This is a genomic window from Microbacterium sp. 22242, from assembly GCF_052045495.1.
GTDB lineage: Bacteria > Actinomycetota > Actinomycetes > Actinomycetales > Microbacteriaceae > Microbacterium.
Map to the genome: position 1 here is coordinate 1 of NZ_JBQEOZ010000002.1, position 113,246 is coordinate 113,246.

The window sequence follows — 113,246 nt, forward strand, 5'->3', positions numbered from 1 at the left end:
GAGACCCCGCGGGCAGAGCCTTTCCGCCACCCGCTCCACCACCCGCCGCGCCCGATGCGGAGTCTCCCCCACACACGCCGCCACCGCGAGCCGCTCGAACCCCGCCCGCACCGCATCGTCGTCCAACCGGGCGCCGGCGTCCTGGATCACCCGCACATGCGCAGCATTGATCCGCGCCTCACTGAACGCCCGCACCGTCTGCGGGAACCGGGCCACCAGATCCCCGGCGCGGGCCATCCGGCCCTGCACCACCCGATCCGACATGCGCAGCACCCCCGCCAACTCCGCCGCCACAGACCGCGCCGCAAGATCCACCGCCTCACCCCGCACCACCCCCGACCCGGAAGAACGCGCGGCGAGGTCCTCCGCGAGGTGCTGCGCGACCCCGAGATGCGCCTCCCGCAACGCCTGCAACTGCACGATCGACGCCTCCGTCACCACCAGACTCTCCCCCAGCATCCGCAACACCATCACCGGATCCACCGGATCCACCACCGTGCCGCTCGAGCTGCTCATGACCCCAGTCAACCCCCGGCCACCGACATTCCAGCCCCGAAAAGAGCCAGATCAACCCCCGAAAACATCACAAAAAGATCACAGAATCGAGACCCGGGAAACGACCGAGATCCCAGGGGCTGCGGCCCGCTCGGGGCAGTGCACCGCTGGCGGCCAGAGGCCCCCGGGGCTCGCGAAAGCTCGCAACGCCACAGCCCATCGGACACGCCGGCAACGCCCTGCACCGAACATTTCCCAGTATGCATATACTCGGAAACAGATTCCGGGAAAGGACATTCCATGTCGGTGCGTCAGAGCCTCCTCGCCATCCTCGATCAAGGCCCGTGCTACGGGTATCAGCTGCGCGCTGAGTTCGACCGGCGCACCGGTTCGACGTGGCCGCTCAACGTCGGCCAGATCTACAACACCCTGGAGCGCCTGGAGCGCGACGGGCTCGTCGAGCGCGGCGAGGCCGACGACCAGGGGCACGTCTACTGGGCGATCACCGGGGCCGGCTCCGCCGAGGTCGCCGGGTGGCTTTCCTCCCCGGTCGAGCGCGCCACCGGCACACGGGACGAACTCGCGATCAAGCTCGCTGTCGCCGCGACGCTCCCGGGCGTCGACGTGACCGCCGTCATCCAGACGCAGCGCAGAGCGTCGCTCGCCCAGCTGCAGGAGCTGCAGCGGACCAAGTACGCGGGGTCGAAGCCGGACAGCCCTGAAGAGCTCGCGTGGACGCTCGTGATCGACTCCATGATCTTCGCCGCAGAGGCCGAGGTGCGCTGGCTCGACCACACCGAGCAGCGCCTCGCGCAGCATCCGCAGCACTCCCTCGAGCTCGAGCTGTCCACCGAGCGTCCCAAGCGGGGCCGGCCGTCCCTGAGCCCGGTCAAGGTCGGCGCGGGCGATGACCCGGCGAAGGTCGGCCCGGGCGACGGCGCCGCCAAGGGCCCGGCCGCGAACGCGGCACCCGCGACCGTCGCGAGCGCAGACGCATGACCGCCCCGGTGCTGCAGCTCATCGGCGTGTCGCAGCAGTACGGGCAGGGTGCCACCTCGGTCAGCGCCCTCTCCGGCGTGGATCTCACGGTGTCCGCGGGCGAGCTGGTCGCCGTCATGGGCGCCTCCGGGTCCGGCAAGTCGACGCTTCTCGCGATCGCCGGCGGACTGCAGACGCCCACGGCGGGCGAGGTGATCGTGGAGGACACCTACCTCAGCTCCGCGAGCCCGCGCGAGGTCGCGGCGCTGCGGCGCCGGTCCCTGGGCTTCGTCTTCCAGGACTACAACCTGATCCCGACGCTCACGGCCTTGGAGAACGTGACGCTGCCCCTCGAGCTGGACGGGATCTCCGGCCGCGCGGCGAAGCGCGCGGCGAAGGACGCCCTCGCCGCGGTCGGGCTCGACACGAAGGGTGCCGCCTATCCCGACGATCTCTCCGGAGGGCAGCAGCAGCGCGTCGCGATCGCCCGCGCGATCGTCGGCGGGCGGCGGCTGATCCTCGCGGACGAGCCCACGGGCGCCCTCGACTCCGTGACCGGAGAGGCGGTGCTGCGCGTCCTGCGCGAGCGCGTCGACGGCGGCGCGGCGGGGATCCTCGTCACCCACGAACCGCGGCACGCAGCCTGGGCGGACCGGATCGTGTTCCTCCGCGACGGCCGGATCGTGGATCAGACCCGACGCGACGACGCCGCGGATCTGCTGGTGACGCGATGAGCGGGACCCGCGCGGGCCGGCGCGCCGCGTCGAGGACGCGCACCAGGGCGAGCCGTTCCGCCCGCCCGCCGCAGCCGGCACCGCGGCGGCGCGGCACCGGACCGCTCGGCGCTCCGCGCGTCGGCTCCCGGATGCGGGCCGACCTGCGCCTTTCCTGGCGCCAGGTGCTGCGCGCGAAGGGATCCTCGATCCTGGTGACGCTGCTGGTCGCGCTGCCCGTGGCCGGGCTGTTCGGCGCGGCGGTGTTCCTGGAGAGCCGCACCCCGACGCCCGAGGAAGCCGTGACGCTGCGCCTCGGGCAGGCCCAGGCCCAGCTGGTGCCGATCTCCCCGCTCCCGGACGGATACCGGCAGGCGATCGACGAGCCGTCGATGTCGCAGTCGGTCGGCCCGGTCTCCGGCGACGGGCGGCCACCCATGGATCCGCCGCCGACCGAGCTCAGCAGCCTCGTGCCGGCGAGCGCGCAGGTGATCCCGATCGAGCAGGGCGTGGTGCGCCTGAACACCCGCGCCGGGATCGCGAACTTCACCGCGGTGAGCGGAGACGCGTGGGACCCGGCGCTCAGGGGCGCGTTCCGGATCCTCTCCGGCCGCGCCCCCACCGGAGCGCATGAGGCCATGGCGGGTCCCGGCCTGCTGGGCCGGCTGGGCATCGCGGTCGGCGACCGGGTCGCGCTTCCCGATTCGGACACCACGCTCACCATCACCGGAGCCCTGCAGGCGATCGACGCGCAGAAGTATCCTTCGACGACCCTGTACGCGCCGGCCGGTGTACTGCCGGCAGCGGCGCTCGACGGGGCCTCGCGCTCCTGGTTCGTCACCGACTGGCAGCCGCGGTACCAGGACTTCGCCGCGTTCAACCGCGAGGGATACGGCGTGTACGCGCGCGACGTCGTGCTGGATCCGCCGCCCGGTGCGATCACCGCGAACAGCGCACGCACACCCCAGGCGCGCTGGACCTCGTTCGCGGTGGGGGCGGTGTTCGCGGTCGCCAGCGGCTTCCTCGTGACGCTCCTCGCCGGCGCGGCGTTCGCGGTGGCCGCCCGGCGTCAGCAGCGCTCGCTGGCCGTCGCGGCGAGCGTCGGGGCGACCCGCGGGGATCTGTTCCGCATCGTCGTGCTGCAGGGGCTCTCCCTCGGCCTCGCCGGAGGCGTGGTCGGCGCCGTCCTGGGCGGCACCGCCGTGGCCGTGGCCCTGCGCCTCTTCGACCCGGGCGTGCAGGGGCGGTTCTGGTCGAGCTTCGCCTTCCGGATCCCCTGGGACGCCGCGATCGCGATCATCGTGTTCGCGGCTCTCGTGGGCACCCTCTCGGCCCTCGCGCCGGCACGCACCGCGACCCGCGGCGACACGCTCGGCGCCCTCCGCGGCGCGCGCCGGCCCGCGGTCCTGCGCCGGAAGGCGCCGGTCATCGGGATCGTGCTGGTGTGCGTGGGCGCTGCCGTCGCGCTCGCGGGCGGCGTCATCACGGCCACGGTCTCCGCACCGCGCACGTTCGCGACGTACGTCCCTGCGGGAGGGACGGCGGGGACGGACGTGCTCCGCGGGGTCGCGCTGTGGATGATGATCGGCGGGCCGATCCTCCTGCAGATCGGGATCATCCTCACCGGGCATGCGCTCCTGCGCGGCGTGGCACGGCTGCTCTCCCCGCTCGGACTCGCGCCGCGGCTGGCCGCCCGCGACGCCGCCGCGAATCCCACGCGCACCGTGCCCGCGTTCACGGCGATCACGGCGAGCGTCTTCATCGCGACGTTCGTGCTCGCGGTGATGGCGAGCACCGCCGCGGTGAACGCGCGCCAGTACCCGTGGAGCGGTCCGCTGGGCTCGGTCTCGGTGACGTTCGGCGCGGACGGCGCAGACGCCGCGCAGGTCGAGAAGGACGCCCGGCAGCTCCTGGACGGGACGGATCCGCGTGCCGTGCTGGAGATCGCGACGCCGAAGCAGGCGCCCTACGACCCGGACACCGGACGCCCGGAACCCTCGGAGCTGCAGGAGTACAGGGTCATGCCGGAGGGGTGCGACACCTGCCGCGACGCGTACGGCTTCGGCACTCTCACGGTCGCCGACGCGGACGCCGTGAAGGCGCTGTTCGGGAATCTGCTCGATGACGACCAGCGGCGAGCGCTGCGCGACGGGGCGCTCCTGACCACTCGCGCGATCACCCCCGGGGAGCCGCCGCACCGCGCACGGATCGACGGCTATCCGGCCGGAACACTCGGCGGCGCATTCACCGGCCAGGAGACGCCAACGACCTCCGCGACGGTCCCGCTCGTCACCGTGCCGATGGTCCGCTCGCGCTTCGACGCCCTGATCACCCCGGCGACCGCCGCGCGGCTCGGGATCCCGACCGCCCCTCTCATGCTGGTCGGCGTCTACGACACCCCGCCCGATACTGCGACGATCGACCGGCTCACCGCCGAAGCCGACGGGCTGAGCGGTGCGGGAACGCACGTCTCCGTGATGCAGGAGGACGGCCCCACCCCCATCGCCGGCTGGCTGACACTGGTGGCCGGCGTCGCCGGCGTGATCGTGCTCGGGTCGGCGGCGATCAGCCTCGGACTGAGCCGGTTCGAACGACGACCCGATGATGCGACGCTGGCCGCGGTCGGCGCCCATCGCGTCCTGCGTCGCAACGTCAACGCGTGGCAGGCGGTGATCATCGCCGGACTCGGCGCACTGCTGGGCGTGCTCAGCGGGCTGGTGCCGGCGTGGAGCATGGTGCTCGCGAATCCGGACAACGTCTCCCCCGGCGACCTTCCGCTGTGGTGGCTGGCCGCCCTCGCCGTGGGCCTCCCGCTGCTCATCGCCGGGCTCGCCTGGCTGGTGCGTCCGCGGCGGGCGGAGCTCACCCACCGCACCGCGATCGCCTGACCGCCGCGACCGTCGCCGGGCTGGCCGCTCGGCTGACCCGCGCGTCGCCGGAGCCGCGACGCACCCGCCTGATCGCGCAGGGCGTAGCGGATCCTCAGCGAGCGCAGGGCCCCGGATCATAGGATCGCCCCATGGCCGGATTCTGGGGCAGACGCAAACGTGAACAGGACGAGCTGCAGGCGCAGGACGCGGATCTCGCGCGGAACGCCGAGCAGGCCATCGTCGCGGCCGACGAACGGATCCGCATGTCGGCCGACGAGCTGGCCTTCGCCTCGGCCGAGCTCGGCGACGAGATGACGGCCGACTTCCGGGCCGCGCTGGACGCGGTGCGCACGCACATGGGCGAGGCGTTCCAGCTGCACCAGCTGAACCACGACGAGATCCCGGACACCCCGGAGGAGCTGCGCACCCGCAACGCGCGCATCGTGCAGCTGTGCGAGTGGGCCGAGGACCTCATCGACGAGAAGTCCGCGGCGATCGCCGACGCCGTGAACCGGGTGCGCAACGCGCCGCAGGTCGTGGCGAGGGTGCGCGCGGACGCCGCGTCGCTCGAGGCCCGCGTGCCCCAGGCGCAGGCGTCCGTGGAGCGGCTCGCCACGCGTTACTCGGACGCGGCGATGCAGCGTGTCGCCCGCAGCGCCGAGGAGGCCGCGCAGCTCGTGGTCTTCGCGAACCACGGCGCGGACGTGTTCGAGCGCCGCCGCGAGGCCGGCCGCAACCAGGAGGCCGTTCTGGCGCTGGAGACGGCGACCGAGGCGACGCGCCGGGCGGCGTCCCTGCTCGACGCGGTCGACGACTTCGAGATCGAGGCGCTGCGCGCCGAGTCGACGCTCGCCGAGGTCGTCGCCGACTCCCGGAACGATCTTTCGGCGCTGCCGTCCGTGCCCGCCACGCCCGAGGTCACCGCGGCGGCCGGCGCGCTGCAGCAGGCCCTCGACGCGCTCCCGCCCGCAGGATCGCGCAGCGATCCGTTCGGCGACCTCAGCCGGCTGCGTGCGGCGAACACGGCGCTCGACGCCGCCGTCGCGACCGCCCGCTACCGGGCCGACCATCCCCTGCCGGCACTGGACACGGTGCAGCACGCCCTGGACGACGCGGACCGCCAGCTCGGCATCGCACGCGGGCTGATCGAAGGCCACCGCGGCTGGATCGGTGCGGATGCCCGCACCCGTCTCGCCGAGGCGGAGCGACTGCGGGTCGATGCTCCGTCGCTGCTGCCCGCCGAGGAGACGCGCGAGCAGGCGCTGAGCACCGCGCGGCGGATCGCGCAGCTCGCCGCGGAGGCCCTGCAGCTGGCCCAGCACGACATCGACCGCTCGCGCCCGGATCAGGGCTGGGGCGGCGGGAACGGCTGGGGCGGCGGAGGCGGCTGGGGCGGCGGAGGTCGCAGCTCCGGCGGCGGCGACATCGTGAGCGGCGTGCTCGGCGGCCTCGTCATCGGCGGCCTGCTCGGCGACATCTTCGACTGACACCCGCCCGTGCACAGGAGCGCGGCCCGGGGATCGCCCCGAGCCGCGTTCTGGTCCTGCGGGAGCGCGTCAGCCGACGAGCTCCTCCTCGGCGGGGGCCGCCTGCGTGGCCAGCGCGATCACGCCGTAGTCCCAGCCCTTGCGGCGGTACACGACGCTGGGGTGATCGGTGCGGGCGTCCACGAAGAGGAAGAAGTCGTGACCGACCAGCTCCATGCGGTCGACGGCCTCCTCGACCGTCATCCACTCCGGCTCGAAGCTCTTGGACCGGATCACGACCGGCGAGTACTCCTCCTCGAGCTCGAGCGTCGGGATCGCCCCCGTCGACACGGCGTGCAGCGTATCCGCCGACACCGGGTGCACGTCGATCCCGGCCAGCTCGCCGGTGCTCTTCTCGAGGTGCGCGCCGCGGGGATGGTGGCGCCCGTCGATGCGGCGTTCCTTGGCGCGCCGCACCTGCTCGCAGAGTTTGTCGACGGCGAGGTCGAGCGCCACGAACTTGTCCGCGTCGCGCGCCTCTGCGCGCACGAGCGGGCCCTTTCCGACGAGGGTGAGTTCGACGGTCTCGTCCTCCACGTGACCGCCGCGATAGGAACGATGGGTGACCTTCACGTCGAGACGCTGCGCCTTCGTCGCGATAGTCGTGATCCGTGCGGTCTTCTCTTCGACCACCGCTCGGAATCGATCGCTGATGCCGACTCCGACACCGACGATGTTCGTTTCCATCCTGACCTCCTTGTTCCGGTCCACCCGGCCAAGGGCGGACCGTGGTCGCCTTTGTGAATCCCTACCGTAGTCGGGCGACACCGCCCTGTCACCCACAATTCACCTGCGTGTCATGGGCGTTCGCCCAGAGCTGTGCTCCCCGGCGGTGCGCGGTCGATCGCCGCGCCGGCGGGTCGCCGCGACGGCCACCGCGCCGACCACCTCGAAGCCGGCCGCGCGCAGCGCCCTGGCCGCCTCCGCGCAGGTCGCGCCGGTCGTGACGACGTCGTCCACGATGAGCGCACGACGCCCCTCCCCCGGGCGGGTCGCGATCAGCCCCCCGCCGAGATTGCGACGGCGCTCATCGGCGGTCAGACCGCGCTGGTCCTCGACGCGACGCGCGTAGGTCAGCGCGCGCTGCACGGGGATCCCTGTGCCGCGGGCGAGCAGCTCGGGCACCCGGAAGCCGCGGCGGCGGAAGGCGGTGCGCGAGGTCGGAACGGGGACGACGACGTCCACGGGTCGCCGCCGGCCGGGATCGCCCCCGGTCCGGCCCGCGAGCAGATCGTCGACGGCCGCAGCGAGCGCGGGCCGGAGCACGCGGATCAGGGAGGTCTGCCCGTCCTCCTTCACCGCCCGCAGCACCGAGGCCGCCACGCCCTCGAAGGCGAGTCCGGCTCGGAGCGGGACCGCGTCGGATCGCGGGCGGAGCAGGTGCGGCACGAGCTCGCGCCCGCAGTCAGGGCAGAGGGCCGTGCCCGCGGCTCCGCATCCGGCGCACGCCGAGGCGAAGGCGAGATCGGCGATCTCCCGGAGGAGCCGGCGCAGCGGTTCTGCGGACATCCTCCGATCCTGACCGCCGCAGGGCGCGCAGACGGGCTGGCCTCCCGGATCCGTGCAGAACCGGACCACGAGCGGACCTGTGCGGGACGTCACGGGATCCTCCCCGGCCGCGATCACCCGCCGAGCTGGATCCCGAGCACCTTCACGTTCGTGCTCTCCTGCTGCCAGGTCTGCACGTTGCGCACCCGCAGGGTGCCGTCCCCGCCGAGCAGGCGGATGTTCGACGTCGGGGACGACGCGGCGACCGTCCGCGTCCCGTCCGGCACCTCGACGGTCGTCGCCGGTCCGCCCACCGGCTGCTCCAGCAGCACCGAATGGCTGCCGTCCGCCGTGAGCACGCCGACGGTCGTGTCGTCGAGCCAGGTGATGTCGCTCACCGCGCCGGGCGGCCAGGCGATCACGCTCTGCTGCCCGATCCCGGTGGGCGCTCCCCTGTCGTCGCGCGTCACCGCGGCCACCTCGACCCTGCTCTGCCCCGCGGCGGTGACCGCCATCGCGAGCCGAGAGCCGTCGCGGCTCATCGCGACCGCGGAGATGTCGGACGCGTCCTGCGGCCCGTCGATGGGCGTCGGCGAGACCCCGGTCGACCACGCGATGATCGACCGGGGCGCCTGCTGGGGAACGGTCCAGATGAAGCCGAACGGGTCGAGCGCGGGCGCGAGCAGCCCCGGCCGCCCGTCCACCTCGCTGATCCTCCCGTCCGCTACCGCGTACACGGTGCCGTCGCCGGTCTGGATGGCCACGCGCTGCGCGCCGCTGGCCGCCCGGATCGCCGTGATCGGCTTCTGCAGGGAGGTCAGCTCCGAGGACACCCCGGGAACCGGCGCGATCGCTCCGTTGGCCAGGAATCCGAAGCCCTTGTCGGTCAGCACGAGCGGACGGGTGTCGACGCCGGTCGGAGCCACCGAGGCGGAACCCGCGTTGAGATCGCGGCCGCCGGCCGTCAGCTTCACCTGCAGCACGCCGACCCCGGACAGGCTGCGCTCCAGCTGCGTGCGCATGCGTGCGAGGGTCGACGCGTCCGCGTTCAGCGCGGCGTCGGTGAGCGCCACCTCGGCGACCTGCGCATCGGCGGTCACGGTGCTGCGGGCGAGCGCGACGTCGCCGGTGAACGCGGTGCGCACGCCGTTCGCCAGCCACGGGCTGGGCTTGCCGCTCACGAGCGACTGCACGATGCGGCTGGCCGTGTTCTCGCGCTTCGGGAACCAGCGCACGTCCGGCACCAGATAGGTCCAGGTGGGGTCGAAGTACTGCAGGGTGTACGGGGCGAGCACGTCGCCGTCGGCGAAGGACTGCGCGTCCAGCACGATGCCGTCGGGGGCGGACGAGATCCGCCACTGCCCGTCGCTGTCCTTGCTCAGCGCGAACGAGAACTCGGCCGAGCCGCTCGCCGTGCTCGTGGAGTAGTTCCCGTTCTCGTCGACCGTCGCCGCCGGCCGCAGCCCGAGCCGCACCGTGGTGCTCTTCGCCTGCTTGTCGGCATCGGGCGGGCTGTAGGTGCGATCGGAGAGCGAGGTGTCGATCGTGACGCCGCTGTCCGGCTTCCACTTCTGCGCCGCGGCCGCGGTGAGATACTCCCGCGCGACGCCCCAGCTGTCCTTGGGGCTGGAGGCGGCGTCGATGAAGCCCCGCACGATCTGCTCCGGGTCCATGCCGTTGGAGGGGCCCTGCGGGAGGTAGGCGACGTCGGATCTCTTGTCGCTCGAGTCGGCGGCGAGGCCGGGACGCACGTCTCCCGTGGTGGGCAGGGAGGCGCACGCGGCGAGGCTCAACGCCGCGGCGACCACGAGGGCGCTGCGCAGGGCGCGTGCGAGTCTCATGAGTCCTCCTCCTGGGCTGGCGCGGAGGGCTTCGCGATCTCGATCGGCGCGGTGGCCAGTCCGATCTCCGCGATCGGCTCCGGCTGTTCGAGCGGGATCGGCGATGCGCCCTCGAGCGGGCGGGAGCTGCGCGGCAGGGTGAGCACGAAGTGCGTTCCGGTCCCGAGCTCGGACCACACGGCGAGCGTGCCGCCGTGCAGCCGCGCGTCGCCGAGCGCGATGGAGAGGCCGAGCCCTGTGCCGCCGATCGTGCGCCGCCGGGACGGATCCGCCCGCCAGAACCGGTCGAAGACGCGCTCGGCGTCCTCCGCCGACATGCCGAGGCCGCTGTCGCGCACGCCCACGGCCACCGCGTTCTGATTGCTGTCGACCGTGATCACGATGGGGTGGCCCTCGCCGTGCTCGATCGCGTTGCCGATGAGGTTGCGCAGGATCCGGCGCACCCGGCGCGGGTCCAGATCGACCGGGGTGTGCCCGCCGGGGGCGACGAAGCGCAGCTCGGTGTCGTGAGTCTCGGCGAGCGGGCGCATGTCGTCGACGAGGTCCTCGGCGAGATGCGCGAGGCTGGTCGCCTCGGTCTCCAGCTGCACGGATCCGGCGTCGTACCGGCTGATCTCGAGCAGGTCGGCGAGCAGCGTGTCGAAGCGGTGCACCTGGGTCTGCAGCAGCTCGGCGGTGCGCGCGGTGGTCGGGTCGAACTCCTCGCGCTGGTCGTTGAGCATCTCGGCGGCCAGCCGGATCGTGGTGAGCGGGGTGCGCAGCTCGTGCGAGACATCCGACACGAACCGCTGCTGCACCAGGGAGAGCTCCCCGAGCTCCTTGATCTGCGCCTCGATGCTGTCCGCCATCGCGTTGAACGAGCGCCCGAGCGTGGCCAGCTCGTCCTGCCCGCGCACCGGCAGCCGCACGTCGAAGTCGCCCCCGGCGAAGCGCGCGCTGGTCTCCGCGGCCTCGGTGATCGGCTGCACCACCGAGCGCAGCGAGAACCACGCGATCACGCCGATCAGGGCGACGAGCACGCTGCCGGCGGCCCACAGGCTGCTCTGCACCAGCACGAGGGTCTGCTCGGTGTCGGCGAGGTCGTAGGCGATGTACAGCTCGTAGGCGCCCGCCTCCGGCACCTTCAGCTGCTGGCCGACGATGATGCCGGCGTGCTGGGATCCGTCGGCGTCGTGCAGCGCGACCGGCTGCCACCACTGCTTGGTGTCGTCCTTGGAGACGCGCTGGTGCATCTGATCCGAGACCAGGTCCTCGGTGAACCCGTCCCTCAGGAAGCCGGGAGGCGCCGCCTGCGCCGATCCGTTGTCGATCGGGAAGACGCCGACCATCTGGGCGCTGGAGACCGAGCTCAACCGGCTGTTCACGTCTCCCATCAGGCCGAGCAGCGCCGTGCGGTTGCCCTGCGTGTCGGCAGAGTAGACGGCGGACTGCACCGAGTCGACCGCCCGCAGCGCGTCGTGCAGCGCCTGGTCCTTGCGCGCCTCCCAGAGGTTGTTCTGCACCGCGAGCGCCATCGCGACGCAGGTGACGAGCACCGCGACCGAGGTCAGCCCGAGCGTGATGACGAGGGTGCGGAAGCGCAGCGACCGCCGCCACAGCCGGGCCAGCCGGCGTGCGCTGCGCCGGGCGCTCCGCGCCACCGCGCTCTGCGACATGGACGCACTCGCGGCCTGCGCGAACGTCAGGCCACGCTCCCGGCCCGGTATCCGACGCCGCGCACCGTGGTGACGATCCGCGGGTTGTCCGGATCGAGCTCGACCTTCGCCCGCAGCCGCTGCACGTGCACGTTCACCAGGCGCGTGTCGGCCTTGTAGTGGTAGCCCCACACCTGCTCGAGCAGCATCTCCCGGGAGAACACCTGCTGCGGCTTGGAGGCGAGCGCCACCAGCAGCTGGAACTCGAGCGGAGTGAGCGCGATCGGCGCGCCGCCACGGCGGACCTCGTGCGCGTCGACGTCGATCGTGAGATCGCCGATCCGGAGCACCTCGGTGGTGGACTGCGGCGTCGGCCGCAGCCGCGTGCGGATCCGGGCGACGAGCTCCTTCGGATTGAACGGCTTCACGATGTAGTCGTCCGCGCCGACCTCGAGCCCGCGCACGACATCGGCGGTGTCGCTGCGCGCGGTGAGCATGATCACCGGGACGCCGGACTCCGCGCGGATCCGCGTGCAGATCTCGATGCCGTCCATGCCGGGCAGCATCAGGTCGAGCAGGACGAGGTCGGGACGCTGCGTGCGCCACTCGTCGACGGCCTTGGCGCCGTCCGCGCAGAAGACGGGCTCGAAGCCCTCCGTGCGCAGCACGATTCCGATCATCTCGGCCAGAGCCGTATCGTCATCGACCACGAGGATGCGTGAGGTCATTGTGCCCAGTCGTCTTTCGTCCACGGCGTGCCGGCGCATGTCAGCGCCCGCACGTCCGTCCAGCGTACTTCACGGTTTTGCGAAGTATGCGGAAGCGTTGATCCCCGACGGCACGTTCCGCCCGATCCGTGTCGGAGCGGTGTGCCACGATGGAGCCAAGACGCGAACCGGAGGACTCGTGAGCGAACAGACTGCGGGTGCACAGGGGTGGACCCCGGCGCCCAGACCCGGCCTGATCCCGTTGCGGCCGCTCGGGTTCGGAACGGTCCTCGGCAAGTCGTTCGCGGCGCTGCGGCACAACCCGAAGGTGCTGTTCGGCTTCGCAGTGGTCGTGCAGCTGGCCGTGCTGATCGTGGTCGGCGGCGTGGTCGGCGCGGTCGCGGTCCTGGCCTTCTCCCGTCTCGGCACCGTGCAGCCCGGCAGCGACGACTGGATCACGCTGAGCGTCGGATCCGCCGCCTTCGTCGTGCTCGCCGGGCTGCTGGTGGGTCTGCTCTCGGCGGCGTTCAGCGCGATCGTGCAGGGCATCGTCGCCGCGGACGTGCGCGCGGCCGTGCTCCGCGAGCCGGCGACGCTGCCCGTGCTCTGGTCCCGGGTGAAGCCGGCCGCGTGGCGGCTGATCGGCTATATCCTGCTCTACGGCCTCGGCGGCGTGCTGGCCGTCGGGCTCGTGTTCGGCATCGCCTTCGGCGCGATCGGGATCCCGTCCGGGTTCCGCGGCGCGGGTCTCGTGCTGACGGTCATCGTCACGATCGTGGGCATGCTCGGCATCGTGGTGCTGGCCATATGGTTCGGCACGAAGCTCATGCTCGTGCCCTCGCTGCTGGTGCTCGAGGGGGCGGGCGTCCGCGAGGCGATCGTCCGCTCGTGGCGGCTCACCCGCGGACGGTTCTGGTTCGCGTTCGGGATCGCCTTCGTGATCGGGGCGATCTTCTACGTGCTGTCCCAGGTGCTCAACATGGCGGTGGGCCTGATCACATCGCTCTTCGGCTCGGTGCTGCAGCCCACGGGCGACACCCTGAGCTCGTTCAGCACGGCCACGATCGTCTCCCTCGTGATCACCGAGATCGTGCTCATCGTGGTGCAGTCGATCAGCGCAGTGGTGCAGTCGACCGCCGGCGCACTGGTCTACATCGACTGCCGCATGCGCTACGAGGGACTGGATCAGGATCTGCTGGCGGCGACCGAACGGCGCGCGGCCGGGTACGACGACGGGTCGGATCCGTTCCGCGTCGACCACGGGCGCGCGGTGCGCGCCGGCTTCCGCCCCGCGCCCGCCCCGGCGGCCGTTCCCTATTACTATCCCCCGGAGGCCTACGGAGCGCAGGGCTACACGGCACCCGGATATGCGCCGCCGCAGGGCTACGCCGCGCCCGGCTCCGCAGCACCACAGGGATATCCCGCACCGCAGGGATACCCGACGTCGCAGGGATATCCCGCACCGCAGGCGTACCCGACATCGCAGGGATACCCGCCGCAGCCCTCGGCGGCGCCCGCACCTGACGCCGCGCCTGCCGCGCCGCCTCCCCCTGCCCCGATCCCGCCGGCACAGCAGAGCCCCTGGGCGCGCCCCCAGGATGACGGTCCCTGGACGTCGCCCGGATCCCGGGACCGATGATCCTGCTCGGCCTGACGCGTGCGATGTCCGCGATCCCGCTGATCCCGGACGGCGACGGCGCGCGCCGGCTCGCGGAGCAGGAGCTCGCGAAGCCGGAGTACCAGGCCGCCAAGCCGACGCTGATCGACCAGTGGGCACGAGGGATCGTCGACTTCCTGCACGATCTGCTCACCGGACGGAACGTCGGCGGGCTCGGGCCCTGGGCCGCCATCGTGATCGGCATCGTGCTGGCCGCCGCCCTGGTCGCGGTGCTCGTGATCTGGGGGCGACCGCGGCGCTCCCGGTCCCGCGTCGGAGGATCCGTCCTGCTCGGCGCCGTGGACGACCGCACCGCCGCACAGCTGCGCGCCGAGGCGGAGCGGGCGGCGCGCGACGAGGACTGGGCCGAGGCGATCGTGCTGCGCTACCGCGCGATCGCCCGCGCCCTGATGGAGCGGGACCTCATCGCACCCGCGCCCGGCGCGACCGCGCAGACCATCGCACGGGAGGCGGTGCGTCCGTTCCCCCGCGAGGCGGAGGCGCTGCATGCGGCTGCGGTGGTCTTCGACGACGTCCGCTATCTCGGCCGTCCCGGGAGTCCCGACCTCTACCGCGAACTGATCGGCACCGACGACCGGCTCGCGGCCTCGCGCCCGCAGGAGGAGCCGGCGGACGGCCGGCAGGAGGTGCACGCATGACCGGCACCGTCTCCGCTCCGCCCACCCGCGACGCCGCCCCGGAGAGTGCCGGGGCCGGGACCCTCGTACGCGACCCTGGGCGGCTGCGGCGCGGCCTCGGCTGGCTGCTGGTCGTCGTGCTCGTGATCGTGGTCGCGGGGGCTGGCCTGCTGCTGACCGTCCCCTCGAGCGCGCAGCGCGAGACCTACGATCCGGAACTGCCCGGTCCCGAGGGGACCAAGGCGCTGGCCGAGATCCTCCGCCAGCAGGGCGTGACGGTCGACGTGGTGCGCTCGCGCGACGCCGCCGAGAAGCGGCTCGACGACCGCACCACACTGGTGATGAGCGACCCGTATCCGCTCAGCGACAGCGCGGCGCAGCGGCTGGTCGATCGCGCGCACGACGTCGTGCTGATCACGGCGAGCGCCCGGATGCTGCGGATCCTCGGGCTCGGCGGCTACTCGTCCGCCGTCTCCCCGTCCCGTGCGGAGCCCGGCTGCCGGGTCGGGGCGTTCGCCCACGTCGGCCCGATCGCGCCCGGCCAGCTGTTCCTGCCCGATCCCGGTGTCACCGCCTGCTTCGGCGACGCCGCCGAGGGGGCGGCGGTGCTGATGTCGGACGACGGCGGACAGCGCAGGGCGATCGTGGACGGTTCCGGGCTGTTCACCAACGCGCACCTCGCCGAGAACGGCAACGCCGCGCTCGGCCTGGCACTGCTCGGCGCCCAGCCGCACGTGGTCTGGTACGTGCCCTCCCTCGCCGACTCCGATCGCACCGACGCCGACCCGAAGAAGTCGCTCGCCGACCTGACCCCGGGCTGGGTGACCCCGGCCATCGTCCTGCTGATGGTCGCGGCCCTGCTCGCCGCGGCCTGGCGCGGGCGGCGCTTCGGTCCGCTCGTGGCGGAGACGCTTCCGGTCACGGTGCGCGCCTCGGAGACGATGCTCGGCCGCGCCCGGCTCACCGCGAAGGCCGCGGATGCCGCACACGCGGCGGACGCGCTGCGCGCCGGGACCAACGCCCGCCTCGCGAAGCGGCTGGGCCTCGCCGCGCGCGCGGATCCCGCGTCCGTGGCCGACGCCGCCGCGGACCGCATCCGCATCGACCGCGCCGCGTGCCGCGCCCTGCTGACCGGCCCGCTGCCGTCCACGGACGCGGAGCTCGTGCCGTTCGCCCGAGACCTCACCGACCTGGAGACCGCCGTCGAGGACGCGGTCCGCATCGAAAGGAGCACCCGTGACTGAGCAGACGAGCCCAGGAAGCGGCTCGCCCGACGGCCACGCCGTCGCCCCGCAGTTCTCCTCCGCACCGCCGCCCCCGGCCGGTCCTGCGGCGGCGGCCCAGCCCGCGCCCGCCGCGGCGCCGACGCCGGCCGCGCCCACGGCAACGGCCGCACCAGCCGCGGCAGTCGCGCCGAGCGGAGGACCCGGGCCCGTCCCGGACGACGATGCCGCCCTCCGCCGGGCCATGCAGCGGGTGCGCGCCGAGGTCGACAAGGCCGTGGTCGGCCAGGCCGGCACGGTCACCGGGCTGCTCGTCGCGCTGCTCGCCCGCGGCCACGTGCTGCTCGAGGGCGTGCCGGGAGTCGCGAAGACGCTCGTGGTGCGCTCGTTCTCGCGCGCGCTCGGGCTCGACACCAAGCGCGTGCAGTTCACGCCCGACCTGATGCCGGGCGACGTCACCGGATCCCTCGTCTACGACGCCCGCACCGGCGAGTTCGAGTTCCGTCGCGGGCCCGTGTTCACCAACATCCTGCTCGCCGACGAGATCAACCGGACACCTCCGAAGACCCAGGCGGCGCTGCTCGAAGCGATGGAGGAGCGCCAGGTGTCGTCCGACGGCGCGAGCCTCGCCCTGCCGGATCCGTTCCTCGTCGCGGCGACGCAGAACCCGATCGAGCACGAGGGCACCTACTCGCTCCCGGAGGCGCAGCTGGACCGGTTCCTGATGAAGCTCGTGGTCGGCGTGCCCGAGCGCGACGCCGAGGTCTCGGTGCTGCGCCGGCACGCCGACGGCTTCTCGCCGCGAGAGCTCACCGACCTGCACCCCGTGGTCACGGCGGACGAGATCCTCGCCGCGCAGCGCGCCGCCGGCCGCGTGCGGGTGACCGACGACGTGCTCGGCTACGTGGTCGACCTCGCCAGGGCCACCCGGCAGTCCCCCTCCGTGCAGCTGGGCGCGAGCCCGCGCGCCTCGACCGCTCTGCTCGCCGCGGCGAAGGCCTGGGCGTGGCTGAACGCGTCGTCCGCGGTCACCCCGGATCACGTGCAGACGATGCTCATCCCGGTGTGGCGGCACCGCCTGCAGCTGCGCCCCGACGCGGAGATGGAGGGCGTCTCGCCCGACGCCGTGCTCACCTCGGTGGTGCAGCAGACCAGGGTGCCGATCTAGGTGTTCCTCACCGGCCGTCTCGCGATCGTCGCCGCCGTCGGGGTCGTCCCGATGGTGCTGCTCGACGGCGCGCGCGTGTCGCCGTGGCTCACGCTGCTGGGCTGGCTCGTGCTGTGCGCGGTGCTGGCCGGGCTGGACGTGCTGCTCGCCGCCCCCGTCGGCGCCCTGCGGATCACCCGCGAGGTGCCGGGCAAGGGCCGGCAGCACGAGCCGGTCACCGCGACCGTGATCGTGCAGAACCTCGGCGAGCGGCGGCTGCACGGGCTCCTCCGCGACGCCTGGCAGCCGACCGCGGGCGCGGCCGAGCGCGGCAGGGCGCGGCTCGACCTGCCCGGCGGCGAACGGCGCCGGATCGGCATCGCGCTGCTCCCCCGCCGGCGTGGCGAGCTGTCCAGCGAGTTCGTCGCGGTGCGCTCGACCGGCCCGCTGGGGCTGGCCGGGCGACAGGGTCGCCACCGCGTGCGCGGCGCGATCCGGATCCTGCCGCCTTTCGCCTCGCGCCGGCACCTGCCGTCGCGCCTCGCCCGGCTGCGCGAGCTGGACGGCAACACGAGCGTGCAGGTGCGCGGGCAGGGCACCGAGTTCGACTCCCTCCGCGAGTATGTGCGCGGCGACGACGTGCGCTCGATCGACTGGCGCGCGACCGCCCGTGCCGGCACGACCATGCTGCGCACCTGGCGCCCCGAGCGCGACCGGCACGTCGTGATCCTCATCGACACGGGCCGCACCGCCGCGGCGCGCGTGGGCGACGGCACCCGGCTGGACGCGGCGTACGAGTCGGCTCTGCTGCTCGCCGCGCTCGCCCAGCGCGCCGGGGACCACGTGCACCTGCTGCTGTTCGACCGCGCCGTGCGGGGCAGGGTGAGCGGCGTGGAAGGCCCGGCTCTGCTGCCGGCGCTGTCCGACGCCATGGCCCCGGTGCACGCCCGGCTCGTCGACACCGACTGGGGCGCGGCGTTCGCCGCGATCCGCACCGTCACCACGCGCCCGTCGCTGATCGTGGTGCTCACCGCGCAGGACGCCGTGGAGAGCGCCCGCTCGTTCCTCGGCGCCTTCCCGAACGCGTCGCGCGCCACGACGATCCTGGTCGGATCCGCCACCGACGTGTCGATCGACGCGCTGGCGCGAGGCAGGGACTCCCGCGAGGACGTCTACCTCGCCGCCGCCGCCGAGCGCACCCTGCAGGACGCCGCCCGGGTCGCAGACGCGATCCGGCGCGCGGGCGGCGAGCCTCTCGCGGCGGACCCGGAGGACCTGCCGCCGCGCATCGCCGACCGGTACCTCGAGCTCAAGGCCGCTGGCAGGCTCTGACACCACGGCCTCCACGGTCTCGACACGCCCGTGCCACCGCGGCTTTTCCTGAATGATTCAGAAAAAGGTAGCCTGTCGGTATGGAGACCTCGTCGATCCTCCGCGACGCGGGCCTGCGCGTCACGGTGCAGCGCATCGCTGTGCTCCAGGCTCTGGCGCTCGCGCCGCACAGCTCCGCGGACCGGATCCACACCGCCGTCGCCGGAAGCGGGATCGCGCTGCCCACCGTGCACGCGATCCTCGGCGATCTCGCCACGGCCGGCATCATCCGCCGGGTGAGCCTCCCGGACGCCGGCCGCGCGCTGTTCGAGGTCGAACCGTCCGACAACCACCACCACATGCAGTGCGTGCGCTGCGGCCGGCTCGAGGTCGTGTCGTGCTCGGTCGGAGCGGCACCCTGTCTGCACCCGGCCGAGGATCACGGCATGCGCCTGCTCGAGGCCTCCGTGACCTACCGCGCGATCTGCCGCGAGTGCGATGCCGCACCGGCCGACCCGACAGACCACCCCGAGGAAAGGATCAGCATTGACTGACGAGATGACCTGCCCCGTGACCGGCGCCACCGGAGGCCCCGCGAGCGGATCCGCCGACCACTCCGGCGCCGCGGCACCGCGCCCCGCCGCCCGCCGCACCGGCAACACCGATTGGTGGCCGGAGCGCCTGAACCTGCGCCTCCTCTCGAAGAACCCGGCCGTCGCCGACCCGCACGGTCCCGACTTCGACTACCCGGCGGCGTTCGCGGCGCTCGACCTCGAGGCCGTGAAGAAGGACATCGCCGCGGTGCTGACCGAGTCGCAGCCGTGGTGGCCCGCAGACTTCGGCAACTACGGGCCGCTGATGATCCGGATGGCCTGGCACTCCGCGGGCACGTACCGCGTGTTCGACGGCCGTGGTGGCGGCGGCACCGGCCAGCAGCGGTTCGCTCCGCTGAACAGCTGGCCCGACAACGTGGGCCTGGACAAGGCGCGCCGCCTGCTCTGGCCGGTCAAGAAGACGTACGGCCGGGCGCTGAGCTGGGGCGACCTGATGATCCTCGCCGGCAACGTCGCGCACGAGCAGATGGGCATGCCCACCTTCGGCTTCGCCGGCGGCCGCCCCGACGTGTGGGAGCCGGACGACGACGTGTACTGGGGCTCCGAGAAGGTCTGGCTGGACAGTGCCGACCGCATCTCCGCCGACGACGCCGGTGAGCGCTCGCTGGAGAAGCCGCTCGCGGCGACCATGATGGGCCTGATCTACGTCAACCCGGAGGGTCCCGAGGGCAACCCCGACCCGCTGCTCGCGGCGAAGGACATCCGGGAGACGTTCGCGCGCATGGCGATGAACGACGAGGAGACCGTCGCCCTCATCGCCGGCGGACACACCTTCGGCAAGACCCACGGCGCGGCTCCCGAGGCCGGCAACGTCGGCGAGTCGCCCGAGGGCGCGCCGATCGAGCAGATGGGCCTGGGCTGGAAGAACAGCCACGGCGCCGGACACGGCGCGGACACCATCGGATCCGGCCTCGAGGTCACCTGGACCTACCACCCCACCCGCTGGGACAACGAGTTCTTCCACATCCTGTTCGCCTACGACTGGGAGCTGACCACCGGCCCCGGCGGCGGCAAGCACTGGAAGCCGAAGGACGGCGCGGGAAGCGACATGGTCCCCGAGGCGCACGGCGACGGCCGTCGCGAGCCGCGCATGCTCACCACCGACCTGGCGCTGCGCGAGGATCCGATCTACCGCGAGATCTCGCTGCGGTTCAAGGAGGACCAGGCCGCGTTCACCGACGCGTACAGCCGCGCCTGGTTCAAGCTGACCCACCGCGACCTCGGCCCGAAGTCCCGCTACCTGGGCCCCGAGGTGCCCGCGGAGGACCTGATCTGGCAGGATCCGCTGCCCGCGCACGAGGGACCGCTGATCGACGCCGCAGACGTCGCGTCGCTCGAGCAGCGCATCGCCGAGACCGGCCTGACCGTCTCGGAGCTGGTGTCGACCGCGTGGGCGGCCGCCGCCTCGTTCCGAGGCAGCGACAAGCGCGGCGGCGCGAACGGCGGCCGGATCCGCCTCGAGCCGCAGCGCAGCTGGGAGGTGAACCGCCCCGACGAGCTCGGCCGCGTGATCGCCGCGCTCGAGGGCGTGCAGGCCGCTTTCAACGCCGCCGGCGGCGCGCAGGTGTCCTTCGCCGACCTGGTCGTGCTCGCCGGCAACGTGGGCGTGAAGCAGGCGGCGGCCGCAGCAGGCCGCTCGGTGCAGATCCCGTTCACGCCTGGGCGCACGGACGCCACGCAGGAGCAGACCGACGTCGAGTCGTTCATGTACCTGAACCCGCAGGCGGACGGCTTCCGCAACTACGTCAGCGACGTCGCCCGCGCGATCCCCGCCGAGCAGCTGCTCGTCGACCGGGCCAACCTGCTCACGCTGTCGGCGCCCGAGATGACCGTGCTCGTCGGCGGGCTGCGTGTGCTCGGTGCGAACTGGGACGGCTCGCCCTACGGCGTCTTCACGAAGACGCCCGGCGTGCTCACGAACGACTTCTTCGTCAACGTGCTCGACCTGAACACGACGTGGAAGCCCCTCGACCCCGGCTCGCACGCCTTCCAGGCCACGGACGACCGCACCGGCGAGAGGACGTGGGTGGGCACCCGCGCCGACCTCGTGTTCGGCTCGAACTCGGAGCTGCGCGCGGTCGCCGAGGTCTACGGCAGCGATGACGCGGCGGACCAGTTCGTGGACGACTTCGTGGCCGCGTGGGTCAAGGTCGCCGAGCTCGACCGCTTCGACGTGCGCTGACCGCACGTCCTCAGGAACGGCCCGTCCCCTCGCGGGGCGGGCCGTTCCCGCGCCCGATGACGAATCACGAGACGTTCGAGCGCGTCATCGGATGAGACGACCTTCGGCTGCGTCGGCAGGGTGCCGACGGGATGAGCGGCGGCGCGAGTAATCTCGCTCACGGACAGCGGCGCAGCCCGCCCCCGACCAGCAAGGAGCGAGATGTCCTCCCCCATCGACACACCGGACTCGGCGGCCCCGGCGCTGACCCCGCGTCTGGTCGCCGAGGGGCTCGGCACGTTCCTGCTGGTCGCCGGGGCGATCGGCACCGCGCTGTTCGCATCGAGCCGTTTCCCCGATCCGGGCGGCCAGTCCGGCGCGTACCTCGCCGTGGCGCTCGCCGTCGGCCTCGCCGTGCTCATCGGGATGTACGCCTTCGGCCCCATCTCGGGCGGTCACTTCAATCCGGCGGTGACCCTCGGCGTCGCGGCGGCGGGACGGATCCCGTGGCGGGAGGCCGGGCCGTACATCGTCGCGCAGGCCGTGGGCGGTCTGGTGGCGTCCACCGTGCTGACGCTGATCGGCACGTTCGGACCCGAGGGCTGGCTGGCCAAGGCCCAGGATGCGGGTTTCGCGAGCAACGGCTGGGGCACGCTCTCCCCTGGCGGCTTCGGGGCGTGGGCCGCGATCGTCGCGGAGGTCGTGTTCACCGCCCTCCTGCTGTTCGTGTTCCTCAGCGTCACGCATCCCGTGCGCGGCACGCCGTTCGCGGGCGTCGCGATCGGCCTCACGTTGACGCTGGGCGTGCTGGCCACGCTGCCGATCGACAACGCCTCCCTGAACCCCGCGCGCTCCCTGGCCACGGCGATCTACGGGGGCGTCACCGCTCTCTCGCAGCTCTGGGTGTTCCTGGTGTTCCCGATCCTGGGCGCGCTGATCGCCGGCTTCACCTATCGCGCCCTGTTCGACGGCGCGAGCCCGGACGGGGCAGCCGCCACGTCCCGGCGTTGAGGACGCGCCGGCTCAGCCGACCACGAGCGTGGGCGTCCCCGCCTCGAACTCGGTGAGGTCGCCGGTCTCGCCGCGCCGCTGCGCGCGGCCGCCGACGACCAGCATGTAGCCGAGGAACAGGCCGAGCGCGAGCACGCCGATCCCGATCTTCACCGGCCACGGCAGTCCCCACCCGGTCACGAAGCCCTCGATCGTGCCGGCCAGGGCGAGCGCGAAGACGAGCCCGAGCGCCACCGTGCCCAGCGAGCGTCCCGCGGCGGCCAGCGCGGCTGCCCTGGTGCGCTCGCCCGGCACGAGCCACGCCCAGAAGATGTGCAGGCCCGCGGCCGCCGCGACGAAGACGCAGGTGAGCTCGAGCATGCCGTGCGGCAGCAGATACAGCACGACCACGTCGCCGCGACCGAACGCGAACATCACGCCCACGGCGACGCCGACGTTCACCGCGTTCTGCATCAGCACCATGACCGGCCAGATCCCGGTCACGCCGAAGAGCACGCACTGCGCCGCGATCCAGGCGTTGTTCGTCCACACCATCCCGGCGAACTCGGCCGCCGGATTCTCCGTGTAGTAGTCGGTGAACGCGTGCTCGGTGTAGTGCTTCAGGTCGGCCTTCGACCCGAGTGCGGCGACCAGCGCCGGATCGGACGAGATCCACACGGCGACCACGGCGATCACGGCGAGGCTGGCGAGGGCGATCGCGAGCGTCGTCCAGCGCAGCCGGTACAGGGCCGCGGGCAGCTGCAGGGTGAAGAACCGCGCCGTCTGGCGCAGCACGTTCTCGCTCTGCCCGGTGAGCCGCAGGCGGGCGCGCGCCAGGATGGTGGAGACGTGCACGCTCTGCGGGGAGCTGCCCACCGAGGAGCGCAGGTCGGCGAGATCGGCCGACGCTGCCCGGTAGCGGGTGATCAGCTCGTCGACGCCGGCGCCGTCGAGAGGTCCCCGGCTCAGCTCGTCCAGGCGCGCCCACTCCCGGTTCCTGGCATCGGCGAGTGCGTCGGCGTCCACCTGATTTACTGTACTCATGTCGAGCAGTCAGAACCCGGACGGCCACGGCGCCGGCGTCCTCGACAGCGACGACGAGGTGCTCTCCGGCGAGGCCGTCGCGATCGAGGTGCAGCCGGTCGGCGTCTTCATGCGCTCGCTCGGCGCGATGATCGACATGCTGCTGTCCTGGGCGCTGTTCGTCGGCTACATCGCGGTGCGGTACTGGATGCTCGGCGCGACCGGCGACGGCGCGCTCGACAGGATCCTCTCTGTGCTGGCGATCGTGACCTCGTTCGTCGTGGTGCCGTGTGCGGTCGAGACCCTGACGCACGGCCGGAGCCTCGGCAGGCTGGCGGTGGGCGGGCGCATCGTGCGGATGGACGGCGGCGCGGCCGGCTTCCGGCATGCCTTCATCCGCGCGCTGCTGGGCGTGCTCGAGATCTACATGACCTTCGGCGCCGTGGCGTTCCTCACCGGCGCGTTCAGCGGCCGCTCGCAGCGGCTCGGCGACCTCGTCGCCGGGACCTACAGCCAGAAGGTGCGCACGCCCGCGCTTCCCGCCCGGGCGCCGGTGATGCCGGCCGGACTCGAGTCGTGGGCGGCGATCGCCGATGTCGCCCGGATGCCGGATCGCCTGGCGCGGCGGATCTCGCAGTTCCTGGAGAACGCCGCGCAGCTGCATCCCGCATCCCGGGCGCGCATCGCCCAGGACCTGCTGACGGAGGCCTCCGCCTACATCTCGCCGGTGCCGACGGCACCCGCCGAAGCCGTGCTCGTCGCGGCGACGGTGCTGCGCCGGCAGCGCGAGCGGCGCGCACTGGCGCTGGCCGACGAGCGCGTGGAGCGTCTCAGCGGCATCCGCGTCGGCGGCTGAAGCCCGTCACGCCGGTCGGTCGGCCGCCTCGGCCTGCTCCGCCCCGCGCCGCGATCAGGCGCGCAGCGTCTCGTGCCGGACGACGATCCAGCCCGCGGGTACCGACAGACGGTCGGCGTGGATCGCGCACAGGTCGTGCGCGTGCGGATCGTTCTCGGCGCCGAGCGGCCCGAGCGCGGCCATCTGGTCGTCGTAGTCGTAGGTGAGGGTCGCCACGGCCTCGCGTGCGCAGCCCACCTTGGAGCAGAGTCGTCCGTACATCGCCTTCAGCGTACGGCCCGGCGCGCGCCCGCCGGGGATGCCGCGCGGGGAGCACCGTGCTTCGACCGCCTCAGCGGCCGGGAGGGAGCACATAGACTGGCCGCATGCGTCGCCCCCGTTCCCCTCGCCGCACGGCGGCCCCGCGTCGCGGGGACCGGCACGGCAGGCACGGACGGCTGGGCCGCAGCTCGGTGGTGCGCCCGCCGCTTCCGCCGCTGGACGGCCGGCTGGACACGTTCGACCTGCACGTCGGCTCCGCCGTCGAGCTGCTGCGTTCGATGTGGCCGGAGCTGCGCCCCGTGCGGATCGAGATCGCGGCGATGCCCGCGCACGCCGATCCCGACGGTCTGCCGCGCTGGCTGGTGGACACCGCGGCGCAGCGGATCGTCCTGTTCCGGGTGCCGATCGAGCGGCTCATGGAGCCGGGGCACGACGACGCCGCGCATCGTCGCGTCGCGATCGAGGGGGCCGTGTTCCGCGCCGCCGCGCAGTACATCGGCCGGGAACCGTGGGAGATGGATCCGCATCACCCCGAGGAGTGACGCGGTTCCCGCGCCGTTGCTACGCCGTCACCGCTGGTAGACGTCGACCGGCGCCGCCGCGGCATCGGTCGGCCAGACCGGATAGCCGGCGAGCTTGCCCGTCGCGAAGAAGCCGACGGCCGCGCGGACCGCTGTCGTCGACGACAGCGAGTACACCGTCGAGGGACTCACCGGCACGGTGGCCGCGCCGTTCGCGGGCACCGCGATGCGCTGCCCTGTGCCGCCGTTCACCGGGGCGAGCTGCACGGTCGTCGCCTTGTCCGACGCGTTCTGCACGTGCAGCTGCGGGGCGGGTCCGGCCGCCACGGCGAACGTCGTGGTCCCGGTGATGTCGGGCGCGGGCGTCATCCAGGCGAAGTCGGAACCCTTGCCGAGTCCGGTCGTCTGCCGTGCCGCCGCCACCACCGGCGCCGTGGAGGTCACGTCGATCGCGTACAGGCCGGGCTTGAGGGCCGAGAAGTCGACCGATCCGACCTGGCCGGCCCTGAGCTGGACCTTCTTCGCGCCGCCCACCGGGTTGCCGTTCGCCGCGTCGCGGGGCTGCAGCAGAACGGTCGCGTCGGCGGACGGCGCGAGCAGCCGCACCGATGTGGTGGGGTTGTCGTCGTCGGCGGAAGGCACGAGCGCCCGCACGCCGAGCAGCGACTGCGAGGTCCCCGGCTGGGCGATCGCGTCCTGGACGTCGATGCCCACGGGATCCAGCGTGCGGATCAGGCTGGACTCCAGCGCGGCCCGCACCGGCGCACCGCTCGAGGTCACCTCGACCACCGGACTCGCCTCCCCCGCGGCTCCTGCGGCCAGCGGGATCGAGGACTGGGTTCCGGCCGGCACGATCACTTCGGAGGTGCTGGGGGCGCCGCCCTGCGAGCCGTACTCGGTGAGCGTGACCGTGGCGGACACCGCACCAGGGTTGGCGATCAGGAGGATGTCGTTGGCGCCGGTCGTCGCCGCGCCGCCGACGATCCAGGACTCCATGCTCGGCGGTCGGCACGCGGCGGCGGCGAATCCGCTCACGTCGTCCGCGGCGACGGTCACCGATTCGGCTGCGGCCACCTGAGCGGGCGCGCTCCCGTTCGGCGCGGCGGCGAACATCGGGGTCTCCGTCGCGTCCGCGATCCCGGGCAGCGCGATGCGCTTCGAGGTCAGAGTGGAGCCGGAGGCCGCGCCGCTGACGAGCGAGGGTGTTCCCGCCACGGTCAGCTGACTGGCCTGCGAGGCGTCGCGACCGAGCGCGAGGAACGGACCCGCGCAGGTGAGCAGCGTGTCGCCCGCGACGGGTGTGACCGCCGTGCGCCCGGGAGCGTGCGCGACACTGGGCCAAGCGGCAGGGACCGCGAGGGCGGCACCGGCGATGCAGGCGGCCGAGACCACGGCTCCCGCGGCCAGTCGTGCGCCCGTGGTGGCGATCCGGACGGCGTTCGGCTTGGTCATGAGTCTGCCCCCTTCGCGGTCGCGGTCTCAACGCCGTCACGCTCGCCGTCCGCGGCGTCCGAGTCGGGTCCGTTCTCCGGAGAGTCCGAACCGGGTCCGGCGTCGGGCTCGCCCTCCGTGGCGTCCGAGTCGGGCTCGCCCTCGACGAGTGCCGGGTCGGATCCGGCCTCGTCGAGCGCGGGATCGGCGGATGCGGCCCCGTCGAACGCGGGATCGGCGGAGCCGGACTCGTCGCGTGCGGGATCGGCCGGCTCGGCGACGTGCTGGTCCGCTGGCGCTTCAGCCTCGGGAATGACGACCGACGCGCTCGGCGTCTTCGTCCGCACGCGCCGGGAGGCGGCACGCACCCGCGGCTCCCTTCCCGGCCTCGGCGCCCGCGCGGTGCGCTCCGGCAGCACGCCGATCGCCCGGGGCACGGCGCGTGCGGCACGGCGGGAAGCCCTGGTCGGGATCGAGAGCAGCAGCGCGGCGAAGAGCACGATCAGCTCCACCGTCACGACGAACTGTCCGGTCGCCCGCTGCGCCGTGCTCGGTGCGGGGCGCGCGGCGGGGACCGCCTCCATCCGCCAGAGCACGCCGAGGGCCGTCTCGCCGACGCGGACGAACCCGGCACGCTGGTCGAGCGCCGTGGCGGACTGCAGCCGCAGCGCGCGCTCGGGGCCGGTCTCCTGCGTCCCGGCCGCCTGCAGCAGGACGTAGCGCACACCGAGCGCGCCGACCTGCGCGGGCGCGTCGAACTGCCGTGCCGAGACCAGATCCACCGACAGCTTGGCGAGCTTCTCGCCCTGCGGCGCCGTGGCGGTGTTGAGCATGCTCGCCTGTGCGCCGAGCGTGGCGCTCGCGCCCCACACCACGGTGGTGGCCAGTCCGCCGCCCGGCTGGGCCGTGAGCACGAGGGTGCCGAGATCCCGGTCGTCCCTGGCCTGCGCGTTGACGTAGGCGGGAAGCGTGCTCAGATCGCCCTTGCGGATCTCCGCCGTGCCGTTCACGAACGAGAAGGCCGTCGGAACAGCGCACACGACGATCCCGGCGACCGCGATCAGGGCCGCGGCGCCGCGCAGCGCCGGCAGCGTGATCGCGCTGTCGAGCGTGACCAGTGCCCCGCCGAGCACCCCGATCCAGGCCAGGCTGAGCGCGCTGCCCGGCCAGATCGGCACGGGGACGGACTGCGCGAAGGCGACCGAGATGCCGACCACGGCGAAGGCCGTGGCCAGCCCGGTCGCGGCGACGAGGAGCGACCCGATCCCCACGCTCCAGCGCGGTGAGATCGTCGAGATCAGGGCGAGCACCGCGAGCGGCGCGGCGAGCCACAGCGCCCACGGCGCGGTGCCCGCATGCTGGTTCAGCAGCGCAGGCCAGCCGGCCTGGTCCATGGTCGGCAGGCCGCCGAGCAGGGCGGCACGGCCGGCGGCGTCGGCCGCCGCCTGCGGGCCGACGACGATGGCACCGGGATCCGAGAGCAGCGCGAGCAGGCTGCCGTGCGCGAGCTGCCAGACCGCGAGCGGCGCGAACACCACGATGGCCGGCACGAGCACCCACACCATCCGCACCGCGCCGCGCACGGTGCGCCGGGCCAGCAGCCAGACGATCGCGACGATCCAGAGCAGCACGAAGGCCGGGGCCAGCGACGGCGCGCAGGCCAGCGCGGCGGCGGTGAGCAGAGAGGCCGCTCCGGCCGCTCCCCACGAACGGCGCGCCACCAGCGCGGTGTGGAACACCCAGGGCAGCAGCAGGTGCAGGAGGACCGCGGCGGGACGGCCCTGTGCGAGTGCGATCAGGAAGGTCGGCGCGAGCGCCCAGACGGCTCCCGCGAGGATCCGCAGGGCGGCCTTGTCGGTGATCCGGGTCGCCGCGAACCAGCCGCCCAGCATCGCCAGCGGCAGCGCCGCGACCCAGAGCAGCACCAGCGCGAAGGACGGCGCGCCTGGCCAGAGCGATCCGAGCAGCGCGATCACGCCCGCGAACGGATCCGCAGGACCCACCACCCCGACGCCGAATCCGCGCTGACCCCAGGCGGCATCGCGCCAGAGCGCGGCGACGGTCTGCCGCAGCGGCAGGAGCGCGCCCCCGCCGAGCGCGGGCCAGGCCAGCAGCGACGTGAACAGGCCGACGCCGACGACCAGGGCCGCCAGCACCGCCCACGCGCCGCCGCCGGAGAAGAAGCCGAGCTCGTGGTGCACGCCCGCTTCGGAGCCGTGCCCGTCGTCCAGCCGCTGCCGCAGCTGCGCCCGGGAGACCCGGAGGGGCGAGATGCTCAGCCAGCTCGCGCTGCGCTCGGCGCGGATCGCGCGGCGCGCGCGGGAGACGGCAGAGCCGGAGACCATGGCGGCGGCCGCGGCGCCCCACTCCGGCAGCACGGCGGCCGGGCGCTTGCCCGTGAGATGCGTGATGGAGCGCCACAGCGCGAGCGGCAGGAGCGAGAGCCAGTGCAGCGGGACCGCCACCGCGGGCGCATAGCTGAGCCGGCGGTGCAGCTGCGCCCGGCGGGCGGCGTAGGCCGCGGCCGCGCTGCCTTCGGCCGCCGCGCCGTCGTCCACGGCGACGCGCGCGCCCGAGGTGAGCACGATGCGCCCCCCGGAGAGCCGGGCGCGCACGCCCAGGTCGAGTCCCTCGTCACGGCCGCCGAGACCCGGGTCGGGCAGCAGGGCGCGGCCCTTGCGCAGCAGGAGCCCGCGTACGTCGGCGCCGAGAGCGTCGTCCTGCGCGTCGTGCTGCCCCTGGTCCAGCTCTCCGCGTGCCGGATCCACGGCCCTGCCCAGGCGGGTCATGCTCTGCCCGAACGACACGATGCGATGCTCGTCGATGTCGCTCACGAGCTTCGCCGCGGCCGCCACGGAGGACGGCGAGCGCTCCAGGGCGCCGACGAGCTGCTCCAGCGCCTCGGGTGCCGGCACGCAGTCCTCGGTGAGGATCCACAGCGAGGCGTCCTGAGCCACGCGCGGGGCGGCCAGCGCGACCGCGGCGGCGAGCGTCGTGGACGCCTTGGTCTCGACGACGGCTTCCGCCGCGGCGGCGACCCGCGCACTGGTGCGCACGGCGGTCGAGGACCCGCACGCGACGATCGTCAGCGCGTCCGGCCGGCGGGTCTGCGCGGCGAGCGCGTCGAGGGCGCGCAGCAGGCGCGCGAGGGAGGTCGCGCCGGAACGGGCGACGAGAACGGCGTGAACTCGGGCAGACATGACGGGGTCAGCCTAAGCGCGGGTCCCGCGGTCAGACGGTTCCGCCCGGGCGCGTCACCGATTTCCCGGCAGACGCATCACGTGGGCCCTGTCGGAGCGTCAGCTGGCGCGGCGCTTGAGCTTGCGGCGCTCGCGCTCGGAGAGACCGCCCCAGATCCCGAAGCGCTCATCGTTGTTCAGGGCGTACTCGAGGCACTCTCCGCGCACGTCGCACGAGGTGCAGATGCGCTTGGCGTCGCGGGTCGATCCGCCCTTCTCCGGGAAGAACGCCTCGGGATCCGTCTGCGCGCACAGCGCCTCGCTCTGCCAGGCGAGCGCGTTGTCGTCGTCCTCGGTCGGGCGACGGACGCCCGGCACGCCCAACTGGACCGGATCCACGAACCAGTCGTTGGGAACGTCCGATCGGTAAGCCGTCATTTCGCCCTCTCCCTGTCTTCCCCCCGGATGCCCCGCGGGCCGCGTTGCACTACTAATTACACCCGTGTCATTCCCGTGGGTCAAGTCGCGGATCGTAAACCCTCAAGCACGCATTGAACGTTCTCTCGCATGCACGGCGTGTCGCATGCCGACCCGGCGGCCGCTCTCGTCGGCTTCCGGTGCGGCGGAGCGCACGCGGTAGCCTGATCCTCGATGGCGCAGCACTCCCGACTCTCCACGGCTCTCCCGCCGAGCGCTCCGGCGCGCGAGTCGACCCGGCATCTGCTGCTGCGCGCGCACATCGTGCTGCTCCTCTTCGGCGTGTTCGCGCACACCGCGGTGTTCAACCTGCTCGGGATCGACGGCGCGGCCGTCGTGCTCGCGGTGCTCCTGGTCGGGACGCTCGGGCTCGCGATCCCGCGGATCGCCCTGGCCCGTCCTGCCCGGTTCCCGTGGCGGCGGATGCCGTGGGCCGCGCTCGTCTACCTCGCCCTGGCCCTGGCGTCGGTGCTCTGGTCGCGGTGGCCGCAGGCCACCCTCCTCACCTGGGTGCTGCAGGCGTCGATCACCGTGGTGGCGCTGTTCGTCGCGTTCACGCTCAGCTGGCAGGAGATCGTGCGCGCGCTGTCCAGCGCGTTCAAGTGGATCCTCGGCCTGTCCGTCCTCCTCGAGGCGTGGGTCGCGCTCGTGCTGCATCACCCGCTGGTGCCGAACTTCGCGATCTTCCCGCCCGGGAAGATCGACCCGCACTGGTACTGGGTGCGCGGGGATCTGATCGGCACCGGCCGGATCCAGGGCATCGTCGGCAACTCGAACACCCTCGGGATCCTGTGCGCCCTCGCGCTCGTCGTGTTCGCGCTGCTGTACGCGGGGCGTGCGCGCCGCCGGCCCGCGCTGCTGATCTGGATCGCGCTGGCCGCCTATCTCCTGATCCGCGCCGGATCCGCGACGTCCTACGCCTCGCTCGCGGCGGGGATCCTGGTGCTGATCGCCGCAGTGCTGATGCGGCGCGCGGAGGCGCCCGCGCAGCGCGCCCGGCTGTACGCCCTCTTCCTCGCGGTCGCCGCCGTCGGCGGCGTCGTGCTGTGGCTGGGGCGCGACGCCGTGTTCGGCGCGCTCGGCAAGTCCTCGGATCTCACCGGTCGCGTCGAGATCTGGCGCAAGGTGCTCGCCCGCGCCGTCCAGCATCCGTTCTTCGGCAACGGCTTCTCGTCGCCCTGGGTGCCCTGGGACCCGGCGTTCCACAACTGGATCCTGGACCACCGCATCACGGTCTTCATGGCGCACAACATGTGGCTGGACGTCTTTCTGCAGCTCGGTGCGGCCGGCGTGCTGCTGATCGCGCTCGCGTTCCTCGCCTTCGCCTGGCGGGCGTGGTTCTTCGCGGTCGACCGGCCGCGCTGGGATCTCGTCAGGGACCGCCCCTACTCGGCGCTCTCGCTGCTGCCGACCGTGTTCGTCGCGATGCTGCTCGTGCTGGGACTCGCCGAGTCCACGCCGATCCTGCTGTGGGGCTGGCTGCTGCTGATCCTGCTCTCGTTCAAGATGAAGATCTCGCCGCTGGTCGGCACCGGGCCGGGTGAGGGCGCTCCGCCCGAGACCCGCGGGAGCGGGCGGCGCAGGCGGGCGGCATGACGACCCATCGGCGCCGGCTGGCCAGGCTCCTGGCCTCGGTCGAGATGGCGCGCGCCTACACGACCTGCGCGCTGTTGAGCGTGTTCGGATCCTTCGCGATCACCGCGTTCACGTCCGCGACGACCATGAACACGATCGTCGCGGTGCTGTGCGTCATCGGCGCGGCGATCCTCGTGGTGCGGCGCGAAGAGCTCAGCCCGCTCCGCGTCGCGCCGTCCACGCTGCTCGCCTTCCTCGCCTGGACGCTGGCCAGCGCGTTCTGGTCGACCGCGCAGAGCCCGTCGCTGAAGGCCTGGTCCGCACTCGCGGGCTACGCCCTGATCGCGGTGGTCATCGGGCACATCCGCGACACCCTGCAGACCGTGCGCGCGCTCGGAGACGCCCTGCGGGTCCTGCTGGTCGCGTCCCTGATCGCCGAGATGATGTCCGGGATCCTGCTCGACCTGCCGTTCCGCTTCCTCGGCATCCAGGGGAACATCGCGCACGGCGGCCCGGTCCAGGGCCTGTTCGGCACCAGGAACATGCTCGGCTTCATCGCCGTCGTCGCCGTGATCACCTTCGTGGTCGAGTGGCGTTCGCAGTCGCTGTCCGCCGCTCTCGCGATCCCCTCGATCGGGCTGGCCGGATTCCTCGCGCTGTTCTCGGCGTCGCCGACGGTGCTCGTGCTCGCCGCCGCGGTCGGCGTCGCGAGCGTGGCCCTGGTCATGGTGCGCCAGGCGCCCGTCGCGCGCAGGGCTCCGCTGCAGTGGTCGATCGGCGCCGTGGTCGTGGTCGGCCTCATCGCGGCCTACCTCCTGCGGCACCGGATCATCGCCGTGCTGGACGCGGGCAGCGACTTCAACACCCGCGTGCAGCTGTGGACGACGCTCTCCCAGTACACGGTCCAGCGCCCGGTGCAGGGCTGGGGCTGGTTCGGGCTGTGGGACGCGGACGCCTACCCGTTCAACTCGATCAACTACTTCACGAACGACCACCACGGCAGCGCGCTGAACGCGTTCTTCGACACACTGCTGCAGGTGGGCGCCGGCGGCATGCTGCTGTTCGCGCTGCTCGGCGGCGTGGCGCTGGTGCGCTCCTGGCTGGTCGCGAGCGTGCGCCGCTCCGTGGTGTACGCGTGGACCCCCCTGGTGCTCGTGACGCTCGCGGTGGATTCCCTGTTCGAGAGCTTCACCCTGATCGACGCGGGCTGGTTCCTGCTCGTGCTGTGCGCGCTGCGAGCCGGGCAGTCGCGGTCCTGGCGGGAGAACATCGACGCCGCGCAGACCAGCTCGACGCCGACGCTGCCCGGACGCTGACCGGGGCGCTCCCCGGGAACGCGTTCCGCGGAAGGTAGTCTGGAGGGGATTCGTCTCGAGTCGAATTCCAGATCATCGGAGCACCCCTCTTGACCCACGTCCTGCAGCATGTCGTGTTCCCGCTCGAACGCGCAGGCCTGCCCGAGCTCGTCTCGGCCGAGGCGCGGCGCACGACCTTCGAAGGACGTTCATGACGCCTCAGTCCGCCGGCTTCGACCCGGCCACCGCGACGATCGTCATCGTCACCTTCAACCGCTCCCACCTGCTCACGGGGCTGCTGGACAGCATCGTGCAGATGGAGCCGAAGCCCGGCCGCGTCGTCGTGATCGACAACGCGTCGTCGGACGACACGACCGAGGTCGTCGAGTCGTACCGCGAGAAGCTGGGCGCCGAGCTCGTCTACCGGCGGCTGGAGACCAACACCGGCGGATCCGGCGGTTTCAGCGAGGGCATGCGCACCGCGTACGAGCTGGGATCCGAGTGGATCTGGATGATGGACGACGACGTCGAGGTGCTCCCGGACGGGCTCGCCCGGATGGGCGCCTGGGCGCCGCGGTTCAAGAGCATCCAGGGCCGCCGCTACGACTACGACGGCAGCGCGTTCTACTGGCAGTACCGGATCGCGGAGAGGATGGGCATCCCGATCCCGTTCGCCCCCGCAGGGTTCGACGCGACCGGGTTCAAGCCGATGAACAGCGGCTGCTTCGAGGGGATGTTCATCCACCGCTCGATCGTCACGCAGATCGGCCTGCCGGATCCGCGCTTCTTCATCTACTGGGACGACCAGATGTACGGCTGGCTCGCATCCCGCAAGACGCAGGCCGTGATCGTGGACGAGTTCGTGCTGCGCCGCACCCGCGAGATCAGGCAGTGGGACATGGGCATCCGGCACATGAACGCGTCCAGCAACGCCTACCGGTTCTACATCATGCGCAACCGCGCCTACCTGAAGCACTATTACCGCGTGCACGGGGTGTACAACCCGGTTCTGTTCGGGCTCGGCACGGCGATGACGTTCGCCAAGGAGCTCATCCGGCTGGTGTTCGTGGAGCGCACCGTGCGCGGAACCAGCAACCTGTTCCGAGGACTGCGCGAGGGCGGGAAGATCTCCCGCGACAGGACCTGGCGCCCGATGCCGCCGTTGGAGGACTGAGATGACCGAGCAGAAGCCGGAAGCCGTGTGGGTCTTCCCGGAGAAGAAGCGCAACGGCGGTCGGATCGCGCTGATCATCGCGCTCGTGGTGGTCGTGCTGCTGATCGCCGCCGGGCTCGCGTTCTTCCTCGTTCCCCACCGGGAGGCGCCGATCGTGGCGCCCAGTCCGACGACCTCGACCGCGGCGCCGTCGCCCTCCCCCACGGGCCCCTCCGCGCCCACCGACTCCCCCGTCCCGACGACGCCCGTCTCGACCCCCCCTCCGCCGCCCGACCCGTCGCTGCCCGCGTTCCGCGACCAGGTCGGGTTCCGTCTGGACACCGCGACGCAGGGGCTGGACATGGTCGCCGGCGGCGCCAGCGACAGTGTGCAGACGATCTCCAAGCTCCAGGGCGACGTGCAGCGGCTGTCCGACACGCCGCCGCCCGCCTCGATCGCCGATGAGTGGCGCTCCGAGCTTCAGACGTATGCCGCCAAGCTGGATGCGCTCGCCGCGAACCCTTCCGACACCGACTCCCTCGCCGGGGCGAGAGACGCGGTCGCCGCGCTGAAGCGGCTCATCGGCGCGTGAACGCGGCGCTGCGGCGCTGGAAGACGGGGCGCCCGTCCGGGGTTCCGGACTCGGCCGCCTCGCCTCAGTCCGTGGTCTCCTCGAGCCGGCGCAGGCGCTCCTCGTAGTGCGCGGCCAGCTCCAGGCGGATGCGGGCGCGTTCGTGCTCGGCGAGTGCGCGCGCGACGGCGGACTCCTCGTCGAGCGCGGTGACCTGGAGCTGGACGCGGAGCGCCTCGAACCGCTGCTCGAGCGCCGCCAGCTGCGGCGCGATGCGATCGAACTCGGAGCGGATGTACGAGAAGTCCGCCTGGGTGCCGCCCAGACGTGCGTCGTAGTCGCGCTGGCGGTGGGCGACGTCCTCGAGCACGGGCGTGAGCCGGGCATCGACGAGCGGGTTCACCACGTCGGCGACGCGGTCCTCGAGCCGCGCATCGATGCGGCGTTGGACAGCGAGGTCGAGACGACGGCGGATTCTGTTCAGCATGCGGTCCTCGGGCTCGGGCGGGCGGCGCTTCGGTCGGTGGTCAGGAGTGGTGGTCAGGGGTGGTAGGAGACGACGCCGGCATCGATCCAGCCGCGCACGAGGAGCGACTCCCGCTGGATACCGTGTTCGGCACCGACCGCGGAGGCATCCCCGTAGGCATGATTCCACGCGGTCTGCTCCGGAGCGTCGACGAAGGAGAATCCCATGGCGTGGATGACGGCCTCAGGGAAGAGCCGGGTGGCGAGCCACAGCATCACCGTGCCCGTCGTCGCCCACTGCCCGATCTCGCGCGGGTCGGCATCCATCGCCGCGCCGAGCGGCAGGATGACCTCACGGTTGGGCATCGTGACGAGGCCGAGGTCTTTCGGCCAGAACGCCGGAAGCTTCGGGTTCTCCCAGAGCATGCGCCCCGGCTCGATCATGAGATAGAGCCGCTCCGTGTAGTCCTGGAAGAACCACGGCGTGGGGCGCACTCCGCGGTTGAAGACGACCACGTCGGTCCGGCGGCCGACGGTCGGCGGTTCGCCGTCGAGATCCGCGCGGAAGCCGTTCACCCGGAACACGAGGTCGGCGTCATCGACGACCGCAGCTCTCTCGCGCGAAGGCTCGAGGGGCTGGTTGCCGACGACCGCGACCCGGCGGATCTCCGGAGAGCGCGCGTAGAGCTGCACAAGCGGTCGCAGACGCTCGTAGAAAGCACCCTCGCCGTCTCCCGCGGTCGTGCCGACGGGCTCCTTCACGCGTCTCATATCCCTACAGCCTAGGGCCACCGCACCGCACGGTCGAACGCCGTCTAGAGTGGTCGGGATGAGCGCCGCACAGACCATCCCGCTGTCCACTGCGTCCATCTCCGCCCACGATCCGGTGTTCACGATCGCGGAGATGTCGGGCAACCACAACGGCGATCTCGAGCGGGCGCTGCAGATCGTCGATGCCGTGGCCGGCACCGGCGCGAACGCGCTGAAGATCCAGACGTACACGGCGGACACGCTGACCATCGACTCGGATCGGCCCGCGTTCCGGGTGCAGGGCGACCACGGGCTCTGGGGCGGACGGAACCTGTACTCCCTGTATCAGGAGGCGCACACGCCCTGGGAGTGGCATGAGGAGATCTTCGCGCGTGCCCGCGAGCAGGGGCTGATCCCCTTCTCCACGCCCTTCGATCCGACATCGGTGGCCTTCCTCGAAGACCTCGGCGTGGAGCTGTACAAGACCGCGTCGGCGGAGATCGTCGACATCCCCCTGCTGCGCGAGGTCGCCCGCACCGGGAAGCCGGTGATCGTCTCCACCGGGATGGCGACCCTGTCCGAGATCGATGCGGCCGTGACCGCCATGCGCGACGCCGGCTGCACCCGGCTCGTGCTGCTGGCCTGCACGGCCGCGTACCCCGCCCTCCCCGGCGAGGCCCGTCTCGGGAACATCCGGGTCCTGCGGGACGCCTTCGACGTGCCGGTCGGGCTCTCCGACCACACGCTCGGGATCGGCGTCGCGGTCGCCGCCGCCGCGCTGGGGGCGGTGGCGATCGAGAAGCATGTGACGCTGGACCGCACGGACGGCGGCGTGGACGCCGACTTCTCCCTCTCCCCCGCCGAGTTCGGCGCACTGGTGACGGCGTCGGAGCAGGCGCGCCTCGCCGTCGCGAGCGGCACGGCCTTCGGTCCGACCCCGGAGGAGCAGGCGGTGCTCGCCCTGCGGCGTTCGCTCTACGTGGTCGAGGACGTGCGCGCGGGGGACGTCGTGAGCGCGGCGAACGTGCGCTCCATCCGTCCCGCCGGAGGGCTGCCGACGGTCGAGTTCGATCGCGTCGCGGGGCGCGCGTTCACTCAGGACGTGCAGCGCGGCACGCCGCTCACCTGGGATCTGATCTGAACGATCACCGGTCGGCCTGCAGCCGCCACTTCGCGAAGCGCGCGAACCCGTGCTCGTCCGGCGGAAGCTGCGGCAGATAGCCCGACCGGGCGAAGAGGCGCCGCGACGCGGGGTTCTCCTGGTGGATGTCGGCGAGCAGGCGGACCGGTTCGACCGCGTCGAGCGCGTCCTCGGCCACAGCCAGAACGGAGGCGGCGATGCCACGCCCCCGCCACGCCGGTGCGATCGTGATCGAGACGACCCAGTCCGTCGCGCCCTCCCGATCCCAGCGCACGGTGCCGACGGGATCTCCGTCGTGCTCCACGAGGAGCAGACGGCGGTCACGTGATCGCAGGCTGCGGCGCAGCCACTCCTCGTGCGCTTCCGGATCGACCTCGCCCGCGGAGCGGGAGTGCGCCCGCGTGACGCGGTCGTTTCGCCAGGAACGGAGCAGGTCCGCGTCGTCGAGACGTGCCTCGCGCGCGACGAGCGCTGCGTCGTGCGGCGCGGCGGTCATCGGCACCTCGAGCAGCTGCTCCCAGGCGGACACGATGCGCCAGGTGCCGAGCCCGTCGACCGCGGCCCGCAGCCGGTCGCGCTGCCGGGCCCGCCTCGCCGGACGGGTGAGAAGCTCCCCGAGCTCCGCCAGGCTCTCCCCGGGCGCCAGTCGCCCTGGCTCGCCGAGGCCGAGCGCCAGCCCGTCGGCGACCAGCCGGCGGTAGCCGTCGCGCTGATTGTCCACGACGCAGACGATCGCCATCGGGACCCCCATGCACGCGAAGTCCCAGACGGAGGTGCCCGCGGCGCTGATCGCGACGTCATGCGCGGAGGCGAGCGCGGGGAGATCGTCGACGAAACCGAGCACGTCGACGCGATGCGGCGATGCGGCTGCAGCATCGCATACCTCCGGCCGACCCGCGGGATCCACGACCGTCACATCCAGGGGCATGCCGACCTCGCCGAGCAGCCCGAGGACCTTCGCCGTCGCGCCCTGCGGATCCGTGCCGCCCATGACGACCAGGACGCGCGGACGATCAGAAGGCGGATCGCGGTGGTCCCGCTGGTACCGCTGGTCGAGCACCTGCTGCCGGATGACGGCCGCGTCGATCCCGACGAGCCGAGCGGCCAGGACGCCGGGTGCCGTCCAGAACGCATGCTGCGCCCCGAGGGTGCCGTCGATCGCGAGATCCGCGGGACGCTCGCCATATGCCCCGTCCTGCATATTCGACAGCAGCGGGGCCGCGCCACGAAGGTCAGGCCCGCGAACATCAGCCAGAGAGGCGTAGGTGTCCAGATGGAGCACGTCGTGGCCGCGGGCCGTCAGGACGGCCTGCACGCCCGGCCCACTCGGCCGCACGTGCACGCCGGGCGCGATGCGCCCTGCGGCGTCGACCGCGGAGGATGCGATGTCCCCCTGGACCGTGACGACCCAGCCGCGCGACTGCGCGTGCTGCGCGAGTGCCAGGCAGCGCATCAGATGCCCCATGCCGACGCCGGTCGTGGCGTCGCAGAAGAGCAGCACCTCCCTGCCGGCCATCGGCGCTCCTCCCCTCGTGGCGGTCCCGATCATGCGCTGCCGGGGCAGGGCGCGCGGGTGGCCCACCGATAGGATAGGCGGACGCGCCCGTCACGCCCCGCCGGCGCCCCATTTCGACGAGGAGGAGACCTGCGTGTCGATTCTTGAAGGCGCGAACATCCTCATCACCGGTGGGACGGGGTCGTTCGGCAAAGCCTTCATCCGGTACGCGCTGGAGCATCTGAACCCGCGCCGGCTGGTCGTGTTCTCCCGGGACGAGCTGAAGCAGTACGAGGTCCGCCAGCTGTTCGGCGACGACCCGCGCCTGCGCTGGTTCATCGGGGACATCCGTGACGAGCCGCGTCTGGCGCGGGCCCTGCACGGGGTGGATTACGTCGTGCATGCGGCGGCGTTGAAGCAGGTCGACACCGCAGAGTACAACCCGTTCGAGTTCGTGAAGACGAACGTGCTCGGCAGTCAGAACGTGATCGAGGCGTCGATCGACGCGGGGGTGAAGAAGGTCGTCGCACTGTCGACGGACAAGGCGTCCAGCCCCATCAACCTGTACGGCGCGACCAAGCTCACCGCGGACAAGCTGTTCATCACCGGCAACCATTACGCGGCGGCGTACGACACGCGCTTCGCGGTGGTCCGGTACGGCAACGTGATGGGCTCACGGGGCTCTGTGATCCCGTTCTTCCGCCGGCTCGGCGAGGAGGGCAAGCCGCTGCCGATCACGGACCTGCGCTGCACCCGGTTCTTCATCACGCTGCCCGAGGCGGTGCAGATGGTGGTGGACACGTTCGAGTTCATGCAGGGCGGTGAGCTGCTCGTGCCGCGCATCCCGTCGATGAAGGTCACGGATCTCGCGCACGCGGTCGTCCCGGACGCCGAACTGGTCGACGTCGGCCTCCGCCCCGGGGAGAAGCTGCACGAGGAGATGATCAGCCCGGAAGAGGGCCGCCGCGCCGTGGTCATCCGGGACGGGAAGTACTACCTGATCCAGCCGGACCTCGCATCGTGGGGCTACCGGACGCCGGCCGGGGCCGTGCCCGTCCCGGAGGGCTTCGCATACCGCTCGGACGGGAACGACCAGTGGTACACGCGCGAGCAGATCGCGGCGATCATCGAGGCCGGTCTGTGACGATGCTCCCCTACGGGCGCCAGTCGATCTCCGAGGGCGACATCGCCGCGGTCACGGAGATCCTCCGCGGCGACTGGCTGACCACCGGCCCCGCGGTCGCCGCCTTCGAGGCCGAGATCGGCCGGCTCGCCGGCGGGCACCGGGCCGTCTCCGCGACGTCCGGCACGGCAGCGCTGCACATGGCGTACGCCGCCGCCGGAGTCTCCGCGGGCGATGAGGTGATCTCCACGCCGATGACGTTCGTCGCCACCACCGCGATGGCGTCGCTGCGGGGCGCGAGGATCGTGTTCGCTGACGTCGAGGAGGACACCGCCCTCGTCGACCCGGCCGCGGTCGACGCCCTCGCCTCCGAGCGCACGCGGGTGATCGCCGCGGTCGACTACGCCGGCCACCCGGCCGACTACGACGCGCTCTCCGTGATCGCCGCGCGGGTGGGTGCGCTGACGCTCGACGACGCCGCGCACTCGATCGGCAGCACCTACCGGGGCCGGCCGGTGGGCGACCTCGCCGACCTCACCACCTTCTCGTTCTTCCCCACGAAGAACCTCACGACCGGCGAGGGCGGGGCGGTCGTGGCGAAGGATCCGGCTCTCGCGCAGCGCGCGCACGAGTTCCACTTCATCGGACTCGTCCGCGACGCCGACCGGTTCGAGATCACGACCGAGGGCCCCTGGCACCAGGAGGTGCACGAGTTCGGCGTCAACTACCGCCTCACCGACATCGCCAGCGCCCTGGGCCTGGCGCAGCTGACGAGGCTCGCGACGTTCAAGGCGCGGCGGGCGGAGATCACCCGGCGCTACAACGAGGCCCTCGCAGGCGTCGACGGCGTGCGCATCCCCGTGCAGCGCGGCGACGTCGATCCGATCCGTCACCTCTACCCCGTCCGCATCCTGGACGGCCGCCGCCGCGAGGTGTTCGACAGGATGCGCGCGGACGGCATCGGCGTCCAGGTCAACTACATGCCCGTGTACTGGCATCCGGTCTACGCGAACGCCGGCTACCGGCGCGGGCTCTGCCCGAACGCCGAGGCCTTCTACGCCGAGGAGCTGTCGCTGCCGATCTTCCCCGACCTCACCGACAGCCAGGTCGACCAGGTCGTCGAGTCGCTGTCCCAGGCGCTGCGATGACGCGTGTCGGCATCGTCACCCAGGCGCGCACCACCAGCAGTCGCCTCCCCGGCAAGGTCCTCCTGGAGGCCGCCGGACGGACGATGCTCGCGCACCACCTGGAACGACTCGGCGGCATCGGCGCACCCGTGATCGTGGCGACCACCGTGAACCGCACCGACGATCCGATCGTCGACATCGCCCGGGCCGGCGGCGCCCTCGTCTTCCGCGGCAGCGAGCACGACGTCCTCGGACGATTCGCCGGAGCCGCCGATGCCTCAGCGCTCGACGTCGTCGTGCGGGTGACCTCCGACTGCCCTCTCATCGACCCGGCTCTCGTCCGGCACGGCATCGACCTGTTCCTCGGAACGGACGATCCGCACGCGTATGTCTCCAACACGCTCGAGCGCAGCTACCCGCGCGGCTTCGACTTCGAGGTCTTCTCGGCGGAGGCCCTGCGCGCCGCCGACGTGGACGCGACCGGGGATCCCGACCGGGAGCATGTGACGCCGTTCATCCGCCGGTCCCCGGACACGCACCTGCACTCCGTCGTCCGCACGCCTGACGCCTCGCGGCACCGGGTCACCCTCGACACGGCGGACGATTACGCGCTGCTGCGTCGCCTGATCGAGGAGCACGACGCCGCCCGCCTCGACGCCGACGCCCTCATCCGGATCCTCGATGCGCATCCCGAGCTGACGGCCCTCAACGCGCACGTCGAGCAGAAGAAGCTCGGCGACTGAGCTCGCGGCCGGCGGCACGCCACCGGTCAGCTGTTGTCGGCGTTGTAGCGGTCCAGCACCTCGCCGATCGGGGCGTCCAGGACGAGCCCGCCCTTGTCCAGGTAGAGGCCGCGCGTGCAGAAGCGCCGCAGGTCCTTCTCGTTGTGCGACACGAAGAAGAGGGTCCGCCCCTCGGCGAGGAGCTCGTCGATCCGGCTGTAGCACTTCTCCCGGAAGCCCTTGTCGCCGACGGCGAGGACCTCGTCGACCAGCAGGATCGGCTCCTCGAGCTGCGAAACCACGGAGAACGCGAGCCGCACCTTCATCCCGTTGGAGAGGTGCTTGTACGGGGTGTCCTGGAACTTCGCGAGCTCCGCGAACGCGATCATCGAGTCGTAGCGCTCCGCCACCTCGGCGCGGCTCATCCCGTGCAGCCCTGCGGTGAGCCGGACGTTCTCGCGGACCGTGAGATCGCCGACGAACCCGCCCGTCAGCTCGATGAGCGGCGCCACGCCGCCGTGCACCCGGACGCGCCCCTCGTCGGCGAGCATCACGCCCGCGACGAGCTTGAGCAGGGTCGACTTGCCCTGCCCGTTGCGCCCGACGACGCCGATCGCCTCGCCGTGGTGCACCCGGAACGAGACGTCGCGCAGGGCCCAGAACTCGTCCGGGCGGTTGCGGCGCTTCTTGCCGGCGAACAGGTCCTTGAAGCTGCGGCGCCCACGGCGACCGAGCCGGAATCGCACGCCGAGCCCTTCCACCTCGATCGCGGGACGCTCCGTCCCCATCACAGCTCCTTCAGGACGTCGCGCTCGAGCGAGCGGAAGGTGAACAGCCCGAGGGCGAGGAAGACCACCGTGACGACCGCGCCGATGATGACCGGCTCGGCCTGCCACTGCTCGGGGAACAGCCCGACCCGGTACAGCGTCATGATCCCGGAGAGCGGGTTCAGCGCGGCGACGACGTGCAGCGCGTGCGGCAGGTCCTTGAAGCTGTAGATGATCGGCGAGATGTAGAACAGCGCGCGAAGGATCAGCGCCGTGGTGCGCTCCAGATCCGTCCAGAGCACGCACAGCGGCGCGATCAGCAGGCCGAGGCCGACCAGCAGCAGCGCCTGCCAGATCATCGCCACCGGGAACAGCAGCAGACCCCAGTTCGGCTTCGCACCCGCGAAGACCGCGAACAGCACCAGCACCGGGATCGCGAAGACGAATTCGAGGCCCTTGGTCAGGATCACGCGAAGCACCCAGATCGAGCGCGGGATCGCCGTGGAGCGGATCAGCCGCGCGTCCTTCTTGAAGGCCCGCGTGAACTCCCCCACCGCGGTGTTGAACCACACCCACGGCAGCAGCGCCACCATCAGGAACACGATGTACGGTTCCTCGCCCACCTTGCCGCGATGGAAGACCACCGAGAAGACGAACCAGTAGATCGCGCTCATCACGAGCGGATCCAGCACCGACCACAGATAGCCCAGGACGCTCGTGGCGTAGCGCACCCGCAGATCCCGCGCGCTCAGCAGCCACAGCGAATGCAGGTAGCGCCGGGAGATCCCGCCTCCCCGCACCTCGGTCACCGTCACGGAGCGATCCTTTCGAGCCGGTCGGAGCGGGCGGCGCGGCGCACAGCCGTCACGCGAGCTGGTTGTTCCACGTGGACAGCGCGGATCCGATGGCCATGTGCATGTCGAGGTACTGGTAGGTGCCCAGGCGACCGCCGAAGAGCACGTCCTGCTCGCCCTTCGCGAGCTCGCGGTAGGCCAGCAGGCCCTCACGGTCGGCCGAGGTGTTCACCGGGTAGTACGGCTCGTCGCCGCGCTCGGCGAACCGCGAGAACTCGCGCATGATCACGGTCTTGTCGGTCGGGTAGCGGTCGGCGCGCTCGGGGTGGAAGTGCTTGAACTCGTGGATCCGGGTGTACGGGATGTCGGCGTCCGGATAGTTCATGACGCTGGTGCCCTGGAAGTCGCCCACGTCGAGCACCTCCTGCTCGAGGTCGATCGTGCGCCAGCCGAGCTCGCCCTCGGCGTAGTCGAAGTAGCGGTCCACCGGGCCGGTGTAGACGATGGGCAGCTGTCCGACCGTGGCCTTCTTGTTCAGCGGCTGCGCCTCGTCGAAGAAGTCGACGTCGAGCCTCACCTCGATGTTCGGGTGGTCCGCCATCCGCTCCAGCCACGCCGTGTAGCCGTCGGTGGGCAGGCCCTCCCAGGTGTCGTTGAAGTAGCGGTTGTCGTAGTTGTAGCGCACCGGGAGGCGGCTGATGATGGACGCGGGCAGCTCGCGCGCATCGGTCTGCCACTGCTTGGCGGTGTAGTCCTTGATGAACGCCTCGAACAGCGGGCGCCCGATCAGGCCGATGCCGCGCTCCTCGAGGTTCTGCGCCTTGGCCGAGTCGAACTCCCCCGCCTGGGACGCGATCAGCGCCTTGGCCTCGTCGGGCGTGTACGCCGCGCGGAAGAACTGGTTGATCGTGCCGAGGTTGATCGGCAGCGGGTAGACCTCGCCCTTGTGCGTCGAGTAGACGCGGTGCACGTAGTTCGTGAAGGTCGTGAAGCGGTTCACGTACTCCCACACCGTCGGGTTGGAGGTGTGGAACAGGTGGGCGCCGTAGCGGTGCACCTCGATGCCGGTGGTCGGCTCGTCCTCGCTGTACGCGTTGCCGCCGATGTGCGAGCGGCGATCGATGACGGTGACCTTGCGCCCCGCTGCTGCGGCGCGCTCGGCGATGGTGAGGCCGAAGAAACCCGACCCGACGACGAGGAGATCCATGCTGTCACTTTCTCGGCCGGAGCGGCCGTGGCGTGGCGGCGCGCGATTCGGGCGCCGGGGAGATTCTATCGGTGCGGGTCTGGGCGTCCCCGGAGCACATCGCTCGCATCATCCGTTCTTCGCGGTCGCCGCCGTCATCGCGCGGGCAGCAGCGCGTCGACGCCCTTCTGCAGCAGGGGTCCGAGCAACCGTACATATTCGAGATTCAGGTGATCCGCGTCGTAGTACACGGGGATGCCGCCCACCGCCGCATAGCAGCGCTCCCGATCGCAGAACCGGTCGCTCAGATCCAGGACGCCGACGCCCGGAAGGTTCGCCCCGCGGGCGGCCGCGACGATCGGATCCGGCGGCTGCGCCTGCGCGCGCGGCCGTGCGCACGAGATCGGGTCGTTCTTGGCGAGCAGCAGGCAGTCCGGAGAGCGGATCTCGCCGTTGAGCGGCGGATCCGCCATCGCCAGCACCTTGATGCCGCGCGCGCTCCAGCGCTTCCAGTAGGACTGGAGGCCGGCTTCGAACTGCTCGTCGTGACTGCGTCCCGATCCGTCATCCACGAGCTGGTGCCGGCTCGCCATCGCGGTGATGACCAGGTCCGGATGATCCTGCTCGATCGCCTGGGCCGCTTCGTGCGACCAGGTCCGGCACCGGTTCTTCTCCGCGGGACCCCATTCCGAGCGGAAGCCGTCGAACGCGACGTCCGCGATCGGGCAGCCGCCGAGATAACTCGTGGTGAGCCGCCAGTGCCGTGCGCGTGCCAGGTCGTAGACGGCGCCCTGCCATTGCTGCGCGTGCGAATCGCCGATGAGCCATACCTGGGTGGCGTTCGGGCGCCCACCGGAGAAGTCACAGGACAGCGTCGTGTGAATATCCCCGTAGACAAGTCGCTTCTCCCCCACGCACTGCGACGGGGTGTAGAAGTACTCGTTCTTCGTGGTCATCACGGAGTAGTCCAAGCGCGTGAACGCGTCCGGACACTTCGCCCCGGGCGCGAGCGCCGCGGGGCCGAGACAGGCCTCCGCGTGCACGATCGCCGGCGGCCGGTCGGCGTCGGCACCCACCGCGGCCGCGACGATCGCGGTCGCCGCCAGGGCGGCCACGGCTGCCATCCCGAGGACCGTGAACAGCAGCGGCCGGAAGGCCGTGCTCCCCCACCGCGACCAGCGCTGCGCGGGCACCTCCACGAACCGGCGCGTCAGCGCTGCCAGCACGAGGGCGACGGCCAGGACGAGCAGCCGGGTGAGCAGGGACAGGTCGCTCCCGAGGGCGAAAGGCGCGATGACGAGGATCGGCCAGTGCCAGAGGTACAGCGAGTAGGAGACGTCGCCCAGCCACTGCACGGGCGCGGTCGCGGTGACGAGATCGTGCCATTGCCGCTGCGCCCCCGTCCCCGCGGCGATCACCGCGGCCGTGCCGAGGACCGGGAGGAGAGCAGCCGCCCCGGGGAACGGCGTCGCACTGTTGAACGTCACCGCAGCGACGAGGACGAGCCCGAAGCCGAGGATCCCGATCACGTTCCGCAGCGGTCGCGAGACGGCGGCGAGCCGCGCGGCGCCGAGCGCCACGAGGGCCCCGACCGCGAACTCCCACGCGCGCGTGAACGTGGTGAAGTAGGCCTGGCTGGGTGCGACGGCGGTGTAGACGACGCTCGACGCGAAGGAGAGCAGCGCGACGACGATCACGACGATCGACAGCGCTCGTGTCACGCCTCGAGGGTTCCGATGCCCGATGCGCGCGGCGATCCCCGCGCCGGCCAGGACGAGCCAGGGCCAGACCAGGTAGAACTGCTCCTCGACCGACAGCGACCAGTAGTGCTGCACGGCGCTCGCGGCGTCATTGAGGGCGGAGTAGTTGACCGACATCCCCGCGAGATACCAGTTCTCGACGTATGTGGCGCTGGAGAGGATCTCCCAGCCGTTGCGCCCCCAACGGGGATACGGCAGGAAGACGAGGACGAGGACGACGGTGACGGCGAGCACGAGCAGTGCGGCAGGAAGCAGTCGCCGGATCCGTCGCGCATAGAAGGCCGCCAGCCGGATGCGCCCGGTGCGGGCGAGTTCCGAGGTCAGATGGCTGGTGATCAAGAACCCCGAGATCACGAAGAACACGTCGACGCCGACGTACCCTCCGCTCAGGCGCGTCGGCCAGATGTGCGTGACGACCACGAGCGTGATCGCCAGCGCACGCAGCGCCTGGATGTCGGTACGGAACAGCGTCTTCCGAGCCGAGCGCGTCGGGGTCGCGTCGAGCAGAGACGTGCTCACGACACCAGATAGTCCTTCAGCATCGCGGCGGCCTCCCTCGGCACGAATCCCGTCTGCTCCAGCCGCGTCGTGTCCAGCACGCTGTACGCCGGGCGCGGCGCAACCGGCGCGGAGGCGCCGGCGAAATAGTCGGCAGTGCTGACGGCAGAGACCCGTGCGGGGTCGTGACCGACGATCCGGAACACCGTGCGCGCGACATCCGCCCAGCTCATCGGATCCCCGGAATTCGTCACGTTGTACGTGCCGTACGGGGCGCCGGAGGAGAGGAGATGGACAGTCGCGCGCGCGATCTCGGACGCGAACGTCAGCCGTCCCACCTGGTCGGAGACGACCGCCGGATCCACGCCGCGCTCGGCGAGCGAGGCCATCGTCCGCACGAAGTTCCTGCCCTCGCCGATCACCCAGGACGTGCGCAGGATGTAGTGCCGCGGCGCGGTGGCGACGGCGACATCACCGGCGGCCTTGGACTGCCCGTACACGCCCAAGGGTGCCAGTGCGTCGTCTTCGCGGTAGGGGCGGTCGGCCGTGCCGTCGAAGACGTAGTCGCTGGACACATGCACGAGCGTGATGCCGTTCTCCGCCGCGATCCGAGCCAGGCGCGCGGGCCCCTCGGCGTTCGCGATCCAGGCGTCGCGCCGGCCCTCTGCCGTCTCGGCCAGGTCGACGGCGGTGTAGGCGCCGGCGTTGATGATCGTGCCGTAGTCGCGCCAGCGCCGCGCCGTGGAGAGGTCGGGGTCGGCGAGGTCGAGGTCCGCACGGGTGGCGTACTCGAGGTGCGCCGCGTCGCCGAGCTCGGCCCGCAGGGCGCGCCCGAGCTGGCCGTTCGCTCCCACGACGAGCGTCTTGCGCGGCGCGATCGGGGTGACGTCCGCGAGCCGCGGGTGCTTCTTGTCCTTCTCCGAGATCTCCACATCGGCGAGCGGGATCGGCCAGGAGATGTCCGCGGTCTCGTCCGCGAGGTTGAGGAACGAGTAGCTCGCCTCGGGCGACCAGTGGTCGTTCACGAGGTAGGTGTACGCGGTGTCCGGCGCGAGCGTCTGGTACGAGTTGCCCACTCCGCGCGGGACGAAGATCGCGCGGGACGGATCCAGCTCCGTCGTGAACACGGTGCCGAAGCTGGGCCCCTCCCGCAGATCCACCCAGGCGCCGAAGATACGGCCCGTGGCGACCGAGACCCACTTGTCCCAGGGCTCGGCGTGGATCCCGCGCGTGGTGCCGACCGCGTCGTTGAAGGAGATGTTGTTCTGCACCGGGCCGAAGTCCGGAAGGCCCAGCGCGGTCATCTTCTCGCGCTGCCAGTTCTCCTTGAACCAGCCGCGGGCGTCGCCGTGCACCGGCAGCTCGAGGACGATCATCCCCGGGATCGGAGTCTGCGCGACCTGCAGCGCCTTGCCGAACTCGACCACCGTCACTGTCCCTTCGTGGCGTAGAACGCCTCGGTGGCGTCCTTCGAGGGCGCCCACCACGCCTCGTTGGCCCGGTACCAGTCGATCGTCGCCTGCAGTCCGGACTCGAAGTCGGCGAACTGCGGAGTCCAGCCCAGTTCGGTACGCAGCTTCGTGGAATCGATCGCGTAGCGCAGGTCGTGGCCGGCGCGGTCGGTGACGTGGTCGTAGGCGTCGCGGGGCTGGCCCATGTGCTCGAGGATCAGCTCGACGACCTCCTTGTTGTTCCGCTCGCCGTCGGCGCCGATCAGGTAGGTCTCGCCGATGCGGCCCTTGTCGAGGATGGTGAGCACGGCGGAGGAGTGGTCGTTCGCGTGGATCCAGTCGCGCACGTTCTCGCCCGCGCCGTAGAGCTTGGGGCGGATCCCGCGGATCACGTTCGTGATCTGACGGGGGATGAACTTCTCCACGTGCTGGTACGGGCCGTAGTTGTTGGAGCAGTTCGAGATCGTCGCCTGCACCCCGAACGAGCGCACCCAGGCGCGCACGAGCAGGTCGGAGCCGGCCTTGGTGGACGAGTACGGGGAGGACGGGTTGTACGGGGTGTTCTCGGTGAACCGCTCCGGGTCGTCGAGTTCGAGGTCGCCGTAGACCTCGTCGGTGGAGATGTGGTGGAAGCGGCGGTCGTGCTTGCGAGCCGCTTCGAGGAGCGTGTACGTGCCGACGATATTCGTGTCCAGGAACGGGCGCGGGGAATGCAGCGAGTTGTCGTTGTGCGACTCGGCGGCGTAATGCACCACCGCGTCCGTCTCCGCGAACAGGCTGTCGACCAGGTCGGCGTCGGTGATGTCGCCGTGCACGAACCGCACCCGGTCCTCCGGGAGCCCGTCCAGGGAGGCGCGGTTGCCGGCGTAGGTGAGCGCGTCCAGCACGGTCACCTGGTGGTCGGCGTTCTCCACGACATGGTGGACGAAGTTCGAGCCGATGAACCCGGCCCCGCCGGTCACGAGCAGACGAGCCATCAACGGCCCCTTTCCAGGATCTCGAGCAGGTAGGTGCCGTAACCGGACTTCACGAGCTTCTCCGCGCGTTCGCGCAGCTCGTCATCGGACAGGAACCGCTGCCGCCAGGCGACCTCTTCCGGCACGCCGATCCGCATCCCGGTGCGGCGCTCCATCGTGCGGACGTAATCGCCCGCATCGGTCATCTGGTCGAACGTGCCGGTGTCCAGCCACGCCGTCCCGCGCGGCAGCACCTCGACCTGCAGCTTCCCGCGTTCCAGGTAGGCGCGGTTCACATCCGTGATCTCGTACTCGCCGCGCGCACTGGGGGCGAGGTTGCGGGCGATCTCGACGACGAAGTTGTCGAAGAAGTACAACCCGGGGACGGCATAGTTGCTCTTCGGGACCGCGGGCTTCTCCTCCAGAGACACCGCCCGGCCTTCCGCGTCGAACTCGACGACGCCGTACGCGCTCGGCTCCGCCACCCAGTAGGCGAACACGGCGCCACCGTCGACATCCGCGTACCGCTTCAGTTGCGTGCCCAACCCCGGCCCGTACAGCAGGTTGTCGCCGAGGACCAGGGCGACCTTGTCGTCGCCGATGAAATCCGCGCCGATCGTGAACGCCTGCGCGAGCCCGTCCGGAGACGGCTGCTGCGCGAACGTGATCGACACCCCGAACTGCGACCCATCCCCCAGCAGGCGCTCGAAATGCTCCGCATCATGCGGCGTGGTGATGATCAGGATCTCCCGGATCCCCGCCAGCATCAGCGTCGACAACGGGTAGTAGACCATCGGCTTGTCATACACCGGGATCAATTGCTTGGAGACGCCCAACGTAATGGGGTGCAGCCGAGTGCCGGAGCCGCCTGCGAGAATGATGCCTTTCACCCGTCAATCGTGCCACAGCGACCTGAGCGGCGATGTCGGGCGCAACTCTCGCCTATCTGGTGATCTCCCGCCACAATAGGAACATGCGTCTCATCGTCACCCGCCTGCTCGCCGCGACCGCGGCCTTCCTCGCCGGGGTGACTCTGCTGACCTTCGTGCCCGCCGCTCCCCAGGCCCAGGCACAGAGCACGCAGTCCGCCATCCGGCCCGCGGCGGACCTGTCGCAGTTCCGCGCGGGCAACATCATCTCCGACGCGGTGTTCACCAACGCCGCCACGATGAACGCGAGCCAGGTGCAGTCCTTCCTGCAGAGCAAGGTCTCCGCCTGCCGCTCGGGCTACACCTGCCTCAAGGACTTCAGACAGGACACGCCCAACAAGAGCGCTGACCGCTACTGCAACGGTTACGCGGGTGCCGGCGGCGAACTCGCCTCGACCATCATCGCCAAGGTCGCCCAGTCCTGCGGGATCAACCCGCAGGTGCTCGTGGTCATGCTGCAGAAAGAGCAGGGCTTGGTCACCGACAGCTGGCCCGTCGGCCCCCAGTATGCCGCCGCTATGGGGCAGGCGTGCCCGGACACTGCGCCGTGCGATCCCGGCTTCGCCGGCTTCTTCGCCCAGGTCTACGGCGGCGCACGGCAGATGAAGATCTACCTCGAGGGGGTCTACTTCACCTGGTACGCGCCGGGGCACACTTGGAACATCCTCTACAAACCGAACACGAACTGCGGATCCTCGCCGGTCTACATTGAGAACGCGGCAACCTCCGCGTTGTACTACTACACGCCCTACCAGCCCAACGCCGCAGCGCTCGCCGCCGGCTACGGCACCGGGGATAGCTGCTCCGCGTACGGCAACCGCAACTTCTACAACTACTTCACGGATTGGTTTGGAAGCACCCAAGGAAATTCGATGCCGTCGCTCGGCCTCGCGCGGGCCCAAGGCGATTCGGCGGTCTACCTGATCAACGGTGGCGCGAGATTCCACGTGCTCACGATCGACGATCTCAACGCGTTCCAGTCTGTTCTTGGTGGCATCGCTTCCGTGACGAGCGCACAAATGACGGCCGTCCCCCTCGGCATGGATGTGCAGCGGTATGTCCACGATGCTCGCACCGGAACGCTCTATCTCTTGGAGCCTGACGGAACGAAACACCGATTCACCTCGGCAGCCCAGATAGCGTCGTTCGGATATGCGTTCAATAGCTATGTGAACATGGCCCCGGCATTGGCTGACCTCTTCGCGACTGGTGCGGACGTCGGCACGTTCATCCGATTCAGTTCATCTGCGCCGATCTATCTTCTCGACGCGGGAAAGCGCCGCTACGTCACAACGATGGCGGCCTGGCAACAAGTCTCCGTCGGCACGCCCGGCTATGTGGCGTCGATGTCGTCCGCGAGTGCATTCGCCGCGATCCCTGAGGGCGCGCCGGTTTTCGCACGTAACAGCCTGATCCGCGGAGCGAGTAGTCCCCAGGTCTATCTTCGGCTGGCGACGGGCGCTCTCCTGTACGTACCTAACGCGGATCTCGCGGCCGACTATGGCGCGACCGTATACGCGGTTGTGCCGGACAGCGTGGTCGCGGGGATGCCAAAGAAGAGCGGCCAGTTGACCGCCGTCGTCCAATGCGGGACGACCACCTTCTTGGGGTCACAAGGATCGTTGATCCGCTTGACAGCGGGCAGCACCACAGGCGTGCCATCCGCATCTCTCGACCCAGCGGACTGCAACGACTTCTCGCTTGATCCGACGCCGGTCACCACGCCGTTGTTCGTCAGCATCGTCGGCCAGGGCGAGGTCTACCTGGTACAGAACGGTCAGCTCCGGCACGTGCGCGAGTATTCGCAGCTACTCACTCTGAACGGCGGACAGGCGCCGCAGCCGATCACCTGGAACCCCGGTACTGCACAGGACGTGGGATTCGGCGGCCCGATCCTCCCTGACGGGAGCCTTGTCCAGTTCGCCGGCTCCGGTGAGGTCTACCGATACAGCGTCGGCGACACGATCCGGTGGATTACCGACTATTCGACCTTGCTCGCCCTCGGCAACGGCCGCGTCCCGCCGATCGAGACCTTGCCCGCTTCATTCAAGAGCACCTACACGGTCGGAGCGCCGCTGCTGGCCGCCGGAGACTTCGTCCGGTTCGGCACCGCGCCCGAGGTGTATCTGTACAACGGCGCGCAGTTGCAACACATCACGACGATGGAAGAACTGGTACGGCGCGGAGGTGGGAAGGTGCCCCCCATCCTGGTCCTCCCCGCCGGCTACCTCGCTGGCTACCCAGTGGGGGCGCCCCTGCCCTAGAGGGCGGCCGCGGCGCCGTAGACTGAAACAACTATGACGCCTGTCGACCGCGTATTGATTATCGTCCCGGCCTGGAACGAGGGGCGTAACGTCGGCAACACCGTACGGGAGATCCGCGAGACGGATCCGACCTATGACGTCGTGGTCGTCGATGATGGCTCCGAGGACGACACAGCCCATATCGCAAGAGAAGCCGGCGCGACCGTTCTCTCGTTGCCATTTAACCTAGGTGTCGGCGGTGCGATGCGCACCGGTTTTACCTATGCACAACGCCACGGCTATCACCGCGCAATCCAGGTCGACGCGGACGGGCAACACAATCCTGCCGACATCGATCGGGTGCTTTCCGGTCTCGATGAGGCGGATATCTCGATCGGTGCGCGTTTCGCCGACGTGGGCGAGTACAAGGTGAAAGGGCCGCGCCGCTGGGCGATGGTGTTCCTCGCACGCACGGTGTCAAGGGTAGCCAGAACGCGCCTCACGGACGTGACCAGCGGATTCCGGGCGGCAAACCAGCGGGCTATCGGACAATACATCGCGTACTATCCCACGGAGTATCTCGGGGACACCATCGACTCGCTGGTCGCGGCGTGCCACGCCGGACTAACTGTGACGCAGATCCCCGTTGCGATGCGCGCCCGCGTGCATGGAAATCCCAGTCAGGGGCCGATCGGATCGTCGATTTACTTGCTGCGCTCCGTGTTCGCGCTGGGGCTCGCCATGATGCGAGGCCCCCGTCGAGCACGAGCCATCGCTAAGAGGGACGAAAGATGATCAACATCGTCGGAATCGTGACGGCTCTCGTCATCCTCGCGGTGGTGCTCTGGATGCTGCTGGCCAGGCGGATTCGCGAGAAATACGCGGTGCTGTGGATCGTCATCGGGGTCTGCGTGCTCATCCTGGGTGTCTTCCCCGGACTCCTGTTCTGGGTTACGCAGCTGGTCGGTGTGCAGGTACCGGCGAATCTGCTTTTCGCTCTCGCGATCGCCCTCCTACTCGGTGTGTCCCTCCACCTCTCGTGGGAGCTGTCACAGGCGGAGGATGAGATCCGTCGTATCGCTGAGGAGACCGCAATCGCGAACGCCGAACTCGAGCGACTGACCCGGCGGGTCGCCGCGCTAGAGGATCGTCGCGAACAGCGCGACGCAGCGGAAGCTCCCGACACCAACCCCTGAATGATCTGGCGCTCAGCGCGTTACATATCCCCATAATGTGCGGGCTCTGCTGTGGTCACGGGCTCGCACGGCGCTGAAGCACTCCACCAGAGCGTTTAGCCTTGGAATCACGCGACGATGAGCGATTCTCGCGGCTTTGCGCCAGCCGCGCGCCTCGAACCGTCGAGCGTACTCCTCGAGGAACTTCTTCTCCTGCGCAAACCTGAGTCCCGTGGCCGCAGTCGCCGCAGACACCGACGCACGATGTCGTCGATAGTCGAAAAGCAGCTCGTCATGCACCAACATGCGACCGCCGTCCAGCGCGATATCAAGCAGCAACCCGTAGTCCAGAGCCACTGCATACTCTTCCCTGAAGCCGTGCGACTTGGCCGCCTCCGTGCGCCAAGCGAGCGAGGGAAAATAGGCCCAGTCCCCACGACTGAGGCTCTCAGCTAAGCGCTCGCCCGCCAGTACGACACCGTCACCGCGGACCCTCGGCCGAATCAAGGACTTGACCCTGTCGGCGAGCGGTCGCACAGCCGCTCCGTCGTGATCGATGACGCGCACGCCCGGCTGGACGACGTCGATGTCAGGATCGTGCTCGATCCGGCGGGCCAGACTCTCCAAGAAGCGGGGGTGCATCAAATCATCGTCGCCAAGCATGACGAAGTACCGAGAACGAACGAGCGCGAGACATCGATTGAAGTTCCTTGCCAGGCCGATGTTCTCGGAATTGCGCAGGTAGATCACTCGTTCGTCACCAAGCGCGTTGAGTCGTGCGCCGACCTCCTCCTGGGGATACGCGTCATCGACACAGATCAGCCGCCAGTGGGGATAGGTCTGGGCGAGTACCGACTGGATCGCTGGCCATGCCTCGTCCGCACTGCGGTAATACGGGAGTAAGACATCAATCACGATGGTCAAGGCGCGCCGGTCTTCCCTGCGAACCCGTCTCGCAGCCCATGCCACGCATCTGCGATCGCGATTCGGCGGTCGCGAAGCGCGGCGACCACGATCTCTTCGCCGGCGCGACGAATGACCGCAGCCATCGCGCGCCCTCGGGGCAGCTCCGCCTTTTGGGCGAACAGCACCATGTTCCGCAGCCCCAGGCGCACGGGATGTGCGCCTGGCTCCTGGCGTGCGACATCTTCGGTGACCACCGTGCGCCAGCCCTTCCGAGCCAGCTCCCAACCAGTATCGACATCCTCGAAGTAGAGAAAATACCGCTCGTCGATGCCCCCGATGTCCTCTAGCGCCGTCATCCGATACATGACGGCCGCCCCGTCGGCCCACGCCACCGTACGCGGATCGCCTTGGACGGAGTCGAGCCGATGATACGCACGTCCCCCCGTGGTAAGCACGCCTCCTGCGGAGAAGACTCGCTCGGGTTTTGAGACCCAGTACAAGGTCGGGGCGGCTGCGCCGACTCCCAGGTCCACCGCAAGAGCAGAAAGCAACGATGAGCCGAGCGTCGTGTCGAAGACCGCATCGTGGGTCAGCACGAAGAGCGCGCGTGCTCCGACTTGGCGCGCCCGGATGGCGGCAAGGTTCACCGCAGCAGCGTATCCAGGGTTGTCAGGTCTGCTGATGAGGTGAGGTGCCTTGCCGCCCACTTCGCGCAGGTCATCGGCAGTCAAATCGCCGCCATTGTCTACGACTACCGTGGCCAGAGGCGGCTCGGACTGCGCATCGAGCCTGTCGAGTACCTCGCGGAGCAGATCCGGACGCCGGTAGGCGATCACCACGGCCACGTAGCCCTCCACCGGCACCCGTCCCCTTCCCGAGACTCCAAGCATTCACGCCTAGGCTAACGGATATGGATCCGTCGCCTTCGTCCTCCGCCGAGTCACGTGCGAAGGTCGTCAGCGTCACGAAGTATCTGCCTCATCCAGGCATTGCCCACGCGGGCGGCGCGTACGCCCTTCAGCACTACCGAGCTATCGGCAATCGGATGTCCTTAACAGCGCTGGCGCCGAACACCGAACTGAACCGGGCTTCGGTCGAACGCGGCGTCGAAGTGCCGCACGCTCTGTTGACGTCCCCCGCCCCTTTCGCACGCGATCGATTGAAAGCCGCCGCGGACGCCGAGTCCCTGCTTCGGGGGAGCACCGCGCACCGATGGTTCGAGCACGCACTCGTGCGAAGTTCTCGCGCTACCGATTTGCTCCGGCAGGCGGACGTGATCGAGTTCCAATGGTCTGAGATGGCGAGCTTGATCCCGGCCGTGCGGCGCATCGCTCCAAACGCGAGCCTGGTTGTCGTCGCACACGACGTCATCACCCAACGATGGCGTCGTGCGGCGAACACAGCCGCGAATCCTCTCCTGCGCCTCGCCTATCGTGGCGCCGCAGCCTTGAGCGCAAGGCGCGAGGCGAAGAGTTTCTCCGCAGCGGATCGAGTGCTCGTCTTCAGCGAGAAGGACGCGCGGCTCGTCCTCTCCCTCGCACCCGACGCGCTTCCCGAGGTCGTCTATCCGGGATTCCCCGTCCCTCCTGCCCGAACGAATGCTCCCAAACAGTCTCCTCCGTCGGTCGTGTTCAGCGGGGCGATGGCCCGCCCGGACAACGACGAAGCCGCAAGATGGTTCCTCGAGGCCATCTGGCCGCTCATTCGCCAGAAGGAGCCCACCGCGACATTCACGATCGTCGGTGCTGCTCCTAGCGCTGCGCTTACCCGCCTCGCCGACACCGATCCTCAGGTAGCGGTGACCGGTTACGTCGACTCGCTCGATCCTTTCCTCTCGTCCGCAGACGTGATGGTCATCCCTTTGCGGAATGGGGCCGGTGTCAAGTTCAAGACAATCGATGCGCTCCTGCGCGGCGTGCCCGCCGTCGCCACCTCCGTGGGAGCAGAGGGCATCGACCGGCAGGACCTGCTTCTTGCGGTCACGGACGATCCGACACGTTTCGCCGACGCGGTCGTCGAAGGTCTCCGCGCCAACGATCTGGCGGCGGCGGACGCTGCGCGCGTTTGGGCTGCATCGGTCTACGGTCTCGACGCCTTCCGCGACCGCATCACCAACCTTTACGAGCAGCTCGCAGAAGGAGCACGATGACCGGCACACCTCCCGTAGAGAAACCGGCAATGGTTTTCGCGGTCATCCCCACGTACCACCCATCACCGGAGCTCCGTGACCGCGTCCTCGCGCTGCTCAGTCAGGTGGCAGGCATCGTCCTCGTCGACGACGGCACCGCGAGCACATCCACGCTCGGAATGGACGACAAGAACATCCACATCATCGAACTGGCCGAGAATTCGGGGATCGCGCACGCCCTCAATGTCGGTATCTCCGCCGCGAAGGCAGCGGGCGCTACCCACCTGCTCACGTTGGATCAAGACTCCTGGGTCCCGGACGGTTACGTTAAAGAGGCGTTAGAGGCTCTGCAGGTCGCGCTCGCCGCCGGGCAGAATCCGGCCGGGGCAGTGCCGGAATCCGCGGGTGGTCATGCGGTCCTGCGGGAGCCGGACGGCCAACCGTTCGACCCGATCCAAGCGGGGCAGATCCTGCGCACCGAAGTCTTCGACAGACTCGGTCCCTTCGCCGAAGAACTCTTCATAGATGCGGTCGACAGCGAATACGGTCTCCGTGTGCGTGCGAGCGGCTGCTCCTACGTGATCGTGCCGAACAGCGATATCGGACATGAACTCGGTACTCTCGTGCCGCTGCGTGTCTTCGGCCGGCACTTGGTCGTCAGGGGGAGGCCTCGGCATGTGCTTTACCACGCCCCTTTCCGTACTTACTACATCGTGCGCAATTCACTCCTCATCCGTGCCCGTTACGGGAAGGCGTTCCGGGCATGGTTCCGGAAGCGCGACCGCAAGCTCTCGTCCATGCTGGTAGGCGGCATCCTCGGGGCGCCGGACCGACGTGCCCAGCTGCTGGCTCTTCGACAAGGCTTTGTGGATGGACGCGGCGGCGTGACAGGGAGGATATCGCCTGCGCTGAATGCGCGACTGGCGGACGCCTCTCGGAGAGCCCGATGACACGAACGCCGTCGGCGGGGAGCCGGATGAGGCAGGCGTTCAGACACGATCTTGTGCGCCGCTCGCTGCTCTTCTCCCTTTCTATCGTGTTGTCAACTGTGGTCGGCATCTTCTCGATTCCGGTGCTCATCTCCTCGATCGGGAGCGGTTCATGGGGCAGGCTCGCCGTGCTGCAGGCCATCACTCAGTTTCTCGGTGTCATCGTGGGCTTCGGCTGGGGCGCCACTGGTCCCAGTTCGGTCGCGGCGCTGCCTCGTTCTGCCCGCAACACGTTCTTCGCGACTTCGGTGCGCGCGCGCCTGCTGCTCTTCTTGCCCGTGCTGATAGTCGGAAGTCTCCTCTCAGTCGTCATCGCAAGAACGTCACCACTGGTCGCTGTCTTGTCAGCGATCACGTACGTGGTCCCCGCTCTTGGCGCTGCCTGGTACTTCATCGGTACAAACCGACCCGTCGCGCTGTTCCTTTTCGATGCACTGCCTGCGATCCTCGGCCAGGTCGCCGGCCTGATCTGGGTCTTGGTCTCGCCATCCTTGGAGAATTACCTGACCGCGACTGCGGCCGCCGCATGCCTGGGCGTGGTTGCGTCGTGGCTCTTTGTCCGATCGAGGCGGGATGACGGTGAGTGGCGCATCGATCGATCGCGCTCGGTTCGGGACCTCCTGCACGAGCAGTGGCCCGGCGTCACCGCCATGCTCACAGCGAGCGTTTCTAGTTCACTGCCGATCGTCATCGTCAGCATATTCGCACCTCACGCAGTCGCGCTGTACGCGATCATCGACCGTCTCTCACGGTACGCGGTGCTGGTGCTTGCACCGATCTTGCAAGCGATCCAAGGCTGGGTACCGGAAGCTGGGCGGGACTCGATCCCTCACCGGGGACGCACGGCCATATACATCTCGATCGCGATCGGCGGGATCGGCGGACTGCTCATGGCTGTCTTCGCACCGTGGGTCTCATCGCTGCTGACCTATGGTCAGGCAGCCGTATCGTTGCTGCTGGCGGTCACGATGGGAATCGGCTTCGCCGCAGAGGCCGCCGGCCAGATCGTCGGTCTAGCTGTGCTCGTAGCGGTCCGGAGGTCACATGCACTCGCCCTATCGGCCGGCGTCGCGACGGTCGCAGGCATGACCCTCGTCCTCGTCGGCACAATCACCGTCGGAATCCCCGGCACGGTATCCGCTATCGCGCTCACCGCTGTTGGAGTGGCGGTCTACCGGATCACCGTCGCCTGGCGTCGTACTCAAGGACATCCGGCATCGTCGACAGCTTCCTGATCCACGTGGCCTCGCCGTCACAGCGGACGCCAGTGATGGGACCCAGGACCAGATTCGATCGCCGCAAGCGAACGACTGGCCGACGCGGATTCGCACTATGTCCTTGGGCAGAGTGTGACGCGACCGTCGACGCCTTCGCCGAAGCGCAATCCGGTGTGGGCGTTCAAGTCGCGGTGGAAGTCACCGCGCGCAAGCTGTCACCTTGTACAGCCGCGCCGACCCTTGAGAATCCACCAGCTTGACGGCGTCAGATGTGGCAAGGCCGACGAGCCCGGGGTACACATGCTCCGCGCCGTGAATCTCCTGTTGACCGAAGTCCAGCACGAATCCAGTGCCCGTACGTTGGATTGCCGCACATACCGACGAACCCGGAGTTGCCGACGACAAATGATCCATGATGAGTTGCTCGTCGCCGGTCAGCCCCATCAGCATATGGGGCATCGTCACGCGGCGATCATCGAACGCATATGCCAGGCCCGCTCCTGTCCATGGGCTCCCTGCGATCACCGATCGAGATGGTACCTCCTTCGCCAAGCGATCAAGAAGCGTCAGTTCATCCTCCGAGATCAAATGCGATTCGTCGGAATACGCGTAGACCTTCGAAACGACACGCAGAGCATGTTGAACCGTGTAGGCCTGTGCAGCGATCAACGCGACTCCGGCCACCACGACGCATACCGCCAGCCCCCGGCGCGCCGAGCCGTGACGCCCGACGGTCCGCCGTACCCACGCCACCGCTGCATTGCTTCCAAGAGCTGCGATAGGTACTGCGACCATGGGGAGCAGCGCGGCGAGGCGAGGCGAGTTGTTGTACCACGCGCCGGTCAAACGATCGCGAAGATCAGGCCAGACCATCGCGCTGCAGACCACATACAGTGCAATCACCGACACATAGAGGAGGAGCGGCACAAGATCCTCCGCCCTGCGCCGTCGAGCGAGAACTCCGATGCCAAGGCCAAGGAGTGGCACGATCAACCAGCAGACGTAACCGTAGGTGGGTGAGAGCGTAATTGCTTGACCGATGGCTTGACCGACGCTCTGCTCGACTGGCCACCCGCGCGCCTCAAGAGGCGGCTTGAGGTATTTCCACGCGATTGCCGCGATGATAAGCACCACGACGAAGCAGACAGATACACCAACGAACGCTCGTCGCGGAGGACGCCCTGCGAGGAACTTTCCATACGCCACTGAACCCGCCACCAGCGACAGAGCGATCCATGCTACGAACGCCCCCGGATGCGAGATGATCAGCCCTGGTAGCACGCCCAGAACCACCACGACGAGGATCGATCGAGGAATCCGGACGTGCGTCCTGCACAAGTGGAGCAGAGCGATTGTGGCGGCGAGGGCTGCCGGAAGGATGCTCACCGCAAGAAAATAGGGATAGAGGACCCCATAGTCGATCATCAGGATCGGAAAGGCCGGAACGACCGCGCTCACGACTCCGGCCGACGCCATCACTACCGGATGGGGGCCGGCAACGACACGAGTGAGCAGCAGTGCGGACGCAGGCCACACGACCGTAGCCACGACCATGGCGACCGCGTTCGACGCGATCATGATCGTCGTCCCCGTCGACTGGGTCACGAGGGCCACCAGCGCGTGCCAGCCCGCGGGGTAGAACGCGGTGCTGGCCCCTGGACTCGTCATCTTTCCCACGGTCAGGGACGATGCCGATCCCGTGTCCATGATGTAGCGAACAGCATTGAGATGAAAGACGTTGTCGAACGACTGTGAGATATTGCGCGGGTCACCGATGATCAGCACAAGTTGCGTGGCTAGCAGAAGGGCGGCCACTCCTAGTCCGATCAAGGTCGCATAACGCGTCGGCCGAGGGGCGACCCGCTCCGCGGGAGGTCGAGCACTCATTCGGACTGCAATTGCGAGCATCAATACAACGAGTGCCGTGATGAGCACCGGGAGAAGGGACCAGCGCATCTTCACGACGGGCGCCCAAAGCGAAGCGAGAACAAGAACGCTCATCGATGCTGGAGCAGCAAGTCCCCAGGCCCAAAGTCCTCTCAGGCCGAGCACTCTCGCGACGGCGTATCCCGGCACGACGAGAATCGCCGTTGCGGCCGCGATCGGCCACAACGCCGTGAACCAGCTCACTAGTTGATCCTGTCCACGTGCGTGATCTGCGGGTTGAAGGTGATCCCGCGCAGCCACCGGCCCATCAGCTTGGCGCGCAGATCCAGGGGCACCCGACCGCGATGCAGGCTCACGAAGAGGCGCGCGCCGAACTCGAGGAAGTACAGCAGGCCACGGTGGTGCAGCTGCCAGGAGGCCTCGTTGCGCACCCCGTAGGAGAACTTCCAGAGACTCTTGCGGTCGACCATGGCGAAGTTGACCCCGCGGTTGTCGCCCATGTCGTGCACCACGATGCTGTCGAGGACCTGCACGCCCGGGCAGCGCGCCGTGAGGCGCAGCGTGTACTCGCGGTCGTCGAACCAGATGAAGTACTCGGGGTAGGGCAGGCCGTACTCGGCGATCGCCCAGCGCGGGATCAGCACCGACACGAACGAGCAGGCGGTCACCATGACGTTCTGCTGGCCCTTGACGAGCAGGCGCCCCCAGTCCCAGGTGGGGACGGGGTTGTTCATCTCGCAGATGCTGCCGTCGGTGAACCGGACGACCGAGCACGCGAAGGGCACGTCGGGGCCGAGCTCTGCGACCGCCCCGTCGAAGCCGCGGACGAGCGTCTCCAGCGCGGTCGGCTCCGGGTAGCAGTCGTCGTCCATGATCCACACGTGGTCGGCGCCCGAGCCGTACCCGCGGCGCATGCCCTCGGCGAACCCTCCGGCGCCGCCGAGGTTCTCCGGCATCGTGACCACGGACAGCGGCACGGAGGATTCCAGGCCCGCGAGGTACTCCCCTGTCGCGTCGGTGGACGCGTTGTCGATCACGAAGAGGGTCGAGACGGGCAGCGTCTGCTTCTCGATCGACGCGATGACGTTCTTCAGCTTCTCCAGGCGGTTGAAGGTCACCACCACGGCGGCGACGCTCACCACGTCGCGACCTCGTTCGTGAACCAGTCCGTGGCCGTCTTGTTCGCCAGCAACTTCTTCTCGGCTTTCCGTTCGCGGCGCCAGAGTTCTTCCCGGGCCGATTCGTCCTGAGCGAGTCCGCGCACCGCGGCCGCCAATCCCGTGACCGCGCGATGCACGTTCCGCGACACGAGCGCGGACGCGGGGATGATGTCGCCCTGCGCACCGACGTCGGTCGAGACCACGGGGACTCCGTGCGCGATCGCCTCGAGCGTGGTGAGCGTGAGCCCCTCGTTGTGCGAGGAGATGACGAGCACGTGGGCCTCGTCGAGCGTCTCGGCCACGGGCACCGCCGACGTGCGACGCACGATGACGTCGCTGAGGCCGTCCGCCGCGATGATGTCGTCGATCCACCCCGACTGCTCGCCGTCGCCGTGCATGATGAACCGCAGCCCGGTCGTGGAGCGGTTCAGCTTCTTCACCATCTCGACGAAGACCTCCGGTGCCTTCTGTCGCGCCTGCCTGCCGATGAAGGCGACGGTGAACGGCTCTCCGGCGTCGCGTGGCCGGAACCGCGCGTCGCGCAGCTCGATCGTCAGGCCGCCGAGCGGCGCCATCACGACCTTCTCCTCGGCGATGCCCTGCACCTCGGTCATCCAGGCGGCCAGGCTCGGCGAGATGACGTGGTGCGTCGTGAGGGAGTCCGTGACGATCGCACTGCTGCGCGGGTACCCGCCCCCGCGGTACTCCACGATGTGCGTGGAGTCGACCACGGGAATCCCCGGTCGCGACTGCCGGATCCAGGCCAGGCGGTCGTAGAGCCACTGGTTGTGATGCACGACGACGCCGCGGACGTCGTACAGGCGCACGAGAGTCCGCAGCAGCTGCTCCGTGCCCGGCGTCTGCGACAGGCTGGTCGACTCGGAGAACGGCAGCAGGAGAGCGCCCTCGAGCTCCTCGCGGAGGATCCACGCGTGGTGCGAATCCTTGTTCGTGAGCACGATCGGCAGGAAGCCGGCCTCCCGGACGAGCCGTACCGTCTCGAACGCCCAGCGCTCGGCGCCGCCCAGTTCGAACCAGTGCATGCCGATGATCACGGCCTTCTGCGCGCCCTCCGCCACGGGCGGCGCAGGCACGATCGTGAAGTCCTCGTCCACTCCCCCGGGCTGGAACTGCGCCTGGTACCGCTGCCGCGGCGCCGCCGACGTGGTCTCGGGGCGGTGCCGCAGCAGGACGACGTCGCGGACCTCGTCGTACATCAGCGGAGCGGCAGCCTTGACACGGCGCGCGACGCGGCCGACCAGATCACGGCGACGCGGCCGCTCAGGGTCGAGCGCCACGACCTCGTCGGAGGAGATGTGCAGGTGTCGGGCCTCGCCGGCCGCCAGTCTCTGCGCCACGGCCTCGCCCGCGGTCGGCTCGCGCTGCTCCGGCGCGACCAGGCTGCGGAACCGGATCGAGCGCAGGCGGTGACGGAACTGCCGGGCGAAGCCGTCGAAGGTCGCGTCATCGGTGAGGCGGGGGAAGTCGTCGACGCCGCCGCCGTAGAGATGCGCCGTGAGCTCTCGCTCCGGCGCCATGATCGCGTGGAAGTTCAGGGCCCCGACCAGCAGGCGGATCTCCCGCTCCGCGAGTCCGTCGAGCTCTGCACCGTCGATGTCGAACAGCGCGGGCAGGTCGTGGACTCGGTGTTCGGTCACGTCGGAAGGCTCCTGGAGGGATCTGGGCGGACAACGCCGACCATCCTATCCATCCCGTCCCGCGGCAACCTGTGCGGCCGCAGATCGCGCCGCCCGCCCGCCGCAGCGGTTTCCGAGCCGCCGCCTTCTATGATTGCTAGGCGCCTGCGCCCTGTGCAGGCCGACGGAGGTGGTTACGCGGTGTCAGTGATCCGCACCGATGACGTCGCGCGGCTGACTCCGCCCGGCGCGAATCGTGGTCTTCTGGAGGTGTTCCGGCATCGGTACCTCCTGTCGCTGATCGTGCGCAAGGAGGTGCAGATCCGGTACCGCGGGTCGGTCCTCGGCTGGCTCTGGTCCTACGTGAAGCCGCTCGTGCAGTTCGCGGTCTTCTACTTCGCGATCGGCGTGTTCCTCGGCCAGAACGGCCGGGTGCCGTACTTCCCGATCTACCTGCTCTCCGGCATCACCGCGGTCACGTTCTTCAACGAGGCGTTCTCGAACGGCACGCGCTCGCTGATCGACAACGCGGCGCTCATCAAGAAGATCTACGTGCCCCGCGAGATGTTCCCGGTCGCGAGCATGCTGATCGCCGGGGTGAACATCCTTCCGCAGATCCTCGTGGTCCTCGTGATCGCGCTCTTCTTCGGCTGGACGCCGAGCTTCCTCGCCGTCGGCGCGATCCTGCTCTCGCTGATCATCGTGGCCGTGCTGGCGAGCGGTCTCGGCCTGCTGTTCGGAGCCGTCAACGTCACCTTCCGCGACGCGCAGAGCTTCGTGGAGATCATCGTCATGGTGGCGGTGTGGGCCTCCCCGGTCATGTACGAGTGGCACGCGGTCTCCGCCGTCGCCCCGCAATGGCTCTCCGTGCTGTACCGGTGCAACCCGGTGACGGCGGCGGTCGAGCTGTTCCATTACGGCATCTGGTTCCAGCTGCACCCCCGGGACGTGCAGCTCGCGCCGCATCTGTGGCTCTTCTCCGGGATCGCGCTCGCGATCTCGCTCGTCATCCTGGCGATCGGCCAGTTCGTCTTCCGTCGCCTGGAGGGTCGCTTTGCCCAGGATCTCTGAACCGCTCCCCCGTGTGATCGTCGAGGACGTGCGCAAGGAGTTCCGCCTGCGCCATACGCACTCCATCAAGGAGACGGTGCTCGCCGCCGTCAAGCGCAAGCCGCTCACGACGGCGTTCCGCGCCCTGGACGGCGTGACGTTCTCGATCGGCGAGGGCGAATCCGTCGCGCTGCTCGGCTTCAACGGCTCCGGGAAGTCGACCCTGCTGAAGATGATCTCCGGTGTGCTCAGCCCCGACAACGGCGAGGTGCTCACGCGCGGGCGGGTGGCCGGCCTGATCGAGGTGGGCGCGGGCTTCCATCCCGACCTCTCCGGACGCGAGAACATCTACCTCAACGCCGCGATCCTCGGCATGAACAAGAAGGAGATCGAGGCGCGCTTCGACGAGATCGTCGCGTTCAGCGAGATCGAGCAGTTCATCGACACCGAGGTCAAGCACTACTCCTCGGGCATGTTCCTGCGCCTCGCGTTCTCCGTCGCGATCCACACCGAGGTCGACGTCCTCCTGATCGACGAGATCCTCTCCGTCGGCGACGAGCCCTTCCAGAAGAAGTGCCTGGCCCGGGTGCGCCAGCTGCACGACCAGGGCAAGACCCTCGTGGTCGTCAGCCACGACCTGAACATGGTGTCGAACCTGTGCGAGCGGGGAATCCTGCTCCGCGACGGGAAGGTGCGCTTCGACGGCCCCAGCAAGAAGGCCGTGGAGATCATGCGCGCCTGAGCGGTTCCGGGAGGAAGCCGCAGCGGTTCCGGAGCGGCCGGCTCAGAGGTCGGCGTGCAGCGCCCAGACCCGTTCGGCGGATCCGTTCCAGGAATACGCGCGCGAGCGGTCGGAGGCGAGCACGGAGAGCCTGCGGGCCCCCTCCCCTGCAGCCTCCTGCACGGCGTCGGCGAAGCCGGCCGGATCCACGAGCAGGCCTCCGTCGGCGAGCAGGTCGGCATGCGCGCCGCCCTGCGCCGCGATCACGGGCACGCCGATCGCCAGCGCCTCCAGCATCCGCCACGGCCAGACCGGCGCAGGATCCGAGGCGACGAGCGCGATCGCTCCGCCGAGGAGAGCCGCCCGGTCCTCCGCCTCCTGACGGCCGAGGACGTGCACCCGCGGCGCGTCCAGCCCGGCCTCGCGCGCGGCCTCCGCGATCGCCGGCGCGGCGCCCTCCGGCGCGTCCAGCACGAATGCGTCGGCGTCCGCGGCCACGGCGGCCGCGAAGACCGGCTCGAGCGTCGCGGCGGTGCCTGTCGCCACCAGGTAGCGGCCGGGGGCGCCGAGTGCGATCCGGCGCTCCGCGGCGTCGTGCGGGATCGCGAAACCCTCCGGGGCGGCACCGGGGATGACCCTGATGCGGTCGCGGAAGGGGGCGATGTCGGCGAGCTGCTGCGCCATGGCGTGCGTGGGAACGACGACGGCGTCGCCGTGCTTGACCGCGCGCTTGAGCATGCCGCGCTGCCAGAGCACGCTCGCCCGCGGCAGCGACTCGGGTGCGGTCCACGCGCGCAGATCCCAGACGGTGGCGACGGTCTGGTCGTAGTCGTTCGCCCTGTCGTGCCTGGCCAGGGGTGCGAAGAGCGACGGCGCGTGGATCATGCCTCCGCCGACGCCGGCGATCACGCCGAGCTGCCACGCGGCGGCCAGCTCCCGCCGCCCGAGGGCGAGGCGGTGCACGGTGTCCGCGCCGGGGATCGGAGCGTCAGCGCCTGCGCCGCCCGGGACGATCGCCTCGACCGTGCAGCGCTGCGGCGCCGTCGCGGCCAGCCCCGTCAGCAGGGAACGCGCGGCCTCGGCGAGATCGGGGTCGACGATGTCGTTCACCTGGTCGAGCACGACGCGCAGCACAGCCATGGTCTGAGCCTAGCCAGCAACCGCGGGGAGGCCGCCGAGGCGCTCCACGGACGCCCCTGGTCGGGTCCCTTCGACAGGCTCAGGGACCGGAGAGGGCCCAGGGGCCGGAGAGGGTGCTCCAGGGACCGGAGAGGGCTCAGGGGCCGGAGAGGGCTCAGGGACCGGAGAACGGGGCTCAGCCGGTGGGGGTGGGCGTCGGCGCGGGGTGCAGAGTGGTCTTCACCATCTGATGGATCTGGTTCCAGTCCGGCGTGAACTCGTCGACGCCGTTGTCCGGCGTGAGGTCGAGGGTCTGCACGGGCTTCTGCTTGGCCTTCACCATCAGGTCGATGAACTCCGGCAGCTTCTCCTGCGGGATGTCGGTGTCGACCAGCTGGGTGCCGGCCTTGGCGAGCTCGTCGAAGTGCGTCAGCACGTTCTGCGGGGTGAACTGCTTCAGGATCGCCTCCTGCAGCTCGCGTTGCCGGCGCATCCGGTCGAAGTCGCTCGTGGTGTACCGGGAACGTGCATACCACTGCGCGGTGTCGCCGTTCATGTGCTGCTGCCCCGGCTCGATCCAGCCGATCGCCCAGTCGTCCACGTTGGAGCCGTCGGATCCGGGCGGCGGCCCGCCTTCGGGGAGGCGCTCCTTGACGTTGATGTCCACGCCGCCGAGCGCGTCGACGAGTTGCGCGAAGTGGTTCATGTCGAGGAACACGTAGTACGGCACCTTGATGCCGAGGACGCCCTCGGCCGCGTCCCTGGTGGCCTCGATCGAGGGCGCCCACGGGTGCCCCTTGACCTCCGGGTAGTACGGCTTGCCGGTGTGGCAGTACTGCACCGCGTTGGTGAGCTGGTTGATGCCGGAGCCCCAGCCGCAGGTGTCGTCGGGGTGCGCCTCGAAGCCGTCCGGATAGGCGTCGTGCATCGGTCCCGCGGAGAACGGGACGTTCGGCATGTCGCGCGGGATGCCGAAGATCGTCACCTTGCCGGTGTCGGCGTTGACGGACACCACGGAGATGCTGTCGAAGCGCATCGAGTCGCGGCCCTGACCGCTGTCGGCGCCGAGCAGCAGCACGTTGTAGTAGCCGTCGCTCGGCGGCAGGCTCGGTCCGCCCGAGCCGAACAGCGTGCTGATCGCGGTGCGGCTCGAGGCGATGATGTTCGCGGCCGATGCGGCGCCGGAACCGCACAGCGCGACCACGAGCACCGCCACGAGCGGGATCGCGATGCGCGCGTAGTTCTTGGTGCGCACGAGACGAACGATGCGCAGCGTGTCGAAGGTGAGCACGACCCAGAGCAGCGCGTAGGCGTAGCAGAGCACCTGGATGAGCGTCAGCACCAGCCAGGACACCCAGCCTCCGCCCACGGTGAGCCAGAGCAGCGCCTGATGCCACAGCAGCGCGGTCGCCCCGCCCACGACGACGAGCGCCCACATCAGCAGCGTGGCGCCGAGCCCGAACCGGCCAAGGCGGCGGTTGCCGGCGAGAACCTGCGCGGATCCGGGGATCAGCACGTTCAGGACCACGAGCCACCAGCCGCGCCGCGTCATCACGTCCGGCGAGGAGAAATCGGGGTCGCGCATCGGGCGCGAGCGGATCAGGCCCGCGCGCGAGGACGACCTGCCGCCCTGGCGCGCCAGGAGCTGGGTCACAGGCTGTCCTTCAGGCGCCGGTTCTTCTCCTCGACGAGCGCCTCGAGCTCGCGCGCGTAGGACTCGATCCGGTCCGCGATCGCCGGATCCGCCGTCCCGAGGATCCGCGCGGCGAGGATGCCCGCGTTGCGCGCGCCGCCGATCGACACGGTGGCGACCGGGATGCCGGCGGGCATCTGCACGATCGACAGCAGCGAGTCCATGCCGTCCAGGTAGGCGAGCGGCACCGGGACGCCGATCACGGGAAGGGCGGTCACCGAGGCGAGCATGCCGGGCAGATGCGCGGCGCCCCCTGCTCCGGCGATGATCGCCTTGAGGCCGCGCTCCCTGGCCTCGCGGCCGTAGCGGTGCAGCTTCTCCGGCGTGCGGTGCGCCGAGACGATCTCGACCTCGTGCGGGATCCCGAACTCGGTCAGGGCCTGCGAGGCGTCGCTCATCACGCGCCAGTCGGAGTCGGATCCCATCACGACGCCGACGAGGGGCGCGGCCGATGCATGCAGTGTCCCAGTCACGCGTCCAAGAGTACGGGCGGGGACTGGGAGAACCCGGCGCACACTCCGTCAATCCCGCGCAAACGGGCGTCCAAGAGCCTCGCGTCGCCCCGGAGACGATCAGTCGAAGGCTGCGGCAGCGCTGCGGGCGCGGCGCAGCGCCTCCTCGAGATCCGCTCCTGCCACGTTCACGTGCCCGACCTTGCGCCCGGGGCGCGGTGCCTTGCCGTAGGTGTGCACCTTCGCGCCAGGGCTCGCGGCGAGCGCCGCCGGCACCCGGTCCAGCATCCCGGCGTCGGCAGGACCGCCGAGCACGTTGATCATGACCGACCACGGCGCGATCGGACGGGTGTCCCCCAGCGGCAGGTCGGCGACGGCGCGGAGGTGCTGCTCGAACTGGCCGGTCACAGCCCCGTCCTGGCTCCAGTGTCCGCTGTTGTGCGGCCGCATCGCGAGCTCGTTCACCAGGATCCGGCCGTCCTCGGTCTGGAACAGCTCGACCGCCAGCATTCCCGTGACGCCCAGACCCTCGGCGATCTCGCGGCCGATCCGCGCGGCCTCCGCGGCGTGCTCGGCATCCACACCGGGGGCCGGTGCGACGACCTCGGCGCAGACGCCGTCGCGCTGCACGGTCTCGACCACGGGATAGGCGGCGAGGTCGCCGCTCGGCCGGCGGGCGACCTGCTGTGCGAGCTCGCGGACGAACGGCACGAGCTCCTCGACGAGGAGGGCGTCGCCCCCGGCGAGGCCGGCGAACCAGTCCTCCGCCTCGGCGGCGGCGGAGACGACCCGCACGCCCTTGCCGTCGTAGCCGCCGCGCGGGGTCTTCACGACGCCGCGACCGCCGTGCGCGTCGAGGAAGCGCTGCAGCTCGCCGGCATCGGCGACCCGCGCCCACTCGGGCTGCGGCACGTCGAGCTCGGCGAGGCGCGCGCGCATGTCGAGCTTGTCCTGGGCGAAGCGCAGCGCGTCCGGTCCCGGATGCACGGCCACGCCGTCGGCGACCAGCGCGCGCAGCACGTCCTGCGGCACGTGCTCGTGGTCGAAGGTGACGACGTCGACATCGGCCGCGAACCGGCGGACCGTGTCGAGATCGCGGTAGTCCCCCACCGCGGTCGCCGCGAGCTGCGCCGACATGCCCTGGTCCTCCGCGAGCACGCGGATGTCGATCCCGAGCTCGACCGCCGGAGCGATCATCATCCGCGCCAGCTGTCCGCCGCCGATCACACCCACACGCAACGCCATCGGATCTCCGTTCCTCGGGATCCATTCTTCCGCACGGGGCGGCCTCCTCCGTCGCGCTGCCGGGATCCGCGACCTTCGCCTCGCTGCGCCCGCTCTGGAACCGGGGGTGAAGAGCGCGCGGCGACCGTCAGGACTCGGCGAACGGGTCGTGCGCGGCCTGTGCGTCGCGGTGCGCGAGGATCTGGCCGACCTCGATCTGGTCGGCGAGGGTCTCCTGCACGAGGGCGACGTTGGGCACATCCCGCAGCCGCAGCGGCGCGTCCACCCCGTTGGAGAGCAGGATCGTGCCCGCGCCGACCATGCGCTGCAGCGGGCCGCGGCGCACGGAGATCGTGTAGCCGCGCGCGTGCGACATCTCGGTGCTGCGCCGGGATCCCATCCCGTCGCGCACGATGACCCGCCGGGTCGTGATCGTGTACCGCCGGGACAGCCAGGCGAGGTACGGGATCACCACCAACAGCAGCACAACGACGCCTGCCACCGCCCAGAGCATCCAGGGAGCCGGCAGCCACTGGGCGAACGGCTTCGGCAGGTTCCTGGTGAAGAACCCGGTCGCCCCCGCGACGACGATGAGCAGCAGCGCCGACCAGAACAGGTGCCGCGCGTGCGGATGGAACCGTGCGATGAGGCGCTCCTCCGCGGGCGCACCGGGCGGCGGCATCGTCGGCCGCCCTCCGAGACCCATCGGTTGCGTCACGCGTCCATTCTGACCCGGGAGGACCGGATCCGCGCGCCGCGACGGCGGGTGTGTCCGCTCCCGGACCCCGAGAAGCCTGTGCGGACGCCCCGGTTCAGGCGACGACCGCGATCGCGACGCCGTCCCAGCCCTTGATGCCGACCGTCTGCAGCGCGGTCGCCTCGAAGCGCGGGTCCCGGCCGAGCATCTCCAGCGCGGCGCGCGTGCCGCGCACCATCGAGTCGGGCGAGTCCGCATCGACGATGTCGCCGCTGCGCCCGATGTTGTCCAGGACGACCACCGTGCCGGGATGACCGAGGCGCGCGGCCCAGTCCAGGTAGAGCGTGTTCGACTCCTTGTCCGCGTCGATGAAGACCAGGTCGAACGGGTCCTCGGCCGCGAGCGCGGGCAGTACGTCTTCGGCCCGGCCGATCCGGATCTCGACGCTGCCGCTCACGCCCGCGGCTTCGATGCTGGCCTGTGCCACGGCGGCGTTCGCCGGCTCGGCCTCGATCGTCACGACGCGCCCGCCGTAGCCGACGGCCTTCGCCATCCAGATCGTGGAGTAGCCGCCGAGCGTGCCGATCTCGAGGATCCGGCGGGCTCCCGAGATGCGCACCAGCAGGTGCAGCAGCTTGCCGCTCACCGGCGCCACCTCGATCGCGGGCAGCCCTGCCGCCTGCTGCGCGGTCAGCGCCGCCTCGAGGGCGGGGTCGTGCCCGACCAGGGTCTCGGCGAGGTAGTCGTCGGCGGCGCGCCAGTTCTCGGGTGTGGGATCGGCCATGCGATCAGCTTCGTCGCTCCGCACCGCCCGATCAAGGCCGCCGGGGATCGGATCCGTGCGGAGCGGTCGGCGGAGCGGTCGGATCGGTGACCGAGCCGACCGGATCGACGTCCGGCAGCGGTGCCGGCCGGATCCTCGGCCGATCCGCCGCGAGCGCGGGGCGGCGGCGGAACTGCCCGGTCAGCCGCAGGACGACGATCACGACCGCGCACGCGATCCAGCCGGACGCCCCGAGCGGGCTCAGCAGCGCGAGCTGCGGGTGCGGCGGACTGAACAGCAGCGCCAGCCCGGCCGACGCGTTGAGCATGCCGTGCGCGAGCACGGAGGGCCAGAGGGAAGCCGAGCGCAGCCGCAGCCAGCCGAACAGCACGCCCCACGCGACGCATCCGGCGACCATCAGCAGGACGCCGACGACGTCGCGCTGGCCGAAGTCGTAGCCGAGCAGGATGATCGGCGCGTGCCAGATCCCCCAGATCGCCCCGCTGAGCAGCAGCGCAGGCCAGGTCCCGAGCGGGCGCAGCGCCGGCACCAGCCAGCCGCGCCAGCCCAGCTCCTCGCCGAACGCGAAGATGCCGTTGATCACGGCTCCGACCGGGATCGCCGCGAGCTGCACGAGCACGATCACCCCGACCGGCGGCAGCGCGGCGCGCGAGGGCACCCTCTTCAGCTGCTCCGCGATGAGCGGGAAGGAGAAGTCGGGATGAAGCCAGCCGAGGCCGAGCGCGAGGCCGAGCGCGAGCAGCACCACGGCGAACGGACCGAGCCAGCCGAGCACCGTCAGACCGACCACCTGCCTGGCCGGACGCAGCGGCCACATGCCGAGGGACCGCAGCCGCTCCCCCTTGCGCGGCGCCCCGGTGACCAGGATCGTGACGACCGCGGCGATCCCGGGCGCGAACATCATGGCGGTGATGAGGATCAGCGCCCCGGGTGTGGCGAGGCCGTCGCCCAGCCAGAGCGGGAGGCAGATCAGCCAGGCCAGCCCCCACGCGAGCAGGGTGAACAGCGTGACGGCCCCCCAGTGCACGCGCACGGCCGCGGCGGCCACCGGCGTCCCCCTGGTGCTCATGCGTCATCCTCCCTCGCGGTTCCGGGTCGGCCGGCGTTGCGGTCGCCCTGCCGGTCCAGGTACGCCCGCAGCACCGCCACGCCGACCTCGGCGCCGTCGACGGTGACGACCAGCGGGCGCCTGTCCCGCCGCTCGACCTCGATCGCGGGCCCGCGGCGCAGCACGATGCCGGTGCGCCCGTCGAGTCCGAGCCGCCATCCGAAGCCGCCGAACTCGCCGAACGGATTGCACTCGACCGCACGGACCGAGACGATCTCGTCGAGCGGCACGTGCACGCGCGGGAAGCCCGCTTGCGACCGCACCGTCAGCCCGTCCGGACCGACGCGGACGCGGAACGACGCGGAGGTGGCCAGAGCACCGCCGATCAGCAGCAGCGTCAGCACCGGCACCCAGAGCCGATCCGTGAACCGGATGGCCATCACCGCGGTGATGCCGACGACGACGACGGCGAGCAGCGAGACGAGCAGGAGCGCCATGGGCGGCATGGTCGCCGTGGCCAGCCATACCACCCGCTCCCCCTGCGCGATCGCGGTCACGTGCGCCGGTCGCAGCGGGGCGGCAGGGGCAGGACGGACGTGCGGCTGCACGACCCAGCCCACCGCGATCAGGACGAGGAACACCCCGACGCCCAGCAGCATGGCGCCGCCGAGGTCCCCGGCCTGCTTCGCGTCCGCGAGGCCTCGCTGCATCCCGACGGCACCGAGCGTGACGACCGCACTGAGCCCGGAGAGGCCGAGCGCCATCGCGCCGAGCAGCCTGGCCGCGCCGCCCCAGTGCGCGCGCACCGCGAGGACGGCGCCGATCGTCATCGCGGCCGGCAGGGCGAAGCCGAGCAGCACCGTCAGCCAGACGAAGGCGACCGGCGGACCGAATCGGTCGACGCCCGTCGGTCCCCAGTGCGTCGCCGCCGGCGAGGGCAGCTCGGGCAGCCAGGAGAGGACCAGCACGAGAACCACGGCGGAGAGCACCAGCGGAACGGCCACGCCGACCAGCAGGGACATCAGCCGGGCGCGGCGGAGCTCGCCGGGCGGGATGGCGCTCATCTCGTGCTCGGCAGGAACAGGACGATCGTTCATGGTGTCGTCTCCTTCACGAGGGCGGCCAGGGTCGCCGGGCTGAGGCCGAGCGCCGCGGCGCGGCGCACGAGCGCGGTGATCTCCGCGGCGAGATCGGCGAGGGGCTCCGCGGCGGCCGACAGCACGGCGCCGCGGCCTCGGCGCAGATCCACCAGCCCCTCGTCGCGCAGCTCCTGATACGCGCGCAGCACGGTGTGCACATTGACGTCGATCGCATCCGCCAGCTCCCTGGCCGCAGGGAGCCGGTCCCCCGGGCGCAGCCGTCCGGCCAGCACCTCGGTGCGCACGGAGGCCGCGATCTGCTCGAACAGCGGGCGGGCGCTGTCGGCGTCGATCCTGATCAGCATCGCACCACCTCCTTGCGACTTATTCTAGGACAACTAGATCAATCGCGGAAGAGGTCCAGCCCCTCCCGCCCTCGTCCACCTCCCGGCAGACGCCGCGTATCACCGCGGCGAGGACGTGAGTGAGCCGCCATCCGGGATGATGGAGCCATGCCCCTCGCGCGCCGCCTGACCCCGTTCGACGCGGTCGCGATCGGTCTCGGCTCGATGATGGGCGCCGGCGTCTTCACGGTGTGGGGACCCGCCATCGGAGCGGCCGGGTCCGGCCTGCTGGTCGCACTGGTGCTCGCCGGGATCGTCGCGTTCTGCAACGCCACCTCCTCCGCCCAGCTCGCGGCCGCGCATCCCGTCTCCGGCGGCACCTACGCGTACGGGCGCGCCGAGCTCGGCCCGTGGTGGGGGTTCGTCGCGGGCTGGTGCTTCGTGATCGGCAAGCTCGCGAGCTGCGCCGCGATGGCGATGACGGTCGCCGCCTACCTCGCGCCGGCGGCCTGGCAGAAGCCGATCGCGATCGCCGTGGTCGTGCTGCTGACCGTCGTCACCTGCTTCGGGGTGACCCGCACGGCCCGCGTCACCCAGGTGCTCGTCGCGGCGACCCTGATCGGCCTGGTCATCGTCCTCGCCGCGGCCGGCGCCGTCCTGCCGCACGCCGCAGCCGCCCCGCTCGCCGCCTGGTCGGCATACGGGGTGCTGCAGGCCGCGGGGCTGCTGTTCTTCGCGTTCGCCGGGTATGCGCGGATCGCGACCATGGGCGAGGAGGTCCGCGACCCGGGCCGGACCATCCCCAGGGCGATCGTGATCGCCCTGGCCACCGCGCTCCTGGTCTACCTGCTCGTGGGCGCGGCGGTCGCGCTGACGATCGGCGGCGTGGCCGCCGGCACCTCCTCTCCGCTCGCCGACGTCGTCGGCGCCGCCGGGTGGGAGGCGGCCACGCCGTTCGTCCGGGCTGCCGCGACGGCCGCGGCGACGGGCGCGCTGCTCGCGCTGCTCTCCGGGATCGGCCGCACCTCTCTGGCGATGGCACGCGAACGCGATCTCCCCGCGCTCCTCGCCCGGATCGACCCGCGGCACAGCGTGCCCCGCGCCGCCCAGCTCGCCGCCGGGGCGGTCGTGGTCGTCGTCGTGCTGCTCGCAGACCTGCGCGGGGCGATCGGCTTCTCGTCCTTCGGCGTGCTGCTGTACTACTTCATCGCGAACGTGTCGGCGTTCGTGCAGCGCGGATCCGTGCGCCGCTATCCGAAGGCGCTGCAGGTGCTCGGCGCGATCGGCTGCCTCGCGCTGGCTGCCTCGCTCCCTCCGGTCGCGGTGCTCACCGGGGGCGCGATCGTCCTGGTGGGCGTGGGCGTGCGCGCCGTCAGGCTCGCTCTGCAGCGGCGCCACGGCGGTACGCCGACGGCGTGAACCCCAGTACCGCGCGGAACTCGTTCGAGAGGTGCGCCTGGTCGGCATAGCCGAGGTCGGCGGCGACGGTCGCGAGGTCGGTCTCGGGATCGGAGCGGATCCGCTCCGCCGCCTCCTGCAGGCGTCGACGCCGGATCATGGCCGCCGGGGAGAGCCCGACGTGGCGATGGGCCATGCGCTGCAGGGTCCGCACGGACACGGCGAGCCGCGTGGCGGCCTGTTCCGGCGTGCGCACCGACGGATCGGACATCAGCAGCTCGGCCATCGCGTTCGCGTGCCGCGCGGGCGGCTCGATCGCCCCGACCCGGTCGCGCAGCCAGGCGCACAGGGCTGCGGCGGCGCGCTCGCGGTGACCCTCGCCCGAGGCCATCGCGCGGGCGAGGGCGCGCTGCAACTCCGGGGCGACGACCGGTTCCGCGCGATCGAGCAGCCGCGACGGCGCGTCGATCAGCGCGGCGGCCGCGGCGGGCCGCAGCAGTGCGCCCACCGCCCAGCCGCGACCGGTCAGATCGCGAAAGCTCGCCCGGGTGCTCGCCCCGGAGAGGATGACGTCTTCGCGATCGCCGCTCTGCTCGACCACCAGGTTCAGCGCGGGATAGGCCACCAGCTCCTGCCTGGAGGATCGGCCAGGCTCGACGTCCCACTCCGGGATCCAGCACCACTGCACGAGCTCGGCCGCCTGCGGCGAGGGGGCGAGGCGGTGGAACTGCGGCAGGCGCGCCGGGTACAGCACCCCGCGGGTGGGATTCACCATGGTCCGAGCGTAGAACGAGGAGCCGACACCGGCGCCGCCGGTGCTCCGCGATCGCCTGCGGCCGCAGGATCCGATCTGGCGCGAATCTCCAAGCGATCGCGGGTGGCGCGCCCCTAACGTCGAAGCATGACCGAGAACACCACCGGCGTCACCGGCCGATACACGACCGACGGACGCCCGAACACCGCAACCAGCCTCACCCCGTTCCTGGCCATCCCGAACGCGCGGGGAGCGATCGAGTTCTACCGGGACATCTTCGGCGCGCGCGTCGTCGACGTCACCGAGTTCGGCGGCGTCGTCGCGCACGCCGATCTCGACTTCGGCCTCGGCGTGCTGCAGCTGGGCGATCCGAACCCGGAATACGGACTCGTCGCGCCGCCCGCCGGGGACGCCGACTGCTATTCCATGGGCATCTACGTGCCGGACGTCGACGCCGTCGTGGAGCGGGCCGTCGCCGCCGGCGCCACCGTGCGCGAGGCGCCGTCGACCTTCGTGTCCGGCGACCGCTATGCGAGCATCCGGGATCCGTTCGGCGTGCGCTGGTCCGTGATGACGCGGGTCGAGGATCTCTCCGAGGAGGAGAGCTCGGCGCGCGTCGCCGACTGGGCGGCCTCGTTCAGCGCCTCGGACGCCGACGCACCGCAGGCCGAGGCGTCGGAGCTCAGCGCGCCGGGGAGCTGAGCTCCGCCTCGGCGATCATGGCGACCGGCCCGGGCCGTTTCGCCAGCGCCTCCTCGGCCGCCGCCGTCACCGCCGGGAGCAGCGCCTCGGCGGTGCGGCGGTATCCGAGCGCGCTGGGATGGAACCGGTCCAGGCTGAACATCTCCTCCGGCCGGTCGAAGAACATCGGCCCGACCGCGCGGCGCAGGTCCACGGCCGTGGCGCCGTGCTCGATCGCCGTCTGCGCCTGCGCCGCGGACAGCCGGCGCGACATCCGCGAGGCGATCGAACGCAGCGGCTGCGGCACCGGGCGGAGCGCGCCGAGGTCGGGGCAGGTGCCGACGACCACGGCGGCGCCGAGCGCGTGCAGCCGGACGATCGCGTCCTGCAGGTGCCGCACCGAGACGGAGACCGGGATCCGGTGGGTGACGTCGTTGCCGCCGACCACGATCACCCCGACCTGCGGCAGGTAGTCGTCCTCGAGCGCGGCGAGCTGCGCTCCCAGGTCAGGCGACTCCGCTCCCACGACGGCCTCGGTGCGCAGCCGCACCGGGTGGTGCGTCCGCCGCGCCAGCCCTTTCGCGAGCCGCCCGCCGAGGGTGTCCTTGCGGCGCTGCGCGCCGAGCCCGGCCGCGACCGAGTCGCCGAGCAGCAGCAGCTCGATCGGCTCCCCGGGCAGGCGCGGCCGCCAGATCCGGTCGGCATGCAGCGCGTCCTCGCCGAGCGGCTTGCCGATCCGGCGCCGGGCGATGCGGGCCTGGCGTCCGAGCGCGAGCCGTACCGCGACCGCCACGCCCGAGATGGCGAGCCCCGCCGAGCCGAGCAGAAGCGTCGCCGAGCGGAACCGACCGGCCTGGCGCGCGTGCATGCGCCGATCAGACCGCATCGACATGAACGGCGCGTGACGCGGGATCGACGATCCCGCGCCGCCCCGGCCGTCCACGCGGCCCCTGCCGTCAGGACAGCGGCTTGACCTCGAGCGCGGCGGAGGCGTCCCCCGCGCGCACGGCGGCGAACGCGGTGTAGCCGTCGGCGGCGGCGCGCTCGAGCAGCGCCTTCAGGTTCTTCGTGCGCCGCTCCAGCCGCACGCGCGCGCCGCCTGCGATGAGGGCCGCCTTGTGCGCGACGAGCTCGGCGACCGGGACGTCGGCGTCGTGCACGAGCACCACGGACCGCCCCGCCGCGTCCTCGGCGGACTCCAGCAGGTCGACGATCCGCTCGAAGCCGATCGAGAAGCCGACCGCCGGCACCTGCTGTCCGAGGAACCGGCCGATCATGCCGTCGTAGCGTCCGCCGCCGCCGAGCGAGTAGCCGACGGACGGGTGCGCGAGCTCCATGATCGTGCCGGTGTAGTAGCCCATGCCGCGCACCAGGAACGGGTCGAACTGCAGCGGGATGGGATCGACGACATATTCGCTCCCTGAGTCTGTCGCAGGGCGCGCGGCCGCGACGGCCTCGCCCAGCCCGACCAGGTGCGCGACGAGCTCGTCCGGGGCGTTCTCCGGAAGCGCCTTGCGGATCTGCCGCTCGCCGTAGGGGTTGTACTCGAGGGTCTGCGGACGGTGCAGGAACGCCTCGAACGCGTCGATCGCCGCGGAATCCGGTCCCTGCGCGTACCGAAGGGCGCGCTCGCGCAGCTCCGCGACGATGCCGTCCGGGCCGATCTTGTCGAGTTTGTCGATCGTGATGAGGACGCCAGGCCGCTCGTCCGCGGCGAAGCCGAACGAGTCCAGCATCCAGTCCAGCGCGCGCCGGTCGTTCACGCGCACGACGCCGCCGGTGAGCCCGAGCGCGTCGATCGTGTCGAGGGAGGCGACGATGAGCTCTGCCTCGGCGCGCGCCGAGTCGTCGCCGATGATGTCGATGTCGCACTGCACGAACTGCCGGTAGCGGCCCTTCTGCGGTCGCTCCGCGCGCCAGACCGGGCCGATCTGGATCGAGCGGAACACGGTCGGCAGCTGGCCGCGGTTGGTCGCGTAGAAGCGGGCGAGCGGGACGGTCAGGTCGTAGCGCAGGCCCAGGTCGCTGAGCGCGGCGGGATCCTCCGCCGCTGCGCGGATGCCGTCGGCGTCGAGCCCTCGGCGCAGGATGTTGAACGACAGCTTCTCGTTGTCGCCGCCGATGCCCGCGTGCAGCCGGTCGTACTCCTCCACGACGGGCGTCTCGATCTCGTCGAAGCCGTGCGCGCGGTAGCGCTCGCGGATGACGGAGAGCACGCGCTCACGACGGGCCTTGTCGGCGGGGAGGAAGTCGCGCATCCCGCGCGGAGGATTGACCGTTGCCACGGATCCATTCTTCCAGGTCGCTCGGGGCGCCCCTGTCGGCCGTTGCGGCCCGCTCCGTCGTTCGAAGTGCTCACTTTGCTGCATTCCGGGCCGGGATCCAGCCAAGTGCGCACTTCGAAACCTCAATCTCCGGCCTCGGCCGACCGGACCTCGGCCTCGAGAACGCGGATCCGTTCGCGAAGGGCGCGCTCGGCGTCCCAGCCGTGCGCGCGGGCGGTCGCGACGAGGGCGAGCAGGGCGTCGCCGAGCTCGGCCTCGGAGGCAGGAGCGGACGTCCCTTCGACAGGCTCAGGGACCGGGGCGGGCCCAGGGGCGGAAACGGGCTCGGGGACCGGGGCGATGCCGGCCTTCGCCGCCCGCCCGAGCACCTTCTGCGCGAGGGCGAGGGCCGGCATGGCGTGCGGGATGCCGTCCAGGACGCTCCGCCGCGCGCGCTTCTCCGCGGCCTTCGCCGCGTTCCAGTGCACCAGCACCTCTTCGGGCGTGCGGGCGACCGCGTCGCCGAATACGTGCGGATGCCGCCGGGTCATCTTCTCCGCGAGGGTGCGGGCGACGTCGTCGATGTCGAACGGATCGTCCGGATCCTGCGCCGCGATCGCCGCGTGGAACAGCACCTGCCAGAGCAGGTCGCCGAGTTCCTCGCGCAGCTCCGCGCGGTCGTCGCGCTCGACCGCGTCGATGAGCTCGTAGGACTCCTCGACCAGGTACGGGACGAGCTCCCGGTGGGTCATCGCCTGCGACCACACGCAGCGCTCGCGCACCTGCCGCATGACCTCCGCGGCGGTGCGGAGCGGATCCGCCGCGCTCCGGAGCGGATCCGTCTCAGCGTCCATCCGGCGGCTCCTCGTCCGTCTCGTCCTCGAACGGGTCGTCGTCGAGGTCCTCTTCCGCGTCCCCCGCCGCTCGATGCGCCCGCGCCCGCCAGGACACTAGGGCGGCGGCCAGCAGCAGGGCGATCACCGATCCGAGCAGCACCCCGAGGATCGCCTGATCGCGCACCCCGGGATCGGCGGCGAAGGCGAGGTTCGCGAGCAGCAGCGAGACCGTGAACCCGATTCCGCCGAGCGCGCCGGCCGCGAGCAGATCGGGGAAGCGGATCGCCGGCGCCGTCCCGGCTGGTCTGATCCGCTGCGCCACGAGGCCGAACGCCGAGATGCCGACGAGCTTGCCGACCGGCAGCGCGACCAGGATCCCGAAGAACGCCGGCGACAGCGCGCCCAGCGGCACCTGCGGGATGACCACGAAAGCCGCGACGAACGCGAACAGCGGCAGCACCAGCCCGTTCACCCACGGCTCCAGCGCGTGCCGGGTGGGGCCCGCCGTGCGCGGCGCCATCACGAGCCCGAGCATGACGCCCGCGATGGTCGCGTGCACGCCGGAGGCGGCGAACAGCCCCCACGCCACGACCCCGACGATCACCATCAGGACCGCGACCACGGGCGTCCGCCGACCGCCGAGCAGACGGCTGAGCACCGCGAACACGGCGACGGCGACCAGCCCGAGCAGGAGCAGCAGCACGTTCAGCCCGTGCGCGAACAGCACGGCGATGAACACGATCCCGACGATGTCGTCCAGGATCGCGAGCGCCAGCAGGAACGCGCGGACGGCGGACGGCAGCCCGCGGCCGAACACCGCGAGCACGCCGAGCGCGAAGGCGATGTCGGTCGCAGTGGGGATGGGCCAGCCGGTCACGGCGCCGCTGCCCTGACCCGCCGCCGCGCCCGCGATCAGCAGATAGATCGCGATCGGGACGAGGATGCCGCCCACCGCGGCGATCGCCGGCTGGACCGCCGCGCGCACGCTGTTCAGCTCGCCCCGGGTGAGCTCGTACTGCAGCTCGAGCGCCACGACGAAGAAGAACACCGCGAGCACCCCGTCCGAGACCCAGTGCGCGACCGACAGGTCGAGACCCGTCCCCGGCACAGCGAGGTGCGCGCCGAGGACCCCGGCGAGCGCGTCGTGCGAGGGCAGGTTCGCCAGCAGCAGCCCGAGACCGGCGGCGGCCAGCAGGAGGATCGCGGGGAACTGGGCGGATCGGAGAAGTCGAGGCGAGCGGCTCATTCCCTCCACCGTAGCGCGGGACCTCGCGCGACGGCGGCCTGCGCGAACGACCGACCAGAGCCAGTGCCCTGTCACCGGGTGTCACGCGTTCCGCGCCGCCGCGGCGCGCGGTTACGCTCGAACACGTGACCCCCGACACGACCCATACCGAAGCCATCCGCATCGTCGGCCGGTTCGAAGCAGGACGCGAGCTGCCCGACGAGATGCGCGCGGACGTGCGCATGCTCGGCGCGCTGCTGGGCCAGGTGCTGCGCGAATCCGGCGGCGACGAGCTGTTCGATGACGTCGAGCGCCTGCGCCAGGCCACGATCGAGGCCTACACCGACGAATCGTCCGAGGCGTTCGAGCGCGCCACGCGCATCGCCGAGGAGTTCACGGTGCAGCGCGCCGACGAAGTCGCCCGCGCGTTCACCGCGTACTTCCACCTGGTCAACCTGGCCGAGGAGCACCAGCGCGTGCGCGTGCTGCGCGAGCGTCCGGAGAACCCGGATCCCGCCCGCGCCGCGGACACGGTCGCCGGTGCCTTCGCCCAGCTGACCGCCGAGGTCGGCGAGGAGGAGGCGCGCCGCCGCCTGGGCGCGCTGCGCTTCCACCCCGTGTTCACCGCGCACCCGACCGAAGCCCGCCGCCGCGCGGTCTCGTCCAGCATCCGCCGGCTCGCCGAGCTGCTCACCGAGCACGACGCCGCGACGCCCGGCGGCGCCGACGCGCACCGCGCCCGCCGCCGCATGCTCGAAGAGGTCGACACGCTGTGGCGCACGGCGCCGCTGCGTGCGCAGAAGCCCGCGCCGACCGACGAGGTCCGCACGGTCATGAGCGTGTTCGACGAGACGCTGTTCACCACGGTCCCGCACGTGTACCGCCGGATCGACGACGCCCTGCGCGGCGACGAGTCGGGATCCTCGGCGCCCATCGTCCCCGCGTTCGTGCGGATCGGATCCTGGGTCGGCGGCGACCGCGACGGCAACCCGTTCGTGACCGCGGCCGTGACCCGCGAGGCGGCGACGATCGCGGCCGAGCACGTGCTCCGCGGCCTCGAGCGGGCCCTGGAGCGGATCGGACGCGCCCTCACGCTCGACGCGGAGAGCACGCCGCCTTCGCCGGGGCTCCTGACCCTCTGGGATGCGCTGAGCAGGGCCTACCCGGACGCGGCGGACGAAGCGGCGACCCGCTCCCCCTCGGAGCCGCACCGCCGGGTGGTGCTGCTGCTCGCCCATCGCGTCGCCGCGACCCGCCGCGGCGACGACGGCGGCTACACGGATCCCGAGCAGCTGCTCGCCGATCTGCGCACCGTGCAGGCCTCGCTCGAGGCGGCCGGTGCCCGCCGGCACGCGTTCGGCGGCGTGCAGCACCTCATCTGGCAGGTCGAGACCTACGGATTCCACCTCGCCGAGCTCGAGGTGCGGCAGCACTCCCAGGTCCACGCCAAGGCCCTGGCCGAGCTGGACGCCGCCGGGGACGGCACCGGTGCGAGCGCCGAGACCGAGGAGGTGCTCGCGGTCTTCCGCACCGTGCGGGACATCCAGCGCACCTACGGCCCCCGCGCCGCGGGCCGCTACGTCGTCTCGTTCACCCGGTCCGCTCAGGATCTGGCGAACGTGCACCGGCTCGCCCGGTACGCGTGCGGCGACGACGTGCCCGTGCTCGACGTGGTGCCGCTGTTCGAGACCTTCGCCGATCTGCAGGCCGCCCCGCGGATCCTCGCCGAGATCGTCGAGCACCCCGCCTTCGTCGCACGCCTGGCCGAGACCGGACGGCGCCTCGAGGTCATGCTCGGCTACTCCGACTCGTCCAAGGACGTCGGGCCGGTCGCCGCGAACCTGGCGCTGTACGAGGCGCAGGCCGAGATCGCGGCGTGGGCGCAGCGCGAGGGCATCGAGCTCACCCTGTTCCACGGCCGCGGCGGCGCGCTCGGCCGCGGCGGCGGGCCGGCGAACTCCGCCGTGCTCGCGCAGCCGCCGCACTCCGTCGACGGCCGGTTCAAGCTCACCGAGCAGGGCGAGGTCATCTTCGCCCGCTACGGGGAGCCGGCGATCGCGATGCGGCACATCGACCAGGTGACGGCCGCCACGCTGCTGGCCTCCTCCCCCGGCGTCGAGCAGCGCAACAGCGCGGCCGCCGCGCGTTTCGCCGAGGTCGCCGCGGTCATGGACCGCGCCTCCCGCGACCGCTTCTTCTCGCTGGTCAAGGCCGACGGCTTCGCGCCCTGGTTCGCCCGGGTCACGCCGATGGAGGAGATCGGGCTGCTCGCGCTCGGCTCCCGCCCTGCCCGCCGCGGCCTCTCCGTGGAGTCGCTCGAGGACCTCCGCGCGATCCCGTGGGTGTTCGCATGGACGCAGGCGAGGATCAACCTGGCCGGCTGGTTCGGTCTCGGCACCGCGCTGGAGGCCGTGGGCGACGAGGAGCTGCTGCGCACGGCGTACCAGGAGTGGCCGCTGCTGCGCACCATGGTCGACAACGTCGCGATGAGCCTGGCCAAGACGGACCCGCGCATCGCCCGGCGCTACCTGGCGCTCGGCGACCGCGACGACCTCGCCGCCCTGGTGCTGGACGAGCTCGACCTCACCCGCGACTGGGTGATCCGGATCACCGGCGGCGAGCGCCTGCTGCAGAACAAGCCGATCCTGCAGCGCGCCGTCGCGATGCGCAGCCCGTACGTCGACGCGCTGTCGCTGCTGCAGCTGCGCGCACTCCGCGCCCTCCGCGACGACGCCGCAGCGCCGGCGCCGGACCCGGATCTGCAGCGCCTGCTGCTGCTCTCCGTCAGCGGCGTCGCGGCCGGCCTGCAGAACACGGGCTGAGCCGGCCCGGCCGTCCGCCCAAGCGGCTCATGCGAGAACCCGCCCTCTCACCTGCGAGGGCGGGTTCTCGGCGCGAGAGGGCCCCGCGGGGGCTCAGCGATCCCCGGCGGGCTCCCGGAGCTCGTCGAGGTCGTCGAGTTCCGCCAGCTCCTCCGGCACCTTGTTGTAGCCGGTCACGGCCTCGTTCTCGTCGAAGGAGGCGACCTTGCGGCGGAACCCCCTGGTGATCACGAGCAGGTAGACGATGCCGATCACGGTCCACACCGTCCCGCCGATGAGGGCGTCGGCGCTCAGGTTCACCCAGAGCAGTCCGGTGAGCCCCATGCCGATGAGCGGCATCACGATGTAGCGGACGATGTCGCGCGGCGTCCTGCGCAATCCCTTGCGCACCGCGAACCAGGCGATCACGGAGATGTTCACGAACGTGAACGCGATCAGCGCGCCGAAGTTGATGAACGAGGCGATCAGATCCAGGCTGAACGACATCGCGAACAGGCAGATCGCGCCGACCAGCACGATGTTGAACGTCGGGGTGTGCGTCTTCGGGTTGATGTAGCCGAAGGTCTTCCTGGGCAGCACGTTGTTGCGGCCCATCACGAGCAGCATGCGCGCGACCGAGGCGTGCGAGGCGAGACCCGAGGCCAGGGTCGCGGCGAAGCCGGCCGAGGTCAGCACGATCTGGAACACCCGTCCGCCGACCACGTCGCCGATCTGGGTCAGCGAGCTGTCGGTGAGCGACGCGTCGTCGAACTGGTGCCAGTCCGGGAAGCGCAGCTGGGTGAAGTAGCTCGAGATCAGGAAGATCACGCCGCCGAGGATCACGGTCCACAGGATCGCCTTCGGCATGATGCTCGGGTGCTTCGCCTCCTCCGCGTACATGGTGACCGCGTCGAAGCCGATGAACGAGAAGCACACGACGGTCGCTCCGGCGAGCACCGCGCCGAACTCGACGCCGCCGTGCAGGAACGGCTGCACCGAGAGGACGGTGCCGGCGCCTTCACCGCGCGCGAGCTGCGTCCAGACCAGCGCCACGAAGGCGACGATCACGATGATCGCGAACGTGATCAGGATCATGTTCAGGTTGGAGGTGCCGCGCATGGTCAGGTAGATCACGGACGTGGCGAAGATGCAGTACAGGATCACCCAGACGCCCGGCCAGATGCCGGGGATCAGCTGCTCGAGGTAGTTGCGGATGATGAGGCAGTTCACCATCGGCAGCAGGATGTAGTCGATCAGCGACGTCCAGCCGACCATGAAGCCCAGGTTCGGGTGGATCGACTCGCGGACGTACGTGTAGGCGGATCCGGCGCTCGGGATGGCGCCGGCGATCTTTCCGTAGCTCACCGCCGTGAACATCATCACCACGAGCGCGAGCACGTAGGCCAGCGGCACGACGTTGTTCGTCTGCTGTGACACGATGCCGAAGGTGTCGAAGACGATGGTCGGGGTCATGTACCCCAGGCCGAGGCCGACGATGGCCCACAGCCCCAGGTTCCTCTTCAGCGCGCCTCCGCCCTGCGCGAGCGGCTGGATCTTGGTGCCCATGGTTCTCTCCTTCGGGAACGGTCGGTTCTCGCGCGGATCGGGGGCTCCGGCACAGCAACGGTCCATTATGCCCCCGAGGGCGCGAACGACGAAATCCGAAGGTCTACGATGCGATCACGGTCGGATACCCACGGGCTGGTGCGGATATACGGCGGAAGCCACTGCTGACAGGCGCGGCGGCCACGCCGCAGACGGTCGTCGCCTCAGAGCGCGTGGTCGTCGCTGTGCCGGGCGAGCGAGCGCGCGTAGCGCTCGGTGAGCTGCACCATCAGATCCGGCGTGGAGCGGTCGACCCCGAACACGTAGCCGGGGAAGTCCAGCTCGCGCTGCGCCGTCCAGATCTGCTCGTGCTGCTCGGGCGAGAGGATCTGCACCGGGTCGCCGACCGCGACCCAGCCGATCGGCACGACGCTCTCCGCGGGCAGCGCGGTGCGCAGGTGCACGACGGCGTTGATCCGCACCTCGCTGCGCTCTCCGATGCGCGCGCCGTTGAAGATCCGCGTCCCGGTGGCGAGGAAGACCTCGTCGGCGATCGTGGCGCCCGAGACGCTCGCCATCGGCCCCACGAGCACGTGGTCGCCGATGTGCACCGGGTTCGCCGCGGTCGCCCGGATCAGCGCGTTCTCCATCACGATGACGTGCTCGCCGAAGGTGATCGGACCGCCCTCCGCCGTGATCACCGCGCCGTGCAGCACCTGGCAGTTCGGTCCGATCGTGACGTCGCCGGAGATCACGGCCGAGGGCGCCACGACCGCGGTGTCGTGGATGCGGGGCCGAGCCCCGAGGTGCTCGTAGATCATGTGACAGAGCGTAGTCGTGCGCCGGGGATCGGCAAGCGATCCGGGCAGCCGGGGCCTCTCTGCCCGTTCGGCTGCGGCTGCCCGGATGGCTCAGCCTTTGCGGCTGCGGCTTCCGCGGACCAGGCCGATGACGAGCGTGGCGAGGAACAGCACGATGCCGAGGACCGCGAGCCAGACCAGGCCCTTCAGGACGAAGCCCAGGACCGCGAGCACGAGCCAGACGATGAGCAGGATGATCAGGAGCGTCCACATGCCCCGAGCATCGCGCACCCGGCCGAGATCGCGCCAGACGGTTGACTGTGGGCGTCAACTGCACTAGCACGAAGATCGCACCGGTCGGCTGACGAGCCCTCTGTCAGGGCCCGAGCGGCGGGAGCAGGCCCTTCGCGGCCGCCATGGTTCGGGCGATGAGCAGCGACGGGTCCAGGATCTCGCCCTCGGCGATGAGCCGGTCCAGCTCAGCGAGCGGCATGCGGGCGAGGCGGACCTGTTCGGCGGGGTCGTCCAGCAGCGCGTGACCGCGGCGCACGCCCGTGGCGAAGAACAGGTGCGTCGACCAGACGTTGCGACCCGGGTCGGATGCGAACGTGTGCAGCGGGATCAGCTCGTGCGCGACCAGCCCGAGCTCCTCCTCGAGCTCGCGCCGGGCGGCCGCCTCCGGCGTCTCCGACAGCGTGCCGCCCCCGCCAGGGAGGTCCAGGATCCAGCGGTCGATCGGATAGCGGTACTGCCGGCTCAGCAGCACGTCGCCGCCGAGCAGCACGAGCGTGGCGACCGCGTACGGCACGCTGCGGTCCACCTCGTAGGCCACCACGGCGCCTCCGGGCAGTTCGACCTCGTCGGCGTCGAGCATGACCCGTCCGCGATGCAACTGGCGTGTGGAGAGCCAGCGCCAGCGCGGCTCGGCGCCGCTCACCGCGCGGCTCCCGCCGTGGAGGCCTCGACGGCCGCCGGCGCGGGCTCGGGGAACAGCGCGGTGAGCAGCTGGGCGGTCCACTCCAGCGGATCAGCGCGGTCGGCCGGCGGCATCGGCACGACGAGCGCCTCGGAGCCGCCGAGCAGCTTCGCCTGCGGGTAGAGCCGCTGCAGGCGCACCTTCATGGAGTCCTCGAACCGGGCGGGTGCGATGCGCAGATTCGAGCCCATCGCGACGACGTCGGTGAGGCCCGCACGCGCGGCGCGGCGTCGCAGCCTGGCCACGGCGACGAGGCCTTCGACCTCCGGCGGCGGGGCCCCGTAGCGGTCTGTGAGCTCCTCGACGACCAGATCGATCGCGTCGTCCGCCGCGGTCGCGGTCGCCGCACTGGACAGCTTCTGATAGGCCTCCAGCCGCAGCCGTTCGCTGTCGATGTAGAAGTCGGGGATCCGCGCGTCGACCGGCAGCTCGAGCCGCAGCTCCGCGCCCGTCTCGGTCTCCTCGCCGCGGAAGTCCGCCACGGCCTCGCCGATCATGCGCAGGTACAGGTCGAAGCCGACGCCCGCGATGTGCCCGGCCTGCTCGGCGCCGAGCAGGTTGCCCGCGCCGCGCAGCTCGAGATCCTTGAGCGCCACCTGCATGCCCGATCCGAGGTCGTTGTTCACCGCGATCGTCTGCAGGCGGTCCGCGGCCGTCTCCGAGAGCGGCTTCATCTCGTCGTAGAGGAAGTAGGCGTAGGCGCGCTCACGGCCGCGGCCGACCCGCCCGCGCAGCTGATGCAGCTGGGACAGGCCGTAGCGGTCCGCACGGTCGATGATGATCGTGTTCGCGTTCGAGATGTCCAGACCGGTCTCGATGATCGTGGTGCACACGAGGACGTCGAACTTGCGCTCCCAGAAGTCGTCGACGACCTGCTCCAGCTGGTGCTCCCCCATCTGCCCGTGCGCGACCGCGATCCGCGCCTCGGGCACGAGCTCGGCCAGCTGCGCGGCGACCCGCTGGATCGACTGCACGCGGTTGTGCACGTAGAACACCTGGCCCTCGCGCAGGATCTCGCGCTTGATCGCCGCGGCGACCTGCTTGTCGCTCTTCGGCCCCACGAACGACAGGATCGGGTGCCGGTCCTCCGGCGGGGTCTGCAGGGTCGACATCTCACGGATCCCGGTGACCGCCATCTCCAGGGTGCGCGGGATCGGGGTCGCGCTCATCGCGAGGATGTCGACGTTGGTCTTCAGCTTCTTCAGCGCATCCTTGTGCTCCACGCCGAAGCGCTGCTCCTCGTCGATGATCATGAGGCCCAGATCCTTGAACAGGACCTGGTCGGTGAGGATCCGGTGCGTCCCGATCACCATGTCGACGGATCCGTCCAGCAGTCCCTCGCGCGTGAGCCGCGCCTCCTTGTCGCTCTGGAAGCGGGACAGCGGGCGCACCTTCACCGGGAAGCCCGCGAAGCGCTCGCTGAACGTCTCGAGGTGCTGCTTGACGAGCAGGGTCGTCGGCACGAGCATCGCGACCTGCTTGCCCTCCTGGATGGCCTTGAACGCGGCGCGCACGGCGACCTCGGTCTTGCCGAAGCCGACATCGCCGGAGAGCAGCCGGTCCATCGGGATCGGCCGCTCCATGTCGGCCTTGATCTCATCGATCGTCTGCAGCTGGTCGGGGGTCTCCGCGAAGGGGAACGCCTCCTCCAGCTCGCGCTGCCAGGGGGTGTCGGGGCCGAAGGCGTGGCCCTTGGCTGCCATCCGCGCCGAGTACAGCTTCACGAGCTCGACGGCGATGTCGCGCACCGCCTTGCGCGCCTTGCCCTTCGCCGCGGCCCAGTCGCTGCCCCCCATCTTCGACAGCGTCGGCGCCTCGCCGCCCACGTACTTCGAGAGCAGGTCGAGCTGGTCGGTGGGCACGTACAGCTTGTCGCCGGGGTAGCCGCGCTTGGACGGGGCGTACTCCAGGACGAGGTAGTCGCGCGTGGTCTTGACCGGGTTCCGGCCTCCGCTGGACACCTCGCGCTGGGTCATCTCCACGAACTTGGCGATGCCGTGCGTCTGGTGCACGACGTAGTCGCCGGATCGCAGCTGCATCGGATCGACGACGTTCTTGCGCCGCGAGGCCAGCTTCTTCACGACCCGGCTGTCGCCGCCGATCGTGCGCCCGTAGAACTCGTTCTCGGTGAGCACGGCGATCCTGGCGTCCGCGACCTGGAACCCGGCCTCGAGCGCGCCCGTGACGAGCGTCGCGACCCCCGGGTCGGGGATGTCCGGCAGCCCGTCGACGACGCGCGCGGCGACGCCGCGATCGGCCAGCACGTCGCGGGCCCGATCCACGAGCCCGGGGCCGGAGGCCACCAGCACGACCCGCCAGCCGTCGGCGACGCGGGCCGCGGTGAACTCGATCGCGCCGTCCACGTTGCCGTGGAACGACGGGATCGGAGTCGCGGAGACGCCGTCGGCGCCGTTGCCTGAGCCTGCCGAAGGGTCGAACGCGGCGTCGTCGGGGCCGGCGTCGAAGGCGCTCAGCCGCCACCACACGCCGTCGTGGCCGTGCACCGCCTCGCGCAGTTCGGCGATCGACAGGAAGTCGCCGGTCTGCAGGTCGATCGGGGCGGAGGCGCCGGCGGTCGCCGCGCTCCACGCCGCCTCGAGGAACTCCCGGTTCGTCTCGCCGAGGCTCGCGGCGCGGGCTCCGCTGCGCTCCGGATCGACCAGCGCCACCGAAGCGCCGGCGGGCAGATAGTCGGTCAGCGGCACCACCGGGCCGGCGACCACGGGCAGGAGCGACTCCATGCCCTCGACCGGGATCCCCTCCGCCATCTTCTGCAGCATCCCGGCGATGCCCGGGAACGCGTCGACGAGAGCAGCGGCGCGCTCGCGCACCTCCGGGGTCAGCAGCAGCTCGCGGCTGGCCGGCAGCACGACCGTCGTCATCTCGCTGGGAAGGGAGCGCTGATCCGCGACCGAGAAGAGCCGGATCTGGTCCACCTCGTCGCCGAAGAACTCGACGCGGGAGGGGTGCTCGGCAGTCGGCGGGAACACGTCCAGGATGCCGCCGCGCACGGCGAACTCGCCGCGCCGCGACACCATGTCGACGCGCGAGTAGGCGCGCTCCACGAGCGAGGCGGCCACCGCGTCCAGGTCGTAGCCCCGCCCGCCCGCGGTGAGCTCCAGCGGCTCGACGCGGCCGAGCCCGGCCGCGACGGGCTGCAGCGCCGCGCGCACCGAGGCGACGACGACGAGGGGGCGCTCGCCGCTCCAGACGGTCATCCGGCGCAGCACCTCGAGCCGGCGGCCGACCGTGTCCGGGCTGGGGCTGAGCCGCTCGTGCGGCAGCGTCTCCCAGGCGGGGAAGGAGAGGATCTCGGCGCCCGGCAGGTACGAATCCAGGGCGGCGGCGAGCGATTCGGCGCGGCGCCCGGTCGGCGCGACCACGAGCATCGCCGCGGGCTTCCCCGCCGCGGACCGGCGCTCGAGGAGGCCGACCAGGGTCGGCGCGTCCATGCCTGCGCTCGCGAGCAGGTCGGCGTCCGTCTGCGCCCAGCTCAGGGCGTCCCGGAATCCGGACGCCTCCTCTTCCAAGGCGCGGATGATCCCCTGCACAGTCACCGGACGAGTCTATGCGCCGCCGCCGACATCGGTCCGTGCCTGCGGACGTCGCCGTCCGCAGGGACCTCGAAGGAGTGCGTCACACGGTCGCTTCGCGACACGCAGAGGTCATCCGGGGTCCCCGGCCGCGCAGACCCGCGGCGCTCCCCTACTCTCACGGTATGGACAGCACTCTGGCATGCCTCGCCGCCTGGATGCCACGGCAGCGCTGGTACTCGGCGAAGGGGAACGTGCCACGGCTGCGAGCCGTGCATTCCTGGGAGCTCCCCGCCGTCGGCGCACAGGTGCGCATCCATCTCGTCACCGACGACGCGTCCGCCCCGCCGATCACCTACCAGGTGCCCACGGTGGCCCGTGCCACGGAGACGGTCGACCTCTCCGCCCCCGCGGTGATCGGCAGCCCCGAGCCCGGCGTCACGCTCGTGGACGGGGCGCACGACGCGGTCTTCACGCGCGCCCTGCTCGCCCTGCTCAGCTCCGGCGGAGCATCGCTCGGCGAGGGAGCCCGTGCCTGGGGCAGGCCCTCGGCGTCGCGCCCGCCGATCGGGAGCGACTACGCCGCGGAGGTGCTCTCGGGCGAGCAGTCCAACACGTCGGTGGTGTTCCGTCCCGAGGGAGACGGAGCGCCGATCATCGCCAAGATCTTCCGTCGCGTGGACGCCGGCCTGAACCCGGACATCGAGCTGGCGACCGCGCTCGCCGAGGCCGGTTCGCCCTTCGTCGCACGGGCGGTCGGGAGCGTCGAAGGCGAATGGCCCGCCCCTGCCGCCGATCGGATCGCGAGCGGGTCGCTCGTCTTCGCCCAGGAGTTCCTCCCCGACGTCGAGGACGCCTGGCGGGTGGCTCTGGCGGCCGCCGCCGCGGACGAGGACTTCACCGACCGGGCGCGCGCGCTCGGCGCCGCGACCGCAGGCGTGCACACGACGCTCGCCGAGGCGTTCCCCACCCGCGCCGTCGACGAGAGCGCACGGAGCACCATGATCCGCCGATGGGGCGAGCGGCTCGCCGTGGCGGTGTCCGAGGTGCCGGAGCTCGCCGACCAGGTCCCCGCGATCCGGGCCGTGTACGAGCGCGCCTCCGGAAGCGACTGGCCCGACCTGCAACGGGTCCACGGCGACTACCACCTCGGACAGGTCATCCTGGTGCCGGGACGCGGCTGGGTGCTGCTGGACTTCGAGGGCGAGCCGCTGCGCCCGATGACGGAGCGGCGGGAGCCGGATCTGCCGACGCGGGACATCGCCGGGATGCTGCGCTCGTTCGACTACGTCGCCGGATCGCTGCGGCTCGCCGATCCCGACCTCTCGCCGGCGCGGACGGACGCCTGGTCGCGGGCCGCGCGGGCCGCCTTCCTCGCCGGTTACGACGAGTCCGCCAAGACGGCGACCGCCGGACCGCTGCTCGACGCGCTGGAACTGGACAAGGCCGTCTACGAGACGGTCTACGAGGCCCGCAACCGTCCGCGCTGGCTGCCGATCCCGCTCGGCGCCGTCGCGCGACTGGCGGGTGTGACGTCCCTAGGATGAGCACGTGAGCGATCCGCACCAGCAACCGCGCCCCGCGTTCCCCCCGCCGCCGCAGGGCCCGTTCGTGCCGCCGGCCGCTCCACAGGCGGCGGCCCCCGCCGCCCCCGGTGCGCCGGTCGCTCCACCCGCCGCCGCTCCCGTCTACCAGCCGCCGCCCGGTGCCTTCGTCGGGCCCGCCGGCGGCTACCCAGCGCCGCATCCACCCAGCGCACGGCCGGCGGGAACGCCCGCTCTCGGCCGCTTCGCCCTGCTCCTGGCCCTGGTCGCGACGGTCGCGCTCACGATCGTCGCGGCGGTCCTGTCCTGGCAGATCGGCTTCGGCGTGAGCTCGGGCGCAGAGCTGACGACGCTCGTGGATCGGATCGCGGCCAGCGACCTCTCCGTGCTCACACCCGTGCGCCAGATCGTCCTGTGGTGGGAGATCACCGCGTGGACGGCGACAGCGCTCGGCCTCTGGGCGCTCGTGCAGGGCGTCGTCGCGATCGCGAAGCGCCGCGGACGCGGCCCGGGCATCGCGGCGCTGATCGTCGCCGCGGTCGGCCCTGTGGTCTTCTTCCTGGCCTGCTACCTGACTCTGATCCTCGGAGTCGGGCTGGGCTCGGCGGCGCACTGACCCCGTCGGCGCACCGATCCCGTCCGGAGCGGATCAGGCGTCCCGCGGCGCGTGGTGCTTCTGCTGTGCCGCCAGCAGCCCCTCGCCGATCAGCTGCTCCACCGCGTCCGCCGCGTCGGAGGTGAGGATCGGCAGGTTCTGACGCTCCGCGGATCCGAACGGCGACAGCACCCAGTCCGCGGGATCCTGGCGCCCCGGAGGACGCCCGATCCCCACGCGCACGCGAGGGAAGTCCGGCGTGGTGAGGGCGCGCGCGATGTCGCGGATCCCGTTGTGCCCGCCATGGCCGCCGCCCACCTTGAGCTTGATCGTGTCGAACGGGATGTCCAGCTCGTCGTGCACGACGATCAGGTGCGCCGGATCCACCGAGTAGAACCGCACCAGGGCGGCGACCGGGGTGCCCGACACGTTCATGTAGCTGTTCGGCTTGGCGAGCACGATCTTGTCGCCGCCGGGGCGCAGCCAGGTCTCCACCACCCGCGCTCCGCCCTTGTGCTCGCGGAACGTCTCCCCGCGCCGGGCCGCGAGCTCGTCGACGACCAGCTGCCCGACGTTGTGCCGCGTCGCCGCGTACTTCGGCCCGGGGTTGCCGAGCCCGACCACCAGCCAGGTCTGCGCCATGACGATCATCCTTCCGGAAAAAGGCGTCGCTCACGCGGCAGAGGGAGGCGCGAACGGATCGCGCCTCCCTCTGCCGTTGCGACGGGAATTCTAGAGCTGCGGGGTCACTCCGCGGCGGGCTCCTCGGCCGGCGCCTCGGCGGCCTCGTCGGCCTCGGCGGCTGCGGACTGGGCCGAGACGGCCACGATGAGCAGCTCCGGGTCGGCGGCCAGGGTGACGCCCTTGGGCAGCTTGACGTCGGCGGCGGTGATGTGCGCGCCCTCTTCGAGCCCCTCGACCGAGACCTCGACGTTCTCGGGGATGTGGGTGGCCTCGGCCTCGACGGCGAGGTGGGTGTTCTCCAGCTGCACGATGGTGCCGGCGAACGCCTCGCCCACGACCACGACGGGAAGCTCGATCGAGACCTTCTCGCCCTTCTTCACGACGAGGAGGTCGATGTGCTCGATGATCTGGTGCACCGGATCCTTCTGCACGTCCTTGACGAGCGCGAGCTCGGCGCGGCCCTCGACGTCGAGCTCGAGCAGCGCGTTGGCGCGGCGGATGAGCAGCGAGATCTGGTGGCCCGGGAGGGCGACGTGCACGGGCTCGGTGCCGTGGCCGTAGATGACGGCCGGGATCTGGCCGGCAGCGCGCAGACGACGGGCGAAGCCCTTGCCGAAGCTGGTGCGCAGCTCCGCGGTGACCTTGTTCTCTTCGGACATGTTGTTCTCCTTGCAGGACGCGCGGCATCGAGCTGCGCGGTGGTCTGGGGTTCGTCGTCTCGACACGACGCAAGGAGAGCATCAGGCTCACCGCGTCGATCACGGATGTGCGCGCACGCGCGCCATCCCTCGCCGAGGACTCGTACATCGTACCCGACTTCCCCGAGCCTCGCGGACGGTAGGCTGAGGGCATGACCGAAGGTGCAATCCTCTCCGAAGCGCTGGCGTGGCTGATCGGGCTCATGACGATCGGCGCCGCCGTGCTCTGCTTCGGCGCGCTGTTCTCGCTGGGCCGTTCCGGCTACCGCAAGGACTGAGAGCCCGTCGCACGAAGAACCGCGCCGTCCGAGGACGACGCGGTTCTTCTCGTGTGACCGGGCCTTCGGGGCGATCAGCCGACGCCGAGGTACGCCTCTTTCACGGCCGGATCGGCGAGCAGCTCCTTGCCGGAGCCGGTGCGGGTGATCGCCCCGGTCTCCAGCACGAACGCACGATGCGCCCGCGCGAGCGCCTGGTTCGCGTTCTGCTCCACCAGCAGCACCGTCGTGCCCTGCGCGTTGATCTCGGTGATGATCTTGAAGATCTGCCGGATGAACTGCGGGGCGAGTCCCATCGACGGCTCATCCAGCAGCAGCACGCGCGGCTGCGACATCAGGGCCCGGCCGATCGCGAGCATCTGCTGCTCGCCGCCGGACATCGTTCCGCCGAGCTGCTTCTTGCGCTCGTCCAGCCGCGGGAACAGCGAGAACACCCGCTCGTACGACTCCGCGACGCCGGACTTGTTCTTCAGGCCGAACGTGCCCATGTCGAGGTTCTCCAGCACGGTCATGCCCGGGAAGATGCCTCGGCCTTCCGGCGCCTGGGAGATGCCGTGCACGACGCGCACGTGCGCCTTCATCCTCGTGATGTCCTGCCCGTCGAACAGGATGGATCCGCTCGACGGCTGCAGCAGCCCCGAGATCGTGCGCATGGTCGTGGTCTTGCCCGCGCCGTTCGCGCCGATCAGCGAGACGATCTCGCCCTCGTCCACGGAGAAGGAGATGTCGTGGATCGCCTTGATCCGCCCGTAGTGGACGGAGACGTCCTTCAGCTCAAGCAACGTCATCTTCGGGCACTCCCAGGTAGGCGGCGATCACGCGCTGGTCGTCACGGATGACCGCGGGCACGTCGTCGGCGATCTTCTTGCCGAACTCGAGCACCACGATGCGGTCGGTGACGCCCATCACGAGCTTCATGTCGTGCTCGATGAGCAGCACGGTATATCCCTCGTCGCGGATGGACCGGATGAGCGCCATCAGGTCCTCCTTCTCCGCAGGGTTGAAGCCGGCGGCCGGCTCGTCGAGGCAGAGCAGCTTGGGATCGGTGGCGAGGGCGCGGGCGATCTCCAGGCGGCGCTGGGATCCGTAGGACAGATCCCGCGAGCGCTTCAGCGCGTGCTGGGAGATCCCGACGAACTCGAGCAGCGCCATGGCGCGATCGACCGACGACCTCTCCTCGCGCACATGGCGGGGCGAGCGGATCAGGGCGCCGGGCACCGAGGTGCGGTGCCGCGCGTCCAGGCCGACCACGACGTTCTCCAGCGCGGTCATCTCGCCGAACAGGCGGATGTTCTGGAACGTGCGGGCGAAGCCCATGCGCGTGATCTGGTGCTGTTTGCGCCCCTTGACCGACTGGCCCTCCAGCAGCACGTCGCCGCTGGTGGGACGGTAGACGCCGGTCATCGCGTTGAAGCACGTCGTCTTGCCGGCGCCGTTCGGGCCGATCAGGCCGAGGATCTCGCCCCGCCTGATGTGGAACGACACGTCGTCGAGCGCGGTCAGGCCGCCGAAGCGGATGGTGAGGTTCTTCACCTCGACCAGCGTCTCCCCCACCTCGACCTCGATCGGCCGCTCGGACTCCGCGCCCTCGACCAGCGGCGGGGCCTCCCCCGGCACGATGTCCGGTTCGGCACCCGCGGCCTCCGCGACCGGCTCCTCGGGCGTCGCCTCCGCAGGTGCGGTGCTCTCGTTCGGATCGGTCATGACGCGCTCCCTTCCGTGCGCGGCGCGGACGGCGGTGGCGTCGGCGCGACCGGCGTCTTGGGCGGCGCCACCCACGTCAGCGCCTTGCGCGAATACGCCATCAACCGCATCTTCGCCGGGATGAGGCCCTGCGAGCGGTAGATCATCAGGATCACGAGCGCGACGCCGAAGATCAGGTACTTGTAGTCCGCGATCGCGGTGAACCGCAGCGGGATGTAGGCCACGATCGCACCGCCCAGGATCGCGCCGACCTTGTTGCCCGTGCCGCCGAGCACCACGGCCGCGAGGAACAGGATGGAGGTCTGCACGTCGAACTTCTGGTTGTTCACGAAGCCCACCTGCCCCGCGAACAGCGCCCCGGAGAGGCCGCCGACGCTCGCGCCGATCGCGAACGCCCACACCTTGTACTTGAAGGTGGGCACGCCCATGATCTCGGCGGCGTCCTCGTCCTCGCGGATCGCCACCAGGGCCCGGCCGACGCGGGAGCGCTCCAGGTTGCCCGCGAGCAGCAGGATGATGATCAGGATCGTGACGGTGAGCCAGTACCAGGGCGTGCCGTTCGAGTTCGCGAAGATCGGGACCCCGTTCGCCGCCGTCCCGGGCGGCCGTCCGACGTTCTGGAAGCCGACCTGTCCCTTCATCGCCGGGATGATCGTCGCCAGGATCCGGACGATCTCACCGAAGCCGAGCGTCACGATCGCGAGATAGTCGCCGCGCAGTCGCAGCGTGGGCACCCCCAGCACGACGCCGAAGACCATCGCGATCACCATCGCCAGCGGCAGCGTCCACAGGTACGGCACCTTCAGATAAGGCGAGTCCGGGCTGGTGAACATCGCCGCGGTGTAGGAGCCGACCGCGAAGAACGCCACGTAGCCGAGGTCGAGCAGGCCGGTGTAGCCGACCACGACGTTCAGGCCGACCGCGACCAGCGCGTACACGGCCATCGCGAACAGTGCGAGCGGCCAGTCGTTTCCCGGAGCGGTGGAGATCGGGAAGAAGTTCAGGTACGGCATCGCGTAGGCGATCGCGACCACGATGAGCATCCACCCCCACTGCGCGGGACGCGACAGCCCGTTCCAGCGCTCCCTGAGCCCGCGGAACGGTCCGCGTCGCCTGGTCGCGATGGATTCCGTCTCGATCGTCTCGCGTGCGGATTCGGCGGTGGGCAGGATCCGGGGTCCGTCAGACGAGGTGCTCATGCGCGGCTCCTTCCGAGGGTGGTGCCGAGGATCCCGGTCGGACGCACCAGCAGCACCAGGACCAGGATCACGAAGGCCACGACGTCCGCCCACTGCGCGTCGCCGAGCAGGATCTGACCGTAGTTTCCGACGACGCCGAGCAGGATGCCGCCGAGCAGTGCTCCGCGGACGTTGCCGATGCCGCCGAGCACGGCGGCGGCGAACGCCTTGACGCCGAGGATGAAGCCGCCGTTGTAGATCACGCCAGAGGGCACCAGCATCACGTAGAACAGGGCGGCGGCTCCCGCGAGCACGCCGCCGATGATGAACGTGATCACGATGGTGCGCTCCTTCGAGACGCCCATGAGGGTGGCGGTGTCGGGATCCTGCGCGACCGCGCGGATCCCACGCCCGGTGCGGCTGCGCCGGATGAACATGTCGGTGCCGACCATCAGCAGGATCGCGGCGACCACGATGATGATCTGCTGGTTCGTGATGATCGTGCCGAAGACGTCGAAGATCGGCGTCGGGATGAACATGGTGACGGCGGGCTGCGCGTTCGCGCCCCCGACGAACGGCAGGAAGATGATGTACTGGATCGCGAACGAGACGCCGATCGCGGTGATCAGGAACGCGAGCCGTGGCGCATTGCGTTTGCGCAGCGGTCTGTAGGCCACGCGTTCGACGATGAACGCGGTGGCCGCCGAGGCCAGCATGCCGACCACGAGGGCCAGCAGCAGATCCATGATGATCGCGGCAGGGCCGATCGTCGGCGCGCTCGGCCCGAAGCCGAGCGAGGTCAGCGTGATGACCACGCCGTAGGCACCGACGATGAAGACCTCGGAGTGCGCGAAGTTGATGAGGCTCAGGACGCCGTAGACGAGGGTGTAGCCGACGGCGATGAGACCGTAGACGGCGCCGAAGGTGAGGCCGTCGAAGGTGGCGCTCCAGAAGTTCTGCAGCAGGGCGTTGATGTCGAAGTTGATCCAGGAGGAGTCCGCGTGCACGACGGACAGAGCGACGAGCTCGAGCATTCAGTTTCGCTTCCACAGGGGGCGCGTCGTCGCGCCGGGAGAGAGCAGGAGAAGAGGATCCCGNCGGGATCCGTCGGTCACTGACCGATCGGGCCGATGTAGGCGATCTTGCCGCTGTCGACCTTGTAGCCGTACACGGCGGGCGCCTGCAGCTCACCCGTGGAGTCCCACTTGTAGTGCTTGCTCAGACCGTCCTTGTCGTAGCTCTTGACCCAGTTCTTGAGGTCGGCGCGGGTGGTCTTGCCCGCGTCGATCCCGCTCAGCAGCACGGTGGCCGCGTCGTAACCCTCGATCGAGTAGGTGCCGGGCTCGGCGTTGAAGGCCGTCTTGTACTGGCCTTCGAAGTCCTTCAGCAGCTCGCCCGGGATGCAGGGGCAGGTGAAGTAGGCGTTCTTGGACGCGTCGCCGGCGAGCTTGATGAACTGATCGTCCTTCACGCCGTCGGGGCCCACGAACGAGCCGGTGAAGCCCTTGGCGACCAGCTGCTGGTCGAAGGGGGCGGCCTCGGCGTAGTAGCCGGCGTAGTAGACCGCGTCGGGCTTCGCGTTCATGATCTTGGAGATCACGGCCGAGAAGTCCTTCTGACCCGTGGTGACCTTGTCGCTGCCGACCTTGGCGGAGCCGAGCGCGCTGCTGGTCGCGTTGGCGAGGCCGATGCCGTAGTCGGAGTCGTCCTGCACCAGGTAGACCTTCTTGGCCTTCAGGGTGTCGGTGACGAACTTCGCGGCGGCCGGTCCCTGCTGGGAGTCGTTGCCGAGGCCGCGGAAGAAGGTCGACCAGCCGTTCTTGGTCAGGTCCGGGTTCGTGGCGGACGGGGTGATGTGCACCAGCCCCTGCTGCTCGAAGATGTTGCCGGTGGCCTTCGACTCGCCGGAGAAGGGCAGGCCGATGACGCCGACGATGTCGGCCTCGCTCACGGCCTGGGTGACCGGACCGGTCGCCTTGTTCGGGTCGCCCTCGGTGTCGAACTTCTTGAACGCGACCTGGCAACCCGGGTTGGCCTTGTTGTGCTGGTCGATGGCGAGCTGCACGCCGTTGAAGATGTTGATGCCGAGCTGGGCGTTCGGGCCGGTCTCGGCGCCGATGTACCCGATGGTGAGGTTGGAGCAGGTGGCCTTGCCGTCGCCCGCGGGGAGGACCGCGTTCTTGGGCGTGTCGACCGACGACACCGTGGGGACGTCGACCTTGCCGCCGCCGCTCGTGCTGCTGGGTGTGCCTGCCTGGTTCGCACAGCCCGCCAGCAGAAGCAGCGCGGCTGCTGCTGCGACACCCGCGATGGCTTTCTTTCGCATCATTGTGATTGCCTTCCGATTCGGGTCACCGGTGAATCCGCTTCGAACGCCGGTGTCTTCGAGGTGTGGTGAGCGTACCTCGGCTCACGCTCCCCGCGCACGACATTAGTCCGACGGCGTCCAGTTTTCGCCCGATAACACCACACGTTTGTTCGGATCGTTACACGACGGACTTCCCGGCGTCATCCGCGCAGATCCAGCAGCACCTTCCCGGAGCGCGAGGGATCTGCGGCGATGCCGAACGCCTCCGCCGTCTGGGCCAGCGGGAGCGCGTGCGTGACGATACCGTCGACGTCGAGGGAGCCGTCCGCGAGCGCCGCCAGCACCGGGTCCAGCTCGCCGGCGAAACGGAGCGAGCCGACCAGGCGGAGCTCGCGCACGATCGCCGTCGCGATGGGGACGGGCACGTCTCCGGCGCGTTGCAGGCCGAGCATGACGACGGTGCCGCCGGGCGCGGCCGCCGAGATCGCGGACGCCAGTCCCTGGACGGTCCCGCTCGACTCCACGACGACGTCGGCGTACAGCGCCCCGATGGCGTCCGCGTCGCGCGCGTCGATCGCGCGGGCGCCCCGCCGGGCGGCGAGCGCGAGCGGCAGCGGCTGCAGATCCGTGACGGCGATCGACCGCGCGCCGTGATGCCGGGCCACGGCGGCCACGAGCTGACCGATCGGCCCTCCCCCGATCACCGCGACCGCAAGGCCGCGCACGTCCCCCGCCTGACCGAGGCCGTGCCAGGCGACTGCGGCGGGCTCGGCGACCGCCGCGGTGCGCAGGTCGAGCCCGGCCGGCAGCGTCCGCAGCATGCGGCTCGGCAGCGCCACCCGCTGCGCGAACGCCCCCTGGGTGTGCGGCAGGTGCATGGCCGAGCCGAGGTAGGTCGAGGCGGGGGCGAGGTTGGGACGGTCCTGAGGCCACGGGGTGACGCCGTCCCCGTGCGGGGTGAGCGGATGCACCGCGACCTCCGCGCCGCGCCCGGGACCGGATCCGTCGGCGGCGGGCACGAGGACCGTGCCGACGACCTCGTGCCCGAGGATCATGGGCTCGCGGAGCACGGACGCCCCTGCCGCACCGTGCTGCCAGTAGTGCAGGTCGGAGCCGCAGATCCCGCCGTAGGCGATCGCCACGACCGCCACGTCCGGCCCTGGCGCGGGCTCCGGCACATCCTCGATGCGCAGGTCGCCCGCGGCGTGGGCGACGACGGCGATGTTCGTCATCCGATTCCTCCTCCGGTGCAGCTGCACCCTCGCACCGCCGACAGCCGGCGGTCAGCGCCCTCAGCGCAGCGGCGTGGACAGGCGGATCCCGCCCACGATCACGACAGCCTCCTGGCCGGGGCCGACCTCGGCCTGGGAGTACGGCGCGCCGGTCATCACGACGTCGCCGGGGCCGAGCGTCGACCAGCCGCAGACATACGCCAGGCAGTCGCGGATCGGCACGGGCAGCTGGCGCGCGCCGGTGTCGGCCACGGTCGTGCCGTCCACCTCGAGCACCAGACCGACGTCGTCGAGGTCGAGGTCGGTGTCGAGCCAGGGCCCGAGCGGCGTGTAGCCCGTGCCCGACTTGGATTCGAAGTTGCGCGGGTCGAGCGCGGTCCGATCGGGGCTGGACAGATCGTTCACCGCGGTGAGGCCGAGGACGTACTCGTGCGCGTTCCCCGCGGTGAGGCCGTGCGTGGGACGACCGATCACGACCGCGATCTCCCCCTCCGCGACCGTCGTGCCGGCATCCCGGCGCAGGTGCACGGGCGTGCCGGAGGAGACCACGGTGCGCGGGCTCTTCAGCCACGCCTGCACCGGCGAGGCATGGCCAGGGCCGTTCTGCGCGATGCCGAGGACCACCTCGGGAGCGCACGGCGCGAGCACCTCCCCCTCGACCGCGCCGAGGTCTCCCGGGACGCGTCCGGCCGCGAAGGCGGCATAGGGATCCTCGATCCCGATCCACCCGTCGCCCTCGCGTCGGGCGTGCACGGTGCCGTCCGCGGTCGCGATCCGTCCGATCCGCATCAGACGACCGCCGTCATGCCGCCGTCGACGTACAGCGTCTGCCCGTTGACGAAGTCGCTCGCCGCACTCGCGAGGAAGACCGCCGCGCCGACGAGATCGCGCGGGTCGCCCCAGCGTCCGGCCGGTGTGCGGCCGCGCACCCAGGCGGAGAACTCCTCGTCGTCGACCAGTGCACGGGTCAGCGCCGTCTCGAAGTAGCCCGGCGCGATCACGTTCGCCTGCACGCCGTGCGGGCCGAGATCGGCGCAGAGGCCGCGGGTGAACATCACGATCGCGCCCTTGGTCGCGGAGTACGCGGCGATCGACGGTCGCGCCAGCTGCGACTGCACGGATCCGATCTGGATGAGCTTGCCCGATCCGCGGGCGATCATCCCCCGCGAGACGCGCCTGGTCACGGCGAACACCGCGCTGAGGTTGGTCTGGACCAGGGCGTCCCAGTCCTCGTCCGCGAATTCGTCGATGCGCGCGCGACGCTGGATCCCGGCGTTGTTGACGAGGACGTGCACCGCGCCGAGCTCCTGCTCGATGCGCCCGATGCCCGCGTCCACGTCCGCCACGTCCGTGACGTCGAAGGCCGCAGCGTGCGCGGTCACGCCGGTGGCGGCCGTGATCTCGTCGGCCGCCGCCCGCGCGGCCGCCGGGGTGCGGCCGTGCACGATCACCGTGGCGCCGGCCGCGGCCAGGCCCTCGGCGATCGTGCGGCCGAGGCCGCGGGTGGATCCGGTGACCAGCGCGAGGCGGCCGGACAGGTCGAAGGAGGCGAGCCCCGCCGGCAGGCTCATGCCCGCACGGAGACGATCGAGACGGTGGTCGCGTCCACGCCCTCGCCGGTCTCCTCGCGGGAGACCTTGACCGCGTCGTCGATCCGGGTGAGGTCGCGGCGCAGCGTCTCCGGCGCGAGGAAGGTGGACGCGGTGGTGATCAGCGCGAGCACGGTCATGTACATCGCCAGCAGCACCCAGTTGTTGCCGCTGACCGCGAGCAGGTAGGCGCCGAGGACGCCGGCCAGGCCTCCCGCGAGCACGGCGGAGATCTCCCGGGCCATCGCGACGCCGAGGTAGCGGTGCCGATTGCCGAAGAGTTCGGGCAGCATCGCGCACTGCGGGCCGAGCATGGAGTTGACCGCCACGCCGATGCCGATCGCGATCACCGCGATGGCGATCGCGTGGTTGCCGAGCGACAGCAGCCACCAGGCCGGGAACGAGTACACCAGCATGAACACCGCACCGAAGCGGTACACCGTGCGCCGGCCGAACCGGTCGGAGAGGTGCCCGGAGAACGGCACGGTGAAGACGCCGATCAGCGATCCGATCGCGACGCCCCAGGTGAGCAGGCTCTTGTCGGCGTTCGGGCCGACGACGGCGACGAAGAACGCCAGTCCCAGCGTCTGGAACATGTACGAGCCGCCGTTCTCGGCCATGCGCAGGCCGATGCCGACGATGACGCCGGGCAGGCCGTGCCCGAAGATCTCGCGGAACGGGTGGCTCGCGACCTGGTCGTGCTTCTCCAGCTCGACGAAGGTCGGCGTCTCACGCAGGCGCATCCGGATGAACAGCGCCAGCAGGATCAGCACGAACGAGAGCAGGAACGGCACCCGCCAGCCCCACGCGAGCAGCTGGTCCTTGGGCAGCAGCGAGATGCCGGCGAAGACGAGGGCCGCGAGCACGGTGCCCGCCTGGATGCCGATGAACGGCAGCGCGGCGAAGTATCCGCGGCGGCGCACCGGCGCGTACTCGGCCATCAGCACGGTCGCCCCGGCCTGCTCCGCTCCCGCCCCGAAGCCCTGCAGCAGCCGCATGAGCACGAGCAGGATCGGCGCCCAGGCGCCGACCACGGCGTAGGTCGGCAGCAGGCCGATCGCGGTGGACGCGCCGCCCATCAGCACGATCGTGGCGACCAGGACCCACTTGCGGCCGAGCTTGTCGCCCAGGATGCCGAAGAACAGCCCGCCGAACGGCCGCGCGAGGAACCCGACGCCGAACGTCGCGAACGCGGCGACGGTGGCCATCCCCGGGTCGCTCTGCGAGAAGAACAGCACGTTGAAGATCAACGCGGTGGACAGCCCGTACAGGGCGAAGTCGAAGTACTCCAGTGCGCTGCCGATGCTCGAGGCGAGCGTCGCGCGGCGCAGATTCGCCGCGTATTCCGGATCATCCGACGGTGTGTGCACGGCGGGGTGCGTGGTGGTCATGCCATCTCCTTCGATCGGCTCGCCCTCGGCGATGTGACGACTGTATCAACCTGTTGGCCGACGTTCAACACCTTGGACAGAATCTCCACGCGCACACCGCCCCCTGGCGCCGCAGAGGGCAGCGCGAAGCCCCGGCAGGACGACGGAGACCACGGCAGCGGCTGGGCACGCCGGCTGTGCCGGGCCGTACTGTTCCGGGGCGTTCCGGGCCGTTCCGGGAGAAGCGGTCAGGCGCGCGCGGCGGCGCTGAACGGGTTGGTGAGGGCGCGTGCCGCGTCCTGCAGGGCGCGGCCGACGCGCTCGATGCGCTCGTAGGCGGCGTCGGCCGCGGGGATCGCCACGCCGAGCGCGAGCTGCGGATCCGCCGGCGACCAGCCGTCGAGGGGCACCGCGACGCCGATGATGCCGCGGAAGGACTCCTCGCCGTCGATCGTCCAGCCCCGCGCGCGGCCCGCGGCGAGCGCTTCGAGCAGCGCGGGCAGCCCCGTCACGCTGCGCTCGGTGAGCGCGGGGAAGGCGACGTCCGAGCCGAGCAGCGCCTCCACCTCGGCATCCGGCATCGACATCAGCAGCGCACGACCCGTCGCGGACAGTGCGGCGGGCAGGCGCGAGCCCAGCGGCGTGCCGAGCCGCATCGTGCGGGATCCCTCGTGGCGGGCGAGATACAGGGCGTCGGTGCCGTCCAGCATCGCGACCTGCACGAGCTCGGAGGCCAGCACGGGCGAGGCCTCGCAGACCGCGTAGAACTCGCGGACCTGGTTGAACTGCGCCGCGAACGCACCGCCGAGCTCGGCGGTGCGCAATCCGAGCCGATAGCCGCGCGCGCTGCGCTCGATCATGCCGCCCGCCTCGAGCGCGAGGCAGAGGTTCGCGGTGGACGACTTGGCCAGACCGAGCGCGCTCGCGAGCTCGGTCAGGGTGCGCGGCGCGTCGGCCTCGGCGAGCAGTCCGAGCAGCCGGATGCTCCGCGTCACCGCCGGCGCGGGGTCGCGTCCCTCACGGACGTCGTCGTCTGCCATGCGCTTCCCCTCGCCCTGCGGATCCGGAGCCGGATCAGTAGAACTCGACAGTATCGACCACCGCGTGCAGCGGGCGGCCGTCGAGCAGGCGCGTCGCGTCCGCGGCGAAGCGCCGGGCGATGCGCTCCTCCTCCTTCTCGCTGAGCGCGGCGGTGTGCGGGCTGATCAGCACCCGCGGGTGCTGCCACAGCGGGGAGGACGCAGGAAGCGGCTCCACCTCGAACACGTCCATGGCGGCGAACGAGATCCGCCCGTCGTCCAGGGCCGCCAGAAGCGCGGTCTCGTCGACCACGGTGCCGCGCCCGACGCTGGCGAGGATCGTCCCGGGCGCGACCGCCGCGAGCACCTCGGCGCCGATCAGATGATGCGTCTGCTCGGTGCCGGGCAGAGTCACCACGATCGCATCGACGTGCGCCACCGCCTCGACGAGCTCATCGAGCGGCACGAGCCGGTCCACGCCCTCGACGGGCCGTCCGGAGCGGCTCGTCCCCCATACCCGGGCGCCGAGCGCATGGAACTTCCGCGCGCACTCGGCGCCGATCCCGCCCAGTCCGACCACGAGCACGGTCATCTCGTCGACCTGTCGCATCGGGGAGCGATCCGGCCACCGCCGGTCCCGCTGATCCGCGGCCAGCCGCGGCAGATCCTTGGCCCCCGCGAGCACGCCGAACACCGCGAACTCCGCGAGCGGCGATCCGTGCACCCCGGCGCTGGTGGTGAACACGATCCGGTCCAGGTCGGCGCGGTCCAGGCCCGCGGCCTTGATCTGCGCGCCGCCGCCGGCTGCGGTGGTCATCACCCAGCGCAGGCGCGGGTTGGCGCGCACGGTGCGCGCGAGGGCCGCGGGATCGACGTCCGGGATGCCGAACAGCGCCTCCGCCGAGTCGACCATCGCATCGAACGCCGCCTGCTCGGCGGCCGTGCGGCGATGCTCCGGATCGCCGGACCAGTCCGCCGGACCGCGCATCGGATGCGTCAGCGCGTGATCCCGCACGACCTGCACGCGCGGCTCCAGCTCCTCGATCAGCCGGCAGAGCGGCTCCGCCAGCGGCACCGCCGCGACCGCGCGCAGCGTCGCGCCCGTCGCCTTCGTCTCCTCGACCACGTCCGGCCTCCTCGTCGCGCCCGTCGCGGGTCGATGCGGTCGCACCGGCTCGCGAGAAGTCATCCTGAAGACACCTTAGCGCGAATCCAACCCGATGAACCCTGTTCTCTCTGTTGAATCTGGGTTAGCATGGCGGAATGAGCGATGCGACCGCGGAAGTCACTGTCGGCATGCTGGGCCTCGGCGCGATCGGCAGGCCCATGGCCGATCGCCTGCTGGCCGGGCACGGCCACCTGCTCATCGCGTCGCGGCGCGCGCAGCCGGATCTCGCAGACGCCGGCGCCGCTCTGCTCGACTCGGCGCGCGAGCTCGGCGCCCGCGCCGACGTCGTCCTGGCGATGCTGCCGGATCTGCCCGAGCTGGAACAGGTCCTGGCGGGACCGGACGGGCTGCTCGCGGACGCCGGGGACCTGCTGCTGCTGATCGGATCCACCTCCTCCGCCCCGGGGGTGCGCGACCTCGCGGCGCGGATCGCCCGGGAGACCGACGGACGCGTGCGCGTCGTGGACTGCCCGGTCTCGGGCGGCGTCGACGGCGCGGCCGCGGGGACGCTCTCCATCATGCTCGGCGGCGACCCTGCCGACACGGCTCTCGCCGCGCGCGTGCTCGCCCCGTGCGGGAGCGCGGTGCACCTCGGTCCGCTGGGCGCGGGCGAGGTCGCGAAGGCCTGCAACCAGCTCGTGGTCGCCGCGACGATCACCGCGCTCGGCGAGGCGACCGTGCTCGCCGAGCGCTCGGGCCTCGACCTGCAGGCGCTGTGGACGCTGCTGTCCGGCGGCTACGCCGGATCGCGTCTGCTCACCAGCCGTCTCGACCAGCTGGTCGCCGGCACGGACGAGCCCAGCGGGGTCGCCCGGTACATGCAGAAGGATCTCGGCTTCGTCGACGACATCGCACGCGCGACCGGGACCGCACCGGTCCTCCTCCCCGCGCTGCGCGCCGCGTTCGACGAGCTCGTCGACGCGGGCCTCGGCGACCGGGACATCGCCGTGACACGGCGCTTCATCGCAGGCCGCACCGCGGCCGCGCCCGCGTCCCCGTAATCCCGCATGGCAACAGCGATACGCTGAACCCATTCCCCCACCGGTCACCTCGAGGAGATCCCCGTGCCCCCTGCCGCTGCAAACATCGGAGTCGTCGGACTCGCCGTCATGGGCTCGAACCTCGCCCGCAACCTCGCCAGCCGCGAGGGCAACACCGTGGCGATCTTCAACCGCAGCTACGAGAAGACGCAGGGAGTGCTGGACGCGCATCCCGAAGCCGGCTTCATCCCGGCCGCCACCTATCAGGAGTTCGCGGACTCGCTGCAGAAGCCGCGCACCGCGATCATCATGGTCAAGGCGGGCGCCGGCACCGACGCCGTGATCGACGAGCTGGTGAAGGTGTTCGAGCCGGGCGACATCATCGTGGACGGCGGCAACGCCTACTTCCCCGACACCATCCGCCGTGAGAAGGCGGTCCGCTCCACGGGCATCAACTTCGTCGGCGCAGGCATCTCCGGCGGCGAGGAGGGCGCGCTCACGGGCCCGTCGATCATGCCCGGCGGATCCGACGAGTCCTGGGTCACCCTGGGCCCGATCCTGCGCTCCATCGCCGCGATCGCCGAGGGCGAGCCGTGCGTGACGCACGTCGGCCACGACGGCGCCGGCCACTTCGTGAAGATGGTGCACAACGGCATCGAGTACGCGGACATGCAGCTCATCGCCGAGGCGTACGACCTCATCCGCCGCGGCACCGGCAAGACCCCGGCGGAGATCGCGGAGATCTTCGCCGAGTGGAACCGCGGCGAGCTGGAGAGCTACCTGATCGAGATCACCGCCGAGGTGCTGCGCCAGGTCGACGCCGAAACGGGCAAGCCGCTCGTGGACGTCATCCTCGACCAGGCCGGCGCGAAGGGCACCGGCGCCTGGACCGTGCAGACCGCGCTCGCCCTGGGCGTCCCGGTCTCGGGCATCGCCGAGGCCACCTTCGCCCGCTCTCTGTCCTCGCACCCCGAGCAGCGCGCGGTCGCCGGATCCCTCCCCGGCCCGTCGGAGCCGTTCACGGTCGCGGACCACGATGCGTTCATCGAGGACGTGCGCCTCGCGCTGTACGCGTCGAAGATCGTGGCGTACTCGCAGGGCTTCGACGAGATCCGCGCGGGAGCGGCCGAGTACGGCTGGAACATCGACCTCGGCGCGATCTCGAAGATCTGGCGCGGCGGCTGCATCATCCGCGCGCAGTTCCTGAACCGCATCGCCGACGCCTACGCGGAGACCCCCGATCTGCCGGTGCTGATGACCGCGCCCTACTTCGCCGAGGCGATCGGCCGGGCGCAGGCCGCGTGGCGCAGGGTGGTCGTGGCCGCTGCGCAGGCCGGGATCCCCTCGCCCGCGTTCTCGTCCTCGCTGTCGTACTACGACGGGATCCGCGCCGACCGCCTGCCCGCCGCCCTCGTGCAGGGCCAGCGCGACTTCTTCGGGGCGCACACCTACAAGCGCATCGACAAGGACGGCACCTTCCACACGCAGTGGTCGGGCGACCGCACCGAGATCGAGGCCGTCGACACGCACTGACGCCCTCCGTCTTCCGCCGAGAACGCTCGACCCGCGACCTGCGGGCCGAGCGTTCTCCGTTTCCGGGGAACCGTTCTCCGCTGCACTCCTTCGAGGAGCGATGTGTTCCGGGGAGCGATGTCGGCCGGCTTTCCGCCCGGACGGGAGCGGACATCGCTCCGCGGAGCTGCCGCTACACCTCGTTCAGGTGCCCGTTCTTCAGGCGGAAGCGACGGTGCGCGCGCTTCGCGACGGCCGAGTCGTGGGTGACCACGATGAGCGTCAGACCGTCGGCGCACAGCGACTCGAGCAGGTCCAGGATCTCGTCCCGCATCTCCTCGTCGAGGTTGCCGGTGGGCTCGTCGGCCAGCAGCACCCGCGGGCTCTTCACGATCGCGCGGGCGATCGCCACGCGCTGCTGCTGACCGCCGGACAGTTCGCCGGGCAGGTGCTCGCCGCGGTCCGCGAGACCGACGTGCTCGAGCGCCTGCTGCACTCTGCTGCGCCGCTCCTCGGCCGGGACGCCGAGGGGCACGAGCGCCATCGCCACGTTCTCGCGGGCCGTGAGCGTGGGGATCAGGTTGAAGCCCTGGAAGACGAAGCCGACCTCCTCGGCGCGGATCCGGCCGAGCTCGCGGTTCGACGCCGTCGACAGCTCCGTGCCGCCGAGGATGAGGGATCCGCCCGACGGCCGGTCCAGCGCGCCGAGCAGCTGCAGCAGCGTCGACTTGCCGCCGCCGGTCGGTCCCTGGATCGCGACGAACTCGCCCGCCCCGATCTCCGCCGTCACGCCGATCAGCGGGGTGACCGCCCGCCCCTTGCCCTGGTAGGTGCGGGTCACGCCGGTCAGCCGGTACAGCGCCGGCGTCTCCGCCGGTGCGCTCTCGATGGTGCTCATGATGTCCTCTTCTCTCGCCGTCGCATGCCCGTCCGTCGCAGGCCCGTCCGTCGTAGGCCCGTCCGTCGCTTGCCTGTCCTGATCCGCCGCTGAGCTCATGCCGCTGACCGCAGGGCTTCCGCGGGGCTCAGCCGTGCCGCACGCCAGCCGCCGATCGCGCCGGCGATGAGTCCGCCGAGGATCGCGAGTCCGACCGCGGCGACGAGGATCTCGACGCTCAGCGGCGCATGCAGCACGACGTCCTGCACCGCCCCGCCGAATCCGCGCCCGGCGCCGCCGCCACCGCCGGCCCCGGCACCGGGAAAACCGCCGCCGCCCGTGCGCGTCGCGCGACGGCCGAAGCCGGAGGCGGTGGCACCCGAGATCGTCGGATGCGCGAGGTTCACGATCAGGATGCCGACCAGGCCGAGCGCGAGCCCTGCGACGCCGCCGATCAGCCCCTGCACGAGCGACTCCCCCGCGACCTGGCGGACGATGCGGCCGTTCGACCAGCCGATCGCCTTGAGCGTGCCGAACTCGCGGGTGCGGCGGGCCACGCCGGAGAGCGTGAACAGCACCGCGAGCAGCACGGCGACGACCAGCACGATGATCGACAGCCAGGTGCCGAGCCCGGAGATCATGGCGGCGGCGCTGGAGAGCGACCCGGAGACGGTCGACGCGAGCTCGGCCTGCGAGCTGACGGTCGCCTTCGGCAGCGCCTTGGCCAGCGTCGTCTGCAGCGCGTCGATCTGCGAAGCCGAGGCGGCCTTGACATAGACCGTGGAGACCACATCGCCCGTGCTCGCCAGCTTCTGCGCCGTGTCGAGCGGCAGGTACACGTCCGCGGCGGTGTCGGCGGAATCCGATGAGGAGGCCACGATCCCGACGATCTTCACGGTGGATCCGCCGACGTCGATCGTGCCGCCGAGCGACAGGCTCTTCGAGGTGGCGTACGTGCTGTCCACGAGCGCGACCAGCTGGCCGTCGTCGCCCGCCGCGAGGGTGCGGCCGGAGGAGACCTTCACCGAGGACAGCGGCCCCACGACGGTCCCCGCGGCAGGGTCCACGCCGAGGACCGTGAACGAGTCGATCCCGAACCGCCCTCCGCCGAAGCCGCCACGGCGTCCGCCCGTGCCTCCCTCACCCGTGCCGCCGGGCTGCCCTGTCGAGGGCTGCTGCCCGCCGGCCGCAGTGCCGGATCCCTGCTGCACCTGCCCGTTGAAGCTCAGGTCCGTCAGGCTCAGCGCGCCGGTGGATGCGGCGACGCCGGCCGTGGCCTGAACGGTCTTCACGGTGGCGGCGTCGAGCGTGCCTCTGGCCGGCGAGGTGCGCAGGATGGACTTGTTCAGCGTGGTGCTGCTGCCGTCGCCGCTGTCGGCGCCTCCGCCCGCGCCGAAGTCGAACCGCTGCCCTCCGGTGCCGCTGCCGCGCGCGGCCTGCGGACCGGTGACGGTCAAGTCGGTGCCGACGCCGTACACGCTGGCGAGCGCCTGGGTCTGCGCATCGCGGACGCCCGCGGACAGGGCGTTCACGACGATCACGAGTGCGATCGCGATGGCGAGGCCGACGGCGACGATCACCGTCTGCTTCTTCCGCCCTGCCAGCTCACGGCGCAGATACGTCCCGTACATGGTTCTCCTCATCGTTCACGATGGGGGCGACGATAGGAGCCGGTCCTTGGGCCGGATGATGACGGACCTATGCGCGCGCTAAGCGCGGGCCTCAGGGCGCCGGCGGGATGTTGTGGTTGCGCGAGAACAGGTTCGCCGGATCCCACTCGGTCTTCAGCCGGCGCAGCCGCTCCCACGCCTCGGGGGTGTGGAACTCGGCGGCGCCCCCGGACGAGCCCGGATCGCAGAAGTTGCCGTAGGCGGCGAGCCGGCCCTCGGCGATGCCCGCCAGCTCGCTCCGCACCCTGGCGCGCTCCTCGTCGTCGAGCATGCCGGGGAGGTCGAACACGATCGCCATCACGAACCAGTCCGCGGCGCGTCCGGGGAAGGCCGTGGTGTGCTCCGCGACCTCGGCGAACGCGCCGCCCAGCGAGCGCAGGAAGACGGCGGAGGCGGGATGCGCCTGCCGGAACGCCACGAGCCGGTCGATCAGAGCGTCGTCGAGCCCGGCGAACAGGCCGTTCACGGAGATCACCGGCACACCGGGAGCGTCTGCGTCGTGCGGCATGTCGAGCAGCGCGTCGGCGTACGCCGTCGGCACGACCTCGCCGTGCACGTCGTCCCTCGCAGTGATCGGCGCCAGCACCGCGGCGAGCTCCTCGCCGTCCGTCCCGGCCCAGACCACCGAGAGCCGGGCGCCGGCCGGGGCGCTCGGGTCCATCGCCGGCACGTCCAGGTAGGTCACGGTCAGCGCGCGCGGGGCGTCGTCGAGCACCTCGCGCACCGTGCGCAGGAACTCGGCCTGATCCCCCCGGGCGGCGAGCTCGCCGGCGAGGACGCCGGTCAGCGGCCGCGCCTCGAAGTCGAGCCGGGTGAGGACCCCGAAGTTGCCGCCGCCGCCCCGGACGGCCCAGAACAGGTCGGCATTCTCGGCCTCGGACGCCTCGATCAGCCGCCCGTCGGCGGTGACGAGCTGCACGGCCCGCAGCTGATCGATCGCGAGCCCGCGATCCCTCACCAGCAGGCCGATCCCGCCGCCGACGGCGAGCCCGGCCACCCCGACGGTCGCGGTGTCGCCGGAGCTGATGCCGAGCGCGTGCGGCACGAGGGCCCGCGCGACCTCGCCCCAGACCGCACCGGCGCCGATCCGCACCATCCTGCCCTCGCCCACCGGTTCGCCGACCTCGATGCCGGCCAGCCCGCGCAGGTCGATCGTGAGTCCGCCCGGCTCGGGCTTCCAGAAGCCGTGCCCGCCGCCGCGGACGGTGAGCGATCGGCGCTCCCCTGCGGCGCGGGCGACCGCGGCGGCCACGTCGGCCGCCGTCTGCGGACGGAGGATCTCCGGTTCGTCATCGATGAGAGGGGCGGCGGGGTCGGGTGCGCTCATGGCGGCGACGCTACCGGGCTCCGCCGACATTTCAGATCTCATAGTCGGTTCATAGGAAATTGAGGAGAATGGTCCTCATGAACGATCACGCCACTGAGCTGCGCCGCCCCGATGGCTCTCCCCTGCGGATCCTCGCGGTCGACGACGAGCCGATGCTCACCGACCTCCTCGCGATGGCCCTCCGCATGGAGGGCTGGGAGGTCCGCACCGCAGGATCCGGACTCGAGGCGCTGCAGGTGGCGCGCGACTTCGGACCCGACGCCCTGGTCCTCGATGTGATGATGCCCGACCTGGACGGGCTCGGGGTCCTCAAGCGCCTGCGCGAGCAGGGCAACATGGTCCCCGTGCTGTTCCTCACCGCCAAGGACGCGGTCGGCGACCGGATCGCCGGCCTGACCGCGGGTGGAGACGACTACGTCACCAAGCCGTTCAGCCTGGAGGAGGTCGTGGCGCGGCTGCGCGCCGTGATCCGCCGCAGCGGCGGGGCCACGGCCGACGCGAGCGACTCGATCCTGCAGGTCGGCGACCTCACCCTGAACGAGGACAGCCACGAGGTCGTCCGCGGGGGCGACGAGATCGAGCTGACCGCGACCGAGTTCGAGCTGCTGCGCTACCTGATGCGCAACGAGCGGCGCGTGCTGTCCAAGGCGCAGATCCTGGACCGGGTGTGGAGCTACGACTTCGGCGGGCGCTCGAGCGTGGTCGAGCTGTACATCTCGTACCTGCGCAAGAAGCTGGACGCCGGACGCGACCTGGCGCTGATCCACACCGTGCGCGGCGTCGGCTACATGATCAAGGCGCCGCAGCAGCCGTGACCCCGGTGCGCCGATGAGCCTGTTCCGCACCCGCGATCGAGGCCCGCTGACCCTGCAGGCCCGGCTGATGGCGGCGGTGACCGGATTCGTTTCGCTCGTGCTGGTGGTGATCGCCATCGCCACGAGCGTGGTGCTCGGCAACGTGCTGAACGGTCGCCTGCAGGACGAGCTCGCCGGCACCGCCAAGAACGTCAGCACCCAGGCCCTGCAGCGGGTGGTTTTCGGGGGCCACGTCACCCCGGACGCCTCTGACCTCGTGGTCGGCTCGACGGGTCTGCAGACCGGGACGCTGGTGATGCTGGTCAGCCCGAGCGGCTCCGCGACCGGCACCGTCGTCACCGCCGATCGGGTCGCGCAGGAGCTGACGCCGCTGCAGATGCATCAGGTCGTCACCGCGCTCTCCGAGCGCAGCTACTCCGCGGACATCGCCGGGCTCGGCGACTACCAGTTCGTGCACCAGCCCATCCCGGCGACCGGGCCGACGCAGTTCGAGGTGATCACCGGACTGCCCCGCGCCACCACCGAGGCGCAGATCACCACGCTGTTCTCGGTCATCGCGATCACGACGATCGGCGGGCTGATCCTGCTCGCCCTGTCGACCGCGATCACGATCCGCCTGGCGCTGCGTCCGCTGCGCGAGGTCGCCGCGACGGCCAATCGCGTCGCCAACCAGCCGCTGGACCGCGGCGACGTCTCGATCACCGAACGGGTGCCGGCGGCCGAGGCGGATCCACGCACGGAGACGGGTCTGGTCGGCGCGGCCCTGAACACGCTGCTGGACCACGTCGACGCCTCTCTCGCGGTGCGCCAGCGCAACGAGGAGCGGATGCGGC

At 71.0% G+C, this 113,246-nt stretch carries 100 protein-coding genes and 1 pseudogene (1 of these 101 running past the window's edge); 40 read left to right on the forward strand and 61 right to left on the reverse strand.

Features of this window, described 5'->3' with window-relative positions; all coding sequences use genetic code 11:
• Positions 1–516: pseudogene (locus tag ACTJJZ_RS01750) on the reverse strand (HNH endonuclease signature motif containing protein); the annotation flags it as partial.
• A gap of 279 nt (positions 517–795) precedes the next feature.
• On the opposite strand from ACTJJZ_RS01750, the gene ACTJJZ_RS01755 reads away from it, so the two are divergent.
• From ACTJJZ_RS01755 to ACTJJZ_RS01770, 4 genes are all read left to right on the forward strand, one after another.
• On the forward strand, positions 796–1,494 hold the full coding sequence (locus ACTJJZ_RS01755; protein ID WP_440719447.1) for a PadR family transcriptional regulator: 699 nt from the start codon (positions 796–798) through the stop codon (positions 1,492–1,494).
• On the forward strand, positions 1,491–2,207 hold the full coding sequence (locus ACTJJZ_RS01760; protein WP_440719448.1) for an ABC transporter ATP-binding protein: 717 nt from the start codon (positions 1,491–1,493) through the stop codon (positions 2,205–2,207). The genes ACTJJZ_RS01755 and ACTJJZ_RS01760 overlap by 4 nt, the downstream gene beginning before the upstream one ends.
• Positions 2,204–5,074, forward strand: coding sequence for an FtsX-like permease family protein (locus ACTJJZ_RS01765; RefSeq protein WP_440719449.1), 2,871 nt, complete (start codon positions 2,204–2,206; stop codon positions 5,072–5,074). Before ACTJJZ_RS01760 ends, ACTJJZ_RS01765 begins: the two co-directional genes overlap by 4 nt.
• Positions 5,075–5,205: 131 nt before the next feature.
• Positions 5,206–6,543 carry a hypothetical protein gene (locus ACTJJZ_RS01770; RefSeq protein ID WP_440719450.1) on the forward strand — a complete coding sequence of 446 codons (1,338 nt, stop codon included), beginning with the start codon at positions 5,206–5,208 and terminating at the stop codon, positions 6,541–6,543.
• A 69-nt stretch (positions 6,544–6,612) separates the two neighbouring features.
• Here ACTJJZ_RS01770 and hpf read toward each other — a convergent pair whose 3' ends face one another.
• The 5 genes from hpf to mtrA all read right to left on the reverse strand — a co-directional run bounded on the left by hpf (position 6,613) and on the right by mtrA (position 12,273).
• A complete protein-coding gene (gene hpf, locus ACTJJZ_RS01775; protein ID WP_440719451.1) occupies positions 6,613–7,269 on the reverse strand; it encodes a ribosome hibernation-promoting factor, HPF/YfiA family in 657 nt (218 codons plus the stop codon).
• 99 nt (positions 7,270–7,368) lie between these two features.
• Complete coding sequence (locus ACTJJZ_RS01780; protein WP_440719452.1) at positions 7,369–8,091, reverse strand: ComF family protein; 723 nt, start codon at positions 8,089–8,091, stop codon at positions 7,369–7,371.
• A 113-nt stretch (positions 8,092–8,204) separates the two neighbouring features.
• Positions 8,205–9,911 (reverse strand): LpqB family beta-propeller domain-containing protein, encoded by a 1,707-nt coding sequence (locus tag ACTJJZ_RS01785; protein WP_440719453.1) that lies wholly within the window; start codon positions 9,909–9,911, stop codon positions 8,205–8,207.
• Complete coding sequence (gene mtrB, locus ACTJJZ_RS01790) at positions 9,908–11,566, reverse strand: MtrAB system histidine kinase MtrB (protein ID WP_440719454.1); 1,659 nt, start codon at positions 11,564–11,566, stop codon at positions 9,908–9,910. Before mtrB ends, ACTJJZ_RS01785 begins: the two co-directional genes overlap by 4 nt.
• A gap of 26 nt (positions 11,567–11,592) precedes the next feature.
• Positions 11,593–12,273 carry an MtrAB system response regulator MtrA gene (gene mtrA / locus ACTJJZ_RS01795; protein WP_440719455.1) on the reverse strand — a complete coding sequence of 227 codons (681 nt, stop codon included), beginning with the start codon at positions 12,271–12,273 and terminating at the stop codon, positions 11,593–11,595.
• Positions 12,274–12,451: 178 nt separating this feature from the next.
• Here mtrA and ACTJJZ_RS01800 point away from each other — a divergent pair, with 178 nt between their 5' ends.
• The 8 genes from ACTJJZ_RS01800 (at position 12,452) to ACTJJZ_RS01835 (ending at position 22,014) form a co-directional block, all read left to right on the forward strand.
• Positions 12,452–13,891 carry a glycerophosphoryl diester phosphodiesterase membrane domain-containing protein gene (locus ACTJJZ_RS01800; RefSeq protein WP_440719456.1) on the forward strand — a complete coding sequence of 480 codons (1,440 nt, stop codon included), beginning with the start codon at positions 12,452–12,454 and terminating at the stop codon, positions 13,889–13,891.
• Complete coding sequence (locus ACTJJZ_RS01805; protein WP_440719457.1) at positions 13,888–14,568, forward strand: DUF4129 domain-containing protein; 681 nt, start codon at positions 13,888–13,890, stop codon at positions 14,566–14,568. Before ACTJJZ_RS01800 ends, ACTJJZ_RS01805 begins: the two co-directional genes overlap by 4 nt.
• Positions 14,565–15,791, forward strand: a complete 1,227-nt coding sequence (locus ACTJJZ_RS01810; protein WP_440719458.1) for a DUF4350 domain-containing protein — start codon at positions 14,565–14,567, stop codon at positions 15,789–15,791. Before ACTJJZ_RS01805 ends, ACTJJZ_RS01810 begins: the two co-directional genes overlap by 4 nt.
• A gap of 223 nt (positions 15,792–16,014) precedes the next feature.
• A complete protein-coding gene (locus tag ACTJJZ_RS01815) occupies positions 16,015–16,938 on the forward strand; it encodes an AAA family ATPase (protein WP_440719755.1) in 924 nt (307 codons plus the stop codon).
• Positions 16,939–18,249: a DUF58 domain-containing protein gene (locus ACTJJZ_RS01820; RefSeq protein ID WP_440719459.1), complete on the forward strand. Its 1,311-nt coding sequence runs from the start codon at positions 16,939–16,941 to the stop codon at positions 18,247–18,249.
• 80 nt (positions 18,250–18,329) lie between these two features.
• The gene (locus ACTJJZ_RS01825) at positions 18,330–18,782 is read left to right on the forward strand and encodes a Fur family transcriptional regulator (protein WP_440719460.1); all 453 of its coding nucleotides are present in this window, start codon (positions 18,330–18,332) and stop codon (positions 18,780–18,782) included.
• A gap of 4 nt (positions 18,783–18,786) precedes the next feature.
• Positions 18,787–21,024, forward strand: coding sequence for a catalase/peroxidase HPI (katG, locus tag ACTJJZ_RS01830; protein ID WP_440719756.1), 2,238 nt, complete (start codon positions 18,787–18,789; stop codon positions 21,022–21,024).
• Between the two features lie 201 nt (positions 21,025–21,225).
• Positions 21,226–22,014 (forward strand): aquaporin, encoded by a 789-nt coding sequence (locus ACTJJZ_RS01835; protein ID WP_440719461.1) that lies wholly within the window; start codon positions 21,226–21,228, stop codon positions 22,012–22,014.
• 12 nt (positions 22,015–22,026) lie between these two features.
• Here the strand turns inward: ACTJJZ_RS01835 and ACTJJZ_RS01840 are convergent, their stop codons facing one another.
• Positions 22,027–23,019, reverse strand: coding sequence for a stage II sporulation protein M (locus ACTJJZ_RS01840; protein WP_440719462.1), 993 nt, complete (start codon positions 23,017–23,019; stop codon positions 22,027–22,029).
• 16 nt (positions 23,020–23,035) lie between these two features.
• On the opposite strand from ACTJJZ_RS01840, the gene ACTJJZ_RS01845 reads away from it, so the two are divergent.
• Positions 23,036–23,872, forward strand: a complete 837-nt coding sequence (locus tag ACTJJZ_RS01845; protein ID WP_440719463.1) for an RDD family protein — start codon at positions 23,036–23,038, stop codon at positions 23,870–23,872.
• Positions 23,873–23,926: 54 nt separating this feature from the next.
• On the opposite strand, the gene ACTJJZ_RS01850 is transcribed toward ACTJJZ_RS01845, so the two are convergent.
• Positions 23,927–24,133: a DUF3499 family protein gene (locus ACTJJZ_RS01850; RefSeq protein ID WP_440719464.1), complete on the reverse strand. Its 207-nt coding sequence runs from the start codon at positions 24,131–24,133 to the stop codon at positions 23,927–23,929.
• 104 nt (positions 24,134–24,237) lie between these two features.
• On the opposite strand from ACTJJZ_RS01850, the gene ACTJJZ_RS01855 reads away from it, so the two are divergent.
• Entirely contained in the window at positions 24,238–24,675 is a 438-nt protein-coding gene (locus ACTJJZ_RS01855; protein WP_440719465.1) for a hypothetical protein, read from the forward strand.
• Between the two features lie 27 nt (positions 24,676–24,702).
• Here the strand turns inward: ACTJJZ_RS01855 and ACTJJZ_RS01860 are convergent, their stop codons facing one another.
• The 3 genes from ACTJJZ_RS01860 to ACTJJZ_RS01870 form a co-directional block, all read right to left on the reverse strand.
• Positions 24,703–26,106: a DUF5719 family protein gene (locus tag ACTJJZ_RS01860; RefSeq protein WP_440719466.1), complete on the reverse strand. Its 1,404-nt coding sequence runs from the start codon at positions 26,104–26,106 to the stop codon at positions 24,703–24,705.
• Positions 26,103–29,285: a glycosyltransferase gene (locus ACTJJZ_RS01865; RefSeq protein WP_440719467.1), complete on the reverse strand. Its 3,183-nt coding sequence runs from the start codon at positions 29,283–29,285 to the stop codon at positions 26,103–26,105. Before ACTJJZ_RS01865 ends, ACTJJZ_RS01860 begins: the two co-directional genes overlap by 4 nt.
• Before the next feature lie 99 nt (positions 29,286–29,384).
• Positions 29,385–29,702, reverse strand: coding sequence for a WhiB family transcriptional regulator (locus ACTJJZ_RS01870; protein ID WP_440719468.1), 318 nt, complete (start codon positions 29,700–29,702; stop codon positions 29,385–29,387).
• Positions 29,703–29,915: 213 nt separating this feature from the next.
• Here ACTJJZ_RS01870 and ACTJJZ_RS01875 point away from each other — a divergent pair, with 213 nt between their 5' ends.
• The 4 genes from ACTJJZ_RS01875 (at position 29,916) to ACTJJZ_RS01890 (ending at position 34,356) form a co-directional block, all read left to right on the forward strand.
• Positions 29,916–31,337 (forward strand): O-antigen ligase family protein, encoded by a 1,422-nt coding sequence (locus tag ACTJJZ_RS01875; RefSeq protein WP_440719469.1) that lies wholly within the window; start codon positions 29,916–29,918, stop codon positions 31,335–31,337.
• Positions 31,334–32,632: an O-antigen ligase family protein gene (locus tag ACTJJZ_RS01880; RefSeq protein WP_440719470.1), complete on the forward strand. Its 1,299-nt coding sequence runs from the start codon at positions 31,334–31,336 to the stop codon at positions 32,630–32,632. The genes ACTJJZ_RS01875 and ACTJJZ_RS01880 overlap by 4 nt, the downstream gene beginning before the upstream one ends.
• Positions 32,633–32,822: 190 nt before the next feature.
• Positions 32,823–33,785 carry a glycosyltransferase gene (locus ACTJJZ_RS01885; protein ID WP_440719471.1) on the forward strand — a complete coding sequence of 321 codons (963 nt, stop codon included), beginning with the start codon at positions 32,823–32,825 and terminating at the stop codon, positions 33,783–33,785.
• Position 33,786: 1 nt separating this feature from the next.
• Positions 33,787–34,356, forward strand: coding sequence for a hypothetical protein (locus ACTJJZ_RS01890; protein ID WP_440719472.1), 570 nt, complete (start codon positions 33,787–33,789; stop codon positions 34,354–34,356).
• A 64-nt stretch (positions 34,357–34,420) separates the two neighbouring features.
• Here the strand turns inward: ACTJJZ_RS01890 and ACTJJZ_RS01895 are convergent, their stop codons facing one another.
• Together ACTJJZ_RS01895 and ACTJJZ_RS01900 are read right to left on the reverse strand one after the other, a co-directional pair.
• The gene (locus ACTJJZ_RS01895) at positions 34,421–34,822 is read right to left on the reverse strand and encodes a hypothetical protein (RefSeq protein ID WP_440719473.1); all 402 of its coding nucleotides are present in this window, start codon (positions 34,820–34,822) and stop codon (positions 34,421–34,423) included.
• Between the two features lie 53 nt (positions 34,823–34,875).
• Entirely contained in the window at positions 34,876–35,571 is a 696-nt protein-coding gene (locus tag ACTJJZ_RS01900) for a hypothetical protein (RefSeq protein ID WP_440719474.1), read from the reverse strand.
• 58 nt (positions 35,572–35,629) lie between these two features.
• Here ACTJJZ_RS01900 and pseI point away from each other — a divergent pair, with 58 nt between their 5' ends.
• Positions 35,630–36,691 carry a pseudaminic acid synthase gene (pseI, locus tag ACTJJZ_RS01905; protein WP_440719475.1) on the forward strand — a complete coding sequence of 354 codons (1,062 nt, stop codon included), beginning with the start codon at positions 35,630–35,632 and terminating at the stop codon, positions 36,689–36,691.
• A 4-nt stretch (positions 36,692–36,695) separates the two neighbouring features.
• Here pseI and ACTJJZ_RS01910 read toward each other — a convergent pair whose 3' ends face one another.
• Positions 36,696–38,207: a GNAT family N-acetyltransferase gene (locus ACTJJZ_RS01910; RefSeq protein WP_440719476.1), complete on the reverse strand. Its 1,512-nt coding sequence runs from the start codon at positions 38,205–38,207 to the stop codon at positions 36,696–36,698.
• A gap of 133 nt (positions 38,208–38,340) precedes the next feature.
• Between ACTJJZ_RS01910 and pseB the strand changes: the two genes are divergently transcribed.
• The 3 genes from pseB to ACTJJZ_RS01925 are packed head-to-tail and all read left to right on the forward strand — an operon-like array spanning position 38,341 to position 41,179.
• Positions 38,341–39,330, forward strand: a complete 990-nt coding sequence (gene pseB, locus ACTJJZ_RS01915; RefSeq protein WP_440719477.1) for a UDP-N-acetylglucosamine 4,6-dehydratase (inverting) — start codon at positions 38,341–38,343, stop codon at positions 39,328–39,330.
• A gap of 2 nt (positions 39,331–39,332) precedes the next feature.
• Positions 39,333–40,457, forward strand: a complete 1,125-nt coding sequence (locus ACTJJZ_RS01920; RefSeq protein ID WP_440719757.1) for a DegT/DnrJ/EryC1/StrS family aminotransferase — start codon at positions 39,333–39,335, stop codon at positions 40,455–40,457.
• Positions 40,454–41,179, forward strand: a complete 726-nt coding sequence (locus ACTJJZ_RS01925) for a cytidylyltransferase domain-containing protein (protein WP_440719478.1) — start codon at positions 40,454–40,456, stop codon at positions 41,177–41,179. Before ACTJJZ_RS01920 ends, ACTJJZ_RS01925 begins: the two co-directional genes overlap by 4 nt.
• Before the next feature lie 26 nt (positions 41,180–41,205).
• On the opposite strand, the gene ACTJJZ_RS01930 is transcribed toward ACTJJZ_RS01925, so the two are convergent.
• The 7 genes from ACTJJZ_RS01930 to rfbA all read right to left on the reverse strand — a co-directional run bounded on the left by ACTJJZ_RS01930 (position 41,206) and on the right by rfbA (position 49,460).
• Positions 41,206–41,946, reverse strand: coding sequence for an ABC transporter ATP-binding protein (locus ACTJJZ_RS01930; protein ID WP_440719479.1), 741 nt, complete (start codon positions 41,944–41,946; stop codon positions 41,206–41,208).
• Positions 41,946–42,740: an ABC transporter permease gene (locus ACTJJZ_RS01935; RefSeq protein ID WP_440719480.1), complete on the reverse strand. Its 795-nt coding sequence runs from the start codon at positions 42,738–42,740 to the stop codon at positions 41,946–41,948. Before ACTJJZ_RS01935 ends, ACTJJZ_RS01930 begins: the two co-directional genes overlap by 1 nt.
• Positions 42,741–42,789: 49 nt before the next feature.
• Complete coding sequence (gene glf, locus ACTJJZ_RS01940; protein ID WP_440719481.1) at positions 42,790–43,926, reverse strand: UDP-galactopyranose mutase; 1,137 nt, start codon at positions 43,924–43,926, stop codon at positions 42,790–42,792.
• 134 nt (positions 43,927–44,060) lie between these two features.
• Positions 44,061–46,184, reverse strand: coding sequence for an acyltransferase family protein (locus tag ACTJJZ_RS01945; protein WP_440719482.1), 2,124 nt, complete (start codon positions 46,182–46,184; stop codon positions 44,061–44,063).
• The gene (gene rfbD / locus ACTJJZ_RS01950; RefSeq protein WP_440719483.1) at positions 46,181–47,596 is read right to left on the reverse strand and encodes a dTDP-4-dehydrorhamnose reductase; all 1,416 of its coding nucleotides are present in this window, start codon (positions 47,594–47,596) and stop codon (positions 46,181–46,183) included. The genes ACTJJZ_RS01945 and rfbD overlap by 4 nt, the downstream gene beginning before the upstream one ends.
• The gene (gene rfbB / locus ACTJJZ_RS01955; protein ID WP_440719484.1) at positions 47,593–48,591 is read right to left on the reverse strand and encodes a dTDP-glucose 4,6-dehydratase; all 999 of its coding nucleotides are present in this window, start codon (positions 48,589–48,591) and stop codon (positions 47,593–47,595) included. Before rfbB ends, rfbD begins: the two co-directional genes overlap by 4 nt.
• Positions 48,591–49,460 carry a glucose-1-phosphate thymidylyltransferase RfbA gene (rfbA, locus tag ACTJJZ_RS01960; protein ID WP_440719485.1) on the reverse strand — a complete coding sequence of 290 codons (870 nt, stop codon included), beginning with the start codon at positions 49,458–49,460 and terminating at the stop codon, positions 48,591–48,593. Before rfbA ends, rfbB begins: the two co-directional genes overlap by 1 nt.
• Before the next feature lie 83 nt (positions 49,461–49,543).
• On the opposite strand from rfbA, the gene ACTJJZ_RS01965 reads away from it, so the two are divergent.
• From ACTJJZ_RS01965 to ACTJJZ_RS01975, 3 genes are read left to right on the forward strand one after another with little or no spacing between them, the layout of a single operon-like run.
• Entirely contained in the window at positions 49,544–51,763 is a 2,220-nt protein-coding gene (locus ACTJJZ_RS01965) for a hypothetical protein (protein ID WP_440719486.1), read from the forward strand.
• Positions 51,764–51,796: 33 nt separating this feature from the next.
• Positions 51,797–52,537 carry a glycosyltransferase family 2 protein gene (locus tag ACTJJZ_RS01970; RefSeq protein WP_440719487.1) on the forward strand — a complete coding sequence of 247 codons (741 nt, stop codon included), beginning with the start codon at positions 51,797–51,799 and terminating at the stop codon, positions 52,535–52,537.
• A complete protein-coding gene (locus ACTJJZ_RS01975; RefSeq protein WP_440719488.1) occupies positions 52,534–52,938 on the forward strand; it encodes a DUF2304 domain-containing protein in 405 nt (134 codons plus the stop codon). Before ACTJJZ_RS01970 ends, ACTJJZ_RS01975 begins: the two co-directional genes overlap by 4 nt.
• A 12-nt stretch (positions 52,939–52,950) precedes the next feature.
• On the opposite strand, the gene ACTJJZ_RS01980 is transcribed toward ACTJJZ_RS01975, so the two are convergent.
• Positions 52,951–53,832, reverse strand: a complete 882-nt coding sequence (locus tag ACTJJZ_RS01980; protein WP_440719758.1) for a glycosyltransferase family 2 protein — start codon at positions 53,830–53,832, stop codon at positions 52,951–52,953.
• 5 nt (positions 53,833–53,837) lie between these two features.
• Positions 53,838–54,668 carry a glycosyltransferase gene (locus tag ACTJJZ_RS01985; RefSeq protein ID WP_440719489.1) on the reverse strand — a complete coding sequence of 277 codons (831 nt, stop codon included), beginning with the start codon at positions 54,666–54,668 and terminating at the stop codon, positions 53,838–53,840.
• 65 nt (positions 54,669–54,733) lie between these two features.
• Between ACTJJZ_RS01985 and ACTJJZ_RS01990 the strand changes: the two genes are divergently transcribed.
• Genes ACTJJZ_RS01990 through ACTJJZ_RS02000 form a run of 3 tightly spaced genes read left to right on the forward strand, consistent with a single transcriptional unit; the run spans position 54,734 to position 58,175 of the window.
• Positions 54,734–55,972, forward strand: a complete 1,239-nt coding sequence (locus tag ACTJJZ_RS01990) for a glycosyltransferase (RefSeq protein WP_440719490.1) — start codon at positions 54,734–54,736, stop codon at positions 55,970–55,972.
• A complete protein-coding gene (locus ACTJJZ_RS01995; RefSeq protein WP_440719491.1) occupies positions 55,969–56,901 on the forward strand; it encodes a glycosyltransferase in 933 nt (310 codons plus the stop codon). Before ACTJJZ_RS01990 ends, ACTJJZ_RS01995 begins: the two co-directional genes overlap by 4 nt.
• A 26-nt stretch (positions 56,902–56,927) precedes the next feature.
• Positions 56,928–58,175: a lipopolysaccharide biosynthesis protein gene (locus ACTJJZ_RS02000; protein WP_440719492.1), complete on the forward strand. Its 1,248-nt coding sequence runs from the start codon at positions 56,928–56,930 to the stop codon at positions 58,173–58,175.
• 180 nt (positions 58,176–58,355) lie between these two features.
• On the opposite strand, the gene ACTJJZ_RS02005 is transcribed toward ACTJJZ_RS02000, so the two are convergent.
• From ACTJJZ_RS02005 to ACTJJZ_RS02015, 3 genes are read right to left on the reverse strand one after another with little or no spacing between them, the layout of a single operon-like run.
• The gene (locus ACTJJZ_RS02005) at positions 58,356–60,287 is read right to left on the reverse strand and encodes a DUF6541 family protein (protein ID WP_440719493.1); all 1,932 of its coding nucleotides are present in this window, start codon (positions 60,285–60,287) and stop codon (positions 58,356–58,358) included.
• Positions 60,287–61,186 (reverse strand): glycosyltransferase family 2 protein, encoded by a 900-nt coding sequence (locus ACTJJZ_RS02010; protein WP_440719494.1) that lies wholly within the window; start codon positions 61,184–61,186, stop codon positions 60,287–60,289. Before ACTJJZ_RS02010 ends, ACTJJZ_RS02005 begins: the two co-directional genes overlap by 1 nt.
• Positions 61,180–62,862 (reverse strand): glycosyltransferase, encoded by a 1,683-nt coding sequence (locus tag ACTJJZ_RS02015; protein WP_440719495.1) that lies wholly within the window; start codon positions 62,860–62,862, stop codon positions 61,180–61,182. The genes ACTJJZ_RS02010 and ACTJJZ_RS02015 overlap by 7 nt, the downstream gene beginning before the upstream one ends.
• Positions 62,863–63,042: 180 nt before the next feature.
• Here ACTJJZ_RS02015 and ACTJJZ_RS02020 point away from each other — a divergent pair, with 180 nt between their 5' ends.
• Together ACTJJZ_RS02020 and ACTJJZ_RS02025 are read left to right on the forward strand one after the other, a co-directional pair.
• A complete protein-coding gene (locus tag ACTJJZ_RS02020) occupies positions 63,043–63,912 on the forward strand; it encodes an ABC transporter permease (RefSeq protein WP_440719496.1) in 870 nt (289 codons plus the stop codon).
• A 64-nt stretch (positions 63,913–63,976) separates the two neighbouring features.
• Positions 63,977–64,633, forward strand: coding sequence for an ABC transporter ATP-binding protein (locus tag ACTJJZ_RS02025; protein ID WP_440719759.1), 657 nt, complete (start codon positions 63,977–63,979; stop codon positions 64,631–64,633).
• A 42-nt stretch (positions 64,634–64,675) separates the two neighbouring features.
• Here ACTJJZ_RS02025 and ACTJJZ_RS02030 read toward each other — a convergent pair whose 3' ends face one another.
• From ACTJJZ_RS02030 to ACTJJZ_RS02070, 9 genes are all read right to left on the reverse strand, one after another.
• Entirely contained in the window at positions 64,676–65,752 is a 1,077-nt protein-coding gene (locus tag ACTJJZ_RS02030; protein WP_440719497.1) for a glycosyltransferase, read from the reverse strand.
• A 175-nt stretch (positions 65,753–65,927) separates the two neighbouring features.
• Positions 65,928–67,316 (reverse strand): LCP family protein, encoded by a 1,389-nt coding sequence (locus tag ACTJJZ_RS02035; RefSeq protein ID WP_440719760.1) that lies wholly within the window; start codon positions 67,314–67,316, stop codon positions 65,928–65,930.
• A gap of 65 nt (positions 67,317–67,381) precedes the next feature.
• Positions 67,382–67,849, reverse strand: a complete 468-nt coding sequence (gene purE / locus ACTJJZ_RS02040; protein ID WP_440719761.1) for a 5-(carboxyamino)imidazole ribonucleotide mutase — start codon at positions 67,847–67,849, stop codon at positions 67,382–67,384.
• A 147-nt stretch (positions 67,850–67,996) separates the two neighbouring features.
• Positions 67,997–69,121 (reverse strand): 5-(carboxyamino)imidazole ribonucleotide synthase, encoded by a 1,125-nt coding sequence (locus ACTJJZ_RS02045; protein WP_440719498.1) that lies wholly within the window; start codon positions 69,119–69,121, stop codon positions 67,997–67,999.
• A 127-nt stretch (positions 69,122–69,248) separates the two neighbouring features.
• Positions 69,249–69,818, reverse strand: a complete 570-nt coding sequence (locus tag ACTJJZ_RS02050; RefSeq protein WP_440719499.1) for a PH domain-containing protein — start codon at positions 69,816–69,818, stop codon at positions 69,249–69,251.
• Positions 69,819–69,912: 94 nt separating this feature from the next.
• Positions 69,913–70,581, reverse strand: a complete 669-nt coding sequence (locus tag ACTJJZ_RS02055; protein WP_440719500.1) for an O-methyltransferase — start codon at positions 70,579–70,581, stop codon at positions 69,913–69,915.
• Between the two features lie 31 nt (positions 70,582–70,612).
• Positions 70,613–71,650: a lysostaphin resistance A-like protein gene (locus ACTJJZ_RS02060; RefSeq protein WP_440719501.1), complete on the reverse strand. Its 1,038-nt coding sequence runs from the start codon at positions 71,648–71,650 to the stop codon at positions 70,613–70,615.
• Positions 71,647–72,726: a DUF1648 domain-containing protein gene (locus ACTJJZ_RS02065; RefSeq protein WP_440719502.1), complete on the reverse strand. Its 1,080-nt coding sequence runs from the start codon at positions 72,724–72,726 to the stop codon at positions 71,647–71,649. Before ACTJJZ_RS02065 ends, ACTJJZ_RS02060 begins: the two co-directional genes overlap by 4 nt.
• On the reverse strand, positions 72,723–73,073 hold the full coding sequence (locus tag ACTJJZ_RS02070; protein ID WP_440719503.1) for a GntR family transcriptional regulator: 351 nt from the start codon (positions 73,071–73,073) through the stop codon (positions 72,723–72,725). Before ACTJJZ_RS02070 ends, ACTJJZ_RS02065 begins: the two co-directional genes overlap by 4 nt.
• Positions 73,074–73,220: 147 nt before the next feature.
• On the opposite strand from ACTJJZ_RS02070, the gene ACTJJZ_RS02075 reads away from it, so the two are divergent.
• Entirely contained in the window at positions 73,221–74,471 is a 1,251-nt protein-coding gene (locus ACTJJZ_RS02075) for an APC family permease (RefSeq protein WP_440719504.1), read from the forward strand.
• Here ACTJJZ_RS02075 and ACTJJZ_RS02080 read toward each other — a convergent pair.
• Positions 74,425–75,225: a helix-turn-helix domain-containing protein gene (locus ACTJJZ_RS02080; RefSeq protein ID WP_440719505.1), complete on the reverse strand. Its 801-nt coding sequence runs from the start codon at positions 75,223–75,225 to the stop codon at positions 74,425–74,427. The two genes, ACTJJZ_RS02075 and ACTJJZ_RS02080, sit on opposite strands and share 47 nt — an antisense overlap.
• A 126-nt stretch (positions 75,226–75,351) precedes the next feature.
• Here ACTJJZ_RS02080 and ACTJJZ_RS02085 point away from each other — a divergent pair, with 126 nt between their 5' ends.
• Positions 75,352–75,906, forward strand: coding sequence for a VOC family protein (locus ACTJJZ_RS02085; protein WP_440719506.1), 555 nt, complete (start codon positions 75,352–75,354; stop codon positions 75,904–75,906).
• Here ACTJJZ_RS02085 and ACTJJZ_RS02090 read toward each other — a convergent pair.
• The 4 genes from ACTJJZ_RS02090 to ACTJJZ_RS02105 all read right to left on the reverse strand — a co-directional run bounded on the left by ACTJJZ_RS02090 (position 75,887) and on the right by ACTJJZ_RS02105 (position 80,231).
• A complete protein-coding gene (locus ACTJJZ_RS02090; RefSeq protein WP_440719507.1) occupies positions 75,887–76,753 on the reverse strand; it encodes an SGNH/GDSL hydrolase family protein in 867 nt (288 codons plus the stop codon). The genes ACTJJZ_RS02085 and ACTJJZ_RS02090 overlap by 20 nt on opposite strands.
• 88 nt (positions 76,754–76,841) lie before the next feature.
• Positions 76,842–78,143 (reverse strand): histidine--tRNA ligase, encoded by a 1,302-nt coding sequence (locus tag ACTJJZ_RS02095; RefSeq protein WP_440719762.1) that lies wholly within the window; start codon positions 78,141–78,143, stop codon positions 76,842–76,844.
• A 149-nt stretch (positions 78,144–78,292) separates the two neighbouring features.
• A complete protein-coding gene (locus ACTJJZ_RS02100) occupies positions 78,293–79,003 on the reverse strand; it encodes a MazG family protein (protein ID WP_440719508.1) in 711 nt (236 codons plus the stop codon).
• Positions 78,993–80,231: a Na+/H+ antiporter NhaA gene (locus ACTJJZ_RS02105; protein WP_440719509.1), complete on the reverse strand. Its 1,239-nt coding sequence runs from the start codon at positions 80,229–80,231 to the stop codon at positions 78,993–78,995. Before ACTJJZ_RS02105 ends, ACTJJZ_RS02100 begins: the two co-directional genes overlap by 11 nt.
• 203 nt (positions 80,232–80,434) lie before the next feature.
• On the opposite strand from ACTJJZ_RS02105, the gene ACTJJZ_RS02110 reads away from it, so the two are divergent.
• Positions 80,435–83,032 carry a phosphoenolpyruvate carboxylase gene (locus ACTJJZ_RS02110; RefSeq protein ID WP_440719763.1) on the forward strand — a complete coding sequence of 866 codons (2,598 nt, stop codon included), beginning with the start codon at positions 80,435–80,437 and terminating at the stop codon, positions 83,030–83,032.
• 93 nt (positions 83,033–83,125) lie between these two features.
• On the opposite strand, the gene ACTJJZ_RS02115 is transcribed toward ACTJJZ_RS02110, so the two are convergent.
• The 5 genes from ACTJJZ_RS02115 to mfd form a co-directional block, all read right to left on the reverse strand.
• On the reverse strand, positions 83,126–84,577 hold the full coding sequence (locus ACTJJZ_RS02115; protein WP_440719510.1) for an APC family permease: 1,452 nt from the start codon (positions 84,575–84,577) through the stop codon (positions 83,126–83,128).
• A 203-nt stretch (positions 84,578–84,780) separates the two neighbouring features.
• Positions 84,781–85,377 carry a gamma carbonic anhydrase family protein gene (locus tag ACTJJZ_RS02120; protein ID WP_440719511.1) on the reverse strand — a complete coding sequence of 199 codons (597 nt, stop codon included), beginning with the start codon at positions 85,375–85,377 and terminating at the stop codon, positions 84,781–84,783.
• A gap of 90 nt (positions 85,378–85,467) precedes the next feature.
• Positions 85,468–85,629 carry a hypothetical protein gene (locus tag ACTJJZ_RS02125; protein ID WP_440719512.1) on the reverse strand — a complete coding sequence of 54 codons (162 nt, stop codon included), beginning with the start codon at positions 85,627–85,629 and terminating at the stop codon, positions 85,468–85,470.
• A gap of 103 nt (positions 85,630–85,732) precedes the next feature.
• Positions 85,733–86,293 carry an NUDIX domain-containing protein gene (locus ACTJJZ_RS02130; protein WP_440719513.1) on the reverse strand — a complete coding sequence of 187 codons (561 nt, stop codon included), beginning with the start codon at positions 86,291–86,293 and terminating at the stop codon, positions 85,733–85,735.
• The gene (gene mfd / locus ACTJJZ_RS02135) at positions 86,290–89,889 is read right to left on the reverse strand and encodes a transcription-repair coupling factor (RefSeq protein ID WP_440719514.1); all 3,600 of its coding nucleotides are present in this window, start codon (positions 89,887–89,889) and stop codon (positions 86,290–86,292) included. The genes ACTJJZ_RS02130 and mfd overlap by 4 nt, the downstream gene beginning before the upstream one ends.
• A gap of 161 nt (positions 89,890–90,050) precedes the next feature.
• Here mfd and ACTJJZ_RS02140 point away from each other — a divergent pair, with 161 nt between their 5' ends.
• On the forward strand, positions 90,051–91,412 hold the full coding sequence (locus tag ACTJJZ_RS02140; protein ID WP_440719515.1) for a maltokinase N-terminal cap-like domain-containing protein: 1,362 nt from the start codon (positions 90,051–90,053) through the stop codon (positions 91,410–91,412).
• 4 nt (positions 91,413–91,416) lie between these two features.
• Complete coding sequence (locus ACTJJZ_RS02145) at positions 91,417–92,025, forward strand: hypothetical protein (protein ID WP_440719516.1); 609 nt, start codon at positions 91,417–91,419, stop codon at positions 92,023–92,025.
• Positions 92,026–92,058: 33 nt separating this feature from the next.
• Here the strand turns inward: ACTJJZ_RS02145 and pth are convergent, their stop codons facing one another.
• Together pth and ACTJJZ_RS02155 are read right to left on the reverse strand one after the other, a co-directional pair.
• Entirely contained in the window at positions 92,059–92,646 is a 588-nt protein-coding gene (gene pth, locus ACTJJZ_RS02150; RefSeq protein ID WP_440719517.1) for an aminoacyl-tRNA hydrolase, read from the reverse strand.
• Between the two features lie 104 nt (positions 92,647–92,750).
• Positions 92,751–93,347 (reverse strand): 50S ribosomal protein L25/general stress protein Ctc, encoded by a 597-nt coding sequence (locus tag ACTJJZ_RS02155; RefSeq protein ID WP_440719518.1) that lies wholly within the window; start codon positions 93,345–93,347, stop codon positions 92,751–92,753.
• 191 nt (positions 93,348–93,538) lie between these two features.
• On the opposite strand from ACTJJZ_RS02155, the gene ACTJJZ_RS02160 reads away from it, so the two are divergent.
• The gene (locus ACTJJZ_RS02160; protein WP_295011582.1) at positions 93,539–93,664 is read left to right on the forward strand and encodes a hypothetical protein; all 126 of its coding nucleotides are present in this window, start codon (positions 93,539–93,541) and stop codon (positions 93,662–93,664) included.
• A 74-nt stretch (positions 93,665–93,738) separates the two neighbouring features.
• Here the strand turns inward: ACTJJZ_RS02160 and ACTJJZ_RS02165 are convergent, their stop codons facing one another.
• The 11 genes from ACTJJZ_RS02165 to ACTJJZ_RS02215 all read right to left on the reverse strand — a co-directional run bounded on the left by ACTJJZ_RS02165 (position 93,739) and on the right by ACTJJZ_RS02215 (position 105,190).
• Complete coding sequence (locus tag ACTJJZ_RS02165) at positions 93,739–94,452, reverse strand: ABC transporter ATP-binding protein (RefSeq protein ID WP_440719519.1); 714 nt, start codon at positions 94,450–94,452, stop codon at positions 93,739–93,741.
• Positions 94,439–95,368 carry an ABC transporter ATP-binding protein gene (locus tag ACTJJZ_RS02170; protein ID WP_440719520.1) on the reverse strand — a complete coding sequence of 310 codons (930 nt, stop codon included), beginning with the start codon at positions 95,366–95,368 and terminating at the stop codon, positions 94,439–94,441. The genes ACTJJZ_RS02165 and ACTJJZ_RS02170 overlap by 14 nt, the downstream gene beginning before the upstream one ends.
• A complete protein-coding gene (locus ACTJJZ_RS02175; RefSeq protein WP_440719521.1) occupies positions 95,365–96,567 on the reverse strand; it encodes a branched-chain amino acid ABC transporter permease in 1,203 nt (400 codons plus the stop codon). The genes ACTJJZ_RS02170 and ACTJJZ_RS02175 overlap by 4 nt, the downstream gene beginning before the upstream one ends.
• Positions 96,564–97,580 (reverse strand): branched-chain amino acid ABC transporter permease, encoded by a 1,017-nt coding sequence (locus ACTJJZ_RS02180; RefSeq protein ID WP_440719522.1) that lies wholly within the window; start codon positions 97,578–97,580, stop codon positions 96,564–96,566. The genes ACTJJZ_RS02175 and ACTJJZ_RS02180 overlap by 4 nt, the downstream gene beginning before the upstream one ends.
• 77 nt (positions 97,581–97,657) lie before the next feature.
• A complete protein-coding gene (locus ACTJJZ_RS02185) occupies positions 97,658–98,875 on the reverse strand; it encodes a branched-chain amino acid ABC transporter substrate-binding protein (RefSeq protein ID WP_440719523.1) in 1,218 nt (405 codons plus the stop codon).
• A 179-nt stretch (positions 98,876–99,054) separates the two neighbouring features.
• Positions 99,055–100,086 (reverse strand): zinc-binding dehydrogenase, encoded by a 1,032-nt coding sequence (locus ACTJJZ_RS02190; RefSeq protein WP_440719524.1) that lies wholly within the window; start codon positions 100,084–100,086, stop codon positions 99,055–99,057.
• A gap of 60 nt (positions 100,087–100,146) precedes the next feature.
• Positions 100,147–100,875: a fumarylacetoacetate hydrolase family protein gene (locus tag ACTJJZ_RS02195; RefSeq protein WP_440719525.1), complete on the reverse strand. Its 729-nt coding sequence runs from the start codon at positions 100,873–100,875 to the stop codon at positions 100,147–100,149.
• Positions 100,875–101,657: an SDR family oxidoreductase gene (locus ACTJJZ_RS02200; RefSeq protein WP_440719526.1), complete on the reverse strand. Its 783-nt coding sequence runs from the start codon at positions 101,655–101,657 to the stop codon at positions 100,875–100,877. The genes ACTJJZ_RS02195 and ACTJJZ_RS02200 overlap by 1 nt, the downstream gene beginning before the upstream one ends.
• On the reverse strand, positions 101,654–103,066 hold the full coding sequence (locus tag ACTJJZ_RS02205; RefSeq protein ID WP_440719527.1) for an MFS transporter: 1,413 nt from the start codon (positions 103,064–103,066) through the stop codon (positions 101,654–101,656). The genes ACTJJZ_RS02200 and ACTJJZ_RS02205 overlap by 4 nt, the downstream gene beginning before the upstream one ends.
• A 227-nt stretch (positions 103,067–103,293) precedes the next feature.
• Entirely contained in the window at positions 103,294–104,085 is a 792-nt protein-coding gene (locus tag ACTJJZ_RS02210) for an IclR family transcriptional regulator (RefSeq protein ID WP_440719528.1), read from the reverse strand.
• Positions 104,086–104,119: 34 nt separating this feature from the next.
• Positions 104,120–105,190 (reverse strand): D-2-hydroxyacid dehydrogenase, encoded by a 1,071-nt coding sequence (locus tag ACTJJZ_RS02215; RefSeq protein ID WP_440719529.1) that lies wholly within the window; start codon positions 105,188–105,190, stop codon positions 104,120–104,122.
• A gap of 137 nt (positions 105,191–105,327) precedes the next feature.
• On the opposite strand from ACTJJZ_RS02215, the gene ACTJJZ_RS02220 reads away from it, so the two are divergent.
• Both ACTJJZ_RS02220 and gndA read left to right on the forward strand, forming a co-directional pair.
• Positions 105,328–106,233: an NAD(P)-dependent oxidoreductase gene (locus tag ACTJJZ_RS02220; RefSeq protein ID WP_440719530.1), complete on the forward strand. Its 906-nt coding sequence runs from the start codon at positions 105,328–105,330 to the stop codon at positions 106,231–106,233.
• A gap of 63 nt (positions 106,234–106,296) precedes the next feature.
• Entirely contained in the window at positions 106,297–107,745 is a 1,449-nt protein-coding gene (gene gndA / locus ACTJJZ_RS02225) for an NADP-dependent phosphogluconate dehydrogenase (protein ID WP_440719531.1), read from the forward strand.
• Between the two features lie 172 nt (positions 107,746–107,917).
• Here the strand turns inward: gndA and ACTJJZ_RS02230 are convergent, their stop codons facing one another.
• The 3 genes from ACTJJZ_RS02230 to ACTJJZ_RS02240 form a co-directional block, all read right to left on the reverse strand.
• Positions 107,918–108,622, reverse strand: coding sequence for an ABC transporter ATP-binding protein (locus tag ACTJJZ_RS02230; protein ID WP_440719532.1), 705 nt, complete (start codon positions 108,620–108,622; stop codon positions 107,918–107,920).
• 95 nt (positions 108,623–108,717) lie between these two features.
• Positions 108,718–110,232 carry an ABC transporter permease gene (locus ACTJJZ_RS02235; protein ID WP_440719533.1) on the reverse strand — a complete coding sequence of 505 codons (1,515 nt, stop codon included), beginning with the start codon at positions 110,230–110,232 and terminating at the stop codon, positions 108,718–108,720.
• Positions 110,233–110,323: 91 nt separating this feature from the next.
• Entirely contained in the window at positions 110,324–111,598 is a 1,275-nt protein-coding gene (locus tag ACTJJZ_RS02240; protein WP_440719534.1) for an FAD-binding oxidoreductase, read from the reverse strand.
• Positions 111,599–111,675: 77 nt separating this feature from the next.
• On the opposite strand from ACTJJZ_RS02240, the gene ACTJJZ_RS02245 reads away from it, so the two are divergent.
• Entirely contained in the window at positions 111,676–112,413 is a 738-nt protein-coding gene (locus tag ACTJJZ_RS02245) for a response regulator transcription factor (protein WP_440719535.1), read from the forward strand.
• Positions 112,414–112,426: 13 nt separating this feature from the next.
• Positions 112,427–113,246: the beginning of a sensor histidine kinase gene (locus ACTJJZ_RS02250; RefSeq protein ID WP_440719536.1), read on the forward strand. The gene runs 839 nt beyond the window's last position; the window shows 820 of its 1,659 coding nt (coding positions 1–820); it begins with the start codon at positions 112,427–112,429; its stop codon lies beyond the right edge, outside the window.

Excerpts from the sequence above, each read along its gene's own strand:
- ACTJJZ_RS01755 (WP_440719447.1), top strand. The coding sequence starts at position 796 with ATGTCGGTGCGTCAGAGCCTCCTCGCCATCCTCGATCAAGGCCCGTGC.
- ACTJJZ_RS01760 (WP_440719448.1), top strand. The coding sequence starts at position 1,491 with ATGACCGCCCCGGTGCTGCAGCTCATCGGCGTGTCGCAGCAGTACGGG.
- ACTJJZ_RS01765 (WP_440719449.1), top strand. The coding sequence starts at position 2,204 with ATGAGCGGGACCCGCGCGGGCCGGCGCGCCGCGTCGAGGACGCGCACC.
- ACTJJZ_RS01770 (WP_440719450.1), top strand. The coding sequence starts at position 5,206 with ATGGCCGGATTCTGGGGCAGACGCAAACGTGAACAGGACGAGCTGCAG.
- hpf (WP_440719451.1), bottom strand. The coding sequence starts at position 7,269 with ATGGAAACGAACATCGTCGGTGTCGGAGTCGGCATCAGCGATCGATTC.
- ACTJJZ_RS01780 (WP_440719452.1), bottom strand. The coding sequence starts at position 8,091 with ATGTCCGCAGAACCGCTGCGCCGGCTCCTCCGGGAGATCGCCGATCTC.
- ACTJJZ_RS01785 (WP_440719453.1), bottom strand. The coding sequence starts at position 9,911 with ATGAGACTCGCACGCGCCCTGCGCAGCGCCCTCGTGGTCGCCGCGGCG.
- mtrB (WP_440719454.1), bottom strand. The coding sequence starts at position 11,566 with ATGTCGCAGAGCGCGGTGGCGCGGAGCGCCCGGCGCAGCGCACGCCGG.
- mtrA (WP_440719455.1), bottom strand. The coding sequence starts at position 12,273 with ATGACCTCACGCATCCTCGTGGTCGATGACGATACGGCTCTGGCCGAG.
- ACTJJZ_RS01805 (WP_440719457.1), top strand. The coding sequence starts at position 13,888 with ATGATCCTGCTCGGCCTGACGCGTGCGATGTCCGCGATCCCGCTGATC.
- ACTJJZ_RS01810 (WP_440719458.1), top strand. The coding sequence starts at position 14,565 with ATGACCGGCACCGTCTCCGCTCCGCCCACCCGCGACGCCGCCCCGGAG.
- ACTJJZ_RS01815 (WP_440719755.1), top strand. The coding sequence starts at position 16,015 with ATGCAGCGGGTGCGCGCCGAGGTCGACAAGGCCGTGGTCGGCCAGGCC.
- ACTJJZ_RS01825 (WP_440719460.1), top strand. The coding sequence starts at position 18,330 with ATGGAGACCTCGTCGATCCTCCGCGACGCGGGCCTGCGCGTCACGGTG.
- katG (WP_440719756.1), top strand. The coding sequence starts at position 18,787 with ATGACCTGCCCCGTGACCGGCGCCACCGGAGGCCCCGCGAGCGGATCC.
- ACTJJZ_RS01835 (WP_440719461.1), top strand. The coding sequence starts at position 21,226 with ATGTCCTCCCCCATCGACACACCGGACTCGGCGGCCCCGGCGCTGACC.
- ACTJJZ_RS01845 (WP_440719463.1), top strand. The coding sequence starts at position 23,036 with ATGTCGAGCAGTCAGAACCCGGACGGCCACGGCGCCGGCGTCCTCGAC.
- ACTJJZ_RS01850 (WP_440719464.1), bottom strand. The coding sequence starts at position 24,133 with ATGTACGGACGACTCTGCTCCAAGGTGGGCTGCGCACGCGAGGCCGTG.
- ACTJJZ_RS01855 (WP_440719465.1), top strand. The coding sequence starts at position 24,238 with ATGCGTCGCCCCCGTTCCCCTCGCCGCACGGCGGCCCCGCGTCGCGGG.
- ACTJJZ_RS01860 (WP_440719466.1), bottom strand. The coding sequence starts at position 26,106 with ATGACCAAGCCGAACGCCGTCCGGATCGCCACCACGGGCGCACGACTG.
- ACTJJZ_RS01865 (WP_440719467.1), bottom strand. The coding sequence starts at position 29,285 with ATGTCTGCCCGAGTTCACGCCGTTCTCGTCGCCCGTTCCGGCGCGACC.
- ACTJJZ_RS01870 (WP_440719468.1), bottom strand. The coding sequence starts at position 29,702 with ATGACGGCTTACCGATCGGACGTTCCCAACGACTGGTTCGTGGATCCG.
- ACTJJZ_RS01875 (WP_440719469.1), top strand. The coding sequence starts at position 29,916 with ATGGCGCAGCACTCCCGACTCTCCACGGCTCTCCCGCCGAGCGCTCCG.
- ACTJJZ_RS01880 (WP_440719470.1), top strand. The coding sequence starts at position 31,334 with ATGACGACCCATCGGCGCCGGCTGGCCAGGCTCCTGGCCTCGGTCGAG.
- ACTJJZ_RS01885 (WP_440719471.1), top strand. The coding sequence starts at position 32,823 with ATGACGCCTCAGTCCGCCGGCTTCGACCCGGCCACCGCGACGATCGTC.
- ACTJJZ_RS01890 (WP_440719472.1), top strand. The coding sequence starts at position 33,787 with ATGACCGAGCAGAAGCCGGAAGCCGTGTGGGTCTTCCCGGAGAAGAAG.
- ACTJJZ_RS01895 (WP_440719473.1), bottom strand. The coding sequence starts at position 34,822 with ATGCTGAACAGAATCCGCCGTCGTCTCGACCTCGCTGTCCAACGCCGC.
- ACTJJZ_RS01900 (WP_440719474.1), bottom strand. The coding sequence starts at position 35,571 with ATGAGACGCGTGAAGGAGCCCGTCGGCACGACCGCGGGAGACGGCGAG.
- pseI (WP_440719475.1), top strand. The coding sequence starts at position 35,630 with ATGAGCGCCGCACAGACCATCCCGCTGTCCACTGCGTCCATCTCCGCC.
- ACTJJZ_RS01910 (WP_440719476.1), bottom strand. The coding sequence starts at position 38,207 with ATGGCCGGCAGGGAGGTGCTGCTCTTCTGCGACGCCACGACCGGCGTC.
- ACTJJZ_RS01920 (WP_440719757.1), top strand. The coding sequence starts at position 39,333 with ATGCTCCCCTACGGGCGCCAGTCGATCTCCGAGGGCGACATCGCCGCG.
- ACTJJZ_RS01925 (WP_440719478.1), top strand. The coding sequence starts at position 40,454 with ATGACGCGTGTCGGCATCGTCACCCAGGCGCGCACCACCAGCAGTCGC.
- ACTJJZ_RS01930 (WP_440719479.1), bottom strand. The coding sequence starts at position 41,946 with ATGGGGACGGAGCGTCCCGCGATCGAGGTGGAAGGGCTCGGCGTGCGA.
- glf (WP_440719481.1), bottom strand. The coding sequence starts at position 43,926 with ATGGATCTCCTCGTCGTCGGGTCGGGTTTCTTCGGCCTCACCATCGCC.
- rfbB (WP_440719484.1), bottom strand. The coding sequence starts at position 48,591 with ATGGCTCGTCTGCTCGTGACCGGCGGGGCCGGGTTCATCGGCTCGAAC.
- ACTJJZ_RS01965 (WP_440719486.1), top strand. The coding sequence starts at position 49,544 with ATGCGTCTCATCGTCACCCGCCTGCTCGCCGCGACCGCGGCCTTCCTC.
- ACTJJZ_RS01970 (WP_440719487.1), top strand. The coding sequence starts at position 51,797 with ATGACGCCTGTCGACCGCGTATTGATTATCGTCCCGGCCTGGAACGAG.
- ACTJJZ_RS01975 (WP_440719488.1), top strand. The coding sequence starts at position 52,534 with ATGATCAACATCGTCGGAATCGTGACGGCTCTCGTCATCCTCGCGGTG.
- ACTJJZ_RS01990 (WP_440719490.1), top strand. The coding sequence starts at position 54,734 with ATGGATCCGTCGCCTTCGTCCTCCGCCGAGTCACGTGCGAAGGTCGTC.
- ACTJJZ_RS01995 (WP_440719491.1), top strand. The coding sequence starts at position 55,969 with ATGACCGGCACACCTCCCGTAGAGAAACCGGCAATGGTTTTCGCGGTC.
- ACTJJZ_RS02000 (WP_440719492.1), top strand. The coding sequence starts at position 56,928 with ATGAGGCAGGCGTTCAGACACGATCTTGTGCGCCGCTCGCTGCTCTTC.
- ACTJJZ_RS02030 (WP_440719497.1), bottom strand. The coding sequence starts at position 65,752 with ATGGCTGTGCTGCGCGTCGTGCTCGACCAGGTGAACGACATCGTCGAC.
- ACTJJZ_RS02035 (WP_440719760.1), bottom strand. The coding sequence starts at position 67,316 with ATGCGCGACCCCGATTTCTCCTCGCCGGACGTGATGACGCGGCGCGGC.
- purE (WP_440719761.1), bottom strand. The coding sequence starts at position 67,849 with ATGGGATCCGACTCCGACTGGCGCGTGATGAGCGACGCCTCGCAGGCC.
- ACTJJZ_RS02045 (WP_440719498.1), bottom strand. The coding sequence starts at position 69,121 with ATGGCGTTGCGTGTGGGTGTGATCGGCGGCGGACAGCTGGCGCGGATG.
- ACTJJZ_RS02055 (WP_440719500.1), bottom strand. The coding sequence starts at position 70,581 with ATGGCCGATCCCACACCCGAGAACTGGCGCGCCGCCGACGACTACCTC.
- ACTJJZ_RS02060 (WP_440719501.1), bottom strand. The coding sequence starts at position 71,650 with ATGAGCACCAGGGGGACGCCGGTGGCCGCCGCGGCCGTGCGCGTGCAC.
- ACTJJZ_RS02065 (WP_440719502.1), bottom strand. The coding sequence starts at position 72,726 with ATGAACGATCGTCCTGTTCCTGCCGAGCACGAGATGAGCGCCATCCCG.
- ACTJJZ_RS02070 (WP_440719503.1), bottom strand. The coding sequence starts at position 73,073 with ATGCTGATCAGGATCGACGCCGACAGCGCCCGCCCGCTGTTCGAGCAG.
- ACTJJZ_RS02075 (WP_440719504.1), top strand. The coding sequence starts at position 73,221 with ATGCCCCTCGCGCGCCGCCTGACCCCGTTCGACGCGGTCGCGATCGGT.
- ACTJJZ_RS02080 (WP_440719505.1), bottom strand. The coding sequence starts at position 75,225 with ATGGTGAATCCCACCCGCGGGGTGCTGTACCCGGCGCGCCTGCCGCAG.
- ACTJJZ_RS02085 (WP_440719506.1), top strand. The coding sequence starts at position 75,352 with ATGACCGAGAACACCACCGGCGTCACCGGCCGATACACGACCGACGGA.
- ACTJJZ_RS02090 (WP_440719507.1), bottom strand. The coding sequence starts at position 76,753 with ATGCACGCGCGCCAGGCCGGTCGGTTCCGCTCGGCGACGCTTCTGCTC.
- ACTJJZ_RS02095 (WP_440719762.1), bottom strand. The coding sequence starts at position 78,143 with ATGCGCGACTTCCTCCCCGCCGACAAGGCCCGTCGTGAGCGCGTGCTC.
- ACTJJZ_RS02100 (WP_440719508.1), bottom strand. The coding sequence starts at position 79,003 with ATGGACGCTGAGACGGATCCGCTCCGGAGCGCGGCGGATCCGCTCCGC.
- ACTJJZ_RS02105 (WP_440719509.1), bottom strand. The coding sequence starts at position 80,231 with ATGAGCCGCTCGCCTCGACTTCTCCGATCCGCCCAGTTCCCCGCGATC.
- ACTJJZ_RS02110 (WP_440719763.1), top strand. The coding sequence starts at position 80,435 with ATGCGCGCGGACGTGCGCATGCTCGGCGCGCTGCTGGGCCAGGTGCTG.
- ACTJJZ_RS02115 (WP_440719510.1), bottom strand. The coding sequence starts at position 84,577 with ATGGGCACCAAGATCCAGCCGCTCGCGCAGGGCGGAGGCGCGCTGAAG.
- ACTJJZ_RS02120 (WP_440719511.1), bottom strand. The coding sequence starts at position 85,377 with ATGATCTACGAGCACCTCGGGGCTCGGCCCCGCATCCACGACACCGCG.
- ACTJJZ_RS02125 (WP_440719512.1), bottom strand. The coding sequence starts at position 85,629 with ATGTGGACGCTCCTGATCATCCTGCTCATCGTCTGGCTCGTGCTCGCG.
- ACTJJZ_RS02140 (WP_440719515.1), top strand. The coding sequence starts at position 90,051 with ATGGACAGCACTCTGGCATGCCTCGCCGCCTGGATGCCACGGCAGCGC.
- pth (WP_440719517.1), bottom strand. The coding sequence starts at position 92,646 with ATGGCGCAGACCTGGCTGGTGGTCGGGCTCGGCAACCCCGGGCCGAAG.
- ACTJJZ_RS02155 (WP_440719518.1), bottom strand. The coding sequence starts at position 93,347 with ATGTCCGAAGAGAACAAGGTCACCGCGGAGCTGCGCACCAGCTTCGGC.
- ACTJJZ_RS02160 (WP_295011582.1), top strand. The coding sequence starts at position 93,539 with ATGACCGAAGGTGCAATCCTCTCCGAAGCGCTGGCGTGGCTGATCGGG.
- ACTJJZ_RS02165 (WP_440719519.1), bottom strand. The coding sequence starts at position 94,452 with ATGACGTTGCTTGAGCTGAAGGACGTCTCCGTCCACTACGGGCGGATC.
- ACTJJZ_RS02170 (WP_440719520.1), bottom strand. The coding sequence starts at position 95,368 with ATGACCGATCCGAACGAGAGCACCGCACCTGCGGAGGCGACGCCCGAG.
- ACTJJZ_RS02175 (WP_440719521.1), bottom strand. The coding sequence starts at position 96,567 with ATGAGCACCTCGTCTGACGGACCCCGGATCCTGCCCACCGCCGAATCC.
- ACTJJZ_RS02180 (WP_440719522.1), bottom strand. The coding sequence starts at position 97,580 with ATGCTCGAGCTCGTCGCTCTGTCCGTCGTGCACGCGGACTCCTCCTGG.
- ACTJJZ_RS02185 (WP_440719523.1), bottom strand. The coding sequence starts at position 98,875 with ATGATGCGAAAGAAAGCCATCGCGGGTGTCGCAGCAGCAGCCGCGCTG.
- ACTJJZ_RS02190 (WP_440719524.1), bottom strand. The coding sequence starts at position 100,086 with ATGACGAACATCGCCGTCGTCGCCCACGCCGCGGGCGACCTGCGCATC.
- ACTJJZ_RS02195 (WP_440719525.1), bottom strand. The coding sequence starts at position 100,875 with ATGCGGATCGGACGGATCGCGACCGCGGACGGCACCGTGCACGCCCGA.
- ACTJJZ_RS02200 (WP_440719526.1), bottom strand. The coding sequence starts at position 101,657 with ATGAGCCTGCCGGCGGGGCTCGCCTCCTTCGACCTGTCCGGCCGCCTC.
- ACTJJZ_RS02205 (WP_440719527.1), bottom strand. The coding sequence starts at position 103,066 with ATGACCACCACGCACCCCGCCGTGCACACACCGTCGGATGATCCGGAA.
- ACTJJZ_RS02210 (WP_440719528.1), bottom strand. The coding sequence starts at position 104,085 with ATGGCAGACGACGACGTCCGTGAGGGACGCGACCCCGCGCCGGCGGTG.
- ACTJJZ_RS02220 (WP_440719530.1), top strand. The coding sequence starts at position 105,328 with ATGAGCGATGCGACCGCGGAAGTCACTGTCGGCATGCTGGGCCTCGGC.
- ACTJJZ_RS02230 (WP_440719532.1), bottom strand. The coding sequence starts at position 108,622 with ATGAGCACCATCGAGAGCGCACCGGCGGAGACGCCGGCGCTGTACCGG.
- ACTJJZ_RS02235 (WP_440719533.1), bottom strand. The coding sequence starts at position 110,232 with ATGTACGGGACGTATCTGCGCCGTGAGCTGGCAGGGCGGAAGAAGCAG.
- ACTJJZ_RS02240 (WP_440719534.1), bottom strand. The coding sequence starts at position 111,598 with ATGAGCGCACCCGACCCCGCCGCCCCTCTCATCGATGACGAACCGGAG.
- ACTJJZ_RS02245 (WP_440719535.1), top strand. The coding sequence starts at position 111,676 with ATGAACGATCACGCCACTGAGCTGCGCCGCCCCGATGGCTCTCCCCTG.